This window comes from Stappia sp. (genome assembly GCF_040110915.1).
GTDB lineage: Bacteria > Pseudomonadota > Alphaproteobacteria > Rhizobiales > Stappiaceae > Stappia.
This window is the reverse complement of record NZ_CP157793.1, coordinates 2,108,049-2,223,391: the sequence shown is the minus strand read 5'-3', so window position 1 is coordinate 2,223,391 and position 115,343 is coordinate 2,108,049. Positions and strand designations below refer to the sequence as shown.

The 115,343-nt window shown below is 68.2% G+C and carries 95 protein-coding genes and 2 riboswitches (2 of these 97 cut by a window edge); of the genes, 68 read left to right on the top strand and 27 right to left on the bottom strand.

The genetic code is table 11. The features are described from left to right. Together ABL312_RS09725 and ABL312_RS09720 are read left to right on the top strand one after the other, a co-directional pair. Positions 1-482 carry the 3' portion of a hypothetical protein gene (locus ABL312_RS09725; protein ID WP_349361190.1) on the top strand. Its footprint begins 280 nt before the window's first position, so 482 of the gene's 762 nt are visible here — the last part of the coding sequence; its start codon lies beyond the left edge, outside the window; the stop codon is at positions 480-482. Between the two features lie 67 nt (positions 483-549). After that, positions 550-1,419, top strand: a complete 870-nt coding sequence (locus ABL312_RS09720) for a GntR family transcriptional regulator (protein WP_349361189.1) — start codon at positions 550-552, stop codon at positions 1,417-1,419. Positions 1,420-1,440: 21 nt separating this feature from the next. Here the strand turns inward: ABL312_RS09720 and ABL312_RS09715 are convergent, their stop codons facing one another. Further along, the gene (locus ABL312_RS09715; RefSeq protein WP_349361188.1) at positions 1,441-2,937 is read right to left on the bottom strand and encodes a UbiD family decarboxylase; all 1,497 of its coding nucleotides are present in this window, start codon (positions 2,935-2,937) and stop codon (positions 1,441-1,443) included. 308 nt (positions 2,938-3,245) lie between these two features. On the opposite strand from ABL312_RS09715, the gene ABL312_RS09710 reads away from it, so the two are divergent. Then, positions 3,246-4,328, top strand: coding sequence for a hypothetical protein (locus ABL312_RS09710; protein WP_349361187.1), 1,083 nt, complete (start codon positions 3,246-3,248; stop codon positions 4,326-4,328). Between the two features lie 176 nt (positions 4,329-4,504). Continuing rightward, positions 4,505-6,481, top strand: coding sequence for a tripartite tricarboxylate transporter permease (locus tag ABL312_RS09705; RefSeq protein WP_349361186.1), 1,977 nt, complete (start codon positions 4,505-4,507; stop codon positions 6,479-6,481). Between the two features lie 73 nt (positions 6,482-6,554). Here ABL312_RS09705 and ABL312_RS09700 read toward each other — a convergent pair whose 3' ends face one another. Further along, positions 6,555-7,490 (bottom strand): LysR substrate-binding domain-containing protein, encoded by a 936-nt coding sequence (locus tag ABL312_RS09700; RefSeq protein ID WP_349361185.1) that lies wholly within the window; start codon positions 7,488-7,490, stop codon positions 6,555-6,557. A 164-nt stretch (positions 7,491-7,654) separates the two neighbouring features. On the opposite strand from ABL312_RS09700, the gene ABL312_RS09695 reads away from it, so the two are divergent. The 8 genes from ABL312_RS09695 to ABL312_RS09660 all read left to right on the top strand — a co-directional run bounded on the left by ABL312_RS09695 (position 7,655) and on the right by ABL312_RS09660 (position 16,079). Next, positions 7,655-8,419 carry an ABC transporter ATP-binding protein gene (locus ABL312_RS09695; protein WP_349361184.1) on the top strand — a complete coding sequence of 255 codons (765 nt, stop codon included), beginning with the start codon at positions 7,655-7,657 and terminating at the stop codon, positions 8,417-8,419. Further along, positions 8,419-9,120, top strand: a complete 702-nt coding sequence (locus ABL312_RS09690) for an ABC transporter ATP-binding protein (protein WP_349361182.1) — start codon at positions 8,419-8,421, stop codon at positions 9,118-9,120. The genes ABL312_RS09695 and ABL312_RS09690 overlap by 1 nt, the downstream gene beginning before the upstream one ends. 67 nt (positions 9,121-9,187) lie before the next feature. Further along, a complete protein-coding gene (locus tag ABL312_RS09685) occupies positions 9,188-10,408 on the top strand; it encodes an ABC transporter substrate-binding protein (RefSeq protein ID WP_349361181.1) in 1,221 nt (406 codons plus the stop codon). Positions 10,409-10,412: 4 nt separating this feature from the next. Further along, positions 10,413-11,273 (top strand): branched-chain amino acid ABC transporter permease, encoded by an 861-nt coding sequence (locus tag ABL312_RS09680; protein ID WP_349361180.1) that lies wholly within the window; start codon positions 10,413-10,415, stop codon positions 11,271-11,273. After that, entirely contained in the window at positions 11,270-12,235 is a 966-nt protein-coding gene (locus tag ABL312_RS09675) for a branched-chain amino acid ABC transporter permease (RefSeq protein ID WP_349361179.1), read from the top strand. Before ABL312_RS09680 ends, ABL312_RS09675 begins: the two co-directional genes overlap by 4 nt. After that, complete coding sequence (locus tag ABL312_RS09670; RefSeq protein WP_349361178.1) at positions 12,232-13,395, top strand: acyl-CoA dehydrogenase family protein; 1,164 nt, start codon at positions 12,232-12,234, stop codon at positions 13,393-13,395. The genes ABL312_RS09675 and ABL312_RS09670 overlap by 4 nt, the downstream gene beginning before the upstream one ends. Before the next feature lie 3 nt (positions 13,396-13,398). Then, positions 13,399-14,415, top strand: coding sequence for an NAD(P)-dependent alcohol dehydrogenase (locus ABL312_RS09665; protein ID WP_349361177.1), 1,017 nt, complete (start codon positions 13,399-13,401; stop codon positions 14,413-14,415). Between the two features lie 95 nt (positions 14,416-14,510). Next, a complete protein-coding gene (locus ABL312_RS09660) occupies positions 14,511-16,079 on the top strand; it encodes an acyl-CoA synthetase (RefSeq protein WP_349361382.1) in 1,569 nt (522 codons plus the stop codon). A 108-nt stretch (positions 16,080-16,187) separates the two neighbouring features. Here ABL312_RS09660 and ABL312_RS09655 read toward each other — a convergent pair whose 3' ends face one another. Further along, the gene (locus ABL312_RS09655; protein ID WP_349361176.1) at positions 16,188-16,604 is read right to left on the bottom strand and encodes an Rrf2 family transcriptional regulator; all 417 of its coding nucleotides are present in this window, start codon (positions 16,602-16,604) and stop codon (positions 16,188-16,190) included. A gap of 88 nt (positions 16,605-16,692) precedes the next feature. On the opposite strand from ABL312_RS09655, the gene ABL312_RS09650 reads away from it, so the two are divergent. The 5 genes from ABL312_RS09650 to ABL312_RS09630 are packed head-to-tail and all read left to right on the top strand — an operon-like array spanning position 16,693 to position 20,001. Beyond that, positions 16,693-17,148 carry a group III truncated hemoglobin gene (locus ABL312_RS09650; RefSeq protein ID WP_349361175.1) on the top strand — a complete coding sequence of 152 codons (456 nt, stop codon included), beginning with the start codon at positions 16,693-16,695 and terminating at the stop codon, positions 17,146-17,148. Positions 17,149-17,163: 15 nt separating this feature from the next. Next, complete coding sequence (locus ABL312_RS09645; RefSeq protein ID WP_349361174.1) at positions 17,164-17,430, top strand: hypothetical protein; 267 nt, start codon at positions 17,164-17,166, stop codon at positions 17,428-17,430. Continuing rightward, entirely contained in the window at positions 17,427-18,122 is a 696-nt protein-coding gene (locus ABL312_RS09640) for a 5-formyltetrahydrofolate cyclo-ligase (protein ID WP_349361173.1), read from the top strand. The genes ABL312_RS09645 and ABL312_RS09640 overlap by 4 nt, the downstream gene beginning before the upstream one ends. Then, on the top strand, positions 18,119-19,324 hold the full coding sequence (locus tag ABL312_RS09635) for an NnrS family protein (RefSeq protein ID WP_349361172.1): 1,206 nt from the start codon (positions 18,119-18,121) through the stop codon (positions 19,322-19,324). Before ABL312_RS09640 ends, ABL312_RS09635 begins: the two co-directional genes overlap by 4 nt. Before the next feature lie 11 nt (positions 19,325-19,335). Further along, positions 19,336-20,001: an NnrU family protein gene (locus tag ABL312_RS09630; RefSeq protein WP_349361171.1), complete on the top strand. Its 666-nt coding sequence runs from the start codon at positions 19,336-19,338 to the stop codon at positions 19,999-20,001. A gap of 130 nt (positions 20,002-20,131) precedes the next feature. Here ABL312_RS09630 and ABL312_RS09625 read toward each other — a convergent pair whose 3' ends face one another. Then, entirely contained in the window at positions 20,132-20,830 is a 699-nt protein-coding gene (locus ABL312_RS09625; protein WP_349361170.1) for a helix-turn-helix domain-containing protein, read from the bottom strand. A gap of 253 nt (positions 20,831-21,083) precedes the next feature. Between ABL312_RS09625 and ABL312_RS09620 the strand changes: the two genes are divergently transcribed. The 9 genes from ABL312_RS09620 to ABL312_RS09580 all read left to right on the top strand — a co-directional run bounded on the left by ABL312_RS09620 (position 21,084) and on the right by ABL312_RS09580 (position 34,064). Further along, positions 21,084-23,807: an MFS transporter gene (locus ABL312_RS09620; RefSeq protein WP_349361169.1), complete on the top strand. Its 2,724-nt coding sequence runs from the start codon at positions 21,084-21,086 to the stop codon at positions 23,805-23,807. 64 nt (positions 23,808-23,871) lie between these two features. Then, a complete protein-coding gene (locus ABL312_RS09615) occupies positions 23,872-27,630 on the top strand; it encodes a nitrate reductase subunit alpha (protein ID WP_349361168.1) in 3,759 nt (1,252 codons plus the stop codon). Continuing rightward, a complete protein-coding gene (narH, locus tag ABL312_RS09610; protein ID WP_349361167.1) occupies positions 27,627-29,153 on the top strand; it encodes a nitrate reductase subunit beta in 1,527 nt (508 codons plus the stop codon). The genes ABL312_RS09615 and narH overlap by 4 nt, the downstream gene beginning before the upstream one ends. Further along, positions 29,153-29,857 (top strand): nitrate reductase molybdenum cofactor assembly chaperone, encoded by a 705-nt coding sequence (narJ, locus tag ABL312_RS09605; RefSeq protein ID WP_349361166.1) that lies wholly within the window; start codon positions 29,153-29,155, stop codon positions 29,855-29,857. The genes narH and narJ overlap by 1 nt, the downstream gene beginning before the upstream one ends. A gap of 1 nt (position 29,858) precedes the next feature. Next, positions 29,859-30,644 carry a respiratory nitrate reductase subunit gamma gene (gene narI / locus ABL312_RS09600; RefSeq protein WP_349361164.1) on the top strand — a complete coding sequence of 262 codons (786 nt, stop codon included), beginning with the start codon at positions 29,859-29,861 and terminating at the stop codon, positions 30,642-30,644. 5 nt (positions 30,645-30,649) lie between these two features. Further along, a complete protein-coding gene (locus ABL312_RS09595; protein ID WP_349361163.1) occupies positions 30,650-31,444 on the top strand; it encodes a peptidylprolyl isomerase in 795 nt (264 codons plus the stop codon). Positions 31,445-31,618: 174 nt separating this feature from the next. Then, positions 31,619-32,248, top strand: coding sequence for a carbonic anhydrase (locus tag ABL312_RS09590; protein ID WP_349361162.1), 630 nt, complete (start codon positions 31,619-31,621; stop codon positions 32,246-32,248). Then, on the top strand, positions 32,248-33,528 hold the full coding sequence (gene glp, locus ABL312_RS09585; protein ID WP_349361161.1) for a gephyrin-like molybdotransferase Glp: 1,281 nt from the start codon (positions 32,248-32,250) through the stop codon (positions 33,526-33,528). The genes ABL312_RS09590 and glp overlap by 1 nt, the downstream gene beginning before the upstream one ends. Before the next feature lie 11 nt (positions 33,529-33,539). Continuing rightward, entirely contained in the window at positions 33,540-34,064 is a 525-nt protein-coding gene (locus tag ABL312_RS09580; protein WP_349361160.1) for a DUF2478 domain-containing protein, read from the top strand. 125 nt (positions 34,065-34,189) lie between these two features. Here the strand turns inward: ABL312_RS09580 and ABL312_RS09575 are convergent, their stop codons facing one another. The 8 genes from ABL312_RS09575 to ABL312_RS09540 form a co-directional block, all read right to left on the bottom strand. Continuing rightward, entirely contained in the window at positions 34,190-34,975 is a 786-nt protein-coding gene (locus ABL312_RS09575; RefSeq protein ID WP_349361159.1) for an ABC transporter permease, read from the bottom strand. After that, complete coding sequence (locus ABL312_RS09570; RefSeq protein WP_349361158.1) at positions 34,972-35,901, bottom strand: ABC transporter permease; 930 nt, start codon at positions 35,899-35,901, stop codon at positions 34,972-34,974. The genes ABL312_RS09575 and ABL312_RS09570 overlap by 4 nt, the downstream gene beginning before the upstream one ends. Beyond that, entirely contained in the window at positions 35,898-37,856 is a 1,959-nt protein-coding gene (locus ABL312_RS09565; protein WP_349361157.1) for an ABC transporter substrate-binding protein, read from the bottom strand. The genes ABL312_RS09570 and ABL312_RS09565 overlap by 4 nt, the downstream gene beginning before the upstream one ends. Before the next feature lie 158 nt (positions 37,857-38,014). Beyond that, positions 38,015-38,221, bottom strand: a riboswitch (cobalamin riboswitch). Positions 38,222-38,415: 194 nt separating this feature from the next. Beyond that, complete coding sequence (locus ABL312_RS09560; RefSeq protein WP_349361156.1) at positions 38,416-39,300, bottom strand: DUF1289 domain-containing protein; 885 nt, start codon at positions 39,298-39,300, stop codon at positions 38,416-38,418. Further along, complete coding sequence (locus tag ABL312_RS09555) at positions 39,297-40,097, bottom strand: cobalamin-binding protein (RefSeq protein ID WP_349361155.1); 801 nt, start codon at positions 40,095-40,097, stop codon at positions 39,297-39,299. Before ABL312_RS09555 ends, ABL312_RS09560 begins: the two co-directional genes overlap by 4 nt. A gap of 4 nt (positions 40,098-40,101) precedes the next feature. Continuing rightward, the gene (locus tag ABL312_RS09550; protein WP_349361153.1) at positions 40,102-40,404 is read right to left on the bottom strand and encodes a hypothetical protein; all 303 of its coding nucleotides are present in this window, start codon (positions 40,402-40,404) and stop codon (positions 40,102-40,104) included. Positions 40,405-40,527: 123 nt separating this feature from the next. Further along, positions 40,528-40,745, bottom strand: a riboswitch (cobalamin riboswitch). A 122-nt stretch (positions 40,746-40,867) separates the two neighbouring features. Beyond that, on the bottom strand, positions 40,868-41,992 hold the full coding sequence (locus ABL312_RS09545) for an FGGY family carbohydrate kinase (protein WP_349361152.1): 1,125 nt from the start codon (positions 41,990-41,992) through the stop codon (positions 40,868-40,870). Further along, positions 41,989-42,807 carry a DeoR/GlpR family DNA-binding transcription regulator gene (locus ABL312_RS09540; RefSeq protein WP_349361151.1) on the bottom strand — a complete coding sequence of 273 codons (819 nt, stop codon included), beginning with the start codon at positions 42,805-42,807 and terminating at the stop codon, positions 41,989-41,991. The genes ABL312_RS09545 and ABL312_RS09540 overlap by 4 nt, the downstream gene beginning before the upstream one ends. A gap of 306 nt (positions 42,808-43,113) precedes the next feature. Between ABL312_RS09540 and ABL312_RS09535 the strand changes: the two genes are divergently transcribed. The 8 genes from ABL312_RS09535 (at position 43,114) to recQ (ending at position 53,875) form a co-directional block, all read left to right on the top strand. Beyond that, a complete protein-coding gene (locus ABL312_RS09535; protein WP_349361150.1) occupies positions 43,114-45,138 on the top strand; it encodes a bifunctional rhamnulose-1-phosphate aldolase/short-chain dehydrogenase in 2,025 nt (674 codons plus the stop codon). A gap of 57 nt (positions 45,139-45,195) precedes the next feature. Continuing rightward, positions 45,196-46,449 carry a hypothetical protein gene (locus ABL312_RS09530; RefSeq protein WP_349361149.1) on the top strand — a complete coding sequence of 418 codons (1,254 nt, stop codon included), beginning with the start codon at positions 45,196-45,198 and terminating at the stop codon, positions 46,447-46,449. Then, positions 46,446-47,435 carry an aldose 1-epimerase family protein gene (locus tag ABL312_RS09525; protein WP_349361148.1) on the top strand — a complete coding sequence of 330 codons (990 nt, stop codon included), beginning with the start codon at positions 46,446-46,448 and terminating at the stop codon, positions 47,433-47,435. Before ABL312_RS09530 ends, ABL312_RS09525 begins: the two co-directional genes overlap by 4 nt. Then, complete coding sequence (locus ABL312_RS09520) at positions 47,432-48,997, top strand: sugar ABC transporter ATP-binding protein (protein WP_349361147.1); 1,566 nt, start codon at positions 47,432-47,434, stop codon at positions 48,995-48,997. The genes ABL312_RS09525 and ABL312_RS09520 overlap by 4 nt, the downstream gene beginning before the upstream one ends. After that, positions 48,994-49,977 (top strand): ABC transporter permease, encoded by a 984-nt coding sequence (locus tag ABL312_RS09515; RefSeq protein ID WP_349361146.1) that lies wholly within the window; start codon positions 48,994-48,996, stop codon positions 49,975-49,977. Before ABL312_RS09520 ends, ABL312_RS09515 begins: the two co-directional genes overlap by 4 nt. Then, entirely contained in the window at positions 49,974-50,987 is a 1,014-nt protein-coding gene (locus ABL312_RS09510; protein WP_349361145.1) for an ABC transporter permease, read from the top strand. The genes ABL312_RS09515 and ABL312_RS09510 overlap by 4 nt, the downstream gene beginning before the upstream one ends. Continuing rightward, a complete protein-coding gene (locus ABL312_RS09505; RefSeq protein ID WP_349361144.1) occupies positions 50,984-51,916 on the top strand; it encodes a sugar ABC transporter substrate-binding protein in 933 nt (310 codons plus the stop codon). Before ABL312_RS09510 ends, ABL312_RS09505 begins: the two co-directional genes overlap by 4 nt. A 159-nt stretch (positions 51,917-52,075) precedes the next feature. After that, entirely contained in the window at positions 52,076-53,875 is a 1,800-nt protein-coding gene (recQ, locus tag ABL312_RS09500; RefSeq protein ID WP_349361143.1) for a DNA helicase RecQ, read from the top strand. Here the strand turns inward: recQ and ABL312_RS09495 are convergent. After that, positions 53,833-54,753: a DMT family transporter gene (locus tag ABL312_RS09495; RefSeq protein ID WP_374730204.1), complete on the bottom strand. Its 921-nt coding sequence runs from the start codon at positions 54,751-54,753 to the stop codon at positions 53,833-53,835. The two genes, recQ and ABL312_RS09495, sit on opposite strands and share 43 nt — an antisense overlap. Positions 54,754-54,884: 131 nt before the next feature. On the opposite strand from ABL312_RS09495, the gene ABL312_RS09490 reads away from it, so the two are divergent. The 4 genes from ABL312_RS09490 to ABL312_RS09475 all read left to right on the top strand — a co-directional run bounded on the left by ABL312_RS09490 (position 54,885) and on the right by ABL312_RS09475 (position 65,373). Continuing rightward, entirely contained in the window at positions 54,885-55,724 is an 840-nt protein-coding gene (locus ABL312_RS09490) for an AraC family transcriptional regulator (protein ID WP_349361141.1), read from the top strand. Between the two features lie 167 nt (positions 55,725-55,891). Then, the gene (locus ABL312_RS09485) at positions 55,892-57,097 is read left to right on the top strand and encodes a permease (RefSeq protein WP_349361140.1); all 1,206 of its coding nucleotides are present in this window, start codon (positions 55,892-55,894) and stop codon (positions 57,095-57,097) included. A gap of 133 nt (positions 57,098-57,230) precedes the next feature. Further along, positions 57,231-58,070 carry a DUF3883 domain-containing protein gene (locus ABL312_RS09480; RefSeq protein ID WP_349361139.1) on the top strand — a complete coding sequence of 280 codons (840 nt, stop codon included), beginning with the start codon at positions 57,231-57,233 and terminating at the stop codon, positions 58,068-58,070. 193 nt (positions 58,071-58,263) lie between these two features. Continuing rightward, positions 58,264-65,373, top strand: a complete 7,110-nt coding sequence (locus ABL312_RS09475; RefSeq protein ID WP_349361138.1) for an autotransporter outer membrane beta-barrel domain-containing protein — start codon at positions 58,264-58,266, stop codon at positions 65,371-65,373. 94 nt (positions 65,374-65,467) lie between these two features. Here ABL312_RS09475 and ABL312_RS09470 read toward each other — a convergent pair whose 3' ends face one another. Further along, positions 65,468-66,112, bottom strand: coding sequence for a GntR family transcriptional regulator (locus tag ABL312_RS09470; RefSeq protein WP_349361137.1), 645 nt, complete (start codon positions 66,110-66,112; stop codon positions 65,468-65,470). 267 nt (positions 66,113-66,379) lie between these two features. Here ABL312_RS09470 and ABL312_RS09465 point away from each other — a divergent pair, with 267 nt between their 5' ends. The 7 genes from ABL312_RS09465 (at position 66,380) to ABL312_RS09435 (ending at position 72,867) form a co-directional block, all read left to right on the top strand. Beyond that, entirely contained in the window at positions 66,380-66,787 is a 408-nt protein-coding gene (locus tag ABL312_RS09465) for a cobalamin B12-binding domain-containing protein (protein WP_349361136.1), read from the top strand. Beyond that, positions 66,787-68,235 (top strand): AMP-binding protein, encoded by a 1,449-nt coding sequence (locus tag ABL312_RS09460; protein ID WP_349361135.1) that lies wholly within the window; start codon positions 66,787-66,789, stop codon positions 68,233-68,235. The genes ABL312_RS09465 and ABL312_RS09460 overlap by 1 nt, the downstream gene beginning before the upstream one ends. Beyond that, the gene (gene meaB, locus ABL312_RS09455; protein ID WP_349361134.1) at positions 68,232-69,203 is read left to right on the top strand and encodes a methylmalonyl Co-A mutase-associated GTPase MeaB; all 972 of its coding nucleotides are present in this window, start codon (positions 68,232-68,234) and stop codon (positions 69,201-69,203) included. The genes ABL312_RS09460 and meaB overlap by 4 nt, the downstream gene beginning before the upstream one ends. Next, positions 69,196-70,887 (top strand): methylmalonyl-CoA mutase family protein, encoded by a 1,692-nt coding sequence (locus tag ABL312_RS09450; RefSeq protein ID WP_349361133.1) that lies wholly within the window; start codon positions 69,196-69,198, stop codon positions 70,885-70,887. The genes meaB and ABL312_RS09450 overlap by 8 nt, the downstream gene beginning before the upstream one ends. 88 nt (positions 70,888-70,975) lie before the next feature. Then, entirely contained in the window at positions 70,976-71,263 is a 288-nt protein-coding gene (locus ABL312_RS09445; RefSeq protein ID WP_349361132.1) for a hypothetical protein, read from the top strand. Next, entirely contained in the window at positions 71,256-72,296 is a 1,041-nt protein-coding gene (locus tag ABL312_RS09440; protein ID WP_349361131.1) for a gamma carbonic anhydrase family protein, read from the top strand. The genes ABL312_RS09445 and ABL312_RS09440 overlap by 8 nt, the downstream gene beginning before the upstream one ends. A gap of 1 nt (position 72,297) precedes the next feature. Next, positions 72,298-72,867: a cob(I)yrinic acid a,c-diamide adenosyltransferase gene (locus ABL312_RS09435; protein ID WP_349361130.1), complete on the top strand. Its 570-nt coding sequence runs from the start codon at positions 72,298-72,300 to the stop codon at positions 72,865-72,867. Between the two features lie 33 nt (positions 72,868-72,900). Here ABL312_RS09435 and ABL312_RS09430 read toward each other — a convergent pair whose 3' ends face one another. Continuing rightward, positions 72,901-73,521, bottom strand: coding sequence for a cupin domain-containing protein (locus ABL312_RS09430; protein ID WP_349361129.1), 621 nt, complete (start codon positions 73,519-73,521; stop codon positions 72,901-72,903). Between the two features lie 127 nt (positions 73,522-73,648). Here ABL312_RS09430 and ABL312_RS09425 point away from each other — a divergent pair, with 127 nt between their 5' ends. Beyond that, positions 73,649-74,929, top strand: coding sequence for a 4-aminobutyrate--2-oxoglutarate transaminase (locus ABL312_RS09425; RefSeq protein ID WP_349361128.1), 1,281 nt, complete (start codon positions 73,649-73,651; stop codon positions 74,927-74,929). Further along, entirely contained in the window at positions 74,929-76,374 is a 1,446-nt protein-coding gene (locus ABL312_RS09420; RefSeq protein ID WP_374730203.1) for an NAD-dependent succinate-semialdehyde dehydrogenase, read from the top strand. Before ABL312_RS09425 ends, ABL312_RS09420 begins: the two co-directional genes overlap by 1 nt. Before the next feature lie 141 nt (positions 76,375-76,515). On the opposite strand, the gene ABL312_RS09415 is transcribed toward ABL312_RS09420, so the two are convergent. The 4 genes from ABL312_RS09415 to ABL312_RS09400 all read right to left on the bottom strand — a co-directional run bounded on the left by ABL312_RS09415 (position 76,516) and on the right by ABL312_RS09400 (position 81,316). Next, positions 76,516-77,463 (bottom strand): transposase, encoded by a 948-nt coding sequence (locus tag ABL312_RS09415; RefSeq protein ID WP_349357457.1) that lies wholly within the window; start codon positions 77,461-77,463, stop codon positions 76,516-76,518. 470 nt (positions 77,464-77,933) lie between these two features. Next, entirely contained in the window at positions 77,934-78,650 is a 717-nt protein-coding gene (locus tag ABL312_RS09410) for a type 1 glutamine amidotransferase (protein WP_349361126.1), read from the bottom strand. Continuing rightward, complete coding sequence (locus ABL312_RS09405) at positions 78,651-79,961, bottom strand: FAD-binding oxidoreductase (RefSeq protein WP_349361381.1); 1,311 nt, start codon at positions 79,959-79,961, stop codon at positions 78,651-78,653. A gap of 5 nt (positions 79,962-79,966) precedes the next feature. Next, positions 79,967-81,316, bottom strand: coding sequence for a glutamine synthetase family protein (locus tag ABL312_RS09400; RefSeq protein WP_349361125.1), 1,350 nt, complete (start codon positions 81,314-81,316; stop codon positions 79,967-79,969). Positions 81,317-81,456: 140 nt separating this feature from the next. On the opposite strand from ABL312_RS09400, the gene ABL312_RS09395 reads away from it, so the two are divergent. Further along, the gene (locus ABL312_RS09395; protein WP_349361124.1) at positions 81,457-82,158 is read left to right on the top strand and encodes a GntR family transcriptional regulator; all 702 of its coding nucleotides are present in this window, start codon (positions 81,457-81,459) and stop codon (positions 82,156-82,158) included. 99 nt (positions 82,159-82,257) lie between these two features. Beyond that, entirely contained in the window at positions 82,258-83,742 is a 1,485-nt protein-coding gene (locus tag ABL312_RS09390; RefSeq protein WP_349361123.1) for an aldehyde dehydrogenase, read from the top strand. Here ABL312_RS09390 and ABL312_RS09385 read toward each other — a convergent pair. Beyond that, positions 83,729-84,370 carry a TetR/AcrR family transcriptional regulator gene (locus ABL312_RS09385; RefSeq protein WP_349361122.1) on the bottom strand — a complete coding sequence of 214 codons (642 nt, stop codon included), beginning with the start codon at positions 84,368-84,370 and terminating at the stop codon, positions 83,729-83,731. The two genes, ABL312_RS09390 and ABL312_RS09385, sit on opposite strands and share 14 nt — an antisense overlap. A 202-nt stretch (positions 84,371-84,572) precedes the next feature. Between ABL312_RS09385 and ABL312_RS09380 the strand changes: the two genes are divergently transcribed. The 11 genes from ABL312_RS09380 to ABL312_RS09330 all read left to right on the top strand — a co-directional run bounded on the left by ABL312_RS09380 (position 84,573) and on the right by ABL312_RS09330 (position 99,952). After that, positions 84,573-85,922 (top strand): Na+/H+ antiporter NhaC family protein, encoded by a 1,350-nt coding sequence (locus tag ABL312_RS09380; RefSeq protein ID WP_349361121.1) that lies wholly within the window; start codon positions 84,573-84,575, stop codon positions 85,920-85,922. Positions 85,923-86,011: 89 nt separating this feature from the next. Further along, positions 86,012-87,682 (top strand): amidohydrolase, encoded by a 1,671-nt coding sequence (locus ABL312_RS09375; protein ID WP_349361120.1) that lies wholly within the window; start codon positions 86,012-86,014, stop codon positions 87,680-87,682. A gap of 270 nt (positions 87,683-87,952) precedes the next feature. Then, complete coding sequence (locus tag ABL312_RS09370; RefSeq protein WP_349361119.1) at positions 87,953-89,167, top strand: MFS transporter; 1,215 nt, start codon at positions 87,953-87,955, stop codon at positions 89,165-89,167. A 155-nt stretch (positions 89,168-89,322) separates the two neighbouring features. After that, positions 89,323-90,528 (top strand): PAS domain-containing protein, encoded by a 1,206-nt coding sequence (locus ABL312_RS09365; RefSeq protein ID WP_349361118.1) that lies wholly within the window; start codon positions 89,323-89,325, stop codon positions 90,526-90,528. Next, positions 90,525-91,925, top strand: a complete 1,401-nt coding sequence (locus ABL312_RS09360) for a sigma 54-interacting transcriptional regulator (protein ID WP_349361116.1) — start codon at positions 90,525-90,527, stop codon at positions 91,923-91,925. The genes ABL312_RS09365 and ABL312_RS09360 overlap by 4 nt, the downstream gene beginning before the upstream one ends. A 10-nt stretch (positions 91,926-91,935) precedes the next feature. Next, on the top strand, positions 91,936-93,255 hold the full coding sequence (gene rpoN / locus ABL312_RS09355; RefSeq protein ID WP_349361115.1) for an RNA polymerase factor sigma-54: 1,320 nt from the start codon (positions 91,936-91,938) through the stop codon (positions 93,253-93,255). Between the two features lie 206 nt (positions 93,256-93,461). After that, complete coding sequence (locus tag ABL312_RS09350) at positions 93,462-94,670, top strand: cytochrome P450 (RefSeq protein ID WP_349361114.1); 1,209 nt, start codon at positions 93,462-93,464, stop codon at positions 94,668-94,670. A gap of 81 nt (positions 94,671-94,751) precedes the next feature. Continuing rightward, positions 94,752-96,062 carry a hypothetical protein gene (locus ABL312_RS09345; protein ID WP_349361113.1) on the top strand — a complete coding sequence of 437 codons (1,311 nt, stop codon included), beginning with the start codon at positions 94,752-94,754 and terminating at the stop codon, positions 96,060-96,062. Positions 96,063-96,104: 42 nt separating this feature from the next. Further along, positions 96,105-97,607, top strand: coding sequence for a glutamine synthetase family protein (locus ABL312_RS09340; RefSeq protein ID WP_349361112.1), 1,503 nt, complete (start codon positions 96,105-96,107; stop codon positions 97,605-97,607). A gap of 80 nt (positions 97,608-97,687) precedes the next feature. Then, on the top strand, positions 97,688-99,199 hold the full coding sequence (locus ABL312_RS09335; protein WP_349361111.1) for an aldehyde dehydrogenase family protein: 1,512 nt from the start codon (positions 97,688-97,690) through the stop codon (positions 99,197-99,199). A 33-nt stretch (positions 99,200-99,232) separates the two neighbouring features. Beyond that, positions 99,233-99,952, top strand: coding sequence for a type 1 glutamine amidotransferase (locus ABL312_RS09330; RefSeq protein WP_349361110.1), 720 nt, complete (start codon positions 99,233-99,235; stop codon positions 99,950-99,952). A gap of 86 nt (positions 99,953-100,038) precedes the next feature. Here the strand turns inward: ABL312_RS09330 and ABL312_RS09325 are convergent, their stop codons facing one another. Next, positions 100,039-101,715, bottom strand: coding sequence for a sulfite reductase flavoprotein subunit alpha (locus tag ABL312_RS09325; protein ID WP_349361109.1), 1,677 nt, complete (start codon positions 101,713-101,715; stop codon positions 100,039-100,041). A 210-nt stretch (positions 101,716-101,925) separates the two neighbouring features. On the opposite strand from ABL312_RS09325, the gene ABL312_RS09320 reads away from it, so the two are divergent. The 3 genes from ABL312_RS09320 (at position 101,926) to phnX (ending at position 104,961) form a co-directional block, all read left to right on the top strand. After that, positions 101,926-102,852, top strand: a complete 927-nt coding sequence (locus tag ABL312_RS09320) for a LysR substrate-binding domain-containing protein (RefSeq protein WP_349361108.1) — start codon at positions 101,926-101,928, stop codon at positions 102,850-102,852. Between the two features lie 150 nt (positions 102,853-103,002). Then, the gene (locus tag ABL312_RS09315; RefSeq protein ID WP_349361107.1) at positions 103,003-104,130 is read left to right on the top strand and encodes a TIGR03364 family FAD-dependent oxidoreductase; all 1,128 of its coding nucleotides are present in this window, start codon (positions 103,003-103,005) and stop codon (positions 104,128-104,130) included. 18 nt (positions 104,131-104,148) lie between these two features. Further along, positions 104,149-104,961, top strand: a complete 813-nt coding sequence (phnX, locus tag ABL312_RS09310) for a phosphonoacetaldehyde hydrolase (protein WP_349361106.1) — start codon at positions 104,149-104,151, stop codon at positions 104,959-104,961. Between the two features lie 16 nt (positions 104,962-104,977). Here the strand turns inward: phnX and ABL312_RS09305 are convergent, their stop codons facing one another. The 4 genes from ABL312_RS09305 to ABL312_RS09290 form a co-directional block, all read right to left on the bottom strand. Continuing rightward, a complete protein-coding gene (locus ABL312_RS09305) occupies positions 104,978-106,081 on the bottom strand; it encodes a siderophore-interacting protein (RefSeq protein ID WP_349361105.1) in 1,104 nt (367 codons plus the stop codon). Further along, positions 106,066-107,307: an MFS transporter gene (locus ABL312_RS09300; RefSeq protein WP_349361104.1), complete on the bottom strand. Its 1,242-nt coding sequence runs from the start codon at positions 107,305-107,307 to the stop codon at positions 106,066-106,068. The genes ABL312_RS09305 and ABL312_RS09300 overlap by 16 nt, the downstream gene beginning before the upstream one ends. Positions 107,308-107,310: 3 nt before the next feature. Then, positions 107,311-109,449, bottom strand: coding sequence for a TonB-dependent receptor domain-containing protein (locus ABL312_RS09295; RefSeq protein WP_349361103.1), 2,139 nt, complete (start codon positions 109,447-109,449; stop codon positions 107,311-107,313). A 99-nt stretch (positions 109,450-109,548) separates the two neighbouring features. Further along, positions 109,549-110,502 (bottom strand): AraC family transcriptional regulator, encoded by a 954-nt coding sequence (locus ABL312_RS09290; RefSeq protein ID WP_349361102.1) that lies wholly within the window; start codon positions 110,500-110,502, stop codon positions 109,549-109,551. A 291-nt stretch (positions 110,503-110,793) separates the two neighbouring features. Here ABL312_RS09290 and ABL312_RS09285 point away from each other — a divergent pair, with 291 nt between their 5' ends. The 5 genes from ABL312_RS09285 (at position 110,794) to ABL312_RS09265 (ending at position 114,075) form a co-directional block, all read left to right on the top strand. After that, complete coding sequence (locus ABL312_RS09285) at positions 110,794-111,252, top strand: hypothetical protein (RefSeq protein ID WP_349361101.1); 459 nt, start codon at positions 110,794-110,796, stop codon at positions 111,250-111,252. Between the two features lie 89 nt (positions 111,253-111,341). Next, entirely contained in the window at positions 111,342-112,061 is a 720-nt protein-coding gene (locus ABL312_RS09280; protein WP_349361100.1) for a MotA/TolQ/ExbB proton channel family protein, read from the top strand. Continuing rightward, positions 112,051-112,449, top strand: a complete 399-nt coding sequence (locus tag ABL312_RS09275) for a biopolymer transporter ExbD (RefSeq protein WP_349361099.1) — start codon at positions 112,051-112,053, stop codon at positions 112,447-112,449. The genes ABL312_RS09280 and ABL312_RS09275 overlap by 11 nt, the downstream gene beginning before the upstream one ends. Positions 112,450-112,534: 85 nt before the next feature. Beyond that, a complete protein-coding gene (locus ABL312_RS09270) occupies positions 112,535-112,942 on the top strand; it encodes a biopolymer transporter ExbD (protein WP_349361098.1) in 408 nt (135 codons plus the stop codon). Continuing rightward, complete coding sequence (locus ABL312_RS09265) at positions 112,939-114,075, top strand: TonB family protein (protein WP_349361097.1); 1,137 nt, start codon at positions 112,939-112,941, stop codon at positions 114,073-114,075. The genes ABL312_RS09270 and ABL312_RS09265 overlap by 4 nt, the downstream gene beginning before the upstream one ends. A gap of 142 nt (positions 114,076-114,217) precedes the next feature. Here ABL312_RS09265 and ABL312_RS09260 read toward each other — a convergent pair whose 3' ends face one another. Both ABL312_RS09260 and ABL312_RS09255 read right to left on the bottom strand, forming a co-directional pair. Beyond that, positions 114,218-114,529 carry an antibiotic biosynthesis monooxygenase gene (locus ABL312_RS09260; RefSeq protein ID WP_349361096.1) on the bottom strand — a complete coding sequence of 104 codons (312 nt, stop codon included), beginning with the start codon at positions 114,527-114,529 and terminating at the stop codon, positions 114,218-114,220. Positions 114,530-114,728: 199 nt separating this feature from the next. Further along, positions 114,729-115,343, bottom strand: partial view of a TonB-dependent hemoglobin/transferrin/lactoferrin family receptor gene (locus ABL312_RS09255; protein WP_349361095.1) — the final stretch only. 1,410 nt of this gene lie beyond the right edge of the window; 615 of the gene's 2,025 nt are visible here — the last part of the coding sequence; its start codon lies off the right edge, out of view; its stop codon occupies positions 114,729-114,731.

The window sequence follows — 115,343 nt, the reverse complement described above, 5'->3', positions numbered from 1 at the left end:
ACCGGCTCGGCCCCGACGGCGACGAGGCGCTCGCGGCGCGCCTGACCGCGGCGGCCGGCGCACCGGTGCTCACCGTGAGCCTTGCGATCCGCAAGGCGCTTGTCGCGCTCGGCGCCCGGCGCCTCAATCTTGTCTCGCCCTATCCCGGCTGGCTGACGGACAAGGCCGTTGCCTATTGGGAGGCGGCAGGCTTCACCGTGCGCCACGTCGTCAAGGATCAGCAAGAATTCCGCGCCTACGATATGACGACGCAGGATGTCGCCGCGCTTCTGGAGCGGGTGCCGTTCGAGGACGCGGATGCAACCGTGATGAGCGGCACCGGAATGATCACCATTCCCGCCATTCAAGCGGCACGGAAGGATGTGGCGCGGCCGATCCTGTCGTCCAATCTCTGCGGCGCCTGGTGGCTGACGGGGCAGGCGGGCCTCGCGGCATCCGGGGCCCTCGGCCGATCGTGTCCCGAGTTGGTCGGCGCGCTGTAACCACCCGCCGGAGATCTTGGTCGTCCCGACCCGACGACGACCGGTCGTTGCTTGCGGAGAACCGTTCATGCCGATCGCGAAATCCCGGACCTCACTCTTCCCGGCCGTGGCCGGGACGGGCACCGACCCGAGTCCCGCGCCCCCGCCGCAGGGCACGCCGGCCAGGGCCGGCGGCGAACCGGCCGGCGGCGAGATCCCGCGTTACCACCGGCTCTATGCCGCCTTGCGTCAGAAGATCGTCGCCGGCGTCTGGCCGCCGCCGCGGCCCTTGCCGACGGAAGCGGAACTCGCCGCCTTCTATGGCGTGTCGCGCGTGACCGTTCGCAGGGCCATGGTGCTTCTAGAGGAGCAGAGCCTCATCTGGCGCCAGCGCGGCCGCGGCACCTTCGTCAACGATGCCGTCCTGGGCGGCGGCGACCGGTCGAACTTCGGCGGCTTGCTTGAGAACATCAACGACTTCCAGCTTGTCACGACCGTCGAGCCGATCCGCTTTGCCACCCTTGCCGCCAATGCGGAGGTGGCACGGCGCCTGGAAGTGGCGGGCGGTTCGGACGTTCTCCAGGTCGTGCGTGTCCGGCACCGCCCGGATGGCCCGATCTCGCATGTCACCTGTCATGTGCGCTTCCCGGAAGCCGACAGCATCGACCCGGATCTGCTCGGCAACCGCCCGGTGCTCGCCGCGCTGGAAGCCGCCGGCATCCGCGTCGACCGGGTCGAGCAGGGCCTGTCCGCCGTCAATGCCGAGGGGGAGGTCGCCGAGCGCCTCGACGTGCCGGTCGGCACGGCGTTGATCTCCATGTGGCGCGTCGTGCGCGACACGGTCGGCCGGCCCGTTCAGTTCATCCGCTCGCTCTACCGGCCGGACCGGTACGAATACCGCGTGGGGCTGTCGCGCCATGCCGGGGCGACACCGCCACGCTGGGTGCCGCTCGACTGAGGCGTCGGACCGAAGCGGCATTCATCGCAGGAGATGACCGAAACGCGCCCTGGCCGCGGCGCGCTGTTCCGGCGTCGGCCGGGAACTCGCGGGAAACCGGTCGCGCCAGTGAAACGGGATGCAGGCGTCGATGATCATCCGGGAATTGGTGATATCGCCGGCCGCCCGCTGCTCCGGCGGAATGCGCGGATCGGCCGGCGACGTCCATGCCCCGCGGATGAAGTCGGTGGATGTTACCGGATCCGAGCGGGTGAGCGCCGCCCAGATCACCTCGTCCAGGTTGGACGGATCGATATCGTCGTCGACGACGATCACCCATTTGCCGCCATAGGCGCCGGCATGACACTGACAGGCAATGTGGCCGGCCTGACGCGCGTGGCCGGGATGGCGCTGCTCGATGGCGACGACGGTGAGCATGCGGGCGCCGCCCACTTCATGGCACCATACGCCCGCTATGCCGGGAATGCCGCTTGCCTCGATGTTGCGCCGCACGATTGCCGTCCGCGTGATCGCCCGGAAACGCGAGTATTCGTCCGGCAGGCTCTGGGGAATGAAGCCGAGCAGGATCGGATCCTTGCGGTGATAGATCGCAGAAACCCGGACCAGCGGGCGCTTGCGGCCGGCTTCCGTATAGGTGCCGGTCCAGTCTCCGAACGGTCCCTCGGGCACCACGGCCTCGGGGTCGACGAAACCCTCGATGACGATTTCGGCATTGGCGGGGAAGGGCAGGCCGGTGTGGCGGCCGCGGACGAGTTCGAGCGGCCGGCCCCGCATGCCCCCGGCAATGTCGTATTCGCTGATCTCGGCCGGCGCCTCGATGCCGGAAAGAAGGAAGGTGAGGGGATCGCCGCCGACGACGATGGCGACCGGCATATGTTCGCCGCGCGCGGCATATTTCTGATGGTGCAGGCGGCCGTGCTTGCCCGGTCCGGCGTTGTAGGACAGGCTCTGGCGGTCGTTCAGCATCACCCTGTAGCAGCCGAGATTGAGCCAGCCGCTGTCGGGATCGCGGGTCAGGTTGAAGCTGCCGGTTCCGATATATCGGCCGCCGTCTCCCGGATGCCAGAAGGGTGTCGGGAAGATGTCGAGGTCGACCGCGTCGCCCTCCAGCACATGGTCCAGGATCGGTCCGGTGTCCACGATCGCCGGCGGGATCAGGGTGTCGTTCGGCCGGTAGATCTCGGAAAAGCCGTTGCTCAGCGCCTGCTTGTCGTAATGGGCGGGAAAGCCCAGCGTCATTGCCTTGCGCTGGCCGCCGAAGATGTTGGTGAGCACCCGGAAGCCCTTGGCGTGGCCCGGGATCTCGTCGAACAGAAGGGCCGGCGTTGTGTCGGAATGGCTGACGAGTTCCGTGGCCGCGCCGATGCCCTCCTGCCAGTCGACGCCGGTCAGCACCTCCAGTTCCCCCAGTGCCTCGGCCTCGGCGATCCAGTCGCGCAGATCCGAATAGGCGACGTCGAAGCGCTGCCCGCCGGTTCGATCGTCCGCAGCGTGACCGTCGTCGCGTGCCTGAGCCATGTCTCGCTCTCCTCCTTCGCTGCCCGAGCGTTCCGCATGTGATCTCACGGATGTTCAAAGTGTCAACAGAAAAGGGAGATTAGGTGCAGAAAACAATTTCTCAGCATTTCGCGCTGCCAAAAAACCGCGAAAAACCAAATGTATATGAATTGACAATGCTTGGTTTCTTGCAAGACTTGGAAAAACTGTCAGCAGTTTGAGGGGTGCGAGCTGCCGTTCCGGTGCGTGAGCCCGCACCGGACGTCCCGGAACCCATGTGAGGAGAGGGAGGGGCGTCCCGGAACCGATGCGAGGAGGAGGAGAGAGCCATGAGTGTATCGAACACAATCGCCGCGACGGCAGTGCTTGCCATCGGGCTGGCATCCGTGCCGGCCCGTGCCGAGACGCCGTTCTACGAAGGCAAGACCATCGAGGTTCTGATCAACTATTCCGCCGGCGGCCCGACCGATGTCGAGGCGCGGCTGATCGCCCGGCATCTCGGCAAGCACATTCCCGGCAATCCGACGATCGTCGCCCGCAACCGCGCCGGTGCCGGCGGCATGATCGGCATGAATTACATGGCGGATGTGGTCAAGCCGGACGGATTGACCGTAGCGATCTTCTCGCCGCCGGTCTTCACCGAAGTTCTCGGCGATACGGGGCTCGATACCCGCTTTAAGGACTTTGTCTGGCTGTCCTCGCTCGCCGTGCCGCAGATCTGCTACGTGCGCCGTGATACGCCGCCCGGCATCGAGGAGCCGGCCGATCTCCTGAAGGCCGAGACCTTCAACGCGTCCGGCATCCGTCCCACCAGCACGCACGACATCCGCATGCGCCTGTCGCTCGACGTGCTGGGCGTCGACTACAATTACGTGACCGGCTACAAGGGGCTGGCCGGCGCCTCCGCCGCGGTCCTCCAGAACGAGGCGCAGTATTCCTGTGGCTCGATCGCCAGTTACCGGTCCTCCGTGGTGCCGTCGATGGTGGAGACCGGCATTGCCATGCCGCTCTTCTATTATGCGGTCGTCGATGCGGACGGGAACGACGTCCTCGATCCGAGCCTGCCCGACATCCCGACATTCCGGGACTACTACCGGTCCGTCCACGGCGAAGACCCCTCCGGTGAGGTCTATGAGGTCTTCGAGGCGGTCAACAATCTGAAGACCAGCCTGCAGCGCGGTTCCTTCGTCCCGCTCGGCACGCCCGAGGCGGCGATCGATGCCCTGCGTCAAGCCTGGAAGGCGCTCGAGACTGACGAGGAATTCCTTGGCGCATACGAGGAGGCATTCCAGGCGAAGCCTGTCATTTCGCACGGCGAGGAAACCACGGCGCTGATCGAGTCCCTGGATGACATCGACGCCGACCTGGTGAGCTTCCTCAGCGACTACATCGCCGCCGGCTCCGACAACTGACCGGCTCCGGCCGGGCGATCGCATGGCGGTCGGCCGGCCGGGTCCGGGACTGTTTCAAGCCTGACCGTCCGGCTTGCATCGCCTGCCCGGCTGCGTGCAGCGGGCGGGAACCAGGCGGCGCCGGCCCGCTCGCCGCGGCGACGGCACGGCGTCCGGCGAGTGCCACGGAGATCGCGATGTACGACCTGATCCTGAGCAGCCTTGCGGCCGTCCTGGCCTGGCCGGCCATTGGCTATCTTCTGTTCGGCACGATCCTGGGCCTCTATTTCGGCGCGGTGCCGGGCCTGTCCGGCCTCGTCGGCATGGCGATCCTGCTGCCCTTCACCTTCACCATGGAGCCGGTCGCCGCCTTCGCCTTCCTGCTCGGCATGTACGCGGTCACCACGACGAGCGACACGCTGGCCTCGGTGCTGCTCGGCATTCCCGGCACGTCCGCATCCCAGGCCACCATCCTTGACGGGTATCCACTGGCAAAGAAGGGCGAGGCGGCGCGCGCGCTCGGCGCCGCCTTCTTCGTCTCCGCTGCCGGGGGGCTGCTCGGCGCGCTGTTCCTCGGCCTGTCGATCCCGATCCTGCAGCCGGTCATTCTCGCCTTCGCCCAGCCGGAATTCCTCATGCTCGGCGTTCTGGCGCTCACCATGGTGGCGTCGCTGTCGGGGGGCTCGATCCTGCTCGGCCTCATCTCCGCCCTCTTCGGGCTGCTGATTTCGTATATCGGTTATTCGCCGACCGACGCGATCCCGCGCTACACCTTCGATGTCATCTATCTGTTCGAGGGCCTGCCGCTGATTCCCGTGATCCTCGGCCTGTTCGCCCTGCCGGAACTGCTGGCGCTGGCCGTCGGCAATACCTCCATCTCCCGCGTCGACAAGACCGAGACGCGCTCGCGCATGCTCGACGGGGTGCGCGATGCCATTCGCAACTGGTGGCTCGTCCTGCGCTCCAGCGCGATCGGCTGTTACGTGGGACTGCTGCCGGGGCTCGGCGGCTCCATTGTCGACTGGATCGCCTACGGCCACGTCGTGCAGAGCTCCCGGGACAAGAGCAGGTTCGGCGAGGGCGACATCCGGGGCGTGATCGCGCCGGAAGCGGCCAACAACGCCCAGAAGGGCGCCGCCCTCATCCCGACGGTCACCTTCGGTATTCCCGGCAGCGCGCCGATGGCGATCCTGCTCGGCGCCCTGCTCATCCAGGGCCTGCAGCCGGGCCCGCAGATGCTGACCACCAAGCTCGACATCACCTTTTCCATGATGTGGACGATGGTGATCGCCAATGTGGTCGGGGCCGGGCTTCTGTTCCTGTTCGGCCGCTATCTCGTCCGGCTCACCTTCGTGCCCGGCCATCTCATCGTGCCGGGCGTCTGCCTGTTCCTGTTCATGGGGGCCTGGCTTGCCACCAGCAACATGGGCGACTGGGGCGCGCTGCTCCTGTTCGGCACGTTCGGCTATCTGATGAAGCGCGGTGGCATCCCGCGCGCGCCGCTGGTGCTCGGCATCATTCTCGGCCCGATCATGGAAAACGCACTCGCCATCTCGCTGTCCGCCTACAACGGCTATGGCTGGATCGGTCGGCCGATCGTCATGGTGCTCGCCGCGATGGTCGTCGTATCGCTCGGCTATGCGATCTGGAGCCATGTCCGGCGAGAGAACTCCGCTCCGGCGGATAGCTCAGGCGCGCGCGTGCCGCGACCGGGCGCGGTTGCGGCGCGGCCGGTCGATCAGCTGCTGCCTCTCGTCATCCTCACCGGCGTCTTCGTCGCCGCCGCGGTCCTTGCCGCCGACTGGCCCGCGAACAGTGCCCGCTTTCCGGTCATGACCGGCACTCCCGGCGCGGTCCTGGCCGTGGCGGCCCTGGCTGTCGCGTTGCGCCATCTGCAGGCCGATCGCGCCGCGGGCAGGGGGCTCGGCACGCCGCCCCAGCCGCTCGGTCGTGTCCTGCATTTCGCCTTGTGGATGCTGGCCATCGTCGGCGTCACGATCCTTCTCGGTCAGCGTGTCGCCCTGCCGCTCTTCGCCGGACTCTATCTTCTGGTCTGGGGTGGGTATGGCTGGAAGGTCGCCGTTCCCTATGCGCTCGGCTGCCTTGCGGTCCTCATGCTGGTCTTCGATCAGGTCGTGGCCGTCAGCTGGTATCCGGCCTTGCTTCTGCGATAGCGCCGGCCGATCGGGGCGGAGGCCGAGCCTGGCCGCTTGTCGTCGTGCCCTGCGGGCAATTCTGCGGCGTCGACTAGTGTGCCGGCGTTGCACCGGGCAGGGTGTGGATCGACCGACCGCTCTGCCCCTTGGTCGCTTGCAACAGCCACGACCGGAATTTCCTGGCCGGCCCGGACAGGGCGAAATTCTCCGGTTGGACCAGATAGTAGCGACACTGCGTCGGATAGGTGCGCCCCAGCGGGTTGACCAGGGTGCCGGCGGACAATTCATCCTGTACGAAGCTTTTCACCATCAGCGAGACGCCGACGCCGTTCAGGGTGGAGCTGAGCTGGAAACTCCGGTCCTCCAGCAGCATCCGGTTCCGGGGGTCGGGCGGGAAACCGAGCACATCCGCGAACCATTCGCCCCACAGGTCGTGATCGTTGACATGCAGCAGCCGGCAATGGGCAAGGTCGGCCTCCGTCCCGATACGGGTCCGCTCCAGATAGACGGGGCTGCAGACAACGACCAGGTCGTCGGCGAAAATCTCCTGCGCGGTGAAACCGGGCCATCTGCCAAGCCCCCATTGCACGCCCATGTCCGCATTCAGGGTGCCCCGCGGCAGCTCGGTGTAATTGTTGCCATGATGAACGAAGCTCAGCTGGACATCGGAATGGGCCTCCCAGAAATGGGCAATGCGCGGGGCCAGCCAGCGGCTGGCGAACATTGGAACCATGGCCACACAGACCTCGCGCGCATTGCGCAGGCTGGCGATGTTGTTGAGCCCTGCCCGGATTTCGGCAAATCCCTTGCCGACATGGCTGGCGAGCAGGCTGCCGAAAGCGGTCGGCTCCAGCCCGTCGAAGCGCCTGTCGAACAGCAGCACGCCGAGGTCGTTCTCTAATTTCTTGATATGATAGCTGACCGCGCTTTGGCTGGTCGTCAGGGCCCGTGCCGCTGCACTGACGCTCTTCAACTCCGAAACGACAAAGAAAATCTGAAGGGAATTCAGGTTTCTGATCTGATCCAAGTGTCGATTCCCTTTCTGCAATTTTGAATTGAGGCGCCGTGCTTCATCGCAAGGCTATCGAATTTTTGGATAGTGCGACAGTTTTTTGAAATTCCGCGCCTCAGGGACGGTGACTAAGGTACCGGCAGATGGAGGCCTGCGTGGAGGAGACGCGGGAAGGGAGGATGGCGGTGGACCTTGCACTCGACGTTCGCGATCTCGGAAAGACGTTTGGCGGCGTGAAGGCGCTCGACGGCCTGTCCTTCGGCATCGCCCGGGGGGAGGTGATGGGACTGATCGGGCCGAATGGCAGCGGGAAGTCGACAACGGTGAACACGCTGGCCGGGGTCTTTCCCGCGACGTCGGGCGAAATCCGTCTGTGCGGCAAGCCGGTGCACCATCTGCCGGAATATGCCCGGGTGCAGGCCGGCCTCACGCGGACGTTCCAGACGGCGAGTGTCTTTCCCGAGTTTACCGTCCGCGAGCAGGTTCTGCTGGGCGCGGAGCCGGCGCGGACCAGGCGTGGCGTCTGGTCGATGCTCCGCTCCGGCGCGCGCATGGAGCCGGAATTGCGGCGTCGGCTCGACGAGGTCCTGCAGCTGACCGGGCTTGCCGATCTCGCCGATACCCGGATCGAGGCGGTCTCTGCCGCCGATCAGCGGTTCCTGATGATCGCCACGGCGCTGGCCGCCGATCCGGCGGTCATTCTTCTGGATGAGCCGGCGGCCGGCATGGTTTCGCATGAGCGCGACCGGTTGAGCGATCTCATTCTGGCGCTCGGGGGCCGCGGGCACGCGGTGCTGGTGATCGAGCATCACATGTCCCTGATCATGAAAGTGTGCGACCGCATCACGGTGCTCAATTTCGGAGAGAAGATCGCCGAAGGGTCGCCACGCGAGATCCGGTCCGATCAAAGGGTCGTCGACGCCTATCTCGGGGAGGCCGCGTGATGCTCGAGGTCAGCGGACTGAAGGCCGGCTATGGCCAGATCGAGGTGCTGCACGGCATCGACTTTCACGTCAACCAGGGGGAATGCGTCGCGCTGATCGGTGCCAATGGCGCGGGAAAGAGCACGGCCCTGAAAACCGTTTGCGGTCTGGTGAAGCCGCGAGGCGGAACGATCCGCTTTCAGGGCCGCGACATCACCGGAGCGAGCGGCCATGAGATCGTGCGTGCGGGCATCACCATGTGTCCGGAGGGGCGCCAGGTCTTTCCCGAAATGACCGTGCTCCAGAATCTGAAGCTGGGGGCCTATACCCGCCGCGATGCGGAGCAGGCCGACGATCTCGATGAAATGATGCAGATGTTTCCGATCCTGCGGAAACGGGCGCGCCAGGCCGCGGGCACCCTGTCGGGCGGCGAGCAGGAGATGCTGGCGATTGCCCGTGCCCTGATGGCGCGACCGAAAGTGTGCATCTTCGATGAGCCGTCGCTCGGTCTGGCCCCGAAGATCGTCGCGGAGGTGGCTGAAACCATCGCCCGGATCAAGGCGAGGGGCATGACCATCCTGCTCGTCGAACAGAATTCGCTGATGGCGCTGAAGCTGGCGGACCGCGCTTACCTCTTCGAGGTCGGCAAGGTGGTTCTGGAGGGAACCGGCGAGGCGTTGCAGCAAAACCCGGACGTCGCCCGCGCCTATCTCGGCGATTGAAAACGGCGCGGGAGAGCGAAACCGTCCGGCGGAACCGGGCGTGAAGAACAACACCAGGGAGGAACTCATGAAACGCAGATTCACGATCGGCGCGGGGCTTGCCGCTGCCGTGCTCGCCGCCTCCACGTCTCTGGCCGGGGCGGCGGAAAAGGAGCTGTTGGTCGGCGTCAGCGATGCGCTGACCGGGCCCGCCGCCGTTTACGGCGTACCGCAGGCCCGGGCGGTGGAACTGGCCGCGGAAGAGGTGAACGCCGCCGGCGGCATCCGCCTTGGCGAGGACACCTACAAGATCACGGTCCTGTCCTATGACGACAAGGCCAATCCGACCGAAGCCTCGAACAGCGTGCGCAAGCTGCTCGACCGGGACGGCGCGCGTTTCCTGCTCGGCTTCTGCTGTTCCGGCGCGACCGGCGCGGTGGCCTCCTTCATCCAGAACGAGGATGCGGTGATGCTCGTTGGCAATGCCGCCGAACGCTCGATCACCACGCGCGGGATCGACAATCTGGTGCGCACCCGCCCGCCCGCCGACTACACGGGGGCCGCAGCCGGAACCTTCGTCGCCTCGAAGGGGCACAAGCGGGTTGCCGTGATCGGGGCCCTCGAAACCTCGTTCTATGCCATGTATGTCGACGCTTTCGAGCGCGAGTTCGTCAAAGGCGGCGGTGAGATTGTCACGCGCGAGGCCTTTGGGCTCAAAGACCGCGACATGACCCCGCAACTGACCAAGATCCGGGCGCTGGAGCCGGATGCCTTGCTGGTGGTCGGCTATGTCGAGCCGGCGGCCTTCGTCTACCGTCAGTCGGTGGAGCTGGGGCTCGAGGTGCCGCGTTACGGATTCACCAGCGGCAGCGAGGAACAGTTCCTGCGCGTCGTCTCCGCCGAGCAGATGGAGGGCGTCTGGGACCTGCGGCCCACCGAACTGACGCTGCAGTCGACGGGCGAGACCGGTCGCGCCTACCACGAGAATTTCACGGCGCGGTTCGGTGTCCAGCCCTCGCCAAGCTCGCCCTATGCCTATGACCAGCTCTACGCGCTGCGCGATGCGATCCTGAAGGCCGGGACGGCCGAGGATGCCGCCGCCGTGGCCCGGGCCTTGCGGGAACTGCCGGTGCCGAAGGAGGCGGTGATGCAGTACATCCCCATCGACGGACGTATGTTCGACGAGAACGGACAAGCCTACACCACCAACGGTGCCTTCCAGTGGCAGGACGGTCAATGGGTGTTCGTGCAGGAACTGCCTTCGGTAGCCGAGGACTATTCCCGCTTCCTCAGCTCCGTCGACGGTTGAGACCATGCTGGAGCTTGTTCAGCAGATCACGAATGGCGTGGCGATCGGCAGTGTCTATGTGCTGATCGCCCTCGGCCTGACCACGGTGTTCGGCATCCTCGGCATCGCCCATTTCGCGCATGGATCGGTGTCGATGTTCGGCGGGTACCTCGTCTATGTGCTCGTGGCTTTCCAGGGCGTTTCGCTCTGGCTTGCCATTCCGGTCGCGCTGGTCGTGGGCATGGGGGTGGGGGCGCTCATCGAGTTCCTTGCCTATCGACCGGTCAGAAACGCCAATCACATCAATGCGTTCATCATTGCACTCGGGCTGACCATGATGGTCGAGGGGCTCAATCTCCAGTTTTTCGGGGCCGATCAGGTGGTGATCCCCACCGGCTTCGACCGGGTGTTCGAGATCGCGGGGGTGACCATCCCCGAGACGCGGCTCTACGTCGTCCTGGCCGCGACGGTGCTGGTCATCGCCATGACCGCCTTCGTGGAGGGAACCAAGACCGGTCAGGCGATCCGGGCGGTGGCGCAGAACCGCGATGCGGCGATCCTGATGGGGGTGAATGTCCGCAGCATCCCGCTCATCGTTTTCGCGATGTCCACCATGCTCGGCGTCGCGGCGGGCGTCATGGTCGGCTCCCTCTTCGCCATCGCGCCGGGCGTCGGCGAGGCGATGGTCGTGAAGGGCTTTGCCGTGCTGATCCTGGGCGGGCTCGGCTCGATCCCCGGGGCGATCATCGGCGGCCTCGTGCTGGGCGTCACGGAGGCGCTTGCGGCCGGCTTCCTGTCCTCGGCCTACAAGGACGTCATTGCCTTCGTCGTGATGATTGTCGTCCTGCTGTTCCGTCCGCAAGGATTGCTCGGAGGCGCGAAATGACGCTCACCAGAAAAAACGGGCTTCTCTATCTTGCGATTCTGGTTGGCCTGATCGTCCTGCCCTCCTTTATCTCGGTGAAGTACTATCTGCATCTGTCGGTCCTTGCGCTGATCTGGGTGATCGTTGCGCAGGGGCAGAACCTGATACAGGGCTTCACCGGCTATGTATCGATCGCCCAGGCCGGCTTCATGGGAATAGGCGCCTATGGAACGGCCCTTCTGGGGCTGAACTTCGGCCTTCCGGTCTGGCTGACGATCCTGATTGCGCCACTGATCACGGCCCTGTTCGCGCTCGTCGCGGGGTATCCGAGCCTGCGTGTGAAGGGGCATTACTTCGCCATCGTCACGCTGGCCTTCAACATGGTCATTTTCATCGTCCTGTTGAACCTGACCGATGTGACCAATGGCGAGGCCGGGCTGATGGGGATTCCCAAGCCCGGCGCCGGCCGGGACGGCGCGATCGATTTCGCCGACCGCACGACCTACTACTATCTCGTGCTGATCGCCGCCACGGGCGTGACCGCGCTGGCGGCCCTGATCGTCAATTCCCGGCTGGGCCGGGTCCTGGTCGCAATCCGTCAGAACGAAACCCTGGTCGGCGCCGCCGGACTGGCTGCCTGGAAGTACAAGCTCTTCGCCTTTGTCGTCAGCGCCATGTTCGCCGGTTTTGCCGGGGCGCTCTACGCCCACTACCAGAGCTTCATCAATCCCGAAATCTTCACCATCGCACAGTCCATGGATGCGGTTCTGGCCGTGATCCTGGGCGGCAGCGGGACGATCACGGGGCCGATCATCGGCGCCTTCGCCATCGTTTTTCTGCCGGAATACCTGCGGTTTGCCGACAGTTTCCGTCTGGTGATCTACGGCCTGATCCTCATCCTGGCGACGATTTTCATGCCGCGCGGGATCGTCGGGTTGGCCAGCGACGCGCTCGGCCTTCTGAAGAAGAGGCTTGCGCGATGACCGGTCTCGACTGGGCGTGCGACCGGGGGTTCCTGGATCGGGTGCGCGCCTTCGCTGCCGGGGACCTGGCGGAGCAGGTGGCGGCGGGGCCCCTCGACGCGGCGGCGAATGCACAGCTTCTGCGACGGGCCGCCGAGCTGGGGCTGACCGGCATCGAGGTGGACCGCGCGGCCGGCGGGCTCGGACTGGGCTTTCGTGAAAAGGCAAAGGCCTGCGAGATCCTGGCGGGCGTCGACTTCGGCTTCGCGCTGTCGCTGGTCAACACGCACAATGTGGCGGCCAGGCTGGCCGTCACGGCCCCGCCCGCGCTGGCGGCGCGCTTCCTGCCGGACCTTCTGGCGGGGCGCCACCATGCCTGTACCGCGCTGACCGAGCCTCATGCCGGGTCGGATTTCTTCGCGATTTCCACGATGGCGCGGCGGTCGCAGGACGGCTGGTGTCTGCACGGCGAGAAGGCGTGGATCGCCAATGGCGCGGTCGCGGGCCTGTCGATTGTCTACGCCCAGACCGGGGCGGTCGGCGAGCGAGACGGGATCGCGGCCTTCCTCGTGGCCCTCGACGACCCGGCGGTGAGCCGCAGGGCCTGTCCGGTCGATGCCTTCGTGCCGGCGCCGACGGGCGGTTTCACGCTGGACGCCTATCGGGTGCCCGAGGGTGAGATGCTGTTGCCACCGGGTGGGGCATTCCGCGCAATCCTGAACGAGATCAACGGCGCGCGCGCCTATGTGGCGGCCATGTGCTGCGGCATGTTGGCCGCCGCGCTGGAGAATGCGCACGACTTCGGTCGGGAGCGCAGCAGTTTCGGCCGACCTTTGCAAGGCCATCAGCACTGGCGCTTGCGGATCGCGGAGGGCGAGGTCGCGCTCGCGGCGGCGCGGGCTCTGACGGCGGCGGCCGTTGAGGCCGTTGCCGATGAGGCTGCGTCGGCCCAGCTTCTGTCGGCCCAGGCGAAAATCGCGGCCACGCAGGCGCTGGGGCGCTGGATGCCGGAACTTCTCCATGCGCTGGGAGCGGCGGGACTTTCGGGACAATCGCCGATGAAGGCGCATCTGGCGGCTGCCCAGGCGGTGGGGCTGGTGGACGGTTCGACCGAGATGCTGCTGGAGCGGGTGGCGGCGCTGACCGGGCGCCGGAAAAGCGGACTTTATCGGGAGGAGTGAACCTTGCGAGTATTTGAAATCAGGGATGACTGGGGGCTGGACAACCTGCGTGAGGGCCGGCGCGAGGTGCCGCGCGCCGGGCGGGGGCAGGTGCTGGTGAAGATGCGCCGGGCTTCGTTGAATGCCCGCGATCTGATCGTGCCGGAGCGAGGATATGGCCGGGCGACGGGCGAGTTGCCGCTGATTCCGCTGTCCGACGGGGTGGGAGAGGTGGTGGAGGTCGGGGCCGATGTGACCCGCGTGGCGCTGGGCGACCGGGTCTGTCCGACATTCTTCCAGAACTGGGCGGCCGGGTCGCCTTCGTCCGCGGCCTTCGCATCGGCGCTGGGCGGGCCTCTGGACGGCGTGATGGCCGACTATGTGTGCCTGTCCGAAGAGGGGGTGGTGAAAGTCCCGGAGTACCTGGGCGATGCGGAAGCCGCGAGCCTGCCGTGCGCGGCGCTGACCGCCTGGAGCGCGGTGTCCGGAGAAGCCCGGCTGGGTCCCGGCGATCATGTGCTCCTTCAGGGGACGGGCGGGGTGGCGCTCTTCGCGTTGCAGTTCGCCAAGTTGCACGGTGCGACCGTGACAGTGCTGTCCTCCAGCGACGAGAAACTGGCGCGTGTTCGCGAAATGGGCGCGGACCATCTCGTCAATTACCGCAGGCACGCCGACTGGGCCCGTGCGACCCGGGCGCTGGTGGCCGAGCGCGGCGGATACGACGCGATCGTGGAACTGGGGGGAGCCCGGACGCTGGGCCAGTCGCTCAAGGCGATCCGGCCCGGCGGCACGATTGCGATGATCGGCGTGTTGAGCGGTCTTGACCTGAGCCTGTCGCTGGGGCCGATCGTGACCCGGCAGATCCGCCTTCAGGGGGTGACGGTGGGCCATCGCGCCGGCTTCGAGGACATGCTGAGAGCGATGGCGGCGCACCGGGTGCGCCCGGTCATCGGCTGTAGCTTCCCCTTCGAGGGGCTGAAGGAGGCAATGGCGCATTTCGCGCAGGCCGACCGCTTCGGCAAGACAGTCATCGAGTTCTAGAGCGACTCCCTGAAAAGCGGGCGGCCTCCGTCTCTCGAGAAAGATCCCGGCCGGCTGCGACCGGTCGACGGGCTCCTGCCAGCGAAAGCATGACCATGTTGTATATCGATCAGGTTGCCAGGCGCGACCCGAACCGGCTCGCCTATGTCATGGCGGACACGGGAGAGAGCGTTACATTCGCGGAGCTTGACCGGCGGTCCAACCAGGGGGCGCATGTTCTGCGCGCGCAGGGTCTCGTCGTCGGCGACCACATTCTCATCCTGATGGAGAACCGCCGCGAGTTTCTGGAAACCTGTTTCGCGGCGGATCGGTCGGGGCTCTATTACACGACGGCCAGCACCCAGCTTTCCGCGGACGAGGTGCTCTACATCGCGCGCGATTGCGGCGCGAAGCTGGTGATTACCTCGGGGCGATTTGCCGGGGTCGCCAGCGTGTTGCGTGCGCAGTTGTCGCCGGAGGTTCCGATTTTCATGGTGGGGGAGCCTTGCGCGGGGGCCGCCTGCTGGGACGACGCGTGCCGCGACATGCCCGTGCATGAGATTGCCGATCCGGCGCAAGGGCTCGACATGCTGTATTCGTCGGGGACCACGGGCCGACCCAAGGGCGTGAAATGGCCGCTGCCGGCGCAGCCGCCCGGCCAGATGACCTTTCTGATCGAGCTTCTGTGCAATCTGTTCGGCTACGGGGCGCAGACCCGCTATCTCAATCCGGCGCCGCTCTACCATGCCGCGCCGTTGCGACACACCATGACGACGCTGAAGCGCGGCGGATCGGCGGTCATCATGCACAAGTTCGACGCGGAGGAGGCCCTGGCTCTCGTCGAGGCGCATCGGATCACGCACAGCCAGTGGGTGCCGACGATGTTCGTGCGGATGCTGAAGCTCTCGGACGAGGCGCGCCGCCGTTACGATCTGTCGTCCCTGCGGATGGCGGTCCATGCCGCGGCACCCTGTCCGATCGAGGTCAAGCGGCAGATGATCGACTGGTGGGGCCCGATCCTGATGGAGTATTACGCGGGCACGGAGAACAACGGTTTCTGCGCGCTCGACACCGAAGAATGGTTGGCCCATCCCGGGTCGGTGGGACGCGCCAAACTGGGCAGGCTGCACATCTGCGATGAAGAGGGGGAGGAACTGCCGCCCGGTTGCGAGGGCGAGGTCTACTTCGCCAACGGCATTCCCTTCGAGTATCACAACGATCCGGAAAAGACCCGCAAGGCACGCAACCGGCTGGGCTGGACGACGCTGGGCGATATCGGGCGGGTCGATGCAGACGGCTATCTTTACCTGACGGACCGCAAGTCCTTTGTCATCATCTCCGGCGGCGTGAACATCTATCCTCAGGAAACCGAGAACACTCTTGTCACGCATCCGGCGGTGGCCGATGCGGCTGTGTTCGGCGTGCCCAACGCCGACTTCGGAGAGGAGGTAAAGGCGGTGGTCGAACTCGTGGATGGAGCGCAGGCGTCACCGGCGCTGGCGGACGAGCTGATCGCCTTTTGCCGGTCGCGGCTGTCGCCGATCAAATGTCCGCGAACTGTGGATTTCCGCAACCGTCTGCCACGCGAGCCCAATGGCAAGCTGCTGAAGCGCCTGTTGCAGCAGGAGTACCGGCAGGCGGCGAAATCTCCCGAGGGCGCTCCGTCCGCGCGGTCCGCCGGATAGCGGCCCCCGCAGGTCCTCGGGGCCTCGCGGGCGCGGCTTGCCGTTGGCGTAGAGGACGGATCGGGCTTCGGAAGGCACGCAGCTTCGAAGGTGCAAGACCGTGGGAGGTCAGGCCGCAGGGGCAGGTCGCAGGGCGATATCGGCAAGGGTGGAGCGGTCGAGATCCGTCACGAAGGCGGCTTGCGCGGAGCGCAGGCGCGCCTTGAGGCGGCACTGTCCGTCGATGGAGCAGGCGCCGCCGTCGGCCGCGAAGCATTCAACCAGTGGCTGGTCTTCCTCAAGCAGTCGCACGATCGCGCCGAGGCGGATCTCGCCCGGCGGTTTGGCGAGCACGGCGCCGCCGCCGCCGCCGCGCCGTGTCACGATCAGTCCGCCACGGGAAAGCCGCTGCATGATCTTCGCAAGGTGATTGCGCGACAGGCCGAACTCGTCGGCCAGTTCGGCCGACGAACAGGCGCGCTCCGGCTCGCTCGCCATGCGCATCAGCATGCGCAGGCCGTAGTCCGTGAAGGAGGTGAGACGCACGATCGCCGGCTCCCGCTTTGAATTGGTATTTACAATACCGATTAGCAGATATAGGCTGCGTTGCAAGGGTGAAATGCCGGAGCAACCGATGATGCCGCACGCGTCCCGACCAGACATCGTCTCGGCCCGGCCGGAGATGACCGAGGCCATCATGATCGAGACGGGCCTCGATGAGCGGGTCCTGCGCGCGCTCGTGGAGCGCTTCTACGACCGGATACGCCGCGACGCGGTGCTCGGGCCGATCTTCGAGGCGCGGATCACCGACTGGGCGGCGCATCTGGACCGCCTGGTGGCCTTCTGGTCCTCGGTCGCGCTGATGACCGGGCGCTATCACGGGCGGCCGGTGCCCGCCCACGCGCGGTTGCCGGTCGATGCGACGCATTTCGAGCGGTGGCTTGCCCTGTTCCGTGAGACCGCGCGGGAGATCTGCACGCCGGCAGGCGCCGCGCATGTGATCGCGCGCGCCGAGCGCATCGCGCGTTCGCTGAACAGTGCCGCCGAGGCGGCGAGGGGCGGTCCGGGCGCCGTTCGCAACCTGAGCTGAGGCGCGAGGAGCACGATGAGCGAAGCGGCCCCCATCCGCGACATCATGGACGTGGCTTGCGCCCGCGAAGCGCGCCGCCACGCTTCGGATCGCCTGCACCTGCGGGTGCAGGCCGGGTTGGCCGTCCTGGTCGGCGAGGGGGTGGCGACACGGGGGAAGGGCGAGCCGATCCGCTTGCCCGCACTCCGCCAAGGCGCCCGCCGTGCTCTCGGCGAGCTGTTTGATGAGTGCATCCGGCTGGACAGCGATGTGCGTTTCCCCTGGTTGGAGCCCCCGAGATGACCGGTTTCGGGACATATGCCTCGCCGCCCTGCATGGCGGCGGAGGTCGACGCCGCCTATTTCGACCCGCTCGCCGTCGATCCCGGGCAGGCGCGCGATGTCGCGCGGTGGCGCCGGGCGGAGCGGACACGGCTCGCCGGGCTGAGGGACGGCCTCGGTCAGGCCATGCGGGCGCTGGTGTCGGTGATGGTCGGCGAGCATCTGGGCAGGGTGATCGCCGAACGCGGGACAGGGCAGGGGCTCGTGCTGTCCGGCTACTGGCCGATCAAGGGGGAGCCCGATCTGCGCTCGCGTCTGACCGAACTGCATCGCGCGGGCGTCACCATCGCGCTGCCCGTGGTCGAAACCCGCGCGGCGCCGCTGGTCTTTCGGCGCTGGACGCCGGGGTCGAAACTGGTGCGCGGCGACTGGAACATCCCCGTGCCCCCGTCGGACGCCGATGTGCTGACGCCCGACATCGCGCTGGCCCCCTGCCTGGGGTGGACGGACGGCTGCTATCGGCTGGGCTGGGGTGGCGGCTATTTCGACCGGACGCTCGCGGTGCTGACCCCGCCGCCCGTCACCATCGGCATCGCGCTCGCAGCCGCGCGCCTGCCCACGATCTATCCGCAACCCCATGATGTTCCGCTCGACCTGATCCTGACCGAGGACGGCATCGCGGCGACGAGGCCGGACTCAAGGACCCACAGATGACCACCACGACCGAGCAGATGCGCGCCTGGACGGGCCCCGCGATCCTGACCTTCGGGTTTCGGCCGTTCTTTTTCGGCGCGGCGGTCTGGGCCGCGCTGGCCATGGCGCTCTGGGTGCCGATGCTGTCGGGGGACCTGACGCTCCCCACCGCCTTCGATCCGGTCGGCTGGCACGCGCACGAATTCCTCTTCGGCTATCTGGGCGCCGTGATCGCGGGCTTTCTGCTGACGGCGGTGCCGAACTGGACCGGGCGGCTGCCGATCGTGGGCTGGCGGCTGGCGACACTCGCCGGGCTGTGGCTCGTCGGGCGCGGAGCCATCGCCGTCTCGAGCGCCCTGCCGGCCGGGCTCGTCGCCGCCCTCGACCTGGCCTTTCCGGTGGTGTTCGCCCTCGCGATCGGGCGTGAAATCGTGGCGGGCAAGACCTGGCGCAACCTGATCGTGCTGGCGATGCTCGGGGTCTTCATTCTCGGCAACGCGCTGTTCCATTGGGAGGCCGCGCGCGGCGGTTTCGCCGCGCAAGGATACGGTCTGCGGCTGGGACTGGGCGCTTCTGTCATGATGATTGCCGTGATCGGCGGGCGCGTGGTGCCGTCGTTCACACGAAACTGGCTGGTGAAGCGGCGCAGTGCCGGGCTTCCGGTGCCGCCGATGCAAGCCTTCGACAAGGCGGCGCTGGTTGCGTTGCTGGTGGCGCTGGCGGTGTGGGTCGTCCTGCCTGTGTCCGTTGTCACGGGTCTGGCGCTTGCGGTCGCCGGGGGGCTGCATGCGGCGCGGCTGGCGCGCTGGGCGGGGCGCCGGACGCTGGCCGAACCGCTGCTGAGCGTGCTGCATGCGGGCTATGCCTTCGTGCCGCTGGGCGCGCTGGCGCTGGCGCTGGAAATCCTCGCGCCGGGCTCCCTCGGGATGGCGGGGGCGCAGCATCTGTGGATGGCGGGCGCGATCGGGCTGATGACGCTGGCGATCATGACGCGGGCAACGCTCGGACACACCGGGCGGGAGCTGACGGCCGGGGCGGGCACGGTCGCGATCTACGCGGCGCTGGTCCTGTCCGTGTTCGCGCGTGTCGCGGGCGGCCTGTGGCCCGCGTATTCGGGGGCCTTGAACATGGTGGCCGGGGTGTCGTGGATCCTCGCCTTCGGGGGCTTCGCTGTCGCCTATGGGACGCCGTTGCTGCGCCGTCCCGACGCCGGACGCGCCTGAAGGGCACGTCCATGGCATGGCTTGAGTTCGTCGCGGCCTATGTCGTGTTCTTACTGTCGCACTCCCTGCCGGTGCGCCCGCCGCTGCGGCCCCTCTTGCAGGCGCGTCTGGGGGAGGTCGGGTTCACGCTGGTCTATTCCGCGCTGTCGCTGGCTGGTCTTGCCTGGCTGATCGGGGCGGCGGCGCGCGCGCCCTATTGGCCGCTCTGGGACCGGGCGCCGTGGCAGACCCATGTGCCCCTGGCGATCATGGGGGGCGTGTGCCTGATCCTGGCGTTCTCCATCGCCCGGCCCAACCCGTTCTCCTTCGGCGGCGCGCGCAACGACCTGTTCGATCCGCAAAGACCCGGCCTCGTCCGGTGGTCGCGTCATCCGCTGCTTCTGGCGCTTGCGCTCTGGGCGACGGCCCATGTCGTGCCGAACGGGGATCTGGCCCATGTGATCCTCTTCGGCACCTTCGCCGCCTTCGCGGCTCTGGGTGGCCGGCTGATCGACCGACGCAAGCGTCGCGAGATGGGGGCGGACTGGCAGCGCCTGCGGTCGGCGGTGGCCGATGCACCGCTGCTGCCCCGGCGCGTGTCAGGGGGGATGATTGCGCGGCTGGTGGCCGGCGGCGTCCTCTACGCCGCGCTCCTGTGGGCCCATCCCGTGCTCTTCGGCGTCAGCCCGCTGCCCTGAACGTTCCTGATCGCTCCTGATTACTCCGGATTGCAGCGTCTCGATGTCCCGGGCCCGGCGTCAGGTTGACGGGATATCTTTCCAGGGGCCTTCGGCGGTGACGGGCGGCGATCTCGTCGCGGTTCGTCCGTCAGCTTGAGAAGTCATCGATCAAGGGGTTCGGTTTGGCGAAGCGTTCCAGATCCGACTGGTTGTTGATCGTGATGCGGGTGCCGTTGACGAGAACGCCATAGGGCTGAAGGCCCTTGAAGGCGCGGCTCAGGTTTTCCGGCGTCATCCCCAGCACGGACGCAAGCCGACGCTTTTCGAAATCAAGCTCGAACACGGCCCCTCCGCCCGAATACTTCTGTTGCCTGAGCAGATAGTTGGCGAGCCGCTCGAGCGAGGTTCTGAGCTTGAGATCCTTCTGGGACTTGATGACGGAGCGATAACATTGCGCCAGCTCGGTGACGATCGCACGGGCGAAGCTGCCGTCGGCGTCGAAGATCGCGCGCACGTCCTGACTGGGGATCAGCGCGATGCGGCTTTTCTCGAGCGTGCGCGCCGACATCAGATAGGGCGCGTCCTTGATGGTCGCGGCAAGGATGAAGGTCGAAATCGGACGGACCGTCGCCATGCTGGTATCGCGGCCATTCCAGGCCGAAAAGAGATCGACGGAGCCGGAAATGACGACGTGAAGAAAGTCGCTCGGCTCCCCTTCGGTGATCAGTTCGATCTGTTCGGGGAAATTCTGCACATAGGCGCCACGCATCAGGGCTTTGAAATTCTCATCCGCCATCTGCGAAAAGAGATCGAGGCTTCGAATGTCCTGGTACTCTGAATCGGGCATGTTTTTCCTCGGTCGCTCCACGCTTGGCAAATGTCGACAGATCGATTGATGGAAGTCAATTGCCGGTTTGATGCTTGTCGGGTCGCCCCTTGATCATCCATCCCGGCATGGATGACTTTTTCCTGTAACCTATTTATTTCACAGCACTTTCCGCTGATTCATGATCTAGATCAAACGATCGAGGCGGCTCCGGCTGCACCTCTGGCAGGACGCCCCATCGAGGGGGGAACACATGTCTTGCCGGGGGTCCGACATGCAGACCGAAGCCGCAGTCTCAAGCCGCGATCAGAACCGCGCACTGGGTCTGAGCACGATCGCCTTCACCGCCTGTTTCGCGGTCTGGACGATCTTTTCCATCATCGGCGTCGCCATCAAGGACGAGCTTGGCCTGAACGACACGCAGTTCGGCCTTCTCGTCGCCACGCCGATCCTGACCGGGTCGATCACCCGCCTGTTCCTCGGTGTCTGGACGGAGAAATACGGCGGCCGGCTGGTGTTTGCCGGCCAGATGATCCTGACCGCCCTGGCGACCTGGGCCCTGACCCTGGCCGACAGTTACATCATGTATCTGATCGCGGCTCTCGGCATCGGGCTCGCCGGCGGATCCTTCATCATCGGCGTGGCCTATGTCAGCCGCTGGTATGACGCGGGCCACCAGGGCACGGCGCTCGGGATTTTCGGTGCGGGCAATGTCGGCGCGGCGGTGACCAAGTTCATCGCGCCCTTCGTCCTGGTCGCCTATGGCTGGCACGGCGTCGCCTATGTCTGGGCGTTCGGGCTGGCCATCGTCGGCGTCCTGTTCTTCCTGCTGGCCAAGGACGATCCCGAACTGGTCGAGCGGCGCAGGACAGGGGCGAAGGCGCCCTCGCTGGCGGAGCAGTTCGCGCCGCTGCGCAATCTTCAGGTCTGGCGCTTCTCGCTCTACTACTTCTTCGTGTTCGGCGCCTTCGTTGCGCTCGCATTGTGGATGCCGCACTACCTGATCGACGTCTACGGCGTGGACGTGAAGACGGCGGGCATGGCCGCCGCCTCCTTCAGCCTGTCGGCCTCGCTGTTCCGCGCCTATGGCGGCCACCTCAGCGACAAGTTCGGAGCCCGTCAGGTCATGTACTGGACCTTCGGCTTCTCGCTGGTCCTGCTGTTCATGCTGTCCTATCCGCCGACGGCCTACATCGTGCAGGGCAAGGACGGACCGATCGCCTTTTCGACCATGATGGGCTTCTGGCCGTTCATCGTCGTCCTGTTCGCGCTCGGCTTCTTCATGAGCCTCGGCAAGGCGGCGGTGTTCAAGCACATCCCCGTCTACTACCCCAGACACGTCGGCGCGGTCGGCGGCCTGGTGGGCATGATCGGGGGGCTTGGAGGCTTCGTCCTGCCGATCGTCTTCGGCGCCGCGCTGGATCTGACCGGCATCTATACCTCCTGCTTCGCGATCCTGTTCGGGCTTGTCGCGATTGCGCTCACCTGGATGCATCTGTCGATCCGCGCCATGGAGCGGGCGGCCCACGGTCCCGCGCTCGACGACCTGCCGAGCCTGCCGGAGATGCAGGATATCCATGTTCCGGGCAAAACCGTCATGCCGCGGGTGCTGCAGGACTGGCGGCCCGAGGATGCCGCGTTCTGGAACGAGAAGGGGCAGGCCGTGGCGCGCCGCAACCTGTGGATCTCGATCCCGGCGCTGCTGCTTGCGTTCTCCGTGTGGATGGTCTGGTCGGTCGTGGTGGCACGCCTGCCTGCCATCGGCTTCGACTTCACGCCGGGCCAGCTTTTCTGGCTGGCGGCGCTGCCGGGCCTTTCGGGCGCGAGCTTGCGGATCTTCTACAGCTTTATGGTGCCGGTCTTCGGCGGACGGCTGTGGACGACCCTGTCGACCGCGTCCTTGCTGCTGCCGGCCATGGGCATCGGCTACGCGGTGCAAAACCCCGAGACGCCCTACCTCATCTTTCTCGTGCTGGCGCTCCTGTGCGGCTTCGGCGGCGGCAACTTCGCCTCTTCGATGGCCAACATCGGCTACTTCTTCCCGAAGGCCGAGAAGGGCAACGCGCTGGCGCTGAACGCCGGGCTCGGCAACCTGGGCGTCTCGGTCATGCAGTTCCTCGTGCCGATCGTCATCACGGCGGGGGTCTTCGGGGCGCTGGGCGGGCAGCCGCAGACCATGTCCGACGGCGGGCAACTGTGGATGCAGAACGCCGGCTTCGTCTGGGTGCCCTTCATCCTCGCGGCCACCGTCGCCGCCTGGCTGGGCATGAACGACATCGCGGATGCACGCGCCAGCTTCGCCGATCAGGCGGTGATCTTCAGCCGCACGCACAACTGGCTGATGTGCATCCTCTACACCGGCACCTTCGGCAGCTTCATCGGCTATTCGGCGGGCTTCCCGCTGCTGACGAAACTGGCCTTTCCCGAGGTGAACGCGCTCAACTACGTGTTTCTCGGGCCGCTGGTGGGCGCGTTGAGCCGGGCCGCGACCGGCTGGATCAGCGACCGCTTCGGCGGGGGGCGGGTGACCTTCTGGACCTTCGCGGCCATGATCGCGGCCACCTTCGGCGTGATCGTCTTCCTCGGCGTCGGGTCCTTCGTCGGCTTCTTCGCCTGCTTCATGGCGCTGTTCTTCCTGACCGGCGTCGGCAATGCCTCCACCTTCCAGATGATCCCGGTGATCATGGGGCGCGAGGTGCCGCACCTGATGCCGGAGCTCGGCGTCGAGGAGCGCAAGCGGCAGATCGCCATGGAATCGGGCGCGATCACCGCCTTCACCTCGGCGATTGCGGCCTATGGCGCCTTCTTCATCCCCAAGGCCTACGGCACCTCGATCGCGATGACGGGGTCGGCCGTGGGCGCGCTCTGGGGCTTCCTGATCTTCTACGCGATCTGCGTCGGGATCACCTGGGTCGTCTACACGCGCCCCGGCGGGCTGCTGCACGACATCGAGCGCGGCCGGGGCGCCATGGGCGCCGCAGCCCAGCCAGCACAATGACCCGGCCGGACAGGCGGACGGCGCGCACCGTCGCAGAGATCCAGACAGCCGAAAGGACAGCACAATGAGCCATCTGTTCGACAGACTGAACTTCTTCCAGAGCAAGGAGCTCGAGCAGTTCTCGGGCGGTTGGGGGCAGACCACCCGCGAGAACTGCGACTGGGAGGACACCTACCGGAACCGCTGGCGCCACGACAAGGTCGTGCGCTCCACCCACGGGGTGAACTGCACCGGGTCATGTTCGTGGAAGATCTACGTCAAATCGGGCATCGTGACCTGGGAGACCCAGCAGACCGACTATCCGCGCACGCGGGCCGGCCTGCCGAACCACGAACCGCGCGGCTGCGCGCGCGGCGCCTCCTACAGCTGGTATCTCTATTCCGCGAACCGGGTGAAAAACCCGCTGATCCGCGGCAGCCTCATGCGCGCCTGGCGCAGGATGCGCGAGACGATGACGCCGGTGGCCGCATGGGCCGCGATCCAGAACGATCCGGAGGTGCGTGCCTCCTACACCAGGACGCGCGGCAAGGGCGGCTTCGTCCGCGCCACCTGGGACGAGGCGACCGAGATCGTCGCGGCCGCGAATGCCCACACGGCGAAGACCTGGGGCCCCGACCGGGTGTTCGGCTTTTCGCCGATCCCGGCCATGTCGATGGTCAGCTACGCCGCGGGCTCGCGCTATCTGAGCCTGCTCGGCGGCACCTGCATGTCCTTCTACGACTGGTATTGCGACCTGCCGCCGGCCAGCCCCCAGACCTGGGGCGAACAGACCGACGTCCCGGAATCGGCCGACTGGTACAATGCCGGCTTCCTGATGCTCTGGGGCTCGAACGTGCCGCAGACCCGCACCCCCGACGCGCATTTCTACACCGAGGTGCGCTACCGCGGCACCAAGTCCGCCGTGGTCAGCCCCGACTATTCGGAAGCCGCCAAGTTCGGCGACATCTGGCTGAACCCGCAGGCCGGCACCGACGCAGCACTCGCCATGGCGATGGGCCATGTCATCCTGCGCGAGTACCATCTGGACCGGCAGGCGGAGTATTTCGAGGACTACGCCCGCAAATACACCGACATGCCGATGCTGGTGCGCCTCGACGAGAAGGACGGCCGACTGGTGCCGGGGCGGATGCTGCGCGCCGAGGACTTCGACGGCAATCTGGGCGAGGCCAACAACCCCGACTGGAAGACGGTTGCCCATGACGAGGCCTCCGGGCAGATCGTCGCGCCCAACGGGTCCATCGGGTTCCGCTGGGGCGAAGAGGGCAGATGGAACCTCGAAGAGCGGGCCAACGGCGCCGAAACCAGGCTGCGGCTGAGCCAGATCCTGGAGGAGGATCATGACGAGGTCGTGGGGGTGGATTTCCCCTATTTCGGCGGCGCGGCCACGGGCGATTTCGTGAAATGCGGCCACCCGGATGTCCTGACCCGCAACATCCCCGCGCGCCGGGTGACACTGGCCGACGGTCAGGAGGCGCTGGTCGCCACGGTCTTCGATCTGTTCTGTGCGAACTACGGCCTCGATCGCGGTCTGGGCGGCGACTGGGTGTCGAAGGATTTCGACGACGACAGCCCCTATACCCCGGCCTGGGCCGAAAAGATCACCGGCGTGGAGCGTGAGAAGATCATCGCGGTGGCCCGCGAATTCGCCTCCAACGCGGAGAAGACCCGCGGCAAGTCCATGGTCATCCTCGGGGCCGGTCTGAACCACTGGTACCACATGGACATGAACTACCGCGGCATCATCAACATGCTGGTGATGTGCGGCTGCATCGGCCAGGAAGGCGGCGGCTGGTCGCACTACGTGGGGCAGGAGAAACTGCGCCCGCAGACCGGCTGGCAGCCGCTCGCCTTCGCGCTGGACTGGAACCGTCCGCCGCGGCACATGAACTCGACCTCCTGCTGGTACGCCCATACCGACCAGTGGCGCTACGAAACGCTGCGCGCGGGCGAGATCCTGTCACCGACGGCGCCCGAGGGCGACTGGGATATCTCCCTGATCGACTACAACATCCGGGCCGAGCGGATGGGCTGGCTGCCCTCCGCGCCGCAGCTCAAGACCAACCCGCTGGAGGTGTCCAGGGCCGCGAAGAAAGCCGGCAAGGAGGTCAGGGACTACGTTGCCGAACAGCTGATGTCCGGCGAGCTGGAAATGTCCTGCCAGGACCCGGATGCACCCGAAAACTGGCCGCGCAACCTGTTCGTCTGGCGCTCGAACCTGCTCGGATCCTCGGGCAAGGGGCACGAGTACTTCCTCAAGCACCTGCTCGGCACCGATCACGGCGTGATGGGCAAGGACCTCGGCGAGGAAGGTGCCGTGAGGTCGAAGGAGGCCCGCTGGCATGACGAGGCGCCGCAGGGCAAGCTCGACCTGCTGGTCTGCATCGACTTCCGCATGTCCACGACGGCCGTCTACTCCGACATCGTCCTGCCGACGGCCTCCTGGTACGAGAAGGACGACCTGAACACCTCCGACATGCATCCGTTCATCCACCCGCTGCAGGCGGCGGTGGATCCGGCCTACGAAAGCAGGTCGGATTGGGAGATCTTCAAGTCGATCGCCCGCAAGTTTTCGGACGTCGCGCCCGAGGTCCTGGGAGTCGAGACCGACATCGTCCAGCTTCCCCTGCTGCACGACACCGCTGCGGAACTGGCGCAGGCGCATGTGCGGGACTGGAAGAAGGGCGAATGCGACCTGATCCCGGGCAAGACCGCGCCGAACTACATCGCCGTCGAGCGCGACTATCCCAACCTCTACAGGAAGTTCACCTCCGTCGGACCGTTGCTCGAGAAGCTGGGCAACGGCGGCAAGGGGATCACCTGGGAGACCGGGGCCGAGGTCGAACACCTGCGGAACCTGAACGGCGTGGTCCGGGACGAGGGCGTGTCGCACGGGCAGCCGAAGCTCGAAACCGCCATCGACGCGGCCGAGATGATCCTGATGCTGGCGCCGGAAACCAACGGCGAGGTCGCCGTCAAGGCCTGGCAGGAGCTGGAAAAGCCGACGGGACGCCGCCACGCGCATCTTGCGGAAGGGGCCCATCACACCAAGATCCGCTTCCGCGATATCGCCGCACAGCCGCGCAAGATCATCTCCAGCCCCACCTGGTCGGGCATCGAGAGCGAGGAGGTCTGCTACAACGCCGGCTACACCAACGTCCACGAACTGATCCCCTGGCGCACGCTGACGGGGCGCCAGCAGCTTTATCAGGATCACGAATGGATGCGGGCCTTCGGCGAGGGTTTCGTCGGCTATCGCCCGCCGGTGGACCTCAAGACCATCACCGCCGCCGTCAACAGCGACGCGGCCGAGGGCAGCCCGCATGTGGTGCTGAACTTCATCACGCCGCACCAGAAATGGGGCATCCACAGCACCTATACCGACAATCTGCTGATGTTGACCCTGAACAGGGGCGGGCCGGTCGTGTGGATGTCCGAGGTGGACGCGCAGAAGGCGGGGCTCGTCGATAACGACTGGGTCGAGGCCTACAACGTCAACGGCGCGCTCACCGCGCGGGTGGTGGTGTCCCAGCGGATCAAGCAGGGCACGCTGTTCATGTACCACGCGCAGGAAAAGATCGTGAACACGCCCGGGTCCGAAAAGACCGGCCATCGCGGCGGCATCCATAACTCCGTCACCCGCGCGACCCTGAAACCCACGCATATGATCGGCGGCTACGCGCAGCTCTCCTACGGCTTCAACTACTACGGGACCGTGGGAGCCAACCGCGACGAGTTCGTGATCGTGCGGAAACTGCAGAAGATCGACTGGCTCGACACCCCCGCAGGCCGGTCCGCAACCCGGAACGTGGAGGCAGCGGAATGAGAGTTCGCGCACAAATCGGCAAGGTTCTGAACCTCGATAAATGCATCGGTTGTCACACCTGCTCCGTCACCTGCAAGAACGTGTGGACCAGCCGCGACGGTGTCGAATACGCATGGTTCAACAATGTCGAGACCAAGCCCGGCACCGGCTATCCGACCGACTGGGAGAACCAGAAACGCTGGAACGGCGGGTGGGTGCGCTCGGCCTCCGGCAAGCTGCACCCCAAACAGGGCAGCAAGTGGCGCATCCTGGCGAATATCTTCGCCAACCCCTCGATGCCCGAGATCGACGATTACTACGAGCCCTTCGATTTCGACTACGACCATCTGAAGTCCGCGCCGGAGATGCAGGCCTTCCCGACCGCGCGCCCGCGCTCGAAGATCACCGGCGAGCGGATCGAGAAGATCGAGAAGGGCCCGAACTGGGAAGAAATTCTCGGCGGCGAATTCTCGAAACGGTCGCAGGACTACAACTTCGAGAACGTGCAGAAGGAGATCTACGGAGAGTACGAGAACACCTTCATGATGTATCTCCCGAGGCTCTGCGAGCATTGCCTCAACCCGACCTGCACCGCGTCCTGCCCCTCGGGGGCGATCTACAAGCGCGAGGAGGACGGCATCGTCCTGATCGACCAGGAAAAATGCCGTGGCTGGCGGATGTGCATTTCCGGCTGTCCCTACAAGAAGGTCTATTACAACTGGGACACCGGCAAATCCGAGAAATGCACCTTCTGCTACCCGCGCATCGAGTCCGGGCAGCCGACGGTCTGTTCGGAAACCTGCGTCGGCCGCATCCGCTATCTCGGCGTGATCCTTTATGACGCCGACAGGATCGAGGCGGCGGCCAGCACCGAACGCGAGACCGATCTCTACGGGGCGCAGATGGACGTGTTCCTCGATCCCAACGACCCGGAGGTGATCGCCGCCGCCCGTCGCGACGGCGTGCCGGAGGACTGGATCGAGGCGGCGAAGGTCAGTCCGGTCTGGAAGATGGCGATGGACTGGAAGGTCGCCTTCCCGCTGCACCCGGAATACCGGACCCTGCCGATGGTGTGGTACATCCCGCCGCTTTCCCCGATCCAGAATGCGGCCCAGGCCGGACAGATCGCCATGAGCGACCAGATGCCGGACGTGCGCAGCTTGCGCATTCCGGTGACCTATCTCGCCAACATGCTGACGGCGGGCGACGAGGAGCCGATCGTTCACGCGCTGGAACGCATGTCGGCGATGCGTCTCTACATGCGCTCGCTCAGCATGGATGGCGTGCGCGACGAGGCGATCGCCGCCCGGGTCGGCATGTCCGGCCGGATGATCGAGGACATGTACAAGATCATGGCCATCGCGGACTACGAGGACCGTTTCGTCATTCCCACGACCCACCGCGAACAGAACGAGGAGGGCGCCGACATCCGCGGCGGCTGCGGCTTCACCGACGGCAACGGATGCTCCACCGGCGATTTCGGCAAGACCACCCTGTTCGGCGGGAAGAAGAAGAAATCCGCCCTTCCGCAGGAGACCTTCTGATGATGGACCGCAGCCTCAAGGCCCTGTCGCTGATCCTGAGCTATCCCTCGCGCGAACTTCAGCGGACGATGCCCGAGATCGGGGCCGTTCTGGGCGCCGATCCGCGTATCGACGCGGTGACGCGGGACGCGCTGTCCGCGTTGGCGGACGGATTTGCACGGGCCGACCTCTACGATCTGCAAGAGCGCTACGTCATGCTCTTCGACCGGTCGCGAACGCTGTCGCTGAACCTCTTCGAACATGTGCACGGCGAAAGCCGGGACCGGGGCGGCGCGATGGTCAGCCTGATCGAGACGTACCGGGAGGGCGGGTTCGAGCCCGCCACCCCGGAACTGCCGGATCACCTGCCGGTGCTGCTGGAATTCCTCGCCTCGCGCCCGGCGCGGGAGGCGAGGGAGATCCTGGCGGACGCCGCGCATATTCTCGACGCGCTGGGCGCCCGGCTCGTCCGGCGCGAGAGCGACTACGCGGCCGCGTTCGCCGCTCTTCAGCAGCTCGGCGGAACGCGGGCGGACGCCGAGGCGGTGGCCGACATGCTTGCCCGCCCCGACGACGATCCGACCGACCTCGCGGCGCTCGATGCCGTGTGGGAGGAAACCGAAGTCACCTTCGGACCCGACCCCGGAGCCGGCTGTCCCCAGGTCCGCGACATGCTCGCGGCGATGGACGGGCCCGCACAGAAGCCCATGACCAGGAGCGCGTGACATGTTCGGCGGTTTCGACATCAATTTCGTGATCTTCGGGGTTATGCCCTACGTCGCGCTGACGATCTTCGTGGTGGGATCGATCGTCCGCTACGAACGGGACCCCTTCACCTGGAAGAGTTCCTCAAGTCAGCTCTTGCGCCGCAAGCAGCTGTTCTGGGGGTCGATCCTGTTCCACGTCGGCATCCTGACGGTGTTTTTCGGCCATCTGGTCGGCCTCTTCACGCCGATCCGGGTGCTGGATGCCTTCGGCATTCCCTATGCGCTCAAGCAATGGATGGCGGTGCTGATCGGCGGTCCGGCCGGCATCGCGGCCCTGATCGGGTCGACCATGCTGCTCCACCGTCGTCTCGTCGAGCCGCGCATCCGCGTGACATCGACCTTTCCCGACATCCTGATCATGGTGCTGATCTGGCTGCAACTGGCCATCGGCCTGCTGACGATCACCCAGACCCTGCAGCACATGGACGGGGCGGAAATGGTCCGCTTCATGACATGGTCGCAAAGCGTGGTGAGCTGGAACATCAACGCCTGGGTCACGGTCGTGAACGTGCACTGGCTCTACAAGTTGCACATCTTCCTCGGTCTGATCATCACCGCGCTCTTCCCCTTCACGCGGCTCGTCCACATCTGGTCGGGGTTTGCCGCTCCGGTCCGGTATCTGCTGACGCGGCCGGGCTATCAGATCGTGCGTTCGAGGCGGCAGCGCCCGCTTCGCGAGCGCCGCCGCGCCTTCGACAGGCTGCAAGCCGAACACCCCCCATCGACCACACCCACGGCGGAGTGACGACGATGAATCTCGCAGTTTTCCGAGATATCGTGGTGAATGGCGAACCCATCCCGTCAACCGCCATCGCCGCCGAGGCCCAGAACCACAGCGCTCCCCGAAACAAGCCCGGGGTCGCCTGGCGCAAGGCGGCGCAGGCGCTCATCATCCGGGCGCTTCTGCTGCAGGAGGCCCTGCGGCGCGGGCTAACGGCCGAGCCCGAGGAACTGTCTCCGGGCCGGGTGGAGACGGAGGAGGAGGCGCTGATCCGCGTCCTTCTGGACGAGGCCCTCAAGATCGAGCCGGTGAGCGAGGCGGCGGTGCACGCCGAATGGGCGAGGCGGCCGGAGCGCTACCGCTCTCCGCCGCTGTGGGACGTGTCGCATATCCTCTGCGCCTGCGATCCGCGCGATGAGGCCGCGCGCACCGCCGCCGAGGCCCGGGCGAAGACGCTGCTCACGCGGCTCGACGGCGATGCGAAAGGCTTCGCCGAGGTCGCCCGCGAAAGCGACTGCGGGTCGAAGACCGCCGGCGGGCATCTGGGGCAGTTCGGTCCCGGTGACACCGTTCCCGAGTTCGAGGCGGCCATCCGCGACCTGCCGGAGGGCGGGGTCAGCCCGGCGCCGGTCCTGTCGCGGCACGGCTGGCACATCCTCCGGCTGAACGCCATCGCGCCGGGGCAGGTCCTGCCCTACGACACCGTCCGCCCCAGGATCGCAGAGGCGCTGGAAAAGGCCGCCTGGGCCAGAGCCTCGCGGGACTTCGTGGCGCGCCTGAGTGACGAGGCGGAGATTTCCGGCGCCAGCCTCGCGCCGGTCTGAACCACGCGAAAGGTCCTGCGATGACCCCGTCAAGGCCGGCACGGCGCGCAAGCGGCGACGAACCGGCAAGCCGGACGCCGATTGCCCGCGCCCGGCCGAGCCCGGCGGATCGGCGGCCCCTGTCGCACCACATGCGGTCGAGACGCGGGCCGCCAGACGTTTTGGAGACGAGCGATGCTCAGTAGCCTTCTTGCGCGCAATGCCGCGTGGTCGAAGCAACGTTCCGCCGAAGAGCCGGAGTATTTCAGCCGTCTCGCCACCCTTCAGGCGCCCGAATTCTTCTGGATCGGCTGTTCGGACAGCCGGGTTCCGGCCAACGTGGTCGCAGGGCTCGACCCGGGCGAGGTGTTCGTCCATCGCAACGTCGCCAACATCGTTCATTCCTCTGACATGAACCTTCTGTCGGCGCTGGAATTCGCGGTGGAGGCGCTGAACGTGCGCGAGATCATCGTCTGCGGCCATTACGGCTGCGGCGGGGTCAAGGCCGCGACGGAAGACCTGCCCCATGGGCTGGCCGATCACTGGCTGGAACCGATCCGGCGTCTCGCCCGCGCCTACGCGATCGACCTGCGGCGCGAAGGTGACCTCGAGGCGCAGCGCGACCGGCTGGCTGAACTGAACGTGGTCGAGGGCGTGCGACGCGTCTGCGAAACGCCGATCCTGCGAAGGGCATGGGCGCGCGGCGCGGATGTCCGGGTGCATGGCCTGATCTACGGCCTGAAGGACGGACGGCTGCGCGATCTCGACTGCAGCATCGGGCCGGGGCACTTCCAGACGCCGCATTCCACGCAGGAGGCATCATAATGACGGTTCACCAGGCCATCGCGTCACCGGGCTGCGGTTGCGACAGTCGCGACATGCTCCGCTCCCTGATCGGCATCGACGAGGGCCTTGCCCGGATCGCGGCCCATGCCGCACCGGTCCGGCGGACCGAGGCCGTGGCGCTCGACAAGGCCGCCGGCCGCATTCTCGCCCGGCCGGTTCGCGCCCGGTGTCCCGCACCGGCTTTCGACAACGCGGCCATGGACGGCTATGCGGTCGCGACATCGGCCCTGACGGGGCGTGGGCCCTGGGAACTGCGGGTGGAGGCGCGCATTGCGGCCGGGCAGGCGACACCGACCTCGGTCGCCGGCGGCGGCGCGGCGCGTATCTTCACAGGCGCGCCGATCCCCGATGGCGCGGACGCGGTGGTGATGCAGGAAGAGGTCCTGCGCGACGGGGACCATATTCACCTGTCCCGCCGTCCGGCGCCGGGCCTGAACATTCGCCGCTCGGGAAGCGACATGGCGCGGGGCGCGAGGGTTCTGAACACGGGCCGCAGGCTGGGGCCGCGAGACATTGCCGCCTGCGCCGCCGCGGGAGCCGGGGTTCTGCGTGTCCGGCGCAAGCCGCGCGTTGCGCTGCTGGTGACCGGCGACGAGGTGCGCCACGCGGGCGGCCCGCGAGAGGCCGCGCAGATCTGGGACGTGAACACGCCGATGCTGACGGCGAGCCTTGCCGCGGCCGGGGTGGATGTCGTCGCCGCCGCCCATGGCGCGGACACTCCTGCCGGCCTTGCCGGACAACTGGCCGACATGGCGGCGCGGGCCGACCTGATCGTCACCACGGGCGGTATCTCCGTCGGGGACGAGGATCACGTCAGGCCCGCCGTCGATGCTCTGACGGGTGAAATCCTGTTCAGCGGCGTGGCGATCAAGCCGGGCAAGCCGGTGTCCTTCGGGCGGATCGGACAAGCGGCCTGGCTGGGATTGCCGGGCAATCCCGTTGCCGCCTTCGTGACCTGGCAGGTCTTCGGCATGGCGCTGATCCGTGCCCTGACCGGCGAGACGCCCGGGGCCCCGACGCGACGCCATGTCGTCACCGCGAACGAGATCCGCCGCAAGCCGGGACGCTGCGAACTGCGGCCCGCGACGCTCGAGGGGGTCGACGGCCAGGGGCGCGAGATCGTCCGGTTCGAGGATGCCACGCATTCGGCCCGTGTCGGGCTCCTCGCCGAGGCGGACGGCCTGATGTTCCTTCCGGCGGATGCCGACTTTCTGCCGGCCGGGTCGCTTGTCGAGTTCCAGCCCTTTTGCAACGCGTGAGGAGACGAGGAATGAAGCTTGCCTGCACGATGGCGCCGGGGCGCGGCGATGTCGATCTCGTTCTTCAGCGGCTGGCGGTCGATCTCGCCGCCCGAGGCATCAGATGCTGCGGCACGGTTCAGATCAACAGCCAGCCCGGCGACGCGGCGGGCCCCTGCGACATGGACGTGCGGGTGCTGCCGGAGGGGCCCGTCCTGCGGATCAGCCAGAGCCTCGGCCGGGAGGCCAGGGGCTGCCGGCTCGATCCGGCCGCGCTCGAAACGGCGGTGGGGCTGGTCGAGGAGCGGCTGAGGTCGGGGGCGGATGTCCTGATCGTCAACAAGTTCGGCAAGCACGAAGCCGAGGGCAGGGGATTTCGCAACGTCATCGCCGAGGCCGTCTCCATGGATGTTCCGGTGCTGGTCGGCCTCAATGCCCTGAACAGGGACGCGTTCGAGGCGTTCTCAGGGGGGATGGCGACAGACCTTCGCTCGAATGTCAGAGAGCTTGAGGAGTGGGTGCAAAGGAACACAATGTTGGAATTTCAGGAAACCTGACGCCGGCGAACCATCTCTTGCAGTCCAGCCCGTCCCGAGAAGGCCAGCCTGTCCGCAGAAGGCGTGAGGTCCGCTGCCACCTCATCCGTGAGGGTTTGCCGAGCCGGCCGGCGCGACACGGCGCTCTAGCGGCGGGCCTTTGCCGCTCCCCGGTCGAGCAGGCCGTGAAGCGCCACGCAGACGAGCGTGCAGGTGAGGATGGGCGCGAGTACGAGCCGGGGCTCGGTGAACAGGAACATGCGGTATTCGTGGATCATGGCGCCCCATTCGGGCCGTCCGGTATCGGCGGACAGGCCGATGAAGCCGAGGGAGGCGACGAGGATCACGGCCCGGCCGGCATCGGCGCCGGCGAGCGCCCCGAGCGCCGGCCACGCATTCGGCAGCATATGCCTGACGATGGCGGCGGAGGGTCGCGCCCCGAGGGCCTGGCTCGCCATCCAGTACGGCTCGCCGCGGATGCGGTCGAACAATGCCGCCACGGCCAGGGCGTAAGGGGCCCAGCTGGTGACCAGAAGCGCCATGGCCACGGTGAGAAGCCCGGCGCCGAAGGCGGCCGAAAGCACGAGCGCCGTGACGAGTGTCGGCACCGCCAGCGCCGTTTCCGCCAGCCACTGCACGCCTGCGCGCAAGGCCCGGGGCCCAAGGGCCATGACGCCGCCTGCAAGCACACCCAGCCCCAGCCCGCCCGACAGAACGAGCGCCACGGCAGCAAGCGACGGCAGGGCGCCCCAGACCAGGCGGGCCGCCAGATCCCGTCCAAGATGGTCCGTCCCCAGGGGATGCTGAAGCGACGGCGATGCGAGCCGGTTCGACAAGTCGATCGCATGCGGATCCGGCAGCGCCCCGGACGCCCAGAACGCGAGACCGGCGAGAGCCGCCAGACAGGCCAGGAACCTCACGATGCGCTTCATGGTATTCGCGGATCGAGGGCCCGGCGCAGGACCCTCGCTCCCTGCAGAAGGCAGATCACCCAGAGCGCGACGAGGGCCACATAGGGCTGGATCACCGCATAGTCCCGGTTGGCAACCGCCTGCACGATCCGCTCCGACAGCCCGGGAACGCCGAAAACGATCTCCGCGACCGCGGTTCCGCCGACAATCCATGCCAGTTCGGGCGCGAGCCCCGCCATCAGCGTCAGGGCTCCCGCGGCGCGGCCATGAAACCACAGGGCCGCGAGACGGGATCGGCCCTTGGAAAGCGCGGTCAGATAGTAGGGACTGCGCCTCACGTCGTGAAAACCGGCCCGCGCGAGGCGCGCCATCGAGCCGATGGAAAAGAACGCGACAAGGAGCACCGGCAGCAGTATGCGCTCGGTGACCCCGCCCCCGAAGGCGTTGATCCATCGTAAGTGGACGCCGAGGATCCAGAGCGCGACGAGACCGACCGCAAAGGCCGGAAGCGCCTGGCCCGCCACCGCGAGCACGCGCGAGGCGGCATCGGCCCATCCCCCCGGCCGATGCGCGGCGGCGAAGCCGAGGCAGAAGCCGCCGGCCACCGCCAGAGCCATGCCCCCGAAGCCGATCGCGGCCGAATAGGGGGCGCGGCCCGCGAGTTCCTCCGCCACGGGTCGGCCCGTCTCGAACGACACCCCCCAGTCGAAGGTGACGAAGCCGAGGACCCATTGCAGGAACTGCGCCGCGAGGGGGCCGTCCAGCCCCCATCGCGCGCGGTAGGCGGCAACGGTCTCGGGGCCGGCGGCGATGTTGGTCTGTGCGAGAAACACCTCGACCGGATCGCCCGGCATCGCGCGCAGCAGGACAAAGACTGTGGCGACGACGGCGAGCCAGGACAGCGCCAGCCGTCCGACGCCGCGCGCCGTCGCCACCATGGCGGTCATTCGGCGACGACGAGGTCGGGGCGGATCACGTAGTAGTCCGACCCCCAGGGCTCGTATCCGGCCAGCGCCGGCGACAGGCCGACATGCCATTCGGGCGTGACGAGGAAGGCCACCGGGGCCTCCGCCGCGATGATCTCCTGCGCTTGCCGGGCGAGGTCGATGCGCACCTCGGGATCGCCGGCCGTGCGAAGATCCGCGATCAGGGCATCGTAGTCGGCGTTCGACCAGCCGCTGTAGTTCCGCGCGGCGTCGGTTTCGAAGAAGAGCGACAGGAACAGGCCCGGATCGCCCGCCGGCGCCGTGTGCTGCGCCCAGAGGAAAAGGTCGAACGCACCGCTCGCCGCGACGTCGCTCGGCGTTTCCGTCACCTGGGTCTTCACGCCGATCCCGATCTGCGCGAGGGCGGCGCGGACGACCGGCTGGAAGGTCACCAGGTCCGGGCGCTGCGGATAGGCATAGAGCACCAGCTCGAGCCGCTCGCCGTCACGCACGCGCACCCCGTCCTCGCCCATGGTCCAGCCGGCCGCGTCGAGCAGCGCGGCGGCGCGGTCAGGATCGTGCGGAAGCGGACCTTCGGCCGCGAAGGGAAAGGTTTGCGCGAAGGCGCCGGTCGCCGGCACGCCCGCCTGGGCCGCCGCCACGAGGTCGTCACGACTGATCGCGAGATCGATGGCGCGGCGCACGCGCGGGTCGGCCAGGACCGGGCTGCGCGTGTTCATCCACATCATGTACTGATAGGCGACGGGGAAGGACACGGTCTCGCCCTCGGCGGCGTCCAGCATCGGGAGCGTCTCGACCGGAAGGTTGAAGGCCATGTCCAGTTCGCCCGAGGCGAAGGCGAGCGCCAGCGACTGCCCATCCGCGATACGGCGCAGCGTGATGTCGGGCCGGGCGTCGGCGTTCGCGTAATGCGCGTTGGGGACCATGTCGATCGAACCGCCGGGCTCGAACTCCGCCACGGCAAACGGGCCGGTGAAGATCGGCGTATCGCCCTGCATGCGATAGACGGTGAAGGCCCATTCGGCGAGGATCGACGGCAGGATCGCGGTGGGGTGCGCCGTCGCGACCGTCAGCGTGTCCGCATCCACGGCGGTGAAGGTCAGCCGCCCGGCCGTTGCGCGGGCCGAGGGGTTGGCTTCGCCGGTGCGGTTGAGCGCCGTGGCGACCGCCTCGGCCGTGACCGGCGTCCCGTCGGAAAAGAACCGGTTCGGCGCAAGTTCCACGGTCCAGGTGCCGTCGTCGTTCCGTGCCGCCGATGCCGCAAGGTTCGGCACGACCTCTCCCTCCCGAGACACGCGGAACAATTGTTCGGCGATCCCGTGGCTGACCAGCGCCCAGCCGTTGGAACCCTCGGCCGGGTCGAGGCCGGGGGCGATGAATGTCTGGCCGATGGTCACCTCGTCGGCGAGCACGGCGACCGGTGACAGCAGCGCGGCGGCGACGGACGCTGTTGCTGCCAGTTTCGCTATGGCGAAGAGTTTCATGTTCCCTTGGTCTCCTTGTGTGGGTGTGGGTGTGTGTGGGCGTGGGGATGCAGGGGCAAGCGGTTCCACCTGGTCGCCTGAAAACGCGATGGGCGGGATGCGCCCCAGGATGCCCGCGCGCAGCACCTCCGGACGGTCGGGCCGTCGCAGAAATCCGCCCGGTGCGTCGGCATAGGCAGCGGCAACGGTCAGAACGTCACGGGCGTGGAGGTCCGGGGCGAGATCGCCGAAGAGGTAGGTGAAGCGGTCCGGCCCGGTCAGCGCGATGGTGCAGGGCCGTTTGCACTGGCTCATGCAGTTGACGCCGCGCAAGCGGACCCCGCGCCGGGCGGCGCGACTTCCGCCGAACACCGAGGCGACGGCGCGTGCCAGACGGCGACCGCCCCTCTGGTCGAGGTCGAAGTCGCGCTCTTCGCGCCCGTCGCGGCAGCGCAGACAGATGGAGAGCGTCAGCCTGTCGTCGGTATCCATGATCGCCTGCCCACAGACCGCAATGTGGCCGGGGGGCAGGTCGGGACGCACGGCGCCGTGATCGCACGGATCGCTGGCACCTTACGGATCAATGGCGCTGGTTGCGCCGCTGCGGCGTCATGCATCGGTCCACTCCCACCAGGACACCCCGCCCGGTCGATTGATGTTCCTCAGCAGGCAGGTCTCCTGGCTCACGAAGCCTTGTTGGCACCCGCCTTCCCAGCCGCGCCGCGGCCAGTGGCATATCGGGTGTCAACGCTTCGCTTACAGTTGCGGGGGCAGCCGTGGCCTGGGGCGGCAATCGCCCGCACCACGTTCCCTCTTAGCGTCACCGGGAAGTGACGACCTGCTGACGGTCGCCAGAAGATGCCAAACCATGGCGCCGGTCAATCCGGATTTCCAAGCCTCCAGTGGACAGCGCGCGCTTTGATGGATGGCGCAAGAGCGGGCAGCGGCGCGGGACGCCCCATGCCCCGCGCCTGCCCCGCGCCGGGACCGGCCACTCCCCAGTGAGGGCCGGCGCGCCTGCGACCCCAGGGATGGCGCCTCGCGCGCGTCTTCAGCGCGCCGGGTGGAACAGCGCTCCTGGAAGATAGGCGCGCGGCAGATCCATGCCCGCTGGCAGCGCGCGGCCCGTGGCGAGATGATCCGGCAGCAGATGCGTGTGCGGTCCCGCCGGAGAGCTGCTGCCCGGGGACGGGATCGGCGTGGCCACCTCGATGCGTCCGAGCGCGCTTTCGACGACGCGCGTCGGGCTTCGCGCAACGAGGGTCGCGCCGATGCGAGGAAGAGCCTCGTCCGGCCGCGTGCCGCATACCGAGGCCAGCGCATCGCGTGCCGCACCGGGGTCGCAGCGCAGGCAGAAGCGCGCCTCCTTGCGCCCCAGGCCCAGATCGAAGAGATGCGCCTGTCGCGCCTCGGCGTCGATTGCCCCGGTGTCCTGTCCAAGCGCGGAGACCGTCGACGCGGCGGGCGGGCGCCTCCGCTCGCGCGTGACCGCGAGAAGAATTCGTTGGCGCTCGGGCGGCGTCTCGGGCGGATCGAAGGTGAGCGCGCGCACGTCGTCGTCGATCGCAAAGCGCAGCGCGCCGCCATCGGTCACCGCCACGATGTCCTGACCGTCGCGGGAGACCCGCGTCCTGGATCCCGGTGGCGCCGTGAACTCCGCCACCGCGCCGACGACGCCGGTGACCCAGGTTCCCGTAACGTCCCGCAGGGAGCAGATCACGAAATCGCGGATCTCGTCCGTATCCCAGGGGAGGCGGCGACAGGCGACGCCGAGTTGTGCGAACCGGTCCGGCAGGGCCGCCCAGATCGCCGCGCGCGCCGCCTGCGTCCGGCTGCCCCATCCGGCGATCTCGTCGCCCGTTCGCGCGCAGCCCAGACACCAGCCGGTCTCCGGGTCGAGCTTGCAGGTTCCCACACACGGGCTGGCGTTTGTCATGGGGTCTCCCTCTCCGGGGGCGGGGCGAGCGCGGCGAGGATCGCGTCGAGCCCGTCGGTCAGCGCGGCCGGGCCGGGCTGCAGGATCAGCGGCGACTTGATCTCGGTGATGCGGCCGGTGCGCACCGCCGGAATGGTGTCCCAGCCCGGCCGGCCCGCGATTCTCTCGGGACGCACCTTCTTGCCGCACCACGAGGCGAGGATGACATCGGGCGCGGCCGCGATCACCCGATCCGGCGTCACGATGCGGTCCCTTGCCTTGTCCTTGCCGGCCAGTTCCGGAAAGGCCTCGCGCCCGCCCGCGATCCCGATCAGCTCCGACACCCAGCCGATGCCGGTGATCAGCGGCTCGTCCCATTCCTCGAAATAGACGGTCGGGCGCGGACGGCCCTCGGCTTGCGCCGCGACCTGCGCCAGCCGTCGCTCATAGCGGTCGGCCAGCCGCGCGGCTCCGGCCGCCTGACCCACCGTCGCGCCGAGATGCCGGATCATTGCGAGGATGCCCGCCACGTCGCGCTGGTTGTAGGCGGTCACCGTCACCCCGGCCCGGATCAGTTCCGCGGCGATCTCCGCCTGCAGGTCCGAGAAGGTCAGAACGAGGTCCGGGTCGAGCGCCAGGATCTTCGGGATATCGGCGGAGGTGAAGGCCGAGACGCGCGGCTTTTCCTGCCGCACGCCTTTCGGGCGCACCGCGTAGCCGGAAACGCCGACGATCCGATCCTGCTCGCCCAGAAGATAGAGCGTCTCGACGGTTTCCTCGGTCAGGCAGACGATGCGTTCGGGCGGAAAGCGTCGCATGCCGTCAGATCGCCGCGCGCCGGGCCTGCGCGCCGCCGCGTCGCTGGCGCGCGGGCAGCGCCAGCGGCAGCGGTTCGATCGGCATCCGGGTCGAGGCGACGAGGAGATCGCAGAAGACGGCGATGGCGGGCGAGGTGCGGATGAAGGGGTGCGCCGCCGTATAGGCGCGCATGGCCTCCGCGCGGTAGTCGGCCATGGACCCGAGCGCTCCCAGCCACTGCATGTAGCCGAGCTGGCCGAGTTCGGCCGCCCGCGTGGGGGAGACCGGGCCTATGTCGAGTTGCGAAATCGTGCGTTCCAGAAGCATCGCGCCCTCCGCGCAAGGGGCAGAAGCGCATCGGGCAGCGGCGATCTCGCGAGGCGACTGTCGTCCATCTCGGTCTCTCCGGCCCGCGGCGCCCCGCCCGGGTTCAAGGTGGCTGCGGCGCGCGGTCGGCGCACCGGAGATGGCAGGTTTCCTGACTTGCGGGTCGCTGCTTCTCCGAACCTTCCCGGGCGGATCCGCCCAGTGGCATGTTTCGAAGTCGCTCGCCGCCTACAGTTGCGGGGGCAGTCGCGGAGTTGGGACCGTCCTTTCGTCGGGGCCCGCACCGTGTTCCCTTTTCATCCGACTCGAACGAGGCGGACACCATCGCGCTCAGTGTTCCACAAGGCCCCTGACGTGTCCATGGGACGTTGCCTGCGCCCGGCGCCGGGGTCGACCCTTTCGCGACGCATGGGCCGAAATGCCGTCGTCGCGGGCGGCGTCGGGTCACGGCGGGCGCGGGGCGCTAACCCGTGACGAGGCGTGCCGCGCCCCGGGAGGTGCCGGCACCCTCGCCGGGGATCGCCGGGCGGCCCGTGGCCTCGGCGACACCTTCGATGAAGGCGGGGCTTGCGGAGAAGGGGCCCTCGACGAAGACGGGGCCGTCGGCGCCGATCTCCTGGAGGCGCAGGCCGGCCAGATGCCCGATCTCGCGGTCGACATCGGCGCGCGGTGCGCCGGCCTCGACCCGTTCGGCCCGCAGGCGTCCCCCCATGAAGCGCGCTGTCGGAACCGGCGCTCCGTTCACCGCGACATTGAGGAGCATGTCGGCCGCCGGGTCCAGCTTCACCGGCGCGCCGCCGAGCGCGCAGGCGATGATCCATGTGCCGGTCGACAGCACGCCGCAGGGTTGCGCGGACAGATAGGGGAGGAGCGAGGCATTGCTGTCATGGAGGCCGGTCAGAACCGGGGTCGCCGGGTGGAGGCCGGTCTCCTCCGCCACGCTTGCGCGCAGCGGTCCCAGAATGTCGCCCGCCCGCCGCATCGGGGGCAGAAGGCGGTCCCATCCGCGTGCGCGGGCAAGCGACGAGGGCACGGCCCGGTGCGGATCCCAGAGATCGGTATGGCACCCGAGCGAGGTCACCTCGCTCGCCGCGACCCCCGACAGTCGCCAGGCCCACCATTGCGGCCACGGCAGAAGCATTTCGGCTGCGCAGAGCACGTCCGGACACGTCCGTTCGATCCAATGCAGTTGCGCGCCGAGATTGAGCCCTCCGGCAAGCGGCGGGGAGCCCGTCTCCGCGAAGGGCGGCGGCGCGTACGTCGCGCGGGTCTCGTCGGGGCCGTCGAATTCGTAATCGAGGACGGGGCCTGCAAGCTCCCCGTCCGCGCGCACCAGCGCGGCGCAGGCCCCATGCGTGACCGGAACGATCGCGCCGACCTTCGGGGCGAACCCGGCGAGGGCGGAGACCACGAAGTCCCACAGTCGCGCTGCGTCGAAATGCGGATAGGGCGGGCCCGGCACGACAGTGTTCGGACAGCGCCGCTCGGCGACTTCCGTGCCGTCGGGGGCGACGAGCAGAACCTTCGCATTGGTCTTGCCGATGTCGATCACGGCAATGCCCGAAGGCCTGGCCGCCCGGCCGCTCATCCCGGCACGCCGGGCGACAGGGGGCGCTCGGATGCGGCGGCCTTGGCGGACGTCACGATCAGCTGCACGCCCTCGGCTTCGATCCGGGCGGCGTCCGCGTCGGGGATTTCATCGTCCGTGACGAGCGTGTGGACCCGCGACAGCGGGCACAGGACGAGGCTGGAGCGATTGCGCAGCTTCGTGCTGTCGGCCAGGATGACGAGCTCGTCCGCCCGCATCATCAGCTTCTCCTCGGCCCGGATCAGCAGCGGATCGATCTCCATGATGCCGACCGGCGCGATGCCGTGGCAGCCCATGAACATCCGCTTGGCCCAGAAATGGCCGGTGGCATCCTCCTTGAAGCTGGACAGGATGATGTTCTGCTCCCGGTAGATCGCGCCACCCGGCATCAACAGCTGGTTCTGCGAATGCTGCATCAGATAGTTCGCGATGGGCAGCGAGTTGGTCAGGATCTTCAGCGTCTTCGGCGCCAGGAAATGCACCATCTCGTAGGTCGTGGTGCCGCCGTTGAGGATGATGGGCTCGCCGTCCTTGCACAGGGCCGCGGCGGCGCGGGCGATGGCGGTCTTTTCCGGCCGTCTGAGTTCCGCGTTGGCTTCGTAGCGGGGGCCGGCCAGCGCGGTGACGCTGACGGGCGTGATCGCCTCCGCCCCGCCGCGCACCCGCCTGAGATGCCCGGCCGCGTCGAGCGCGATGATATCCCTGCGGATCGTCGCCTCGCTGGCGCCGGTCAGTTGCGAGATCTCCGATACCGTGGCGACGGCGTTGTCGCGCAAGGCACTGAGAATGACGCGATGTCGGTCCCGTTCGTGCACACCGATGTTCCGTTTTGTGTTTCGTCTTGCCACATCCGACGCGAGCCTGTCACAGGCGGCAGGATTCTGCAAGTTTGAACAAATTCGATCTTTAACGAGCTTGAACGTGAAAGAAAATGCTTGAAAGTGATTGACACTGCGCGATTGAGGCGCCTACGCTTGCGTGCGAAGTGGCCGGGCTGACAAGCGTGCCACCGAGGAGGGAGCGCGCACGTGACAGAGCACAGGCCGAGCGGACCATCGCCGTCGAGGACACTGTCGTCGAGGATCCTGTCGTCGAGATGGGAGGACGCGAAGGCGCGCGGCATGAGCGAGCCGGAGCTTCTGAGGTATCGGTCGAACCTTCTCGGCGCGGACAAGCGCATCACCAATTTCGGCGGCGGCAACACCTCGGCCAAGGTGATCGAGACCGATCCGCTGACCCGCGAGGACGTCGAGGTTCTGTGGGTCAAGGGGTCCGGCGGCGATGTCGGGACGATCGGTCTCGACGGGTTCGCGACGCTCTACATGGACAAGCTGCGCGCCCTGAAGGCTCTCTATCGCGGCCCCGATCACGAGGACGAGATGGTCGGCCATCTGCCCCATGCGACGTGGAACCTCAATCCGCGCGCGGCCTCCATCGACACGCCGCTTCATGCCTATGTGCCGGCCCGCCATGTCGACCACATGCATCCCGACGCGATCATCGCGATCGCCGCCAGCGCCGACTCCGAGAGGCTGACGCGCGAGATCTTCGGGGATCGCATCGGCTGGTTGCCCTGGAAAAGGCCCGGCTTCGAACTGGGCCTGATGCTGGAGCGGTTCTGCCTGGAAAACCCGGATGCCCGGGGGGTCGTGCTTGAATCCCACGGCCTGTTCACCTGGGCGGACGACGCGAAGTCCTGCTACGAGGTGACGCTCGCCACCATCAATCGCGCGATAGAGTGGTTCGCGCGGCGCGAGGGGGCGGCGTTCGGACGGCAGGTCGCCGAGGCCCTTCCGGCGCCGGAGCGGCGGGCGGTCGCGGCCCGGATCATGCCGCGGCTGCGCGGCCTCGTCTCCGGGGGGCGGCGCATGATCGGGCATTTCGACGATTGTGCCGCCGTGCTCGAATTCGTCACCTCGGAAAAGATGCCGCGCCTCGCCGCGCTCGGCACCTCCTGCCCGGATCATTTCCTGCGCACCAAGATCGCGCCCCTGGTGATCGACCATGACGGCGACCTGGAGGCGACGCTTGCGGATCTGCCCCAGCGGGTGGCCGACTACCGGGAGCGCTATGCCGCCTATTACGGGCGCTGCCGCCGCGCCGGGTCGCCGCCGATGCGCGATCCCAATCCGGTGGTGGTCCTCATTCGCGGTGTCGGCATGGTGACCTTCGCGGCCGACAAGGCGACGGCGCGCATCGCCGGGGAATTCTACGTCAATGCCATCAACGTCATGCGCGGCGCGGAGCTTGCGAGCGAATACCGGGGCCTGCCCGAGCAGGAAGCCTTCGACATCGAGTACTGGGCGCTCGAGGAGGCCAAGCTGCAGCGCATGCCGAGGCCCCGCAGTCTCGCCGGTCGTGTCGCGCTGGTCACCGGCGGCGCCGGCGGCATCGGCCTCGCCACCGCGCGGCGCTATCTTGACGAGGGCGCCTGCGTGGTCCTCGCCGACATTTCCGGCGAGACGCTGGACGAGGCCGTCAAGGACCTGAGCGCCGACCATCCGGCGGAGCGCATCAAGCCGGTGCGCATGGACGTGACGGACGAAGCCGCTGTGGCGGAGGCCATGGAGCAGGCGGTTCTGCAGTTCGGCGGCCTCGACATCCTGGTGTCGAACGCCGGAATTGCCTCCTCCGCGCCCATCGGGGAAACGACGCTGGCGTTGTGGAACCGGAACATGTCGATCCTCGCCACCGGGTATTTTCTCGTCAGCCGTGCCGCTTTCCGGCTGATGAGCGAACAGGGCATCGGCGGCGCCATCGTCTTCGTCGCCTCCAAGAACGGACTGGCCGCAAGCGCCAACGCCGCCGCCTATTGCACCGCCAAGGCCGCGGAGATCCATCTCGCGCGCTGCCTGGCGCTGGAGGGGGCGGCGCTGGGCATTCGCGTCAACGTCGTGAACCCCGATGCCGTGCTCAAGGGCTCGCGCATCTGGCAGGGCGACTGGCTGAAGGAACGCGCCTCGGCCTACGGCAAGGACGTGGAGGATCTCGCGGAGCACTACCGCGCGCGCAGCCTGCTCAAGCGCGAGGTCCTGCCGGAGGACATCGCGGAGGCGGCGTATTTCTTCGTCTCGGATGCCTCGTCGAAATCGACGGGCAACATCCTCAACGTCGACGCGGGAAACAGGGAGGCGTTCACGCGCTGACGCGTGCCGGCGCCGGGCGGCGCGCCTGCACGCCGGGGGAAGGAAAGGGAGGACGACGTGACCGAGATCTATGACAACGTGCGGGAGGATGTCGCGAAGATGGACGCGGCCCTGGCGCGCGACGGCGGGATCGTCCGCCTCGCGCCGGCCTGGGTGCCGCGGCTCTTCTGCACGCCGGGTCAGCGCATCCGCCTGCATCCCGACGATCACTACGCCTTCGGCGCCGGGCGCGGCGGGATCAACGAGCGCTGGTTCGCCTCCGCCGTGCGGGCCGACAACGGCCCCGGCACCACCGCGCACGAGGGCCTGTCGCTGGTCGTCGGCGAGGACGGCACGCTGCTTCCCTTCGATGCCTTCGTCGCTCACCACAAGGCCGATCTGCTGGGTCAGACGTTCTGGGACGCGCATCGGGGCTGGCCGATGTACTCCAAGTTCTTCGACAATCAGAAGCCGCTGCCCTTCCACCTCCACCAGACCGAGGAGAAGGCCGCGCTGGTCGGCAAGCGCGGCAAGCCGGAGGCCTATTACTATCCGCCGGAGGTCAACAATCACCTCGGCGACCAGCCCATCGCCTTTCTCGGGCTGCGGCCCGGAACGACGCGGGATCAGCTGCGCGACGCGCTTCTCGCCTTCGCGCGCGGCGGGGACAATCGCATCACGGACCTTGCCGTGGCCTATCGGCTGAAGCTCGGCACGGGCTGGGATATCCCCGCCGGCATCCTGCACGCGCCGCCTTCCGTGTGCACCTATGAGCCGCAGGTGGCCTCGGACGTCTTCTCCATGTGGGAGAGCTGGTCGAACAATCGCGAGGTGCCGGAGGATCTCCTCTGGAAGGACGTGCCCCGCGACCACCACGGCGACATCGATTTCCTGATGTCGCTGCTGGAATGGGACGACAATGTCGATCCCGATTTCGCGGCGCGGCGTTTCAGTCCGAAGCTGCGCACCGCGCGCTCGATCGAGGCGGGGGACGAGGCCGGCTGGGCCGAATATTGGGTCGCCTACCGGTCCCCGGCCTTCAGCGCCAAGGAGCTGCGCGTCGCGCCCGGCTGCGCGGTCACGCTGCGCGAGGACGATCCGCATGGCGCGATCGTCATCGGCGGACGCGGCCGCGTCGGCGGTCTGCCGGTCGCCTCGGCGACCCTGATCCGCTTCGGCGCGCTGAGCGAGGACGAGCTGTTCGTCTCCGCCGGCGCCGCGGGCGCGCTCGAGGTGGTCAACGAAAGCGGCACGGAACCGCTGGTGATCCTGCGCCACTACGGACCGGGCAACGCCGAGCTGGCCGCCGACGACCCGGTTCGCCGGCTGTGACGGGGCTCGCTCCAGACTGGCGCGAGCGGGTCGCGGATCCCGCCCAGATCGCCCGGCTCGACAGGTTCGTGCGGGCCGAGGGGCCGGGGCGCGGCGACCGGGTCCTTCAGGCGGTCTCCGGCGGCGGGCTTGTGCTCGACATCTTCCCCGACCGCTGCTTCGACATCGGACACGCGTCGTTCAACGGCCTGCCGCTGGCCTGGGTCGCGCCGGATCGCTGGGACGCGGCGCGGACCGCCCGGCCGGGGATGCAATGGCTGCGCGGGTTCGGCGGCGGACTGCTGACGACCTGCGGCCTCGACAGTTTCGGCCCGCCGTCCTCCGATGGCGGCCGCGAGCACGGACTGCATGGGCCGGTGTCCGCTCAGGCGGGCGAACTCCTGGAAAGCCGGGTCGGCCCGGAGGGCATCGTGATCGCCGGGCGCGTCGGTCAGTCCGCCCTGTTCGGCGAGGGCCTGACGCTCGTGCGGCGCATCGAGATCCCGCTCGGCGGCCGCGAGCTGCGGTTGACCGACCGGGTGACCAACGAGGCCGTGGACCCCGAGGGGCACATGATGCTCTGGCACTGCAATTTCGGCTGGCCGCTCCTCGACGAGGGATGTCACGTGGAGGGGCCGGGGGGGCGGCCGGCGGCCCGGGACGCGGCGGCTGAGCGGGGGCTGGAGACCTGGAACGCGGTGCATGGCCCCCGCGAAACCTATGGCGAGCAGGTCTTTGTGCACAGCGCGCCGGGCGAGGCCGCCGCGCGGCTCGTCAATCCGGCGCGCGGGATCGCCGTTCGGCTGGACTGGGACGGCACGGCCATGCCCGCGATGTTTCAATGGAAGATGCTCCGCCGGCGTCACTACGTGATGGGGCTGGAGCCGGCCAACACCCACGCCATCATGGGCCGCGCCCGGGCCCGCGCCGAGGGCGCGTTGCCGGTTCTGGCGCCGGGCGAAACGGTCACCTACCGGCTGCGTCTCAGCGTCGAGGTGCTGTCATGAGCGCGGCCGACATGTCCGGGGAAGATCTGGGGCTGGCGCTGGAGATGCGCGGCATCGTGAAGACGTTTCCCGGCGTGCGTGCCCTGTCGGGAGTCGATCTCAGGGTCCGCTTCGGCACCGTGCACGCCATCGTCGGCGAGAACGGGGCGGGCAAGTCGACGCTGATGAAGATCCTCGGCGGCATGTATCCACCCACCGAGGGCACCATCGCCATCGACGGCAAGACCGTCACGCTGGCCAGCGAGGGCGAGGCGCAGGCGTGCGGCATCCGCATGGTGCATCAGGAACTCAGCCTCGCGCCGGATCTGAGTGTCGCGGAAAACCTGCATCTGGGGCGGATGCCCCGCCGGGGTCCCTTCGTGGATCGCCGGACCATGCGGGAGAATACCCGCGCCGCGCTCTCGATCCTGGGCGCGCGTTTCGATCCCGACGCGCGCACCGGAGATCTGACCGTCAGCCAGCAACAGCTCGTGGAGATCGCGCGGGCCTATGCCGCGCGGCCGCGCATCATCGTGCTGGACGAGCCGACGTCGAGCCTCTCGGAGCACGAGGCGCAGCTGCTGTTCAAGGCGATCCGCGCCCTGCGCGCCAGGGGGCTCGCGATCCTCTACATCAGCCACCGTCTGCGCGAGGTCATGGAGATCGCCGACGAGGTCACCGTCCTGCGCGATGGCGCGCTGGTCGAAAGCCGCGCGGTGGCGGGCCTCAGGCCCGCGGACATGATCCAGATGATGGTGGGCCGCGACGTGGTCGATCTTTTCCCGAAGCAGCCCGCCGAGATCGGGGCGCCGGTTCTGGAGGTCGACCACCTCGACGACGGGGCCGGCGTGACCGACGTGTCCTTCGATGTGCGCGCGGGCGAAATCGTCGGCTTCGTGGGGCTTGTCGGCGCCGGGCGCACCGAGGTGGCGCGCGCCGTCTTCGGGCTCGCGGATCGCGTCGCGGGAAGCGTCCGGGTCTGCGGCCGGCAGGTGCCGCGCAACAGCCCGCTCGCCGCGATGCGCGCGGGCCTTGTCTATGTGCCGGAGGACCGCAAGCGGGACGGGATCGTGCCGGGCGCGTCGGTGGGGCGGAATGTCAGTCTGCCGACGCTGCGCAGCCTGGCGCGGATGGGACTGGTCAGCGCCGCCGCCGAGACCGCGGTCGCGCGCGCGCAGGCCGGGCGCTTCGGCATTTCGCCCGCCGATCCGTCCCGGCTGATCGACACGCTGTCGGGCGGCAACCAGCAGAAAGCGGTGATCGCGAAATGGATCGCGAGCAACCCGAAGGTCCTGATCCTCGACGAGCCGACCCGCGGCGTCGATGTCGGCGCGAAGGCCGAGATCCATCGTCTGGTCGGCGATCTCGTCGCGAAAGGCATGGCGGTGCTGATGATCTCCTCCGAGATGCCGGAAATCCTCGCCGTCTGCGACCGGGTCTATGTGATGCACGAAGGCCGCATCTCCGCGCCGCTGGAGCGTGGGGAGCTTTCGGAGGAACGGCTGATGACGCTCGCGGCGGGGGAGGCGGAGGCGCAAGATCCCGGCGCGGCGGGGACTGCGGGCGGCGAGGTGCGGCCATGAGCGCGGACACGCAGGACGCACGGGCGGGCGACAGGTTTGGCGCCGAGGGGCTGGGGCGGATGGCGAAGCAGCTGGCCTTGCCGGCGATGATCCTCGCCGCACTCGTGGCAGGCACCGCGATCAGCCCGGTTTTCCTCACGGCGGGCAACCTGTTGAATGTGGCGACCTCGATGTCGATCACCGGCATCGTGGTCGTGGCGATGACCTTCGTGCTCGTTTCCGGCGGCCTCGCCGATCTCTCGGTGCCGGCGACGATCGCCACGGGCGCGATCCTGTCGCTGGCCCTGCAGCCCATCGTCGGTGTCCCGCTCGCGGTGATCCTGGCGATTGCCGCGGCCACCGCCGCGGGCTGCGTGAACGGGGTCCTTGTCGGGTACGTTCGCGTCAACCCGATCATCGCGACGCTTGGCACCGGCGCGATCATCCTCGGCCTTGCGCAATGGTCGGTCGGCGGCGTCATCGTCTATGGCACCGACCCGGTGTCGGCGGACTTCGTGAAGTCGAGCCTTGCGGGCATCCCCATGGTGGTGGTCCTGTTCGCCGGCTTCGCGCTTCTCGGCCATGTGTTGATGTCGCATTCCGTCTGGGGGCGCTGGACGCTGGCCACCGGCGGGAATTACGCCGCCGCGCGCGCCAGCGCCGTCCCCGTCCGGCTCGTGAAGGCCGGCGCCTTCGCGCTGACGGGGCTGGCCTCGGGCGTCAGCGGCGTGCTTCTGGGGTTGACGCTTCAGGCGGCGCGGCCGGAAATCGGCGCGGGCTACGAGTTCGCCTCGATCACCGCCGTCGTCGTCGGCGGCATTTCGATCGCGGGCGGGTTCGGCAGCGTTCCGCGCGCCATCGGCGGTCTGGTCTTCGTGGCGCTGCTCACCAACCTGATGGTGTTGCTCGGCGTGCGAACCCCCGTGCAGGGGCTCGCCCTCGGGGCGCTGATGAGTGTGGCGGTCGCCGCCGACGTGTTGCTGCGGGGGAGGGCGCGATGAGGCCGCTTGTGTCCCTGCTGTTGCGCTACCGGGTGGCGGTGACGCTGGCCGTCGCCGTCACGGCCTGCGTGCTCCTGGTTCCCGGGTTCGCGAGCGCGACGACGGCCGGGCTCGCGCTGGACCGGGCGGCCTCCGTCGGTCTGCTGGCGGCCGGCCTGACGGTGTTGCTGATCTCGGGCAAGATCGATCTTTCGGGCGGCGCGGTGTTCGCGCTCGCCGGCATCGTCGCGGTTCAGCTTCAGCCCCAGATCGGGATCCTGCCCGGCGCGCTCGTCGCGACGGCGGTCGGGATGGCGGCCGGGGCGCTGAACGGAGCGCTCGTCATCTGGGCGCGGATCAACTCGCTGGTGGCGACGCTGGCCACGATGCTGATGTTTCGGGCCATGGCGCATCTGATCACCGAAAGTCAGCCCGTTTCGGGCATCGACATCATGTTCGCGCTGGAGATCAGCCGGACCATCGGCGGGATCTTCACGTTGCGCGGCATCCTCTTTCTCTGCCTGATCGTCGTACTGCACATCTGGCTGACGCGCACGGTCGCCGGGCGCAACGTCTTCGCGACCGGCTCCAACGCGGCGGCCGCCAGGGCAAGCGGCATTCGCGAGCAGCGGGTGCATTTCGGGGCGTTCGTCTTCGCCAGCGGTCTCGCCGGGCTGGCCGGCATCCTGCAGAGCCTGTCCGTCAACACCGGATCGCCCACCTTCGGCGCCGATCTCACCATCCTTGCCATCACCGCGACCGTCGTCGGCGGCACCCTGATCGAGGGAGGGCGCGGCTCGGCGCTGGGCACGCTGGGCGGGGTCGCGGTGATTGCCGTTCTCACGACCGGGATGGAGTTCAGCTCCGTGCCCGCCTACGTGCAGCAGATCGTCATCGGGGTCATCCTCCTGATGATCGTCGCGCTGGACCGCACCATCGGCTTCGGACCGCGCCGGCACAGGCCGGGCCCCGGGGCCGCAGTCGGAGCCGGAGCCGCACTCCGGAAAAACAAGGAGGAGGAAACCCAGTGAAGACGACCATGCTTTGCGCGGCCGCGGCCGCGCTCATCTCGACCGGCGCGGCCTTCGCGCAGGATCGGACCGTGTGCTATGTCACGGCCGCCGACAGTCACGCCTATGTGACGCCGGCCAACGAGGCGCTGAACGCGCGCGCCGAGGAACTGGGGCTCGAGATCCTCAGCCTGTCGCAGGACTTCGACGCCCAGACCGGCACCGACCAGATGAACACCTGCATCGCGCGCAACGTCGACGGCATCATCCTGTGGCCGCTCGACCCGCAGGCCTACATCCCGTCCATGGCGCGGGCGCAACAGGTCGGCATTCCCGTCGTGATCATCAACTCGCCGATGGATCCCCAGGCCACGCCGCTCTACGCGTCCTTCACCGGGCCCGACACCTACCAGCAGGGCGGGATGGCCGCGAAGGCGCTCAACGAGGCGATGGGCGGAACGGGCGGTGTCGTCATCATCGCGGGGCAGGCGGGCAACGGCACCACCATCGGCCGCACCGGCGGCTTCATCGACGCGCTTGAGGAAATGGGGTCCGGAATCGAGGTCCTCGAGGTCGTCAATGCCGACTTCGACCAGCAGCGCGCGCTTGTCGCCTCGCGCGATCTGATCACCCGCTTCGGTGACAGGATCGACGGGGTCTATGCGAATGACGACACCATGGCGCGCGGCTTCATCGATGCCTGGCGCGAGGCCCGTGGCGATGCGCCGACGCCGCCGATCACCGGGATCAACGGCCAGCGCGACGCGTTCCAGTCGATCCGCGAGGGCGAGATGTATTCGACCATCGTGCAGTCTCCGGTTCTCGACGGTCGGCTCGCCATCGACACGATGGCCCGCATCCTTGACGGCGAAACGGTCGAGAACCGCCTGCCGATCCCGCTGACCGTCGTCACCATCGACAATGTGGACGAGGTCGACCCCGCCTTCTGAGCGGCGAGCGGGCGCGCGAGGGTCCTCGCGCGCCCGGTCCGGCCAGCCCGCGCCTTGACGCGATCCGCCAAGTCGATCATGCCGGGGCCTCGCAGCCATCGTCTGAGTCCGACAGAAGCTGCACCGAAATGCGCAGCTTCAACCCCGGTACCGCCCACGATGTCCGCCACCCCCCTCGAAATCCTCCGCTCCGTCTATGGCTACGACTCCTTTCGGGGGCTGCAGGCGGAGATCGTTGATCATGTCGCGGGCGGGCGAAACGCCTTCGTGCTGATGCCGACGGGGGGCGGAAAGTCGCTGTGCTACCAGATTCCCGCGCTTGCCAGGCCCGGAATGGGGCTCGTGGTCTCGCCGCTTCTGGCGCTGATGGCGGATCAGGTGGCGGCGCTGCGGCAGGCGGGCGTGCGGGCGGCCGCGCTCAACTCCGACCTGCCGGCCGAGGAGCGTGGCGCGCTGTGGCGCGACATTCACGCCGGTGCCGTGGACCTGCTCTATGCCGCGCCCGAGACCGTGTTGCGTCCCGAGGTTCTCAACCAGCTCGAACGCACGCAGCTGTCGCTGATCGCCATCGACGAGGCGCATTGCCTGTCGCAATGGGGGCACGATTTCCGCCCGTCCTACCGGCAGCTCGATGAACTGGTCCGCCGCTTCCCGCAGACCCCGCGCATGGCGCTGACGGCAACCGCCGACGAGCCGACGCGCGCGGAAATCCTCGCCCATCTCGAGATCGCGGGCGCGGACGCCTTCATCGCCGGTTTCGACCGCCCCAACATCCGCTACGCCATCAAGGAAAAGGACAATCCGCGCGCGCAGCTCAAGGACTTCCTGAAGCGTCACCCGAACGAGAGCGGCATCGTCTATTGCCTGTCGAAACGCAAGACGGAGGAGACCGCCGCCTGGCTGTGCGACCAGGGATACGAGGCGCTGGCCTATCACGCCGGCATGGACAAGGCGGTGCGCGAGGCCAATCAGGCGCGGTTCCAGCACGGCGAGTCCGTCATCATGGTCGCGACCATCGCCTTCGGCATGGGCATCGACAAGCCCGACGTGCGCTTCGTCGCCCATCTCGATCTGCCGGGAAGCATCGAGGCGTTCTACCAGGAGACCGGCCGGGCGGGGCGCGACGGGCTGCCGTCCGACACGCTGATGCTCTACGGGTCCGACGACATCGCGCTGCGCAGCCGGTTCATCGAGGAATCGGATGCGCCCGATCCCCGCAAACGCATGGAGCGGCAGAAGCTCGACGCGCTTCTGGGGCTCGCCGAGACGGCGGGCTGCCGCCGGCAGGCGCTCCTGTCCTATTTCGGCGACAGCTGCGCGCCCTGCGGCAATTGCGACACCTGCGAGGATCCGCCGGAGCTCTTCGACGGCACGATCGCCGCGCAAAAGGCGCTGTCCTGCATCTATCGCACCGGCGAGCGGTTCGGGCAGGCCTATGTCGTCGATGTGCTTCTCGGGGTCGAGAACGAGCGGATCGTCCAGTTCGGCCACGACCGCGTCTCGACCTTCGGGATCGGCACCGAGCACGACAAGTCCACCTGGCGGGCGATCCTGCGCCAGCTGATCGCGCTCAGGTTCGTCAATGTCGATCTCGCCGGCCACGGCGGGCTGTCGATCGCCCCGGCCGGGCGCGACTTCCTGCGCGAGAAACCGACCTTGATGCTGCGGGTGCCGCCGCCGCCCCGGGCGCGGCGGCGGTCGGGCGCGGCAAGCGTCGCCCGGGCGGCCATCTCCGAGGCGGATCTTGCGCTGTTCGAGGCGCTGAGACAGACGCGCATGGAGCTGGCGCGGGCGCAGAACGTGCCGCCCTATGTGATCTTTCACGACAAGACGCTTGTGGAACTTGCGACCGCGAAGCCCGCGTCGGTCACGGAAATGGCGGGCGTGCCGGGCGTGGGCAAGGCAAAGCTCGAGCGCTACGGCCCGGCCTTTCTGTCGGTGATCGCCGAGCACGCCTGATACGGCGGCTGTTCCGGTCGGCGCGGCTTGAACATCACGATGTTCCCGATGGCTGCGAGGACCACGCCGAGGACGGCGGTGAGGCTCCACTGGTAGCCCTCGAACACGGTCGACAGCGCCAGCGCGACGATCGGGAACAGAACGGTGGCGTAGCCCGCGCGCGCGGAGCCGATGCGCGCGACCAGCAGCAGATACGCCGTGAAGCCCAGAATGGAGCCGATCACGGCCAGATACACCAGCGCGACCCAATAGGTGCCGGCCCGAGGCACCGCAAACGGCTGACCCGTTGCCACCAGCAGGCAAAGCAGGACGAGCGCGGCGATCCCCATCCCCCAGGCGTTTGCGGTTACCGGCGTGATGCCAAGCGCGGAATTCTTGCGCGAGGCCATGTTTCCGAGCGAGAAAATGGCGGTTCCCAGCACGGCGAAGCCGATGCCGCGCAGGGTCGCCGGGTCGAGGGAGACGGCAAGATCCTGCCAGAAAAGAAGAGCGAGCCCGCAAAAGCCGAGAGCTCCGGCCACGAGTGTCCGCCGCTCCAGCGGGTCCTTGAAGAAAAGGCGGGCGTTGAGCGCGTTGAAGATCGAGGCGAGCGAGAAAACGACCGACACGAGGCCGGAGGGGACGGTCGCCGTGGCTGCGTAAAGGCCGATGAAATTCAGGCAGAACAGACACAGGGCCTGAACGACCACGAAGCGCCAGATCCGGGGGCGTTCGAGACGGCCGATGAGGGCGAGCCCGGCAAGCATCAGGACGCCCGCCAGGGCGAAGCGATAAAAGACCGAAACGGCGACCTGGACGTCTCCGACCTGGGCCGCAATGGCGATCCATGTCGTGCCCCAGATCAGCACCGTTGCGATAAACAGGACGGGGGTGTCGATGAGACGGGTCATGCGCGGCTCCTTGTCGAGCCGCTCATAGGCGAAAAAGGGCGCCACCCCTTGCACGATCTTGCGGTGAAGCGCGCCGATGCGCTTTTCGCCCGGGCGGCTGCGGCGGTATAGGGTTTGCCATGACTAGGATTGTGCGCGATTTTCTCGACCGTTCTCCCGCCGCCCGGGCGGTGGCCTCGCTCGACCTCGGCGGGCAGCGGACGGTGACGCTTTGGGAAAACCGGAACGACCGGATCACCTATGACGCGCCGCAAGGTCACGCCTTCAGCCTGTATCTGGCGGGCGGAACCGGCACGCGCCGGCTCGACAAGGGCGACGGCACGGGCCGGCCGGGGACCGTGTGCATTCTCCCGGAAGGGCACCGCTCGCACTGGGAGATCACCACGCCGTTCCGCTTCGTGCATCTCTACGTGCCGCACGACCGGCTGAGCGCCGCCTTCGCCGACATTCATGACCGCGATGCCCGGCATCTGGGGCTGGCGGAGGCGACCTTCGCCGAGCTCCCCGTCCTCGTCGGTCCGCTGAGCCGGCTCGCCGAGGCGGCCGTCGCGGGCGACGTGTTTCTGGGCGACGCCGCCTTCGCGGACCTGGTGGGCGGTCTCGGGCCGCGCCGCGTCACCCTGCGCGGCGGGCTTTCCCCGCGTGTGCTGCGCCGTCTGGACGCGTGGATCGAAGCGCGTCTGGGCGACACGATCCGGCTGGAGCATCTGGCCGCCGTCGCCGATCTGTCGCCCTTCCACCTCAACCGGATGTTCAAGGCGTCGCGCGGCGTCACGCCGCACACATGGATCGCGCAGCGGCGCATCGAGCGGGCAAAGCGGATGCTGCGGGACCGGGTGCCGATCGTCGAGGTGGCATTGTCCTGCGGATTTTCCAGCCAGAGCCATTTCACGCGCATCTTCCGTGCCCACACGGGAACGACCCCGGCGACATACGCGCAGGCGCATCGCGAGACCTGACGGCTCCCGCAGGCGCTTCCGGCCGGCGAGGGTTTTTTCGCGCGGTCGGGATCGCCCGGGCCTCCGGCGCGTTTCAGGACCGTATTCAGGCCGATGCCGGATCTTTCGGGCGCCCTTGACCTTCCCCCTCTGGAACCTTCAGGCCCCGAGGAAAGGAGGTTGTACGCATGTCGACATTCATCGAGACGTGGAACGCCGCCGCCTGGACTTCGCTCGGGCTTTTCTGGATGGCCTTCTGGGCCTTCGGGCTCGGCTATCTCATCTCGTCGATGATCCAGGTCTTCGTCACCCGGGCCCGGATGCGCAAGAGCATGGGGGAGGCGGGCGGAAAGAGCGTGGCGCTCGGCACGCTCTTCGGCTTCATCTCCAGTTCCTGTTCCTTTGCAGCGCTCGCGACCACGCGGTCGCTCTTCGCCAAGGGGGCGGGGCTGGTGCCGTCGCTCGCCTTTCTGCTCGCCTCCACCAATCTGGTGATCGAGCTGGGGATCGTGATCTCGGTCTTTCTCGCATGGCAGTTCGTCGTCGCGGAGTATGTCGGCGGCATCCTGTTGATCCTGCTGACCTGGCTCGCGGTGCGCCTGACGCGGCCGACGCGTCTGATCGAACAGGCAAGGGAGCGGGCCCGCGCCGCCGAGGCCGGCGATGAGGAGGATGTGCCCGACTGGCGGCGCCTGATCGCCAGTCTCGAGGGCTGGGGACGGGTCGCGGCGCGTTATGTCATGGAATGGAAGATGGTCTGGAAGGACGTGACCGTCGGGTTCACGGTGGCCGGCATCATCGCGGCCTTCGTCCCGCGCGCCTTCTTCGAGACGCTGTTCGTGGGCTCCGGCGCGCCCGATCCCGCCCTCTGGCAGATCGCGGCGCAAGCGGTGGTCGGGCCGGTCGCGGCCTTTTTCACCTTCATCGGCTCGATGGGCAACATTCCCCTGGCCGCCGTGCTGTATTCCAACGGCGTCAGCTTCGCCGGGATCATGGCCTTCATCTTTTCCGATCTTGTTGTCTTCCCGGTCCTGCGGATCCAGGCGTCCTACTACGGCTGGCGCATGGCGGGCTACATTCTCGCCGTGTTCCTGACCGTTCTCGTGGTGTCGGCGCTGATCCTGCATCTGGGCTTCGGAGCGCTCGGTCTTCTCCCCGATCCCAGCGCGGCGCGCGGCGTGGTGGACCGCGACTTCTTCCATCTGGACACCACCTTCGCGCTGAACCTCCTGTTCGCGGCGCTGTCGGTGGTCTTCGTCGGCTGGAAGATGCGCCGGCACGGGCTGGACCTCGCGCCGCCGCAGGCCTGGGGCGAGCGGACGCTTCTGGGCCTCGCACTGGTCTCCTTCGGCTGGATCGCGCTGGGACTTGCCGCGCCCGCCGTCCTGACATGAGGTGAAGCCGGCCCCCGGTGGCGCGGGAGCCAGAAGAACCGCCTGTTGCCGCGGCGGTCGGGCGGCGCGATGCGTTCGTTGTGTCGGAGAAGTCCTTGATGACAAGTGCACTTCGCGCCTTTAGCCTGGCTGCATGAGGGGGCCTGACTGGACCGATGCAGAAAACGATCTGATCGTCGCGGACTATTTCGCGATGCTGAAGGAAGATGTCGCGGGGCACCGCTACAGCAAGGCGGAGCATCGTCGCGCCCTTCTGCCGCGGTTGAACGGTCGTTCGGAAGGAGCGGTCGAGTTCAAGCACCAGAACATCAGTGCGGTGCTGAAGGGGCTCGGCGAGGTCTGGATTCCCGGCTACAAGCCCGCCTTCAATTTCCAGATGCCGCTGGTCGATGCCGTGGCGCGCTGGCTGGCACGCAATCCGGTGTGGCTCGACCCCTGCGTCGGTTGGCGTCCGGCGAGCGGCCTGGAGGACGCGGCGCCGATCTGGATCGGACCGCCGCCCACGCTGTCCAACCAGCCGCCACCGAAAGAACTGGAGCAAATGCTCCAAATCGCCCGCAAGTTCGACGTGGCGAGCCGGGACGCGCGCAACCGGGCCCTCGGCCGTGCCGGCGAGGAGCGGGTGCTGGTGCATGAGCGGAGCAGTCTGCAAGTGGCCGGGCGCGCCGATCTGGCGCGCAAGGTCCGCTGGGTCTCGCAGGAGGACGGCGATGGCGCGGGCTATGACATCGCCAGCTATGCGCCGGACGGGCGGTCGCGCCTGATCGAGGTCAAGACGACCAACGGATGGGAGCGAACGCCGTTTCACATCACCCGCAACGAGCTGGACGTCGCCGACGAAAGACGCGCCGAGTGGTGCCTTGTCCGCTTGTGGAACTTCGCGCGCGAGCCGAGAGCCTTTGAACTCCGCCCGCCGCTCGATGCGCATGTCTCGCTGACACCGACATCGTTTCAGGCCAGCTTCGACGGGTGATCCCGGATCGCCGATGCGGTCGCCCTTTCGGCCGCTGTCCGGGGCGGGGAGAGCGGTATCGCCGGCGCGCCGGGTCTCCAACCTGAGATTGAGTTGTCCCTCGGTTGAAGCGGAATCTTCTGCTAAAACAAGACGCTCTTAACCGAATCGTTCTCTCCTGCAATCTCCCGCCGTTCTCACCGGAATTGTTCTCATGACCACATATGCGACGTCGCGCAGGGCCGCCCTGCCGGTCCTGGCCGTTCTTCTTTCGGCCACGAGCCTGACCCCGGCCGCCGAGGCCGGTTGCACCACAAGCGGCGGGGCGACCACCTGCACGGGGATCGTCGACAATCGGGTCCACAACGATTCCGGCACGATCAAGTCGGTCGATATCCGCGCCCTGTCGCAGGATGTGACCTGGACCCAGACGTTCCCCTTCGTCGAACTGAAGCACGTGGTCCCGGCGGCCAAGTCGCCGGGGGGAACCGAACATCATGGCGACGGAAAGCCCGGTGACAACGGGCTTGGCGCGGAGACGCGGACGGTGTCCATCAGTCTCGATTCCGGACACGGCATGTCCGTCGGCGGCGGGGCGGTGGACATCGACATCACCGGCGGCGACGGGGCGAACGGACAGAAGTCCCATCGTGCCGCCGCCACCGCGCATGGCGGCAGGGGCGGTTCGGGCGGCCATGGCGCGCATGTCGATGTCGTCCTGAAGGCGGCGGGCGGCGGGCAGCCGGCCTCCGTGCTGCAGACGGACGCCTGGAATCCCGCGATTTCGGTCGTGACGACCGGCGGCAAGGGCGGCAAGGGCGGCGATGCCTCCACCACCGGATTTCACCAGGCCGATGGCGGCGATGGCGGCAGCGGCGGCAAGGGCGGCGACGTCTCCATCACCGTGTCCGACGGTCACAGGATCGTGCACAACGGCCACGGCGGCGCCGCCGGGATCGTGGCGAAATCGACGGGAAACGACGGCGGCAAGGGCGGCTTCACCGATGCGGTGCTGGCCGGCGATGCCGGGGGCGACGGGGGTAACGGCGGCGACGGCGGCGCGGTAAGCCTGATCGCGCGTGCCGGCGCGGCGGACACCACGACGCTGACCATCGTCACCCGCGACGAGGATGCCGTGGGCATCGGGCTGTCCAGCACGGGCGGCGACGGAGGCTACGGCGAGGACTCCGAAGGCCACAAGATGGCCGGGACCGGCGGTTCCGCCGGCAATGGCGGCACGGTCACGCTCGATATCAACGCCACGGTCGACACGACGGGGGCGGGGGCCTTCGGCATCCTCGCGCAAAGCTCCGGCGGACGCGCGGGCTCGGGCGGCGACGGCGACGGCCTGTTCGGCGATAAGCCGGCCGGTCCGGGCGATCCGGGCCGAGGCGGCGACGTGCGGCTGACCCTCGACCGTAGCAAGGTGCAGACCGGGGGTGCCGGTGCCTTCGGCGTGCTTGTCCAGACCGTCGGCGGCAAGGGCGGGACCGGCGGCAAAGGCGGTGACTGGTTTTCCGCCCATGGCGAGGACGGCAGCAGCGGCGGCGTCGGCGGCAATGTCGTCGCCGATCTGCGCGACACGCAGATCCTGACCTCCGGCAATGACGCGCTCGGGTTCGTGGCCCAGTCCATCGGCGGCAGCGGCGGCGCGGGCGGCGGGGCGGACGCCTGGTTCCACACCGTCGGCGGCGACGGCGGGACCGGCGGCGACGGCGGCACGGTCGACCTGCGCGCCCGCAAGTTCTCGGTGGACGCCACGGGAGATCACGCGGAGGCAATTCTGCTCCAGAGCATTGGCGGCGGCGGCGGGGTCGCGGGAACCTCAAGCAGCATCCAGTCCATTGGCGGCGGCGGCGGGGCCGGCGGGGATGGCGGAACCTTGACGCTGTTCGTGGACGACCTATTCGGCGGCACCAACGGGGACAATTCCGCCGGCATTCAGCTCTCCAGCATCGGCGGCGGGGGCGGCAACGCCAGCAACCCCTCGGGCCTGATCGCGATCGGCCAGGACGGCGGCGACGGAGGCGATGGCGGGGAGATCCGGCTGAACGACCCCTCCGACGGTTCGTCCTCGCAGGCGCCCGGCAAGCTTGGCGCCAGTACCAACGGCGACTTCTCCGACGGTGTCCTGCTGCAATCGATCGGCGGCGGCGGCGGCAAGGGTGGCTCGTCGCATGAAACGGGCATCTTCGCGGTCGGACTGATCGGCAGTTCCGGCGGCAAGGGCGGGCATGGCGGCGACATCCGCTTCCACGGCACCGATGCGGACGACATCGATACAAGTGGAAACCACGCCAACGGCTTCGTCGCCCAGAGCCTCGGCGGCGGCGGCGGCACGGGCGGGACCGTGACGACGGTCTCGGCGGTGAACGCTGGGCTGAACATCAAGGTCGGCGCGTCCAAGTCGAAGAAGGACAATCATGGCGGCACGGTGTCGGGCACGCTCGGCGGGACCATCGACACCAGGGGGGACGGTTCGGCGGCGGTGGTGCTCCAGAGCATCGGCGGCGGCGGCGGCAACGCCGGCAATCACATGACCATGACCTTCGGCGCGCGCTTCGGGCATGAACTCGGCGCCAATGGCGACCATGGCGGGACGGGGGGCACGGTCGACCTCACCTCGACCGCCGATCTGACCACGCTCGGCGCGAACGCGGATGGCATTGTCGCCATGTCGGTCGGCGGCGGCGGCGGGCGCAGCGGCAGCACCTTCGAACTGGACTATGGCGCCAGCGTCGACCTCAACCTTTTCTCCACGCATGGCGGGCACGGCGGCGCGGGCGGCGATGCGGGCACGGTCTCCGTGACCTCGAGCGGCGCCATTTCAACCGCTGGCGCGCATTCCAGCGGCATCGCGGCGCTGAGTATCGCCGGCGGCGGCGGCAAGTCCGGCGACACGATGACCGTCAATGCGGGCCTCGATATCGGAACCGCCATCGGCCGAGATGGCGGCAAGGGCGGCACGGCGGGCACTGTCACCGCGCACAACCAGGGAAGCATCACGACAGCCGGCGGCTTCGGCTACGGCATCCTCGGACTGTCGGTCGGCGGCGGCGGCGGCGCGGCCGGATCGGCGGCGACCGTCGATGGCGGCCTCGCCAGCTTCAGCGGAACCGTCGGCGGCGGGGGCGGGTCCGGCGGCTCCGGCGGCGACGTAAGCGCCTACAACGACTTGAAGGCCAGCATCGAAACCTCCGGCGACAAGTCGGTCGGCATCTTCGCCCAGTCGCTCGGCGGGGGCGGCGGCGCCGGCGGGTCGATCTTCGCCGGCACTGTCACGATGGCGGCCATCACCGCGAATGTCGGCGGGGCCGGCGGCAGCGGCGGATCGGCCGGAGAGGTTCATGTCGAGAACCACGGCAGTCTCGTCACGCACGGCGAGGACGCCGCCGGGGCGCTTCTGCAGAGCATCGGCGGACATGGCGGCACCGGCGGTTCGGTCTCCGGTTTCTCCGAAACGCTCGGTGAGATCACCGGTGACATCTCGGTCAATGTCGGGGGCGCGGGCGGCAAGGGCGGAACCGCCGGCCACGTCTACGGCGGCAACTTCGGGGCCGCGACGATCGAAACCCACGGTTTCCGCGCCGCCGGGCTGGAGGCGCGGTCGGTCGGGGGCAGCGGCGGCGATGGCGGGTCCGTGCATGTCGGCACGATCTCGCCGGGAAGCGCGACCAGCGAAAGCCTGACGGCGACGCTGACCGTCGGGGGATCGGGCGGCGAGGGCGGCACGGGCGGCACTGTCACCCTTGCAAACGATGGCCGCATCGCCACCGGCGGCGACGGGGCGTCCGCGCTCTACGGCCAGTCCATCGGCGGAAACGGCGGCGATGGTGGGGCGAGCGTCGTCTACAAGGTCAAGCAGGCCTTGCCGCAGGGCCTCAACAACACCACGACCGTCGGCGGCTCGGGGGGCAAGGGCGCCGTGGGCGGCGATGTGACGGTGACCGCCAAGAGCGGCAGCACGCTCGCCACCACGGGCAAGAACGCCCATGCCGTCTACGCCCAGTCGGTCGGCGGCAACGGCGGGCGGGCCGGCTCCGCCTTCGCCTATTTCATCGACTATCAGACGCAGAGCGAGGAGGATTTTCTCGACGTCGGGTCGACGGTGAACGTCGGCGGTCACGGCGGCACCGGCATGCATGCGGGAGGGGTCACCATCGGTGTCGAAAGCGGCGCCGCGATCACCACCGATGAAAAACTGTCCTACGGCATCTTCGCGCAATCGGTCGGCGGCGGCGGCGGCGATGGCGGGGCGGCCGGATCGAGCACCTACGGGCTCTCCGCCAAGCCGCTGAAGGAAGAGGAGGAGGAAGAAGACAACAAGCGCGGCTACAAGATCGACACGACCATCGGCGGTTCGGCGGGCGCAGGCGGCGATGGCGACGCCGTGACGGTCACCAACGACGGAACGGTCGCGACCAAGGGCGACACGGCCATCGGCATTTTCGCGCAATCCGTCGGCGGCGGCGGTGGAAGCGCGAGCAACGGCACTCCCTTTGATCTGGGGTCTTTGCCGACCTACAAGAACATCGACGACCTCAAGGAGGATTTCGAAGAATACATAAGAGACCTGATTGAAGATACGCCGATTGGCAAAATAAATGAAATGACGGAATACATCGTTGCCGCCAAGAAGTGGAGCAAAGGGTTTTCCCTGACGCTCGGCGGATCGGGCGGCGCGGCCGGCACGGGCGGCGACGTGACCGTGCGCAGCGCCGGCACCGTGACGACCGAAGGACATGACGCGACGGCGATCTTCGTGCAGTCGGTCGGCGGCGGCGGCGGCCAGGGCGGCAAGGGCAGCAAGGGGAACCTGAACAAGATCACCTTCGCCGGCGGCGGCGGCAAGGGCAGCGACGGCGGCAGCGTGACCGTCGACGTCAGGAACGTGACGACGTCCGGGAACTTCGCGGGTGGCATCTTCGCGCAATCCGTCGGCGGCGGCGGCGGCGTGGCCGGCGATCACGAGAAGACGACCATCGGCACGCTCGACAGCCTGTCGGAGGACCTGGGGATCGGCGCGTTCCTGCCCAAGAAGGACAGCACCGGCGACGGTGGCGCCGTGCAGGTCACGGTGAGTGCCGACGGCGTGCTCAAGACCACGGGCATTTCCGCGCATGGCATCTTCGCGCAGTCGGTCGGCGGCGGCGGCGGCGTGGCCACGACCTATACCGACACCACGGATGAGGACGGGCGACCGATCGCGGAAACCGCCGTCGGCAGCGCCAGCGGGTCCGGCCAGGGCGGTCGCGTGGAGGTCCATGTGGACGGCACGGTCCTCGTGTCGGGCCGCGATTCCAACGCGATCTTCGCGCAAAGCGTGTCGGGGACATCCAAGTCCAGCTATTCCGATGGCGTGCTCGTCGATGTGTCCGGCCTCGTCGAGGCGTCCGGCGAGCACGGGCGGGCGATCCTGGTTCAGACGGAGGAAGGCGGGACGGACCCGAAGCACCCCACCAGCGGCGGCGTGTCCCATGTGGTGATCCACGAGGGCGGTCTCGTCAGGACGACGCATTCAAATCCGCATGAGACCATCGGCTTTCTCGACGGGCGCACGGTCTTCGACGGCGACCGGCTCGGCCACAGCAACCTGCTGGACAACGCCGGCACGATCTCCAGCAGGATCACTGCCATCGCCACGCAAGGCGAGACGAGCCTGCGCATCCACAATTCCGGCACGATCACCGGCCGGCTGAACCTCGAGGGGACCGGCGCGAAGGACATCGTCAACAATCAAGGCGGCGTGATCTGGTTCGGCGGGTCGACGCTTGGAACCCACACGCAGTCGCGCTTCGAAAACTCCGGGACATTGAAGCCGGGCTGGTTGCACGACACGCGCACCTTCAAGATCGAGGGCGCGGGGCATTTCGTGCAGACGGACACCGGCGTGTTGATGTTCGACGTCGATACCAGCGGCGATACGCTCAAGAACGGCAAGACCGTGCTCGACTTCGGATCGATCACCCTGGCCGGAACGTTTCAGCCCAACTTCATTCACAACCCCGACTTCGTCAGCGGGGACCGGGGCGAGTTCAAGAACATCGTCGAGCTGAGGACCAAGTCGGGCACGCCGATTTACGACAGCTTCGAGATGCCCTACGGCACGGCCTTGCATTACAGGACCGCAGAGTGGGTCGATACGCCCGAAGGAGGGGTGGCCTATTCCACGACCTTCGAGGTGGACTACACGGGTGAAAAATCCGGCGCCAATCTGGGGGAGAACGGCAAGGCGTTCGGCGCGCGGTTCGACGACCTTATGGGGGCGCTGAACGCGGGAACGCTCTCGGCGGATCACAGCGCGCGAGTGTCTGACCTCGGCAAGCACATTCTCAGCGCCCGCGACAACGCGGCGCTCAAGAAGATCTACCGCGAGCAGATGGTCGACGAGGGCGCGATGGGCGTTCACAAGGCGCTGGCGGCCTCGCATGCGATCCAGAGCCTGCTGCGCAGTTGCCCGGAGCTCGATCCCGACAACCCCGACACCTTCTACCGGCAGCGCGAATGCGTGTGGAGCAAGGCGGTCGGCGGGATCGTGAACCACGACACGACCGCATCGAACCCGGGCTTCACGGAGAAGGTCGGCGGTTTCGCCATGGGCGCCCAGTGGGAGATCGCGGATCGCGTGTTCCTGGAGGGTGTCGCCCAGTATGAAGCCGTCACCATCGACGGCGACAACTACCGGCAGGACGGGCACCAGGTCTCCGCCGGCGTGGCGCTCAAGAAGGAGATCGGCAATCTCGAGCTCTCCGGAAGCCTGTCGGGCGGGGTCTACGGCTACGACCACAGGCGCAGCTATTCGAGCCTGTCGGGCTGGTCGAACGCCACGGCCGATATCGACGGCCGCTTCGTCTCCGCGGACGCGCGGATCGCTGCGATCTTCGAGAGCGGGGGCCTCTACGTGAAGCCGAGCGCCTCGGTCGCGCTGACGCAGATGTGGCAGGATGCCTTCACCGAAACCGGCAGCGGCGGGCTCAACTGGACGGTCGACGCCGTCGACCATACGGCGGTCTACGTCCGGCCGATGGTCGAGGTCGGCCGGGCGTTCGACATGTCCGGATCGGCGGCGGTCGCCTTCCTGCGCGCCGGCGTGAGCCATCAGATCACCGATCCGGAAACCCGCGTGCGCACATCGCTGGTCGGGTCCGGCGGCATCGACGGCATCGATCTCGATGTCGCCACGGACCGCACGCGGTTCGAGTTCGAGGCGGGGCTGAACGCCGACCTCGACCACGGTTTGTCGCTGGAGCTTCTGGCCAACACGACCGTGTCGGAGAACAGCGAGGCGCTGGGCGGCCAGTTCAGGCTGCGCTGGCAGTTCTGACGGCGCGCCGGGCGCCGCATTCGACGTCAAAGCCGACGTCGCCTCTGGTCCCCGCCCCGGCAGGCGGCCGGGGCGGGGACCTGCCCCGTCGCCCTTACTCCGCCTCGGACGCCGCCTCGGGCCGGTGCGGCCCGAGCGAGCGCGTCGCCGCGTGTTCCATGTGGGCGCACATGAGCTTCGCGGCATTCTCGGCGTCTCCGCGAACCATCGCGGTGAAGATCTGGTCGTGCTCCTTCCACACCCGCAAGGACGCGCCGGGCGCGCTCAGCACCTCGCTCATGGCCCGCTGCAGGTGGCGCCAGTTCAGGTTCATCGTGTCGGCGATGAGCATGTTACCGCTCAGCGAATAGAGCAGGTTGTGAAAGTCCATGTCGGCCCGCAGGGCGGAGGCGTGGTCGCCGTCCTGGACGTGGCTCTTGCCGCGCGCGATGATCTCGCGCCCGAGGGAGACCGCCTCCTTGGTCATGCGCGCGGTGGCGAGTTTCACCGCCATCGGTTCCACGGCCGTGCGGAACTGGTAGATCGATTCGAACAGGGTCCGGTCGATCGGCGCCACCACGACTCCGCGCTTGCCCGTGTCCTGAACGAACCGCTGGGCCTTGAGCATCGCGATGGCGCTGTTGACCGGCTGGCGCGAGACCTGCAGGCGCTCGGCCAGTTCGTCCTGGTTGAGCCGCTCGCCCGGCTTGATGTCGCCGGTGCAAATCGCCTCGAGAAGTGCGTCATACGCCTGATCCACAAGCGTTTTCCGCTGGTTTAACGCTTCCATGCGGGGTCTGGTCCTGTGTCGTTTCGGGCGTGCGGACAGGCGCCGGCGCGGTTGCGCGCGCCGCGTTCTGCCATCCGTCGCCGGCTCCGGTCTCCTGTCTGCCGTTTGGCCGGGCTCACACCCTCGTCATCTGTCACCCCTCCCTGGCGCGCATCGTAATTTCCGGATTGACAGCGCGCAAGACCTCGTATTTCGTATACGAAATTTCGCACACGAAAAGAAGCGAAGGGAGGAAACATGTCAGCTCCAATCCGGGTCCTGCTCGCGAAGGTCGGTCTCGACGGCCACGATCGCGGGGTGAAGGTCGTCGCGCGCACGCTGCGCGACGGCGGCATGGACGTCGTCTACACCGGCCTGCACCGCACGCCGGAAGAGGTGGTCACGGCGGCCGTTCAGGAAGACGTCGACATCCTTGGGGTCAGCCTGCTGTCCGGCGTCCAGCTGACGGTGTTTCCCAAGATCTTCGCGCTGCTGAAGGAGCAGAAGGTCGACGACATGATCGTCGTCGCCGGTGGGGTCATGCCCGACGAGGATGTCGAGGAACTCAAGAAGATGGGCGTCGCCGAGGTTCTGCTTCAGGACACGCCGCCGCAGCAGATCATCGACACGCTGACATCGCTGGTGGAAGCGCGGGGGGCGCGGTGATGTCGGCGGCCATGGAGCAATGGTCGTGGCCGCCCAGCTACGACGACCGGTATCGTCCGCAAGAGGGCAGCCGATACTGGTTCCCGGTGCGCGAGACCATGCCGGCGGCGGATCGCGAGGCGGCGATCCTGACGCGCCTCCAGCAGGTCTGCGCCTATGCCTACGAACATGCGCCCTTCTACCGGCGCAAGTGGGACGAGGCGGGCTTTCATCCCTCGCAGCTCAAGTCGCTGGAGGATTTCGAGACCCGCGTTCCGGTCGTGCGCAAGGCGGACCTGCGGGCCGCGCAGGAGGCGCATCCGCCCTATGGCGATTATCTGTGCGTGTCCGAACGCGAGGTCGCCCGCGTGCATGGCACCTCCGGCACGACCGGACGGCCGACCGCCTTCGGCATTTCGGCCGAGGACTGGCGCAGCATCTCCAACGCCCATGCCCGCATCATGTGGGCGATGGGCATGCGTCCGGGCGACACGATCTGCATCGCCGCGATCTTCTCGCTCTACATGGGCAGTTGGGGCGCCCTTGGCGGGGCCGAGCGGCTGGGCGCGACCGCCTTTCCCTTCGGCGCGGGGGCGGCCGGAATGTCGTCGCGCTGCGCCCAATGGCTCGACATCCTCAAGCCCGCCGGCTTCTACGGAACGCCGACCTATGCCATCCATCTTGCCGACACGGCGATCCGGGACGGGCGCGACCCGCGCGGCTTCGGCTTGAAGTACATGTTCTTCTCCGGCGAGCCGGGGGCGTCGATCCCCTCGATCCGCGAGCGCATCGAGGAGCTTTACGGCGCCAAGGTCTACGACAGCGGCTCGATGGGCGAGATGACGCCCTGGATGAACGTCGCCGGGTCCGAGCAGACCCCCGGCATGCTGTGCTGGCAGGACATCGTCTACACGGAGGTCTGCGATCCGGTCACGCATTGCCGGGTGCCCTACGGGTCGCGCGGCACGCCGGTCTACACCCATCTGGAGCGCATGGCGCAGCCGATGATCCGGCTGGAATCCGGCGACCTGACGGTGTGGACCAACGACGAGACCCCGTGCGGGCGGACCTATCCGCAACTGCCCATGGGGATCATCGGCCGGGTCGACGACATGATCACGATCCGCGGCGAGAACGTCTACCCGTCCGAGATCGAGGCGGCCCTGTCGCAGCTTCCCGGCTACGGCGGCGAGCACCGCATCTACATCACCCGCGAGGGCACGATGGACGAGATGCTGATCTCGGTCGAACTGGACGCCGACGGCTGGAAGCGGGGCGAGGATCGCCGGCAGGCGTTTCACGCGACGGTGGCCCGGCAGCTTCATGCGGTGCTGGGCCTGCGCGCGGTGATCGAGATCGTCGCGCCGAACACCCATCCGCGCACGGATTTCAAGGCGAAGCGGGTGGTCGACGACCGCCAGGCCTTCGTCGAGATGCGTGCCCGCCACCTGGAGGCGTCGTCGCGATGACATCCAAGTACATTCCATCGCTGGAGCTGATCGAACCGGCGGCCGACGGCGAGACCTGGGCGGTGGCGCGCCTGATCTCGCGGGCCGAGGCCGGCGCGGCGGAAGTGCGCGAGGCGGTCGGGCGGATCTACAAGATGGCGGGGCGGGCCCATGTCATCGGCATCACCGGCGTTCCGGGGTCGGGCAAGTCGACGCTCGTCGGCAAGCTGGTCACGCATCTGCGCCGGACCGGCCAGTCGGTCGCCATCGTCGCCATCGACCCGTCCAGCCCCTATTCCGGCGGCTCGATCCTGGGCGACCGCATCCGCATGTCGGAGCATGCGCTCGATCCGGGCGTCTATATCCGCTCCATGGCGACGCGGGGCGCGGTCGGCGGCATGGCGCATGCCGCTCTCGACGTGGTCGACATCCTCGATCTCGCGGGCTTCGACAAGATCATCATAGAGACCGTGGGGGTTGGTCAGGACGAGGTGGAGATCGCCAAGGCCTCGCACACGACGGTCGTGGTGTCGGCCCCCGGGCTCGGCGACGACATCCAGGCGATCAAGGCCGGCATTCTGGAGATCGCCGACATCCATGTGGTGTCGAAATGCGACCGTTCCGACGCCAACCGGACGATGACCGATCTCAAGACCATGCTGAAGGACGGCATCGCCAGCGTGCTGACGCGGGACTGGCGACCGCCGGTCGTCGGCACCTCGTCGCTGACCGACGAGGGCTTCGCCGAGCTTCTCGCCGCGCTCGACGCCCACCTTCAGGCGCTCGACGGCGAGCCGGGACGGCTGCGCCGGGCCGACATCGCCGCCTTCCGCCTGCGCAAGGCGGCCGAGACCCTGATGCTCGAGCGGCTGCGCGCGGAAGGCGCGTTCGGCGCCGAGGGCCCGCGCGTCGCGGAGCGCCGGGCCGATCCTTACGCGGCGGCGAGCGCCATCGTGCAACAGTTTTCGAGGGAGACCACCCATGTCTAAGACCATCGGCGAAATCGCACCGGAAGACATAGCGGCACGCGTGAAGGCCTGGGAAGACACCGAGGTCGCGAGCTTCATCGCCCGCGCGCCGGAGGCGAAGGAGCAGTTCTTCACGCTCGGCGACTTTCCGGTGAAGCGCACCTATACCGCCGCCGACATCGCCGACACGCCGGCGGAGGACATCGGGCTGCCGGGACAATATCCCTTCACCCGCGGCCCCTATCCGACGATGTATCGCGGCCGCACCTGGACGATGCGCCAGATCGCGGGCTTCGGCACCGGCGAGGACACCAACAAGCGCTTCAAGTTCCTGATCGAACAGGGACAAACGGGCATCTCGACGGATTTCGACATGCCGACCCTCATGGGCTACGACAGCGATCACCCGATGTCGGACGGGGAGGTCGGACGCGAGGGCGTCGCCGTCGACACGCTCGCGGACATGCGGGCGCTGCTGGAGGGGATCGATCTGGAGAAGATCTCGGTCTCGCTGACGATCAATCCGACCGCCTGGATCCTGCTCGCCATGTATATCGCGCTGTGCGAGGAACGCGGCTACGACCTGAACAAGGTCTCGGGCACCGTTCAGGCCGATATCCTCAAGGAGTACATGGCACAGAAGGAGTATATCTATCCGATCGCGCCGTCGGTTCGCATCTGCCGCGACATCATTCGCCACACCACGGCGACGATGAAGCGCTACAACCCGATCAACATCTCCGGCTATCACATCTCCGAGGCGGGCTCGTCGCCGGTGCATGAGGCGGCCTTCACGATGGCGAACCTGATCGTCTACGTGGAGGAAGTGCTCAAGACCGGCGTGTCGGTCGACGATTTCGCGCCGCGGCTCGCCTTCTTCTTCGTCTGCCAGGCGGACTTCTTCGAGGAGATCGCCAAGTTCCGCGCGCTGCGCCGGGTCTATGCCAAGATCATGAAGGAGCGCTTCGGCGCGCAGAAGCCGGAATCCATGCGTCTGCGCTTTCACTGCCAGACGGCCGCCGCCTCGCTGACCAAGCCGCAGTATATGATCAACGTCATGCGCACCACGACGCAGGCGCTCGCCGCCGTTCTCGGCGGGGCGCAGTCGCTGCACACCAACGGCTACGACGAGGCCTTCGCGATCCCCACCGAACACGCCATGCAACTGGCGTTGCGCACCCAGCAGGTGATCGCCGAGGAGACCGGCGTGACCCAGGTGGTCGATCCGCTCGGCGGCTCCTACTACGTGGAGAGCCTGACCAACGACTACGAGAAGAAGATCTTCGAGATCCTTGACGAGATCGAGGAGCGCGGCGGGACCATCAAGCTGATCGAGGAGGGCTGGTTCCAGAAGCACATCGCGGATTTCGCCTATGAGACCGCGCTGCGCAAACAGTCGGGCGAAAAGCCGGTGATCGGCGTGAACCGCTATGTCATGGACGAAAGCGGCGTCAAGATCGAGGTCCACCCCTACGACGAGACGACCGCCAACCGCCAGATCGCCCGCACGCAGTCCGTCCGCGACAGTCGCGACGAGGCCAAGGTGCAGGCGTTGCTCGACAAGCTGGTCGAGGTGGCCGAGGACGAGGACGCCAACATCATGCCGGTCACCATCGAACTGGTGAAGGCCGGCGCGACCATGGGCGACATCGTGGAGAAGCTGAAGGGCATCTGGGGTGTCTACCGCGAAACCCCGGTCTTCTGACCGATCCCTTCCGATCGGGGCCTTGAAGCCGGCGCCTTGAGGCCGGCGTTTTCGGGGAGGGCTTTTTCCGTCTTGGGTGGTTTCGTTCATGGGACAGCTTCGCAGGCGGGCGCGGGCCTTGGCCGCCCGTGTCCGGCAGGGGGACGCCGAGGCGGCGGGGGCGCTTCTGGCGCATAGCGTGAGCCAGGGGCATGGCAAGCTTGCCCTCCGGCGCTTCCTGCTGGCCCGCGCCCTGGGCGCGCGGGTGTCGGCCGCCGACAAGAGATATTGCGCCCGGATCGTCGCGTGCCTCCCGGTGGAGGCGGTTGCGGTCATGGCCGAAGAAGAATGGCGAAAAGCCATGCGCTACAGGGGGAGGGAGACGTTCGATGGGTGACACGTGCGGTCCGCTCCTGGCCGACTATAACGGCACGGCCCCCGATCTGCGGGGCGAGCCGGCCTTTGCCGGGCCGGGCGCCGTCGTGATCGGACGCACGGTGCTGGGCGCGGGCGCCTGGCTCGGCGCCTGGTCCGTCATCCGTGCCGACGGGCACGACATCCGCATCGGCGAGGATTTTCACCTCGGCGAGCGGGCGACCGTCCATATCGCCCAGGACGTCTATCCCACCCATGTGGCGGATCGCGTGACGGCCGGGCGTGGCGCGGTGATCCATGCCTGCACGGTCGGCGAGGGCTGCGCCATTGAGCGCGATGCCGTGATCCTCGATGGCGCGCAGGTCGGGGCGGGGGCGGTGATTTCCGCCGGCTCGGTGGTGTTTCCCCGCGCCCGGCTGGAGGGCGGCTGGCTCTATTCCGGCAGTCCGGCGAAGCCGGTCGCCCGCGTGTCGCCGCAACAGGTGGAAGGCTATCATCACAAGATCCGCAACGAGCGGCCGAGGGGCCTGCACGGGGTCGGCGCGCCCCGGCCGGATCTCGACTGTTTCGTGGCGCCGACGGCCAGCGTCCGCGCGCGGGTCGCGGTCGGCGAGGGCGTGGGCATCTGGTACGGCTGCCGCCTCGACGCCGGCACCCATCGCATCGTCATCGGCGCGGGCAGCAACGTGCAGGACAACAGCCGTCTCGTCTGCGAGGCGGGGGAGATCGTCCTCGGACCCGACGTGACGGTCGGCCACAATGTCACGCTTTCCGATTGCACCGTCGCGGCCCGCAGCCTGATCGGGATCGGGTCGCTGATCGCGTCTGGAACCCGCGTGGAGGGCGACGTTCTGGTCGCGGCGGGCACGCAGACCGAGCCCGGACAAAGGCTGACGAGCGGTCAGGTGTGGGCCGGGCGTCCGGCGCGCCCCATCGCGCCGATGGACGCGCGCAAACGCGACATGCTGGCCGCGACGCTCGCCAACTACCGAACCTATGCCGAGCGGTTCCGCGCGATGGCGCACCGACCGCTCGTTCGGCGCGAGGAGGAGTGAGATGGGCAACCGGCTGTCGAGGATCGTGACGCGCACCGGCGATGACGGGCGAACCGGGCTCGCCGACGGCTCCCGCGTCGACAAGGACGCCCCGCGCCTGGAGGCGATCGGCACAATCGATGAATTGAGCAGCCTGATCGGCTTTGCGGCGAGCCTCGTTCCGCAGGCCGATGACACGGCGCGCTTGCGCGACACGCTGGCCCTCGTCCAGCACGACCTCTTCGACCTGGGGGGTGCGCTGTCGCGCCCCGGTGCGGCGCTCCTGTCCGAGCCGCACGTCCGGCGGCTGGAGGAGGCCGTCGCCGAGATGAACGCGACATTGCCGCCACTCAAGGAGTTCATGCTGCCCGGCGGATCGCCGGCGGTCGGTGCGCTCCACATGGCGCGCACCGTCGCGCGGCGCGCCGAACGGCGGCTCGTCTCGGCGCTCGATCTCGATCCCCAGCCGGCGACCTGCGGGCTCGCCTATCTGAACCGGCTGAGCGACCTGCTCTTCGTCGGAGCGCGCATTGTCGCCCGCTCCCAGGACGGCGCGGAGGTGCTTTGGGAACCCGGAAAAAGCCTCGCGTGACGCGCCCCGCGATCCGTCGCCCGCGCGGGGCCGTCAGAAGGACGGCGGCGTGCAGGCGCTGATGAGCACGCAAGGGTCCGGGCCGACGGCGCGGAAGCGGTGTGGCCGGCGGCTGTCGAAGAGATAGGCGTCGCCGGGGCCGAGGATCTTGCGCTCGCTGCCCACGGTGATCTCGATCCGCCCGGAAATGACGATGCCGCCTTCCTCTCCGTCGTGTTCGTACATCACCCGGCCGGTGTCGGCGCCGGGTGCATAGGTCTCGTGCAGGATCTGAAGCGTGCGGCCGAACAGGTCGTTGCCGACCTGGCGCAGCGACAGCCGGCCCTTGCCGATCTGCTTCAGCTCCTCGGCGGCGAAGAACACCTGCCGCTCGGTCTGCGGCTGGAACGCGAAGAACTCCGACAGGCCGATGGGGATGCCGTCGAGCACCCGCTTCAGCGCGCCGACGGAGGGGTTGGTCTTGCCGGATTCGATCAGCGAGATCGTGGAGTTGGTCACGCCCGCGCGCCGCGCCAGCGCCCGCTGCGACAGGCCGGCCGCCTCGCGCGCGGCGCGCAGCCGGTGACCGACCTCGATGGCGTCGCCGTCGATGCCCGGATCCGGGGCGTGTCCGTGGCCGGTGTCCCCGGCGGGGGGCGAAGAGGTGTTGCGCATGTTGAATATCCGCATCATTTCAATGTGAGGGTATGCAAAAACAGGCACTTGTGGAAGCGAAGAAACAGACTTTCGCGGAATGCGCAACGACCTACTCTGTCGGCAGACCGATCAGGGAGACCGCATCATGCGCAATACGGAAATCGCCACGCGGCGCCAGGGCGCGATCGCGCGCGGCGTCGGAATGATGACGCAGCTTTACGTGGACCGGGCCGAGAATGCCGAGGTCTGGGACGTGGAGGGCAACCGCTACATCGACTTCGCCGCCGGCATCGCGGTGGTCAACACCGGCCACCGGCACCCGAAGGTGATGGCGGCGGTCGCCGCCCAGCTCGAGCGCTTCACGCACACCTGCCACCAGGTTCTGCCCTACGAGAACTACATCTCGCTGGCCGAGCGGCTGAACGCGGCCGTGCCGGGCGATTTCGACAAGCGCACCGTCTTCGTCACCACCGGTGCAGAGGCGGTGGAGAATGCCGTCAAGATCGCGCGCGCGGCGACCGGGCGTCAGGCCGTGATCGCCTTTGGCGGCGCCTTCCACGGGCGGACCTTCATGGGCATGAGCCTGACCGGCAAGGTCGAGCCCTACAAGGCCGGCTTCGGCACCATGATGCCGGACGTCTATCACGTGCCGTTCCCGGTGGAGCCCCATGGCGTGACCGTCGACGACAGCCTCAAGGCGCTGCGCCAGCTGTTCAAGTCGGATCTTGCGCCGGAGCGGGTCGCGGCGATGATCATCGAGCCCGTGCAGGGCGAGGGCGGCTTCTACGCCGCGCCGGCGGAGCTGATGCGCGAGATCCGCGCGCTGTGCGACGCGCATGGCATCGTGATGATCGCCGACGAGGTGCAGACGGGCTTTGCGCGCACCGGCCGGCTGTTCGCGATGGAGCATCACGACGTCGTCGCCGACATCACCACCATGGCCAAGGGGCTGGCCGGCGGACTGCCGCTCGCCGCCGTGACCGGCAAGGCGGAGATCATGGACGCGGCCAATCCGGGCGGCCTCGGCGGCACCTATGGCGGCAATCCGCTCGGCATCGCCGCCGCCCATGCGGTGCTCGACGTGATCGAGGAAGAGGGGCTTTGCGCGCGCGCCGAGCAGCTCGGCTCGCGGCTGCGGCAGCGTCTGGAGAGCCTGCGCGCGGACACGCCGCGCATCGTCGACGTGCGCGGTCAGGGCTTCATGGTCGCGGTGGAGTTCAACACGCCCGACGGCAGCGCGCCGGATGCCGCCTTCACCGCGCGGGTGCGCGCGGAAGCGGAGAAGCGCAAGCTGATCCTGCTGACCTGCGGCGTCTACGGCAATGTGGTGCGATTCCTGGCGCCGATCACCATCGACGAGGAGACCTTCGCCGAGGGGCTGGACATTCTGGAAGAGGCCATCCGGGCCGCCGGGGAGGACGCATGATGAAGCTCAAGGACGAGAGCCTTCTCGAAACGCGCGCCTTCGTCGGCGGCGTCTGGCAGGACGGCACGGCGCGCTTTGCCGTCCGCAACCCGTCGACGGGCGAGGAAATCGCGCAGGTCGCGGATTGCTCCGTGGAGACGCTGCGCGGCGCCATCGACACGGCCCATGCCGAGCAGAAGGCCTGGGCGGCGCGCACCGGCAAGGAACGCGCCGCCGTGCTGCGGCGCTGGTACGAGCTGATCGTGGAAAACGCCGATGATCTGGCCACCATCCTGACGGCCGAGATGGGCAAGCCGCTGGCCGAGGCCAGGGGCGAAATCCTCTATGGCGCGAGCTTCATCGAGTGGTTCGCCGAAGAGGCCAAGCGGGTCTATGGCGACATCATCCCGGGCCACCAGCGCGACAAGCGCATCGTGGTGCTGAAGCAGCCGGTCGGCGTCGTGGGATCGATCACGCCGTGGAACTTCCCCAATGCGATGATCGCGCGGAAAGTGGCGCCGGCGCTCGCGGTTGGCTGTGCCTTCGTGGCGCGGCCGGCGGAGCTGACGCCGCTGTCGGCGCTGGCCATGGCGGTGCTGGCGGAGCGCGCGGGCGTGCCCAGGGGTGTCCTGTCGGTCGTCCCGTCGAGCGACGCGGCCGCCGCCGGTCAGGAGCTTTGCGCCAACTCCAAGGTCGCCAAGATCACCTTCACCGGTTCCACCCGTGTGGGGCAGATCCTGATGCGCCAATGCGCGGACGGCATCAAGAAGCTCAGCCTGGAGCTGGGCGGCAACGCGCCGTTCCTGGTGTTCGACGACGCCGATCTCGATGCGGCGGTCGAGGGCGCGCTGATCGCCAAGTACCGCAACAACGGGCAGACCTGCGTCTGCGCCAACCGCTTCTACGTGCAGGACGGCGTCTATGATGCTTTCGTGGAGAAGCTCGCGGCCGCCGTCGGCGGCCTGAAGACCGGCGACGGAATGCAGGAGGGCGTCACCCTCGGCCCGCTCATCAACGAGGCGGCCGTCGACAAGGTGGAAAGCCATCTCGCAGACGCGCTCGACAAGGGCGGCCGGGTGGTGACCGGCGGCGCGCGTCTGGAAGGCACCTTCTTCCAGCCTACCGTCGTGCGCGACGTGCCCGGGAACGCCCGCGTGGCGCGCGAGGAAACCTTCGGCCCGCTCGCCCCGGTGATCCGCTTCACCGACGAGCAGGAGGTGCTCGCCATGGCCAACGACAGCGACTTCGGTCTGGCGGGCTACTTCTATGCCCGCGATCTCGGTCGTGTGTGGCGCGTGGCGGAGGCGCTGGAAACCGGCATGGTCGGCGTCAACACCGGGCTGATCTCGACCGAGCTCGCCCCCTTCGGCGGCGTCAAGCAGTCGGGCCTCGGCCGCGAGGGCTCCAAATACGGGATCGACGACTTCCTGGAGATCAAATACGTCTGCCTCGGCGGCATCGACTGAGACCCACGGCAAGGCAACGGCCGGGCGCGTTTTCGCGTGCCCGGATGCCCGTCGTCTTCGGACCCCGAGATACACGAAAAACCCGGCCCCGCAGGATGCGCGGCCGGATCAGGTTGCCGACAGAGCCCTGCAAGGTCGTCATCAACTCATTGCGTTGAGTTCGTCTCTCATGCGTGCATTTAGGATGACGACGATCTTTCTCATGACGGCCGTGAGAGCGACGAGCTTCTTCTTTCCGTTTTCGACAAGTCGTTGATAGAAGGGCTTTAACGGGCCCTTGCTGCGTGCCGCGCCAAGGGCGGCCATGAACAGGAGGGAGCGGATCTGCGGGCGTCCGCCGCGGGTCTTTCTGTAGCCCCGGAGTGTCCCGCTGTCTCTGGGGTGCGGAGCAAGGCCAGCGAGAGAGGCGGCCTGCTTGCCGGTCATCGTCCCCAGTTCGGGCATGGTGGCGGCGAGTGCGATGGCGGTTCGCGGCCCCACGCCCGGAAGGCTGCGGTAAAGAGCGATGCGCCGGGCAAGCAGTCTGCAGCGGACGCACAGCGCGTCGATGGCTGTATCGAGCGCCGCCAGTTGCCGGTCCAGCGTCCGCAGGAGCGCCTTGCAGGAAGAGGCAATCAACGCGCAGCCCGGAGACTTGGCCCGATTGAGCTCGGCGACCCGGATCGCCATGAGATCCTGCCTACGGGCCACGAGCGCGGCCAGCCTGGCCTGTGTGTCTCCGCTTGGCTGATGCAGCGACAGGCGCTGCCAGCGCTCCTGCCCGTAGGCGGCGAGCAGACCGGCGTCGATCGCGTCGGTCTTGGCCAGGCGTCCGAAGGAGCGTGCGAAAGCCTTGACCTTCAAGGTGTCGGCCCGGTGGCAGGGGACCCCTGCGGCCCTGAGTTCAACCAGCAGCAGGCGTTCATATCCGCCGGTCGGCTCGCAGACGACCAGCGTGCCGGAAGGCAGGCCGGCGACGAGCTTGCGGATCGCGCGGGTCGTGTTGGCGACGCTGCGCGCCGCATTGCCGCGACAGGCGGAGACGGCCAGCGTCTGCTTCGAGACATCGATGCCGACGACATGGGGTGGGGCATGTTCCAGAAAAGCCATGGCGGTGGTATCCTGATCAGGCTTCGGATTGTTCGCGGGCGTGGTGACAGCCAGAGGCCCCATCAACTCTCCAAGCGGGAAAAGGAAGCGGCAGGGACCCTGATGACGACGGGTGGAAACCCAATCCCGGAACGGTCGCCTGCCACCGGTCTCCCGGCAATCTATGGGCCGGGAGACCGCCCCGAATCTAACACTCCTTCAAACGAACAATCCCGGACGCCGCGTAGCGGAGATCCGGGATCGGAGAGGCAGGGAGCGCGCGTGGGGAGCTCTCGGGAAAAAGCGAAGCTTTCGGCTCCCCGATACCGGGTCGCGCTGGCGCTTGCCCGGCATGACGCCCCTCTAGGGCAGGGCACCGCTGCAAGACGCACCGGCAAGACCGCAAGAGCAGTCCCGCCCTCTGTCATCAGGCACACCCGGCCCCGCATTCTGCGGGGCCGGGTTTTTCGTGGGCGGTCCGGGAGGCGGTCTCAGGCCCGCGCGGCGCTCTCCGCCGTGACCCGTGCGCCGGCCTTGAAGAACTCGGCGATCTCGCGGGCCGTTTCCCGGGCATGGGGCGAGACGTCCAGCGGGCCGTCGATGCGCGTGCGCGCCGTGTCCAGCGTCGCCTCGGGCAGGATCTCGCCGCGCGCGACCAGCAGGTCGCGGAAGAAGGCCGGGGTGAACTCCGGATGCGGCTGGAAGCTCAGCGCCGTATCGCCGTAGCGCAGCGCCGCGTGGCGGCAGAACGGCGTGCTGGCGATGGTCTCGGCCCCCTCCGGCGGGCGGATCACCTGGTCCTGGTGCCAGGCGATGAGCGTGCGCGCGCCGTCGTCGCTCTTGTAGGTTTCCGGCCCCACCGACCAGCCGCCCTGGAACTTCTCGACGTGGCCGCCGAGAGCCTGGGCGAGGATCTGGTGGCCGAAGCAGATGCCGACCAGCGGCACGCGCGCGGCATAGGCGCGGCGCAGGAAGTCCTCCAGCCCCGGGATCCAGGGATGGTCCTCATAGACGCCGTGGCGCGATCCGGTGATCAGATGGCCGTCGGCCGCCGTGATGTCGTCCGGCAGTTCGCCGTCGAGTACCGCCCATGTGGTGAAGGTGAAGCCGAAGCCGTCGAGCAGGCGGCGGAACATGGCGTCATAGTCGCCATGTTCGGCGCGCAGCTCCTCCGGCGCCCGGCCGGTTTGCAGGATACCGATGTGCATTCAAAGACCCAGTCTGTCGCGAAGTCCGTAGTACCAGGACCCGATCACCGAATAGGGAACGCGGAAGGTGCGGCCCCCCGGGAACGGATACCAGGGAAGGGAGGCGAAGACGTCGAACCGGCTCAGGTCGCCGTCGATCGCCTCGGCGAGAATCCGTCCGAATGTATGCGATCCGGTGACCCCGTGACCACTGTATCCATGCGCAAAGTAGGTATTCGCTCCAAGCCTGCCCAGCTGCGGCACGCGCGAGAAGGAGAGGGCGAAATTGCCGCTCCAGGCGTAGTCGATCGTCACACCCTTCAGCTCGGGGAACACCTTGTCCAGATTGGGGCGCAGCTTGGCGACGATGTCCCTGGGGTCGGAGCCGCCATAGACCGTGCCGCCGCCGAACAGAAGCCGGTGGTCGGCGGACATGCGGTAGTAGTCCAGAATGTAGCGCACGTCCTCCACGCAGGCGTCGGAGGGAATGAGCGCGCGGGCGCGCTCCGCGCCGAGCGGCTCGGTCGCCATCACCTGCGTCGAGACCGGCATCACGCGGATGGCGAGACCGGGGACCACCTTGCCGAGATAGGCGTTGCCGCACAGCACCAGCGTCTTGCAGGTGAGCGTACCCTGCGCGGTGCGCACCACGGGACGCGGCGCGTCGGTGTCGACCGAGATCACCGGCGAGGTCTCGTGGATCGTGCCGCCGAGGCTTTCGATCGCCGCCGCCTCGCCGAGCGCCAGATTGAGCGGATGCAGGTGGCCGCCGGCATGGTCGATCATGCCGCCGACATAGAGGTCGGAGCGCACATGCGCGCGCAGGGCGTCGCGGTCGAGCATCTCCTGCGTCTCGATCCCGTAGCCGCGCCACAGCGCGTGCCGCTCCTCCAGTTCGCGCATGTGCGCGCCGGTGAGCGCGGCGAAGATGTTGCTGTGCTTCAGGTCGCAGGCGATGTCGTAGGTCTTCACCCGCTCGCGGATGATGTCGCCGCCTTCCATCACGAGGCCGGCGACGAAGCGGGCGGTGTCCTTGCCGTAGCGCCGCTCGATGGTCTGCAGGCTCGCGTTCAGGCCGTTGACGATCTGCCCGCCGTTGCGCCCCGACGCGCCCCAGCCGACGCGCGCGCCCTCCAGCACGGTGACCCTGTAGCCCTTTTCCGCCAGATGCAGGGCGGTGGACAGGCCCGAATAGCCCGCGCCGACCACGCAGACCTCGGTCTCATGGTCGCCGACCAGCGGCGGGCGCTCGGGCGCGGGATTGGCGCTTGCGGCATAGTAGCTGTCGATGTGGGCGCCGGTGCCGGCGTAGCTCGACGGGGCGACATGCATGGTCATCACACGACCTCCAGGTAGCTGTGATATTCGAATTCGGTGACATGGCGGGAGAAGCGGGCATGTTCCTGCTGCTTGCACTCCACCAGCATCTTCTGAAGCCGGGGCGAGAAGATCTTGCGGATGTTCGCGCCGGTGGCGAAGGCGTCGATGGCCGAGGCCCAGTCGAGCGGCAGATGCGGCAGGGCCTGGCGGTAGGCGTCGCCGACGATCGGCTCGGGCGGGGGCTGGTCGGCCTCGATGCCGATCAGCGCGCCGCCGATCACGCAGGCCAGCACCAGATAGGGATTGGCGTCCGCGCCCGCGACGCGATGCTCGATGCGCCGGGCCTTGGGACTGCCGCCGGGAATGCGGATCGCCGCCGTGCGGTTCTCGTAGCCCCAGGCCACGGCGCAGGGGGCGTGGGTGCCCGGCATCAGCCGGCGGAAGGAGTTCTCGTGCGGGGCGAAGGCCAGCGTGCATTCCTGCATGGTCGCCGTCAGCCCCGCCACCGCCTTGCGCATCAGATCCGTGCCGAGCTCGCCGCCATCGTCGAAGAGGTTGCGTCCCTGCGCGTCGACCATCGACATGTGCAGGTGGAAGCCGTTGCCCGCGCGCTCGCCGTAGGGCTTGGCCATGAAGGTCGCGGCGTAGCCGTGCTTGCGCGCCAGACCGCGCACCAGGCGCTTGAAGAGGACCACGTCGTCGGCGGCGCGCAGTGCGTCGTCGCTGTGGCGCATGTTGATCTCGAACTGGCCGGCGCCGTTTTCCGCAATCGCCCCGTCGGCGGGGATGCCCTGGTCCTGACAGGCGCGGTAGACGTCGTTCAGGAACCCGTCGAAATGCTGCAACTCGTCGAGCGAGAGCACATTGTCGGTGTGCAGCCGCTTGCCGGTGACCGGCGAGACGGGCGGGCGGGGTCGCTCCTTCGCGGGATCGAAGAGATAGAACTCCAGCTCCGTCGCCACCACCGGGGTCAGGCCGCGCGCCTTGACGCGGGTCAGCACATCGGCGAGCGCCCGGCGCGGGTCGCCGGAAAAGGGCGTGCCGTCGTCCTGACGCATCCACAGCTGCGCGATGGCCGCGGGCCGCGAGGTCCAGGACACTGGGATCAGCCCCCGGCCGGTGAAGTCGCACAGCCCGTCCGCGTCGCCGGTCTCGAAGACCAGCTCGCTGTCGGTGACGTCCTCGCCCCAGATGTCGGTCGAGAGGATGGACAGCGGCATGCGCAGGCCGCCGTCGATGATGCGTCCGACCTCGCTCACCGGCAGGCGCTTGCCGCGGAGCGTGCCGTTCAGATCGCAGACGCAGGCGTAGATGTTCTCGATTTCGCTCCGCTCGCTGAGCCAGCGGGTCACGTTTTCCCTCGACATCGGGTCCTCGGGGTTGGGGGAGTGTGGGGCAGGCGTCGAAAAAATGATATATCGTTTTGTCGATCTCTACACTCTCTTCGCCTTGTGTCAACTCCGCCCCCGCCTGTAAGGTCGCGTTCCTCTTGTCGACGTGGCGACCGATGGCGAAATCCGGCACTCTGACCATTCCCGAAATCCCGATGCCCAGGGGGGCGACGACCCATGAGATCGTCTATGCGCGGCTGCGCCAGGCGATCATGACCGGCAGCATTGCGCCCGGCACGGTGGTCACCATGCGCGGCCTCGCGGAGCACCTGCGGGTCTCGCCGACGCCGATCCGCGAGGCGGTGCGTCAGCTTGGGTCGGAAAACGCGCTGGAGGCGATGGGCAATCGCCGCTACCGGATCCCGCCGATGACGGCGGGGCGGTTCGAGGAGTTGCTGCTGCTGCGCATCGCGGTCGAGGTGCATGCGGCCGAGCGCGCGCTTCCCTATGTGTCCGGCGTGCTGATGGACCGCTTGCAGGCGGTCGATGCCGAGATGGATGCGGTGCTGGAGGCGGAGGATCTCGACCGGCTCACGCTGCTCAACCAGCGCTTCCATCGCCTGCTCTACACCTGCAATCCGCATCAGGCGGCGATGCCGATGGTGGAGAGCGTCTGGCTGCAGCTCGGGCCGTTTCAGCGCCAGGTCATCCGCGACGTGAAGAGCTACTACGTGGTCGACCGGCACAAGGAGATCGTCGCCGCGCTGGAGCGGCGCGATGCGGCGATGCTGGCGCTCGCGGTGGAAAGCGACATCCGCGACACGCTGGCGCGCGCCGGTCGGGCGCACCTCATGCAGGCGCTGCGCGACGCGGGCTGACGGAACGGCGGTCGCGCGCGGACGCCATCGAGCCGGCTTTCGTCTTGACAAAAGATATAGCGTTTGATCATTCGGTGTGGCGTTATCAAGGAGGATCCGATGACCGCCACCGCAGCCGACTGGCATGCCGCCGCCGACACGCTCACCTTTCGCGGGGAGGCGCTGATCGACGGTAGACGCGTTCCCGCCGTCTCCGGCGAGACCTTCGCCAGCCATTCACCCGTCGACGGGCGCTTTCTCGCCGACATCGCGGCCTGCGGGGCGGAGGATGTCGACCGCGCCGTCGCCGCCGCCCGCCGGGCTTTTACCGACGGACGCTGGGCGCGCCGCGCGCCGGCCGAACGCAAGGCGGTGCTGGTGCGCTTCGCCGAGCTGATCCGCGCCCATCGCGACGAGCTGGCGCTCACCGAAACCCTCGACATGGGCAAGCCGATTTCCGACAGCACGTCGATCGACGTGCGCGCGGTCGCCAATTGCTTCGCCTGGTACGGCGAGGCGATCGACAAGGTCTATGACGAGGTGGCGCCGACGCCGTCGGATTCGGTGGCGCTCGTCACGCGCGAGCCGCTCGGCGTGGTCGCCGCCGTGGTGCCGTGGAACTTTCCGATGCTGATGGCGACCTGGAAGGTGGCGCCGGCGCTGGCCACCGGCAATTCGGTCGTGCTCAAGCCGGCGGAGCAATCCTCGCTGAGCGCCCTGCGGCTCGCGGAGCTGGCGCTGGAGGCCGGCATTCCCGAAGGCGTGTTCAACGTCGTCACCGGAGCGGGACCTGAGGTCGGGCGCGCGCTCGGGCTGCACATGGACGTGGACGGGCTGTTCTTCACCGGCTCGACAAGGGTCGGCAAGATCTTCACCGAATATGCCGGCCAGTCCAACCTCAAGCGTCTCGGGCTGGAGCTTGGCGGCAAGAGCCCCAACATCATCCTGTCGAGCTATCGCGACATCGCCCATGCGGCGCGCACCTCGGCCGGGTCGGCCTTCTTCAATCAGGGCGAGATGTGCACCTGTCCGAGCCGGCTGATCGTGGAGCGCAGCGTGCACGATCAGGTGGTCGAGGTTCTGCTGGAAGAGGCGAAGGGCTTTCAGCCCGGCGATCCGCTCGACCCGGCAACACGCATGGGCGCGCTCGTCGACGACGCGCATGCCGGCAAGGTGCTCTCCTATGTGGAGACGGCCCGCGAGGAGGGCGCGATCATCGCCACCGGCGGGGCGCGCACGCGCCCCGGCGCCTATGTGGCGCCGACGGTGGTCGACGGGGTGCGCAACGACATGCGGGTGGCGCGCGAGGAGATCTTCGGCCCCGTGCTCTCGGTGATCGCCGTGGACGGGCTGGAGGAGGCGATCTCGGTCGCCAACGACAGCCCCTACGGGCTCGCCTCGGCCGTTTGGACCGACGATCTCACCACCGCGCATCGGGTGTCGCGGGAGATCCGCGCCGGTCTCGTCTATGTCAACTGCTACGATTGCGACGACCTGACGGTCCCCTTCGGCGGTTTCAAGGAATCCGGGATCGGTCGGGACAAGTCGCTGCATGCGCTCGACAAGTTCACCGAGCTGAAGACCACCTGGATCAGGCTGGGCTGAGCCCCAGGAGCCGCAGCACCTGGCCCATCTCGCGTGCGACCGCGGCGAGATGGGCCTCGAAGGCGAGCCCGTCGTCGCGGATGTAGTCGAGGAACAGGCCGTTCCAACGGCTGAACACCAGGCGCGCGATGAGGTCGGCATCCTCGGGCGCCAGCCGGTCAGAGGGCACGCGCGCGTTCAGATGCGCGCTGAGGTCCTCGACGATGTGGCGGTTGATCGCGTCGTAGCGGCGCACGAAGGTCGAGGCCGGATGGCGGATGTGCACCGCTTCCGCATGGCGCCAGGCTTCCTTGCTGAGCAACCGGCTGGAGAGCTCCGAATAGGCCTCCAGAATGCGGCAGATGCCGTCGCTCACGCCGACTGTCGCGTCGGCGCGGATGGCGGCCGCGCGCGCCCGCGCCTCGGCGTTCCCCTTGAGGATGATGGCGAGCAGCAATTCGTCCTTGGAGCCGAAATAGTTGAACACGGTCGGCGTGGAGACGCCGGCGTCCCGCGCGATGTCGCCCATCTTCACGTCGTCCGGCGCGTGGGTCGCGAAATGCCGCTCCGCCGCCGCGAGAATGGCTTCCTGACGCTGCGTTTTCTGCCGGTCGCGCAACCCGCCGCCACCCTGCGATTTCTCCGCCATGAACATTCTCCTTGATCCAATAAAAATTTTTATTGGATAAAAAAATGTAGCCGGTTAGTGTCACGCAACATTGGCGCGAAGGCGCGGCGTTGCAAGTCCGCCGTCGGTCGCTTGGCCCTTGAGGAGGGGTCGACCGGCGGTGTTTGGCGGCGGCGCGCGTCGCGTGAGAGGGCAGGGGTGCTGCGCCCCAAGGGAGGACATCATGGAAAATCCGGGGGCGCTCGCCCTGATTCCGACGCTTGTCGTCATCGTGCTGGCGGTGCTGTCGCGCCGCGCGCTGGAGCCGCTCGTCGGCGGCGTGATCGTGGGCTACGTGATGATCTCGCAGGACGAGGTCATGCAGCGGACCATGGCGAGCGCGCAGACGGTGCTGGCCGACAGCACCATCGTGTGGATCCTGCTGGCGGTGAGCCTGTTCGGCGCGCTGACGCATCTCGTCGTGCATTCCGGCGGCGCGCAGGCGTTTTCCGGCGTGCTGATCCGCTTCTGCCGGACGCGCAAATCGTCGCTGATCGCCACCTGGGTGCTGGGCCTTCTGATCTTCATCGACGACTATCTCAATGCGCTGACGGTCGGCACCTCCATGAAGGGCGTCACCGACGAACACCGGGTCTCGCGGCCGATGCTCGCCTATATCGTGGATTCCACCGCCGCGCCGATCTGCGTGCTGGTGCCGCTGTCCACCTGGGCGGTCTATGTCTCCGGCCTGCTGGAGACCAACGGTGTGGCCGAGGCCGGCGCCGGCATGGCCGCCTATATCTCCGCCATTCCCTACATGATCTATCCCATCGTCGCGGTGCTTCTGGTGCCGTTGGTCGCCATCGGGCTGGTGCCCGCGCTCGGTCCGATGAAGACGGCGGAGGCGCGCGCGGCCGCCGGCGAAAGCACAGCCACCGCCGCCGGCGGCGAGCTGGAGATCGACTTCGAGTATCGCGGCGAGCCGCGCCTGCGCAATTTCCTGGTGCCCATCGTCAGCCTGATCTTCTTCACCTGGTGGTTCGACATCGACATCCTGATGGGCGTCACCGCCGCGCTCTTGATCACCTTCGTCCTCTACGGTCTGCAGGGCACGTTGAAGGTCGGGCAGATGTTCGACTTCGCCATGGAGGGCCTGAAGGGCATGGTTCCGGCCATCGCGATCATCGTCGCCTCCTTCATGCTGAAGGAAGTCAACGACATCCTCGGCCTGACCGATTTCGTGATCGAGACGGTGAGCCCCTATCTCACGGCGATCCTGCTGCCGCCGGTGGCCTTTCTGGCGCTGTCGCTGATCGCCTTCGCCACGGGCAGCTTCTGGGGCATGTATGCGATCGCGCTGCCGATCATCCTGCCGCTCGGCATGGCGCTCGGCATCGACGTGTCGATCCTGGTGGGCGTGGTCGTGTCGGCCGGCGCCTTCGGCTCGCATGCCTGCTTCTACGGCGATTCCACGGTTCTCTCGGCGTCTTCCAGCGATGTCGCGACGATGGATCACGCGCTGACGCAGCTTCCCTACGTGCTCATCGCGGCCGGCGTGTCCGCGCTCGCCTACCTCGCGCTCGGCCTCGCCTGAGCGCGCCGGCCCCGTATCGATCCCGCCGAGGCTCCGGCGCCGGCGGGATCTCGTCCCCATCGTTCGATCCGATCCGCGAAAAGAGACCCATGACGAGCGCTCCCGATCTCATCCTTCTCAACGGCCGCGTGCTTACCCTCGACGACACGCGCCCGCGCGCGCAGGCGCTCGCCGTCGCCGGTGGCCGCATTGTCGCCGTCGGGGACGAGAGCGAGCTTCGCGCGCTTGCCGGCCCCGCGACCCGGCTGATCGACGCGCAGGGCGGCACGGTTCTCCCCGGGCTGATCGACAGTCACGTGCATGCCTTCGCCGGCTCGGCGGAGCGGATGTTCCCCGACCTCTTCGCCGTGGCGGATCTGGAGACCGTGCGCGCCCGTGTGCGTCCCTTCGCCGAGGCGCATCCCGAGGACCGGCTGGTGCTGGCCGTCAACGCGAGCTACGCCTTTTTCGGCGAGGGCGTGCCGGTCACCCGTCAGCGGCTCGACGACGTGCTGCCAGACCGGCCCTTCGCGGTGATGGCCGCCGACCACCACACGCTGTGGGCCAATACGGCCGCGCTGGAGCTTGCCGGCATTCTCGGCGGGCGCGACACGCCGCCGGGCAGCGAGATCGTGATGGCGCCGGACGGCACGGCCTCGGGCGCGCTGCTGGAGCCGGACGCCTACGGCCATGTGCTGCGTTTTTCCCGCTTCGGCGGGCGCGAGCTGCGCGGTCTGATCGACGGACGCGATCCCGATCCGGCGCCGACGGTGGAGGACCGCGCGCGCGACCGCGACGTGCTGGAGGAGGGGCTGCGCCATGCCGCGAGCCTCGGCCTGACGAGCCTGCAGAACATGGACGGCAATCTCTATCAGTTGCGGCTTCTGCGCGAGCTGGAGGACACCGGCCGGCTGCCGGTGCGCCTGCGCGTGCCGCTGCATCTCAAGCCGTGGGACCCGCTGGAACGTCTTCGGGAAGCAGACGACATGCGCCGGATCGCCGCGTCGCGGCGCGTCACCACGGGCACCGTCAAGATGTTCATGGACGGCGTGCTCGACAGCTACACCGCCAATTGCATCGAGCCCTATCCGGGGCGACCCGACACCTGCGGCGAGCCTCTGTTCGCGGCCGAGGCCTTCGAGGAGATCTGCGTGCGCGCGGATGCCATGGGGCTGCAGATCGCCGTTCATGCCATTGGCGACGGGGCGGTTCGGCGCACGCTCGACGGCTATGCCGCCGCACGGCGGGTCAACGGCGCGCGCGACGCCCGTCACCGCATCGAGCATGTCGAGATCTTCCATCCCGACGATCTGCCGCGCTTCGTGGAGCTTGGCGTGGTCGCCTCGATGCAGCCGGCGCATGCGCCCCCGGCGGGACGCTTCGCGCCCTATCCCTATGGCGACATTCTGCGCGACCGCCATCGCGGCTGCTGCTTCGCCTTCCGCCGCATTCGCGACGCCGGCGTGAAGCTGGTGTTCTCCACCGACTGGCCGGTCGCCCCGCTCGATCCGCTGCAATCGCTGCGCATGGCGGTTGCCCCGGATAACCTCGGGCCCGACTGGCCCGACCAGAGCCTGACCCTGCACCAGGCGCTCGCCGCCTACACGCGCGACAATGCCTGGGTGGAGTTCGCGGAAGACTGGAAAGGGCGCCTGGCGCCCGGCTTCGCCGCCGACCTCGTCGTGCTGTCGCACGACCTCGAGGCGCTCGAGCCGGCCGACCTCGACCAGGCGCGCGCCGTTCTGACGATGTGCGACGGCGAGATCACCCACACGGCGTGATCCGCCGCGCGGCAGCCCTTCCTCCGGTTTCCCCGTCCGATCCTCGACAGCCCGCCGCCGGCACGTCCGACGCGCCGGCGCGAGTGATGCGCGACGCGATGACGCAGCACATCACGTGGCCCGGCGCCGCACCGCGTCTGCGTTTCCGGACGCGTGCAAGCCCCCTGAAATCATATGATATTCAGGATTCTTGCGAAAAAGGGAGAGCTTGGCGTCCCGATTGCATGAAGAGGCTTGTGAACAATCATAAGCCGACAAGAGGGATTGCCTATGACCACCACACCAAACGCGCCGGGTGGACTGGCGGGGATGCTGCCGAGCAACTGGGGCGCATTGCTTGCCGCCTTCGCGGCTGCCTATGGCACCGGCCTGCTCGCACTGATCGCCCTTCCGTTCATGGTGGGCGCGAACATGAACGACCTCGGACTGGACGAGGCGCAGGCGGGACTGCTCAGCACGCTGGAATTCGCCGGCGTCTTCGTGACGTCGGTGCTTCTGGCCCCGCGCATGGCCGATATCGACCGGCGCAAGGTCGCGCTCGCCGGAGCGGCCACCGTGATCGCGGCCAATCTGGCCAGCGCCCTTTGGGGCAGCTACGAGGCGCTCATGGTCCTGCGCACCATCGCCGGCCTGGGGGCCGGACTGGCGCTCGCCACCGGGAACGCGACCGTCGCGAACGCCGAGCAGCCGGAGAAATTCGCCGGCCACATGACGGTGCTCTTCGTGATCGTCATGGCGGTCATCACCAAGCTCTTCGGGCCGATCGGCGAGGCCTACGGCCAGTCCGGCATCTACATCGCGCTCGCGGCCACGGTCGCGCTCCTCGCGCCGTTGCTGACCTTCATGCCCTCCGCGCCGCCGGCGGACGACTTCGTGGCTGCCCACAAGAGCGATCGGGGCCATTTCTCGATCTTCGAAGCGGGCGGGCTGGCGATCCTCTTCGCCTTCTTCTGCTTCTCGCTGCGCGACACGATTTCCTGGGCGTTCCTGGCGACCACCGGCATGGAGGCCGGCCTGACGGAAGCCGAGGTCGGCGGCCTGCTCGCCAATTCCGCCCTGTTCGGTCTGGCCGGACCCTTGCTGGCGACGATCATCGGGGCGCGGTTCGGGCTGCGGCTGCCGCTGATCGCGGGCATTCTGGTGTCCGGCGTGGTGACCTATCTGGTCAGCCAGTCCTCCAACAACGCGGCGCTCTATTCCGTCTCGGTCCTGTTCTGGGTCGGCAGCTACTTCTTCTGTCTCGCCTATCTGACCGCGCTTGCCGCGGAAATGGACGTGGAGGGCCGCGTCGCCGCGGCGGCCGGCAGTGCGCTGATGGTCGGCCTCTTCGTCGGCCCGAGCCTCGGCGGCACGCTGATCGCGGATGGCAGCTACCTTCTTGTGGGGCATGTGAACAATCTGCTGATCCTCGGCACGCTGGCCGGGGCCTTCCTGGCCTATCGCAGCCTGCGCAGCTTGCGCGCGGCAACGGCCAAGACAACCTGAGCAGCCGCGGTCCCGGCTTGCGCCGGGGCCGCCGTCGCCGCGATTCCGGGGGCGCTGCGCCCGTGCATCGCAAGGTTGCAGCGCACGCGGGGGTTTGTTGACCGAAGCCGCGCTGTCTCGGGATGATCGTCCCACCCGTCACAAAAAGGCATCGCATGTCCAAGCTCTCCGAGCCCTGTGTGTCCGCCGATCAGCCGGCGATCGACGATCTGGCGATGGTCGATCTGGTCTCGGACCACGGCGTGATCCTGGACTGCGATGCGCGTCAGGCCGCCTGGCTGGGGCATTCGGTCGAGGATCTCGTCGGCGCGGACTGGTCGCTCGTCTACAGCCGGAGCGCGCGCAAGGATCTCCGCGCGCTGCTGGCGGCGGGCGCGAGCGGGCCGGTTCCGCGCCGCCTGCGGCTGCGCGATGCCGAAGGGCGTTCGCGTCCGGTCAGCGCGCTGGTCGAGATCGGGAGGCATCGCGGCGAGGGGCTCACGCTGCGCCTGTTCAAGTGGCGCGAGGCGGAGTTCGCCCGCGCGGCGGATCTGAGCGAAGGCAAGGCCGTGCTCATCGACATTCTCAACGCCTCCGACGATCCGTGCTGGTGCATCGAATATGCCGAGCCGGTGGATCTCTCCGCGCCCGAGCCCGAGATCGTGCGCCAGATGTTCGAGAACCGCCGTCATTGGCGTTTCTGCAATCCCGCCATGGGGCGCTTCTATCGTTTGCCGGGCGACCAGGACCTGAACGACCGGCCGGTGCGCGAGATCTTCGACCGCAACCCGGAGAACGAGGACTTCGCACTGTTTCTGCTGCGCAACAACTTCGATGTGGTGCGGGCGCTGTCACGCGACACCCGCTACGACGGCACCACCATCGACGTGGAAAACGATGTGCGCGGACTGATCCGCAACAACTGTCTGTTCCGCATGTGGGGCACCGTGCGCGATGTGTCGAAGCAATTGCGCCGCAGCGACGAATTGCGCAAGCAGGTGGGCGATCTGGAACTGGCGCTGGCCGCCGTGCCGGAGGCGCTGGCGCTGGTCGACGAGCAGGGCATCGTCATTTTCGCGAATGCCGCCGCGGAGACGCTGTTCGGCCTGTCGCCGGACCTGATCGTCGGCCGCCCGCTGGATCGTCTGGTGCGAAGCGGCGCGAGTTTCGAGGCGCTGGCCGTTCAGACGCGCGAGAGCCCGATCGGGGCCTTGCACGCGCCCGTCCCCGTCATGATCGCGGGGCGTGACGGTGCCATCGGCGCGGACCTGAACGCAAGGTGCTTCCAGACGCGCGGGCGGCCGTTTCTGGCGGTGTCCTTTCGCAACGGCGTGACGGCGCACTCCGGCGACCTGCTGCACCGCGGGCGGGCCGGGCAATGAGCGTCGATCGGCACGAGCTCCTCGCCGCGGCCGATCTGCTTGGCCTTGCAACCGGTATGGAGGAAACGGACACGGTCCTGCGGTGTGTCGCCTCGTTTCCCGACGGCATCGTGGTGATCGGCGCGGATCGCCGCATGATCTTCGTCAATGTGGAGGCCGGCCAGATCCTGGGCGCGCGGGGCGCGGACCTCGCCGGGCAGAAGGTCGATGCGCTCGGCGATTTCGGCGGCTACGACTGGGAGCCGGTCCTGGAAGCGCTCGACCGGCAGAGCAACGGCGAGTTCGTGCTGCGCGGGGGCTTGCGCGGATCGGTCTATGCCACCTTGCGCCGCATTGCCGGCGACGCCGGCGGCATGGTGCTGCAGTTGCGCGACCTTCAGGTCTTCGACCATGCCCGGCGCCGCGCCTCGGGGCTGCCGCAGGCCGGCCGCAGTCCGGGCGGCGAGCGCAAGGTTCGCCCCGACTTCCTGCATCAACGGCAGATCTGCCCCTCGCTCGACCGCACCATCTCGCTGGGCGAGCGCGCGCTGATGCAGGACGTGCGCGTGATCATCACCGGCGAGAGCGGCGTGGGCAAGACCGAGATCGCGCGCTACCTGCACCGCCACGTGAGCGAGGCGTCGGAGCCGTTCATCGTCGTCAATTGCGCGGCCATTCCCGAAACCCTGTTCGAGTCCGAGCTGTTCGGCTACGAGAAGGGCGCCTTCACCGGCGCGCTGAGTTCGGGCAAGAAGGGGCTCATCGAACAGGCCGAAGGCGGCACGCTGTTTCTCGACGAGGTCGGCGAGATCCCGCTGCACCTGCAATCGAAGCTTCTGACCTTCCTGGAGGAAGGGACGGTGCAGCGGGTCGGGGGGACGCGGCCCAAGTCTGTGCATGTCCGCGTGATCTCGGCGACCAATCGCGACCTGCTCGACATGGTCCGGGCCCGGCAGTTCCGCCGCGACCTGTTTCACCGTCTGGCCGTGGTCAAGCTGCCGGTGCGCCCCTTGCGCGAAACGCCGGAGCTGATTTCGCATCTGATCGACCGCTTCGTCTGGACCACCAACCAGCGGCGGTCCGATCCGCTGGTGCTGAGCGATGCCATGCGCGCGCGGCTGATGGCCTATGGCTACCCGGGCAACGTTCGCGAGCTGTTCAACATCATCCAGCAAATCGCGATTCTCGGCGAGGACGACCTGCCGCTGATCTTCGAGGCGGAGCCCGCCGCTCACCCGATCGCGGGCGGCGAAGCGGGCCTGCCGTGCGACGGGGAAAGCCTCAAGACGATGGTCGGACGCTACGAGCGGCAACTGATCGACGCGGCGATCGCCCGGCACGGCAGCAAGCGCAAGGCGGCCGCGGCCCTCGACGTCGACATCGGCACGATCGTGCGCAAGACCAAGCCGGCCCCATAGGCAGGCCGCCATGAGCATCGCTCCGGCCCTGGCGCTCAAGCAGAAGAAGCTGCTGGCTCTGACCCCGGACATGCAGCGCGCGCTCGCGATCCTGCAGATGGGCGCGCACGATCTGACCGACTTCCTCAAGCGTCAGGCCGACATGAACCCGCTGCTCAGCGTCGGCGCGTCGCAGGACGGCCATCGCGACGCAGGCGCGGGCCGGCGGGAGGGCGACGACTTCATCGCCACCATGGAGGATCGGGGCCCCTGCCTTGTCGAACATGTTCTGGGACAGTTGGCGTTGTGCGGGATCTCTCCGGAGGAGCGCGGACTGGCGCTGCTGCTCACCGACGCCCTGACGCCGGCGGGCTGGCTCGAGGCGCCGCTTGCCGGGATTGCCGAGCGCCACGGCGTTGCCCTGCCGCGCCTGGAGCGCGTGCTGGGCAAGCTGCAGGGCATGGAACCAACGGGGCTGTTCGCGCGCGATCTGACCGACTGTCTGCGCCTGCAACTGGACGACGCCGGCTGGCTCGACGGCGATGCCCGCAAGGTGCTGGCCCATCTGAAGACGCTGGAAGCGGGCGGTGTGGCGGCGTTGAGCCGCGTCGCCGCTCTGCCGCGCGCGCGTGTCGAGGCGGTGTTGCGACGGGTGCGCACGCTCGACCCGAAACCCGGGCTCGCGTTCTCGCGCCCGCCGGTCCAGACGATTCGCCCGGACCTGATCGCGGATCGCGACGCGCACGGCGCCTGGCGGGTCACGCTCGACCGCTCGATGTTGCCCGATGTGCGGGTGGATGACGCGCTCTACCGCGACATGAGCCGGCACGGCGCTTCCGAGGATCTGAAGACGGCCTATGGAACGGCGCGCTGGCTCGTTTCGGCCGTGGCGCGCCGGCAGGAGACGGTGCTGCGGATCGGCGTCGCGCTGGTGCAGCACCAGCGCGGGTTCCTCAATGCGGGACCGTCCGCCCTTCGGCCGTTGCTGCAACGCGATCTCGCCGGCGAACTCGGCTACAGCGAAAGCACCGTCAGCCGGGTGGTCAATGCGACCTTCATGCAGACGCCCTCGGGCACGCTGCCGCTCAAGCGGTTCTTCATGCAGCCCATCGGAACGGCGGGCGGGACGGGGGATCAGACCGCCGGTGTCTCGCCGGCCTGGCTGTGCGAGACCATCCGCGCGCAGATCAGCGTGGAAGATCCGAAGGCGCCGCTGAGCGACGCGGAGATTGCGGCGCATTTCGCGCAGCGCGGCCTGACCATTGCCCGGCGCACCGTCGCGAAGTACCGCGCGCAGATGGGCATCCCCGTCACCTACAAACGCCGGCGCAAGGCGGATCGCGCCGGCTGAGATCCCGGTGTCCGGAACGCGTTCGTGCGGTCGCCACCGTGCGCTGCATCGTGCGCTGCCACCGTGCGCTGCCCCGTGCGCGTCACGGTGTCCCGTGCCCTGTTCCGCCAAGGGGGCGGCCGGGCCGCAAAACGCCGGCATGGCACCCGGGTTGCATAGTCCCTTTCGTGGCGCGCCAAAAGACCGCATCACCAAAGGAGACGCCGATGACTACCGAAACGCTCGATGACGCCCCGTTCCTCGATATCAAGGATCCCGCCTTCTCGATGCGCTCGCCGGAGGTGGCGGATGCGCGCGAGCGCAGCTGGTATGCGCGCACGCCCTACGGGATCGCCGTGTTGCGCTACGAGGAGGTGGCCAGGCTGATCCGCGATCCCCGGCTGCGGCAGGGGTCCTATGCGTGGCCGGCCCACAACGGGGCGTCGGGAAGCTGGGCGGACTGGTGGCTGCGCATCATGCTGAACCGCGAGGGCGCGGATCACCAGCGCCTGCGCAAGCTCGCCAACCCCGCCTTCTCGCCGAAGCTGGTCAAGGTGCTGCGCCCGGAGTTCCGCAAGCTCGCCAACGAGCTCATCGACGGCTTCGCGGCCGAGGGCGAATGCGAGTTCGTGCGGGCCTTCGCCGAGCCCTATGCGACGCGGGTGATCTGCCTGCTGCTGGGGACCGATCAGGGCGACTGGGAGCATCTGGTCGACCTCGCCGTGCAGATGGGCATGGCCCTGGGCACGACGTACCGGGAGGACCAGGACCAGATCAACGCGGCCACCGACGAGATGTTCGCCTACGCGCAGCGCATCGTCGACGACCTGCGCGCCAGGGGGCTGGACGACGGCTTCGTCTCCTCGCTGATCCGCGCCAACCAGGACAATCCCGACCTGCTGAGCGAGCAGGAGATGGTCGACACCATCGTGCTTTCGGTGTTCGGCGGCATCGACACGACCCGCAACCAGATCGGGCTGGCGATGGACACCTTCATCCGTCACCCCGACCAATGGGCGCTGCTCGGCGACACGCCGGATCTTGCGCGTCTGGCGGTCGAGGAAGTCATGCGGGTCCGCCCCACCGTCACATGGGTCACCCGCGAGGCGCTGGAGGACATGGAGTACCAGGGCCTCACCATCGCCAAGGGCACGACCGTGCATATGTTCAGCCAGTCGGCCTGCTCGGACCCGCGCGCCTTCGACAATCCGGCGTTCGACATCACCGTGGCCGACCGCAAGAACCACTTCGGCTTCGGTCTCGGCGCGCACCACTGTATCGGCCATTTCATCGCTCGCGGCGACATGACCGAGGCATTGGCGCTGCTGGCGCAGCGGGTGCGCAATCCGCGCTACGCCGGCGAGCCGACCTTCCTGCGCGACAGCGGAAACACCGGCCCGCTGACGATGCCCGTCGCCTTCGACCCCGAAACCTGACCGCTTCCTCCTGAACGACCCGCGCGGGCATCCGCGTCCGCGCGGCCCGTTCGTGCGCCTTTTCTGGAGACCCCCACGGACATGACCACACCGCTCGAGCAGATCCTTGAAGACACCGACTACGACATTTTTCACATCGGCCAGTTCGACAATATGGGGCTCTTCCGCGAGCGCCGTCTGCGGCGCGCGCAGTTTCTGTCCTGGGCGTGCGAACCCCGGTTTGCCAACGTCATCGCCCATTGGGACGCGGGCGAGGCGCTGTTCGGAGGCGGACCGTTCCGCACCGAGGAACTGGAGATCGACACCGCCTCCCTGCGCCCCTTCGGCTTCGAGGCGCGCTCCGCCGCGATCGTCGCCGATCTCGCCGGACAGTATGCGCCGATCACGCCGCGCAACGTGCTGAAGACCCAGATCGCGCGGGCGCGGGAGATGGGCTTCGACGTGCGCGCCGCGTTCGAGTTCGAGGTCATCTTCCTGAACGAGACCGCGTCGAGCCTGCGCGCCGGCGGGTTCGGCCCGCCCGCGCAATTCGCGGCGGACAACAAGTGCTGGTCGGGGACGACGGCCGCCGCCGAAGCCGATTTCGTGACAGCCTGGGAACAGGCGCTGCTGGCGCATGGGATCGATCTCTTCGGTGTCGGCGGCGAACTCGGGCCGGGCTGTTTCGAGGCGACGCTCGGCGCGACGACCGGGATGAAGGCCGCCGACGACGCCGGCTTCTTCCGGCTCGCCAGCCGGGCGTTCGCGCGGCAACGCGCCATGACGGCGACCTTCATGCCGTCGCTGGGCCCCGACTATCCGGGTCTCGGGGGGCATCTGACGCTGTCGCTGATCGACCGGGCGACGGGACGCAACCTGTTCGCCTCCGAGGACGGCCGGACCAACGCGCTTGCGCGCAACTTCATCGGCGGCATGACCCGCATCGTGCCGGACGCCTTTGCCTTGTGCGCGCATACGGTCAACGCCTACCGGCGTTTCGCGCCGGGCACCTGGGCGCCCAAGTCGGTCAACTGGTCGGACTGGTGCTTCACCACCGCGGTGCGTTCCTGTCCCTCCGCCAGCGAGACGGCGCGCCTGGAGTTTCGTCTGCCGGGCAGCGACTGCAACACCCACCTGACGCTTGCCCTGATGCTGGGCGCCGGGCTGGAGGGCATCGCCCGGGGGCTGGACGCGCCGGAGCCCGCGCCCGACGCCGGGCCCGACGACATCGCGGGTGCCCGCCTGCCGGCGACGCTGCCAGACGCGGCCGCGCGGCTGGCCGGCAGCGAAACCGCCCGGCGCCTGTTCGGCGCCGCCTTCATCGACAATTTCACGGCCTTTTGCGCCGCGGAAACCGCCAGCCTCGCCCGCGAGGTCAGCGATGCCGAACGTCGCCGCTATCTCGAGGGGTGACGCCGGGTGCCAACAACAGCCATTCCAAGGGGAAAGAACACAATGGCCAGAGACAGCATGGAAACCCGCGCCGAATGCGACCTGTTTCGCGAGATCGCGGACGAGGCGCGCGCCGAGCGCATCGCCCGCGTGCGCAAGAAGATCGACGCGACCGGCGTGAAATACATCTACTACCAGTTCGTGACGATCACCGGCCGCGTTCTGGGCAAGGCGCTGCCCGCGCGCCACTGGGAGCGCACCGCCAGAAAGGGCATCCAGACCTGGATCGGCGGCGTGACCGACGTGGCCGCGGACATGCACGGCCAGCTTTACGGGTTCTCCGCCAATGACGGCGAGTTGCTGGCCCTGCCGGATCCCGAGACCTTCGTCCAGCTGCCGTGGGACAAGTCCGTCGGGCGCGTCTTCTGCACGCTGTTCCACAGCCTGGAGGAGGAACGCGACGCGGGCATGTACTTCAAGTGCGACGTCCGGGGCAACCTCAAGCGGTTCGAGCGCGAGTTCCGCGACGATCACGACGGGCTGCACCTGCGCCTCGGGCTGGAGCCGGAAATGCTCTGGCTGCGTCCCACCAACGACGGCAGCCTTTTCCCCTATGAGGGCATCACCGATCCGCACGCCTATCATATCGGGCAGTTCGAGGCGGTCCGCCATCTGTGGACGCAGATCTATGAATATGGCGAGGCGATGGGGCTCGACATGGTGCAGGGCGACGTGGAGGACGCGCCCGGCCTGCTGGAGCTGAATTTCAACTTCGACAATGCGCTGCGCACCTGCGACCGGCTGACGACCTATCGCCAGATCGCCGACGAGGTGGCGCGCCAGCACGGGTTGGTCGCCTGTTTCATGGCGAAACCCATGGTCGGCTATCCCGCTCTGGGCTGCCACCACAATTGCTCCTTGTGGCGGGGCGACCAGGACGAGATCGTGCGCACGGTCGGGGGCGAGTTGCCCGGCATGGAAGAGGTCTTCACCCACAATCGCGGCGGGCGGAACGAGTTCGAGAACCCCGACGGCTCTTGGATGCCGTCCGAGCTCGGCCTGCACGCGCTGGGCGGGGCGCTGAAGCACATCGGTGCGCTCACGGCCATCGGCGCGTCGACGGTCAACTCCTACCGCCGCTTCGCCGATCTCGGGCTGTGGGCGCCGGTGGGCGCGAACTGGGGGCCGCAGAACCGGTCCTGCACGATCCGCATTTCCTCGCCCGACCGGTTCGAGTTCCGCGCGGTCGATGCGATGGTGAACCCCTATCTCTTCTGCGGCGCGCTGCTGAAGGCCATCGACGAGGGCCTGCGCGAGAAGATCGATCCGGGGCCGGCCGAGACCCGCAACGTGGTGGAGGTCATGAAGTCGGGCGAGCATGTCGATCTCATCCCGATGAACCTTCAGGAAGCGCTGGACGCGCTCGCCGCCGATCCGATCGTGCTTCAGGCGATGCCCGGCCGGCTGCACGAGCTCTACGACCTGATGAAACGCGACGACTGGCAGCGTTTCCTCAAGGAAGTCACGAGCTGGGACATCGAGCGCTACATGCATTGTCTGCCGTGAGCCACGCGCCGGACCGGCTCGCCAGCCGATCTTCAAGGGGGGGCGCCTGCGGCGCGCCCCGTCCTGTGACAGGAGTTCCCATGCAAATCTCTTCGATCCCGGCGACGGCGGCCGACTGGCATCGCCTCGCCGACGGCTATTCCTACGAAACGCGCATGTTCATCGACGGGGCGCTGTGCGATGCCGCCGAGGGCGGCCGCTACGAGAGCGTCAATCCGGCCACCGGCCGGGTCATCGCCGCCATGTCGGCCGGCACGCAGGTGGATGTCGACCGCGCCGTGGCCGCCGCGCGCCGGGCGTTTCGCGCCGGCGTCTGGTCGCGTCTCGCTCCGCGCGGGCGCATGGACGTTCTGCTACGCTTCGCCGATCTCATCGCGGCGCATGCCGCCGATTTCGCCCTGCTGGACAGCGTCGAGATGGGCAAGACCGTCTCCGGCATGCTGGGCTTCGACATTCCTTCGGCGGTGGCGAACATCCGCTTCGCCGCCGAGGCGATCGACAAGGTCGAGGGGGCGGTGACGGCGACCGCCCGAAGCGCGCTGCACTATACGCTGCGCCAGCCGCTCGGCGTGGTCGGACTGATCGTGCCGTGGAACTATCCGATGCTGATGGCGTCCTGGAAGCTCGGGCCGGCACTGGCGATGGGCAATTCCGTCGTGCTCAAGCCGGCGCAGCAAAGCGGCATGTCTGCGGTGCTGCTGGCGCGCCTCTTCGCGGAGGCCGGCGGGCCGGCGGGTGTCTTCAACGTCGTCAACGGCTCCGGCGCGCGCGCCGGGCAGGCGCTTGCCCGGCACATGGACGTCGACAAGATCGGCTTCACCGGCTCCGTCCCGGTCGGCGGACTGATGATGCGCTACGCGGGCGAGTCCAATCTCAAGCATGTCACCACCGAGTGCGGGGGCAAGTCGCCGCAGGTGATCCTCGCGGACTGCGATCTCGACCGGGCCGTCGATAACGCGGTCCACGGGATCTATTCCAACCAGGGCGAGGTGTGCGCCGCCGGGTCGCGGATCATGGTCGAGCGCGCCATCCATGAGGAATTTCTGCAGCGCTTCATCGACAGAACCGCAGCACTCTACCGCCCCGGCGACCCGCTCGATCCCGCGTGCGGGATGGGGCCGCTCGTCGATGACCGACAGCACCGCACGGTGTGCGGTTACATCGCGCGCGGGCTCGAGGAAGGCGCCCGCCTCGCGATGGGCGGCGGCGCGCCGGAGGGCCTGGAGGAGGGGTTCTACGTCGCCCCGACGCTTTTCACCGAGGCGCATAACGACATGACGATCGCGCAAGAGGAGATCTTCGGGCCCGTCGGCGTCGTGATGCCGATCGACGACATGGAGCAGGGGCTGGAGCTTGCCAACAGTTCGATCTTCGGGCTGGGGGCCTCGGTGTGGACCGGCGACCTGGCGCGCGCGCACCGCTTCGCCCGCGACGTGGAGAGCGGCATGGTCTGGGTGAACACCTTCTTCGATCAGGATCCGACGGCGCCCTGGGGCGGGGTCAAGCAGTCAGGCAATGGCCGGGACAAGTGCCGGGAGGCGCTGAACCAGTATTCCCAGATCAAATCCGTGTGGGTGCACCTCGGCGACTGACGCCGGGCCCCTTCAAGTCTTCAGGAACAGCACATGACCAGGATCTGCATCATCGAGAACGGACTGGTGCCCGAGCGATTGCGGGCACGGCACGGATTGTATCCGGACATGGCGCGGGCGTGGCTCGCGCCGCATCTGCCCGAGGCCGAGTTCACGACCGTCAGCGTGGTGTCGGGCGAGCCGCTGCCGGCCACGCCGTCCGATTTCGACGGCTACCTGCTGACCGGCTCCAAATATGGCGTCTACGACGACCTCCCGTGGATGCGCGATCTTCGTGCGTTTCTTCCGGTCCTGGCCGAGGCCCGCATTCCCATGTTCGGGATCTGCTTCGGGCACCAGATCATGGCCGCGGCCTTCGGGGCGCAGGTGCGCAAATCCGACAAGGGGGTCGCCACCGGACCGCAGCTCTACAGTCATGACGGGTTGGGAATGGAGCCGCGCGAGGTGCTCGTGTTTCATCAGGATCAGGTCGAAACGCCGCCGCGTGCCGGGCGGGCGGCCGGCGGCAACGACTTCTGCCCGCTGGGCGTGATCGCCTACGACTTCCCCGCGTTCAGCGTCCAGTATCACCCCGAGTTCAGCAAGACCTTCATGCAGGATCTGACGGAGGACCTGGCGGGAGAGTGGATCACGCGCGAGCACGCCGACCAGGCGAAGGCATTGCTCGCCGAAGCCGAGGTGGACACCGATGCTCTCGGGGAGAAAGTCGCGGCGCTGATGCGCGGGGAGGCCGCCGTCTATCCCGGCGCCTGATCGCGCGTTTCCCTGGGGCCCGGTCCGGGGACTTCAAACAGGGCATCGACGCCCGGCCGCTTTCAGGGAGCGGCCGGGCTTTTTCGTCAGTAGACGTCGCGCAGATAGCGCTTGTCCTTGCGCAGGCGCGCCACGTAGTCGCGCGCGCCGTCCTCGTCCAGCCCGCCGTGATCGCGGACAATGGCGTGCAGGGCGTCGTCGACGTCGGGCGCCATGCGCAGCGCATCGCCGCAGACGTAGATGTGTCCGCCTTGCTCCAGCGCGGCGAAGAGATCGGCGCCGGCGTCCCGCAAACGGTCCTGCACATAGACCTTCGATGCCTGGTCGCGGGAGAAGGCGAGGTCGAGGCGTGTCAGCAGCCCGTCCTTCTGCCAGCGCGCCAGCCGCTCGCGGTAGATGAAATCCTGCGCCTGCGTGCGATCGCCGAAGATCAGCCAGTTCATCCCGTCGGCGCCAAGGGCGGCGCGCTCCTCGAGAAAGCCCAGGAAGGGCGCGATCCCCGCGCCGGGGCCGACCATGATCATCGGCACCGACGGATCGGCCGGCACGCGGAAGGCGGTGTTGGGGGACACGAACACCCGAACCGTTTGGCCCGGCCGCAGGCGGTCGGCGAGGAAGGTGGAGCACACGCCGCCGTGGCGACGTCCATGACTGTGATAGCGCACGACCGAGACCGTCAGGTCGACCGTCTGCGGGGCGACCTTTGCGCTCGAGGCGATGGAATAGGAGCGGTGCTGGAGCGGGCGAAGGACCGTTGCCGCTTCCTCCGCCGTCAGCCGCAGGTCGGGGACGAGCGACAGGAGGTCCAGCGCATCCTTGTCCCACAGCCAGGCGTCCAGGGCCTCGCGGTCGCCGTTGACCAGCAGGCGCGCAAGTTCGGCGTCGCCGCTGCGCTGTGCGACCAGGGCGATCAGGTCGCGCGAGGGCCGGGAGATCTCCAGTCCGTCGCGCAGCATCTCGGCAAAGGCGCGGTCGTGGCCCGGCAGGGGCGCATCCGGGCTCGCGGTCGTGCGCGCCAGCCAGCCGGCGATCAGGTCGGGATCGTTTTCCGGCAGGACGTTCAGCGCGTCGCCGGCCGTGTAAGCCGGCCCTTCGGGACCGAGGTCGATGCGGAAATGGCGCATGTCCTTGTCCGAGCCGGGGCCGGACAGGCGCTCGTTCTCGATCAGCCGCGCGGAAAAGGGATTGGCCCGTGTCCATTGCGGGCGGGCCGGCCTGTGGTCTTGGGACCGGGCGGGCCGGGCGGGGGCGGCCACCGGTTGCGGCGCCTGCCCGCGTCGGGCCTCCAGCACCGCGAGCACCCCGTCCGTCCAGGCCTGCGCCTCGGTTTCATAGACGATGTCGCAACTGCCGCGGGGATGAAGACGCGCGGCGCCGCGCGCCGCGAGCGCCTCGTCCAGCTTGCGCCCGGCGGCGCAGAAATCGTCGTAGCTGCTGTCGCCGAACCCCAGCACCGCGAAGTCGACCCCGCTCAGGTCCGGGGCGTCCGGCCCCGTCAGCGCCTCGTAGAAGGGAGCGGCCGCGTCCGGGAACCCGCCGTCGCCGTAGCTCGAGCACACGATCAGGACGGTGCCGAGCGTCGCAAGATCCCGCGGCTCGACCTCGTCGAGACCGCGCGGGGCCGGCACCGGAAATCCCTTGTCGACCAGCGCATCCTCGATGTCGGAGGCCACCATTTCGGTGGTGCCGGTCTGGGTTCCGAACAGGATATGGATCTCGGACGGACCCTGGTCGGCCGCGGCAACGGGAAGAGCGTGTTGCATGGGATATCTCACCTCGTCTTGAATACCGCTGCTGCGTATGCAACCGGGGTGCCATCCTTGCCGTGCCATCGGGCGCAGGGCGGCGCGCGCGGTCAAGCGCCGCTGCGGACGCCGGCGCTGGACAGCGCGCGCGGGCGGGCCTACCCCATCGCGTGACGCACGGCACGGGTCGCGCGGCGTGCGTGGGACGCGGCGAAGCGGGAGGCGGGGATGGTGTCCATCAGTCAGTTGAAGGCCTTCGAGGCCGTCGCGCGCACCGGCAGCTTCACGCGGGCGGCCCGCGAGCTCGGCGTGTCGCAGCCCTCGGTCTCCACGCAATTGCGGGCGCTGGAAAGCGAATGCGCCGCACGGCTGTTCCTGCGCGACGGGCACACGCTGACCCTCAGCCGGATCGGGCGGGCGCTGCTGCCCAAGGCGCGCACCGTCCTGCTCGGGCTCAGCGACATCGACGCGCTGCTGCGCGACGAGCGCGGTCTGGAAACGGGGCATTTGCGCATCGGCTTCTCGACCCATCAATACGCCATGCCGCTGATCGCCGATTTCATGCGCCGTTTCCCGAAAATCAGCGTCGAGACCCGCATGCTCGGCAGCCTCGAAATCGTCCAGCGGCTCGAAAACGGCGAGATCGACGCCGCCTGCATCACGGCGAAACACCCGCCGAAATCCTGCGATGCCGTGTTCCTGCGCAAGGACCGCGTCGTGGCGGTGACGGCGCGCGATCACCCGCTCGCCGGGCGTGACACGGTCACCTGGCGCGATCTCGCCGGATATCCGATCCTTCAGCGCGAGAAGACCTCGGGCACCCGGCAGATCATCGACGAGGCGCTGGCCGAGGCGGGGCTTCACCTGGAGGTGGCGCTGGAGCTGCTGTCTTCCGAGCCGGTGGTGTCGGCGGCGTCCGCCGGCATCGGCATCGGCATGGCGCTCGACGGCGAATTCCAGGATTACGGCCGGCTCGGGCCGGACGCCGCCTTTCGTCTGCTGCGGGTCGAGGCGCCGGCGCTCACCTGCAACCATTACCTCGTGACCTTGAAGGGCATGCGCGAGATCGGCGTCATCCGCGCGCTGTTCGAGGGGGTGGCCGAGGGGGTGGCGGTTGCAGCGGACGACGGGCCGGCGATCCCGCATAAGGTTTGATGACGGGTATATAGCTTGAAGCTATAAATAATTAAATTTCATAAATTTGTTACATTGCATCTCTAGCCCGGAGCCGAGAGCGCCGCGCCGGGCTGTCACGCCGTTGCGGCGCAGCGCCCGCACGGCGCCTTTTGCGGAACGGAGAGCGAGATGAGCACATCCTCCTACGACATCGCGGTCGTCGGGGCCGGGATCATCGGTCTGGCGACGGCCCATGCGGCCCGCCAGCGCGGCAAGCGCGTGGTCGTGATCGACCGCGAGGCGCACGCCGTCGGCGCCTCGGTGCGCAACTTCGGGTTCGTCACGGTCACCGGTCAGCAGCGCGGCACGCATTGGGCCCGGGCAAAGCGCAGCCGCGACGTCTGGCTCGAGGTGGGACCGAAGGCGGGCGTCGACGTGCTGCATCGCGGCCTCGTGGTGGTCGGCCGGCGTCCGGAGGCGGGCGAGGTGCTGTCCGCCTTTCTCGAGACGGAGATGGGCGAGGGCTGCCGGCTGATCGATACGCGCGAGGCGCGCGAGCATGTGCCGTCACTGCGCGCCGACGACGCGGCGGCGATCCTCTACAGCCCGCATGAGGCGCGCGTGGAGAGCAAGGACGCGGTGCCGCGGCTCGCCGCCTGGCTGGAGGAAAGCCAGGGCGTGACCTTTCTGCGCAACACCCAGGTGCATGCGGTGGAGGACGGCCGGCTGGAGACCTCGCGCGGCACGATCGAGGCCGGCGGCGTCATCGTCTGTCCGGGCGACGACCTCAAGTCGCTCTTTCCGGATCGGCTGCGTGCCGCGGGCCTCAGGGTCTGCACGCTGCAGATGCTGCGCGTCGCGCCGCAGGTGCCCACAAGGCTCGGCGCCGCCGTAATGTCCGATCTCAGCCTGGTGCGCTACGAGGGCTATGCGGCCCTGCCGCAGGCCCGGGCGCTGCGCGGCGTTTTGGACCGCGAACAGGCGGACGAGCTTGCCGCCGGCATTCATCTGATCGCCGTGCAGTCGGCGGACGGATCGCTCGTCGTCGGCGACAGCCATGTCTATGGCGAGGCGCCGGAGCCCTTCGCCAGCGAGCGGGTCGACAATCTGATCCTCGGCGAACTGGACCGGGTGCTGGACCTTCCCGGCCGCCAGGTGGTCGAGCGCTGGACCGGCACCTACGCGAGCGCGGACGACGTGATCCTTTTCGACCGCCCCAGCGACGCCGTGCGTCTGCTCGTGGTCACCGGCGGTACAGGCGCCTCCACGGCCTTCGCGCTCGGCGAGGAAGTGGTCGCCGATCTTCTCGACAGCTGAGCGCAACGGAGACTTGAGATGACGAAACTGGAAGCCGCCGTGTTCGACTGGGCCGGCACGATGGTCGATTTCGGCTCGCGCGCGCCCATGGGAGCCTTCGTCAAGGTCTTCCGCGACTTCGACATCGAACTGACGGTCGAGGAAGCACGCGGTCCGATGGGGCTGCCCAAGCTCGACCACATCCGCGAACTCGGCAAGCTCGACAGCGTCGCCAGCCAGTGGCGCAAGGTCCATGGCGGCGATTTCGACGAAGCGGCGGCGCGGCGCATCTATGAGGTCTTCGTGCCGCTCAATGCCGCCGTCGTCACCGACTACGCCGATCTGGTGCCCGGCGCGGCCGACGCGGTGCGCGCGTTGCGGGCGCGCGGGCTGAGGATCGGCTCCACCACCGGCTACACCCGCGACATCATGGAGCGCGTTCTGCCGCTCGCCGAGGCGCAGGGCTATGCGCCGGACAATCTGGTGTGCGCGGAGGATCTGTGGACCGGCCGCCCGACGGCGGTGATGATGTGGAAGTGTTTCCTCGATCTCCAGATCGACGATGCGGCAAAGGTGGTGAAGGTCGACGACACGCCGGTCGGCATCGCCGAAGGCGTCGCGGCCGGGACCTGGACGGTGGGCGTGGCCATGACCGGCAACGAGGTCGGCCTGTCGGCGGAGGACCTCGCCGCGCTGTCGGAGACGGAGCGCGCGGCGGCCCGCGCGCGCGCCACCGCCCGGCTCGAGGCGGCGGGGGCGCATTTCGTCATCGACACGGTGGCGGATCTGCCCGCAATCGTGGAGCAGATCGATGCGCGTCTGGCGCAAGGGACGCGGCCGCTGGCGGCGTAGGGCCCGAGAGCGGGGATCAATGCTCGTCCGCGGCCGAGGCGTCGGTGACCCGGCCGCGGCGCCAATAGGCGACGCTCATCTGCGTCCCCTTGCTCAGTCCCAGCTCCTGGCGAAACAACCGGCGCATGGCCAGCGCCGCGTCGAACTCGCCGCCGAACCAGGCACGGGCCGGACCGCCGGCGAGCCGTGCGGCATCGCCCACCGCCTCGCTCAAGGCCGACGGGTCGGTGAAGATCGTCGGGTCGAGTTCCACGAGGTCGTGGGTGCTGTCCGGCAGATAGGCCCCCCCATCGCGCAAGCGGACACGCGGAACCACGACGGTGGCGCGCGGTGCGTCCGGCATGTCCTCCAGAAGCCGGGCGATGGCGGGAAGCGCGGTGCGGTCGCCGACGATCAGCGCGGGCCCGTCGCCCGCCGGAAGCGCGCCGCCGCCCGGCCCCATGAGACCGATGCGCGCGCCGGGGCGCGCGGTTTCGCACCAGCCCGCGATCCGCCCGCCCGGATGCAGAACCACATCGATCCACACCCGCCCGGCCTCAACATCGACCCGGCGCAGCGTGTAATAGCGCACGTGCAGTTCATCCGCCCCCTTCGGCCAGATGGTCGTGCCGTTGGCGGCGACGCGGGGCCACACGGGCGGGCGGTCGTGTCGCGCCGGGATCATCGCCTTGACGTGCAATCCGTCCCGGGCGAAGGCCCCTGCGTCGGCCACGGAGAGGTCCAGGCGGAGCAGATCGTCGCCGAGATGATCGACCCCTTCCACGCGCCCTTCCTGAAAATTCGGGGGGCGGTCGGCCGCACCGCCGTCCGACCAGGTCATCGCCGCGCCGGCGGCGGCATCGATCCGCAGAATATGCTGCGTCACCGCCTCCTTGAGGAAGAAAAGCCCGCTGGCGCCGGGGGCGGTAACGTCGATCACGAGGTGATTGGCCGAGGTTTGCAGCGACAGCGTCATGCCGTCGACCTCGACCCGCGCGCAGCCGGCCGACGGCCGTTCGGGGGTGAGGCCATGCTCCGCCATATCCTCGCACAGGGCGGAGAACGCAGCGTCCGGATCGCTCAGCGCCACGGTGCTGGAGGACCGCTCGGCGGGGCACGGCCGGGTCAGCGGGGATGACATGATGTGGGAACCTCCTTGGGGAGCCGTTGCGCGCGGACTTCGCGTGCGGCCAGCGCGGCGGCGAAAAGGGAAAGAAACGCCCCGGCACCGAGCACTGTCTCGAGGCCTGCCCGGTCGAGGAGCGCCAGCGCCGCCCCGCCGACGACCACGGCGGCAAGCGCTTCGAGGCTGGTGAAGACGGCATAGTCGGTTGCCCGGCGGGCTCTTGCGCACAAGGGGATCAGCAGGGCGCGTTCCGCCGTGAAGCCCGCGAAGATCAGCGCATTGGCGGCGATCACGAGCCCGGCCGCGCGCACCGGCAATGTCGCGATGCCGGCCGTTGCCAGGAATGCGACCAGAACCAGGGCTGCGGCGATCCCGAGGCCGCACAGCACGGCATATCCGCCGAAACGGTCGGTCAGCGGGCGCGCGGCGAGGGCCGCGACAAGACCGGCGATGTTGCCGAGGACGATGCCGATCAACCCGGCCTCGGCAATGGTGTAGCCCGCGTCCACGAGCAGCACGCCCTTCAGCGCATAGGGGATCACACAGGCGGCGCCGGTGAACACGGCAAGGCCGAACAGGCGCCGCGCGCGGCGATCGCGAAACAGGGTGAACTGGCTGCGCAGTCCGGGCCGGCGTGCGCCGGCCTGCACCGGGATCGACAGCGGCGCGCCGACGAGGGGGACCAGCAGCACCAGCCCGGACACCATCAGGACCGCGGCGACCACCGGGGCCCACCCGAGATCGCCGAGCCCGGCGAGGATGCCGCCGCCGAGCACCAGGCCGGCCAGGGCCGAGGCGGCGGCTTGCACCGAGGGGCCCCGGGCGTGCCGGTCGGGCGGAAGCAGGGCCACCATCCAGCCGCCGGTCGCCACCTGCTGGCTGCCGACGGCGAGCATCATCGCCGCGCAGAGCACGGTCAGCAGCGGCAGGGCGGCGCGCGGCTCGACAAGACAAAGGGCCGCGAGACACAGGCAGGCGATGACCTGGGTAACGACGATCCAGGGACCGTAGCCCGCGCGTGCCGCGCCGGCCGTGCGGTCGACGAGCGGTCCCCAGACGAAGCGCAACACGAAGGGCACGGCCGCCAGATAGATCCATGCGATCTGGCCCGACGACGCGCCGGCGTCGCGCAGAAACAGCGGGATGGCCTGCGCCACGAACTGTCCCAGCAGACCCTGTGCGAAGGACAGCGCGGCAAGCGTCGTCATCATCGCCGCGATCGGCGCCCGGTCATGGCGCATCGATCACCACCGGGCGGTCAGGGTGAGGCCCGCCGTCAGCGGTTCCGTGACATCGGCATAGGCCTTGTTCGAGACATAGCGGGTGACTCCGGTCTGATTGAACAGGTTCTTGACGTATCCGCGCACTTCGATGTTGCGGTAGTTCGCCGTCGCGCCAACGTCCACCAGCACGTAGTCGCCCACCTCATCGCCTGCGACGTTGTTGAAGTCGTTATAGGATTCGCCCCGATAGGTGACCCGCCCGTCGATGCTGAGGAAATCGGTCAGCGCGAAGACGGCGCCGAGCGAGGCGGTCATCCAGGGATCCTGACCAAAGCTGTTGCCCTCGATCGCCGGCGTGGCGGCATTCGCCCCGGTGATCTCGGTCTTGAGGAAGCCGAGCGATCCGGTCAGGTCCAGACGGTCGGTGGCGCGCCAGCGGGCATCGAATTCCACGCCGTAGGACAGGCCGGCGTCCTGATTGATCACCTGCAGCGTCGCGCGATTGCCCGGCACGAGTTCGGCGTAGAGCTGCGGGTCTTCGAAGAAATTCAGAAAGGCCGTCGCGCCAAAGGAAAGCCGGCCATCCTCCGCGATGTGCCGATAGGTCGTCTCCAGGGTCGTGACGGTTTCATTGTCGTAGGTGTAGGGATGGCCGGTGAAGATGTTCACGGCCGAGCCGCCCGGATTGAACCCCCGGCGCACGGAGGCGCTGACCACATCCGCATCGGTGACATGATAGGCGAGGCCGATGCTGGGCAGGAACAGGATGTCGGTCTGATCGAAGTCCTGTGTGCCCACGGAGGGACCGAAGCGGCTCGTCTGGGCGCGTTCGTCATGATAGCGCTGCAGACGCGCGCCGCCGAACAGGGTCAGCGCGTCGGTGAGACCGAAACGCAGGTCCGCGAAGACGGATTGCGAGGACCCCCGCACGGCGCTGTCGTAGGTGAAAAGGTCGTCGATCCGCGTGTTCTGCCAGCGCTCCTCGAAGGACAGTCCCAGCAGGCCGGAGAATTCTCGTGCGCGGACCCGTTCGCCGGGACCGAATTCGACGAGGATGTCCTGGGTGAAGATCTCCTCGTCGATGTCGAAGCGCGAGGGGAAGACCTGTTCGGGAATGCTCTCATAGGCGTCGCTCGTGTAGCTGGTGATGGAACGCAGGGTCAGCGTGCCGGTGTCCAGCGCGGTATCGACCGAAACCGTCGTGGCCTGCGTGTCGAAGGTGCGGGCGGGAATGCCGCGCGGACCCGACAGCGCATTGACGAGAATGCGGTCCGCGAGCGGTCTGCCGGTCAGCGCCGGGCCCTGGACATTGTTGCGGGTCTGCGGGGTTCGCGCCCTTTGGTGTTCGCCCAGCAGGTTCACCGTGACGAAGCCGAGGCTGGTGTCGACCTCGCCGCGCAGCTTCGCCCGCCCGCGGAGGTCGGAATACTCGGTGATCCAGTCGTCGGGCACGTCGGTGGCGCGGCGCGCGTCCTGGCCGCCGGACAGTTCCAGCGTCGCACGCGCGGCAAGCGCGTCGGACAGGGGCGCGTTCACCATCGCGTTGAAGGTGCCTTCCGGGCCGTGGAACTCGTCGATCTCGACACCCGCCTGCGCCGCCGCCTCCAGCTCGAAGATCGGATCCCGGGTGTCGACGATCACCGCGCCGGCGAAGGCGGAGCGGCCGCGCAGCAGCGATTGTGGGCCGCGCAGCACCTCCACCTGGTCCACGTCCCACAGCGAGCCGCCGCTCGTGTTGGGAAGACCGGCCGGACGCGATACCCCGTCGATGACGATGTTCAGCCGCGGGAGCGCTCCGGTGAGCCCGGTCGAATTCAGACCGCCCGGACCGCCGCCCTGCACACCGCGCAAGGACGGAACCTCGCTCTTGCCCTCCACGAAGACGTTCGGGGTCTGAATGAGCAGGTCGTTCAGGTGGGATTGCGGATTGCGCGCGATCTCGTCCTCCGGGATCACGCTCGCTCCGACGTAGACCTCCTCCAGGGCGCGCTCCCGGCGTTCCCCGGTCACCGTGATGGTGTCGAGCGTCACGAGCGCGGCGTCCTGTGCCAGCGCTTGCGGCGCCAGGACCGGTGCGAGCAGGGCGGCGGCGCTTGCCGTGGCGCGCAAGGCGAGGCGGCTCAGGCGCGGCGCGGCGGGGGTGTTCAGGCGGGTGGTCACGGCTCCATACCTTTCTTGAGTATTTTTCTCAGGTTTGGCGGGGAGCCGGCCGCATGTCCAGTTGAAGCGCCTGTCAGATCGGACAGGAAATCTGTCCGATCAGCCGCGCGCCAGGTCGCGGGGCGAACGCCCGTAATGCGCCTTGACCGCCTTGGAAAAGGCCTCGCTCGAGGTGTATCCGAGCGTTTCCGCGACCCGTGCGATCGGCGTGCCGGCCAAGAGCAGGCGCTTTGCAACCAGCATGCGCTGACTGCGGATTTCCGAGCCGATGGACCGTCCGGTTTCGGCCCGAAACAGGCTCTTCAATCGCGACGGGCTCGTGCGACAGGCGCGGGCGAGCGTGTCGATGGTCATATGGGCGTGCGGATCGCTGCGGATCGCCTCGAGCGCATGGGCAACCAGGTCGGCGCCGGTTTCGCGCGCGACTTGCCTGGCGTCGGCCGGCGCGACGAGACGATAGGCGTGCGCCAGGATCTGGCGGGCGAGGCCGGCGAGCTGGAGATTGCTTCCCGGGCCGTGGAGCGGGGCGGCGAGCAGGGTTTCGGCGAGCGCGCGCAAGCCGAGGGGGGCGGAGCGCAGGGCCAATCGGTCGTTCACCACGAAATCGCAGCCCCATGCGGACAGCGCCGGGTCGATGTCCCGAAATGTCATGAGATGGTCGGGAGAAAAACTGACCGACACCGCCTCGAAGGAACTCTGCGGGGCTGCTGTCACGTCCCATTTGCGCGGGGCCCGGCTTCCCGTAAGCAGCAGATCGCCGGGCGACACGGCGGCTGTGCGCGCGGCTGCGCCCCGCTCCCGGCTTTGAGACGTTCCGGCAAGGCGGACCTCCAGCGTCAAACCGGCATCCCCCGCGACCTCGGCCCGATACCCGCGTTGGCCCGCAAGCGTGCCGACCATCACCTTCACGCCCGGTTCGGGGACGGCGACCCAGATCCGCCCCGCCGCGATCTGCTCCCGTCCGCCCGCCGCGACGCAGAGCTTCGAGACCTTTACCTGCGATCCGAGATCGCGGATCGTCTGGGGCGTTACATCGGAGAGGAATCGCGTCATCCGGCGTCCCTTGCCTTCGTCTGGTCGTCATGATCCCGGCACCGTCGGGATCGGGTGGAGGGTCTCGGTCGGCGGGCGTCGATCTGCCACCGGAAGGGAGTCTGTTTTTCAGATCATCAATCAGGGGTAGATTGACGATGTGCCCTGGTATCTCGTATCGAATACCTGCCTGAAACATTCAAGTTTTATTGCGCTGTGGCGCCGGCTTCCTGTCGGCGAGGCCCGGATGCCCCCCGGGGGGCCAGGGGCCCCGGCCGCATCGCACGATCAAGAAACTGGGAAGGGACGCGCGTGATCACACCGTCTTTTGACCGGATCTCCGGTCCGAAACGCCGCAGCACGGCGGGCGCCATCGGACTTGCCGCCCTGCTGGCGCTGCCCGCGACGGCGGTCGCCGAGGGCGACGGGTTCGCCCTGGAGCTCAACCGGGTGGAGACCGTATCCACCGGGTGCCGAATCACGCTGGTGGCGCACAATGGCTTGCCGGATGCCCTGTCGGAAATGGGGCTCGAGCTTGTCGTCTTCGACAAGGAGGGCGGCGTCGCCGGCTATGCGGCGATCGATTTCGCCGACATGCCCAAGGGCAAGACCCGCGTGCGCCAATACGATATCTTCCCGGGCGCCTGCGAGACGGTCGAGCGGATCCTCGTCAACGACATACGCAGCTGCAAGAGCGCGGCCGGCGGAGATCTCGCCTGCGCGGACACCTTGCGTCCGAGTTCGCGGGTGGAGATCGACCTGACCTATTGAGGGTCCGTCCGATTGCCGTGGCGCCGGATCGGGAGATCGCAAGCCGGCGCCGTTTCCAAGACATTTTTGAGAGAAAGCGCGCCGGTTCCATGGTTCCTGAAGACGTCGCCCCGTTTCCCGCTGCCTTCCGTCCGCTCGCCGATCTGATCGCGACCGGCGGCCCCGTGGTCGTGCTGTTGCTCGTGTTGTCCGTGACGGCCGGGGCGATCGTGGTCGCCAAGCTGCTGCAGTTCCAGATCGCGGGGCTCGGACGCCACGCACGTGCCCGCGCGGCGCTGGACGCCTGGCTCGCCGGACGCCCCGAGGCGGCCCGCGCGGCGCTGGCCGACCGGCGCTCGGTCGCCGGGGAGGTGCTGGCCGCGCTGATGCGCCACCCCGTGGGCGACGCGGCGGCACGGCAGGCGCTGAAGGAAGACGCCGAACGCATCTGCCGCACCCGGCTGTCGGGCCTTGCCTCCTATCTGCGCGCGCTCGACATGATCGCGCAGACAGCCCCTCTGATCGGCCTGTTCGGCACGGTGCTCGGCATGATCGAGGCCTTCCGCGCCATGCAGGGCGCGGGGGCGGCCGTCGACCCGTCCGTGCTGGCCGGCGGTATCTGGGTGGCGCTTCTCACCACGGCGGTGGGGCTCGCCATCGCGATCCCCGTCTCGGCGATCACCAGCTGGTTCGATGGCCGGCTCGAGCGCGAGCAGGTGGTGCTGGAGTCGCTCGTCACCGCCTTCTTCACCGGTGCGCCGGCCGAGCGCGTGGCCGGGGCCGAGGGCAGGTCCGGCGCAGCGGCCGTCGGGGTGGGCCATGCCGCGTGACGCGCGCCGGCGGCGGCGGGCGGTCGGTCTGACGTCGCTGATCGACGTCATCTTCCTGCTTCTGCTGTTCTTCATGCTGGCGTCGAGCTTCACCCGCTATCAGGTCACGCCGGTGACCGCAGGCATCGCGGGGGGCGGCGCCGAGGCGCGCCCGGCGCTGCTGCGCGTGCACGACGCCACGCGCCTCGATCTCAATGGCGCGCCCGTGCCGGCGGAGACGCTCGCCGAGCGGCTCGAGGCGCTCGGGCAGGGGGCGACCCGGTCGGTCGCGATCTGGACCGGCGAGGGGGCGCGCGTGCAGGACCTGGTGAGCGCCGTGAGCGCCGTCCGGCTGGCGGGGCTCGCGCCGATCGTGCTCAGCGACGGGGCCGGGGGCGGTCCGAGATGACTTTCGCAAACAGAGTCAGGGTCATGATCGATCCCTCTGATATTCAAGCATGTTCCATGTTCCGAAACGGGCGGGAGGGCGCGTCGTGAGGTCGCCGCTTCTTCGGCGCAAGCCCGCGTCGGACAGCACCATTCCGCTGATCAACATCGTGTTCCTGATGCTGATCTTCTTTCTGTTCGCCGGTAGCATCTCGCGCGATGACGCGCGCGACATCGTCGCGCCCGAAAGCATCGCGGAGGACGAGGCCGTGCGCGCGACCGGCGCGCTGGTGATTGCCGAGGACGGCAGCCTGACGCACAATGGCGCGGTCACCGATCTCGACGCTTATCTGCTTGCGCTTGCCGAGGCGCGCGCGGCGGAGGACGCCCCGTCGCCGGTGCGTGTCGCCGCCGACCGCGCCCTGCCGGCGGCACGGCTGAAGGAGGTGCTTGCCCGGCTCGGGGCGACGGGGATCGGCGATGTGGTTCTGATCACGCAACGGGCGGCGCCATGACGCCACGCCGCCTGCTTCTCGTCGGCGCGGCGGTTTCGCTCGCCCTTCACGCGCTGGCCTTCTCCGCCCTGCAGGGACCGGAGCGGACGACCATCGCCGGCGGCGAGGCGGGCGCCGTTTCTGTCGTTGGGTCGCTTGCCGATCTCGTGGCCGGCTCCGATGCGGCGCGCGAGCTTGCGCCGGTCGAACCGCCGACGGGAGCGGCCGTGCCTTTGCGCCCCGAGGTTCTTCCGCAAGCGGTGCCGGAGGTTGCCCGCGCCGTTGCACCGCCGGTCGAGACGGCCACGCCCGTCTCCACGCCGACCCTCGCGCCCGAGGGTCCGGCCGTGATTGCCGGCGTGACCGAGACGCAGGCCCTTGCGCCTGCCACGCCCGAGCCCGCCCCCGCACCGTCCGAACGGGCGGCACGGCCCGTCTCCCCCGTGGACCCGGCGGCCTCGACCCCCGCGCCGGTGGATCCCGCGCCCGTGGAGCGCGAAACGGTCGAGGCCATGGCGCCCGAACGCCTGCAGCCCGAGCCGATGGAGGCCGCCCCCCGAGCGCTTGAGCCCGCGCCCGCCGCCCCCGTCGAGGCCGCGCCGGTCCCTCCGGTGGAGGAGACGGAAGCTGAGACGGTCGCCGGCGTCGCGCCCGGACGCCCCCGCGCCAAGCCGCCGGTGCCCGACTGGGCCCGCGCCGCGCCGCGCCCGGACCCCACGCCCGAGCGTACGCCCGCGCGCACCGCGACGCCGCGCGGCAACGCGGACCGCAATGCCCGGCGCGGCGGCGAGACCGCTTCGCGTCAAAGCGGGCAGGCCGCCTCCGCCGCGCGCGGATCGGCGGAGTCGCAAGCCCGCGGCCGGGCGGCGATGACCAACTATCAGGGCAAGGTCCTGTCGAAGCTGCGCCGGGCCAAGCGCTATCCGCGCGAGGCCGAAAGGCGGCGGCTGCAGGGGACCGCGACCCTGCGCTTCACCGTGGCGCGGGACGGATCGGTCAGCGGCGGGCGCATCGTGTCGTCCTCCGGCGAGGCCAGTCTCGACCGCGCGGCGCTCGACATGCTGCGCCGGGCCGGACGCATGCCCCGGTTTCCCGACGAGATACGCCGCTCCAGCCTGACCTTCCGCGTGCCGGTCGACTTCCGGCGCCGGTAAGACCGGACAAGCGCGACGGCCGCTTCCTGGAACAGGCGTCGCGGCCGGCATCCGGAGCGGGGGGCGCACGCGAAAAGGGCGGAAGGGGTCGCGCCCCTCCCGCCCGTGTTCAGCGTTTGCGTCCGGGCGTGCCCGGCGCGTGTCAGCTTTCGCTCAGGATCACCTCGAACCCCTCGAACTGCGGTCCGCCGAGGTAGAGCGGCATGTTCTTGCCCGCGGACTTGTGCGCCGCGCGAAACGCCTCGGACTTCGTCCAGGCCTCGAAGCTCGCAGGGCTGTCCCAGATCGTATGCGAGGCGTAGAGCGTGTGATCCTCGGCCTCCGGCCCCTTGAGCAGGTGGAACTCGACGAAGCCCGGCACGCTGGCGAGGTGCCGGTCGCGGGCCTTCCACACCGTTTCGAAGTCGCCTTCGCTGCCGCGTTTCACCTTGAAGCGGTTCATGGCGATATACATGGGAGGTATCCTTTCCTGGGGTTGGGGATCGGGGAGTGCGGGGAAGTGCCGCGGTCGGGCAGGTCGAGCGCATCGAGCGCCTGGGCGATGTGTTCGCCGCACAGGCAAGGCACCGTGCCGGACAGCGCCAGGTCGAGCCGGTCCCGCGCCGCATCTGCGGGCGGCGCGGGATGCATCGGCGGGGCGGTGCGTGGCCCGGTCATCCGCCGAGCCGCGCGCGCAGGGTGAATTTCACGGCCAGACCCGGCGAGGCGTCGCTGTCGAGGAACGGCCGGTACTGCGTGTCGAACAGGTTGTCGACATTCACCCCGAGGCGCAGATCCTCGCGCGGGGCGTAGGAGGCGAACAGGTTGACGAGGTTGTAGGCCTCGCTGGGCGCCGCGGTGCTTACCCGCGTCTGGGCATCGACCGCTTCCCACTGCACGCCGAGCGTGGCCTTTTCCTCGAAAGCGCGAAACCCGAGCGTGGTGACCAGCTTGTTGGCCGGGATCGAATCGAGCGGCGCGCCGGTCGTGCGGTCCTCGCCGCGCTGATGCTGGCCCGACAGGCCGGCGAAGATCCAGCCCGCGTCGTAGCTCGCCTCGAGTTCCACGCCCTCGATCCGCGCCCTCGCGACGTTCTGATACTGATAGGCGCAGGGGCCGAAACAGGCCGGATTGAAGGGGCCGACGCCGGTGATGTCGATGAAGTCGTCGACGTCGTTGCGATAGACGGCGGCCTTGAGGCGCAAGGTGTCGCCGGCGGTGAACAGGTCGTTGCGCTTGACGTTGATGCCCGCTTCCAGCGTGTGCGCGGTTTCCGGCTTCAGATCCGG

Bases quoted from the DNA above. Each gene is read 5' to 3' on its own strand.
- ABL312_RS09720 (WP_349361189.1), top strand. From the start codon at position 550: ATGCCGATCGCGAAATCCCGGACCTCACTCTTCCCGGCCGTGGCCGGG.
- ABL312_RS09715 (WP_349361188.1), bottom strand. From the start codon at position 2,937: ATGGCTCAGGCACGCGACGACGGTCACGCTGCGGACGATCGAACCGGC.
- ABL312_RS09710 (WP_349361187.1), top strand. From the start codon at position 3,246: ATGAGTGTATCGAACACAATCGCCGCGACGGCAGTGCTTGCCATCGGG.
- ABL312_RS09705 (WP_349361186.1), top strand. From the start codon at position 4,505: ATGTACGACCTGATCCTGAGCAGCCTTGCGGCCGTCCTGGCCTGGCCG.
- ABL312_RS09695 (WP_349361184.1), top strand. From the start codon at position 7,655: ATGGCGGTGGACCTTGCACTCGACGTTCGCGATCTCGGAAAGACGTTT.
- ABL312_RS09690 (WP_349361182.1), top strand. From the start codon at position 8,419: ATGCTCGAGGTCAGCGGACTGAAGGCCGGCTATGGCCAGATCGAGGTG.
- ABL312_RS09685 (WP_349361181.1), top strand. From the start codon at position 9,188: ATGAAACGCAGATTCACGATCGGCGCGGGGCTTGCCGCTGCCGTGCTC.
- ABL312_RS09680 (WP_349361180.1), top strand. From the start codon at position 10,413: ATGCTGGAGCTTGTTCAGCAGATCACGAATGGCGTGGCGATCGGCAGT.
- ABL312_RS09675 (WP_349361179.1), top strand. From the start codon at position 11,270: ATGACGCTCACCAGAAAAAACGGGCTTCTCTATCTTGCGATTCTGGTT.
- ABL312_RS09670 (WP_349361178.1), top strand. From the start codon at position 12,232: ATGACCGGTCTCGACTGGGCGTGCGACCGGGGGTTCCTGGATCGGGTG.
- ABL312_RS09660 (WP_349361382.1), top strand. From the start codon at position 14,511: ATGTTGTATATCGATCAGGTTGCCAGGCGCGACCCGAACCGGCTCGCC.
- ABL312_RS09650 (WP_349361175.1), top strand. From the start codon at position 16,693: ATGATGCCGCACGCGTCCCGACCAGACATCGTCTCGGCCCGGCCGGAG.
- ABL312_RS09645 (WP_349361174.1), top strand. From the start codon at position 17,164: ATGAGCGAAGCGGCCCCCATCCGCGACATCATGGACGTGGCTTGCGCC.
- ABL312_RS09640 (WP_349361173.1), top strand. From the start codon at position 17,427: ATGACCGGTTTCGGGACATATGCCTCGCCGCCCTGCATGGCGGCGGAG.
- ABL312_RS09635 (WP_349361172.1), top strand. From the start codon at position 18,119: ATGACCACCACGACCGAGCAGATGCGCGCCTGGACGGGCCCCGCGATC.
- ABL312_RS09630 (WP_349361171.1), top strand. From the start codon at position 19,336: ATGGCATGGCTTGAGTTCGTCGCGGCCTATGTCGTGTTCTTACTGTCG.
- ABL312_RS09625 (WP_349361170.1), bottom strand. From the start codon at position 20,830: ATGCCCGATTCAGAGTACCAGGACATTCGAAGCCTCGATCTCTTTTCG.
- ABL312_RS09620 (WP_349361169.1), top strand. From the start codon at position 21,084: ATGCAGACCGAAGCCGCAGTCTCAAGCCGCGATCAGAACCGCGCACTG.
- ABL312_RS09615 (WP_349361168.1), top strand. From the start codon at position 23,872: ATGAGCCATCTGTTCGACAGACTGAACTTCTTCCAGAGCAAGGAGCTC.
- narH (WP_349361167.1), top strand. From the start codon at position 27,627: ATGAGAGTTCGCGCACAAATCGGCAAGGTTCTGAACCTCGATAAATGC.
- narJ (WP_349361166.1), top strand. From the start codon at position 29,153: ATGATGGACCGCAGCCTCAAGGCCCTGTCGCTGATCCTGAGCTATCCC.
- narI (WP_349361164.1), top strand. From the start codon at position 29,859: ATGTTCGGCGGTTTCGACATCAATTTCGTGATCTTCGGGGTTATGCCC.
- ABL312_RS09595 (WP_349361163.1), top strand. From the start codon at position 30,650: ATGAATCTCGCAGTTTTCCGAGATATCGTGGTGAATGGCGAACCCATC.
- ABL312_RS09590 (WP_349361162.1), top strand. From the start codon at position 31,619: ATGCTCAGTAGCCTTCTTGCGCGCAATGCCGCGTGGTCGAAGCAACGT.
- glp (WP_349361161.1), top strand. From the start codon at position 32,248: ATGACGGTTCACCAGGCCATCGCGTCACCGGGCTGCGGTTGCGACAGT.
- ABL312_RS09580 (WP_349361160.1), top strand. From the start codon at position 33,540: ATGAAGCTTGCCTGCACGATGGCGCCGGGGCGCGGCGATGTCGATCTC.
- ABL312_RS09575 (WP_349361159.1), bottom strand. From the start codon at position 34,975: ATGAAGCGCATCGTGAGGTTCCTGGCCTGTCTGGCGGCTCTCGCCGGT.
- ABL312_RS09570 (WP_349361158.1), bottom strand. From the start codon at position 35,901: ATGACCGCCATGGTGGCGACGGCGCGCGGCGTCGGACGGCTGGCGCTG.
- ABL312_RS09565 (WP_349361157.1), bottom strand. From the start codon at position 37,856: ATGGATACCGACGACAGGCTGACGCTCTCCATCTGTCTGCGCTGCCGC.
- ABL312_RS09560 (WP_349361156.1), bottom strand. From the start codon at position 39,300: ATGACAAACGCCAGCCCGTGTGTGGGAACCTGCAAGCTCGACCCGGAG.
- ABL312_RS09555 (WP_349361155.1), bottom strand. From the start codon at position 40,097: ATGCGACGCTTTCCGCCCGAACGCATCGTCTGCCTGACCGAGGAAACC.
- ABL312_RS09550 (WP_349361153.1), bottom strand. From the start codon at position 40,404: ATGCTTCTGGAACGCACGATTTCGCAACTCGACATAGGCCCGGTCTCC.
- ABL312_RS09545 (WP_349361152.1), bottom strand. From the start codon at position 41,992: ATGAGCGGCCGGGCGGCCAGGCCTTCGGGCATTGCCGTGATCGACATC.
- ABL312_RS09535 (WP_349361150.1), top strand. From the start codon at position 43,114: ATGAGCGAGCCGGAGCTTCTGAGGTATCGGTCGAACCTTCTCGGCGCG.
- ABL312_RS09520 (WP_349361147.1), top strand. From the start codon at position 47,432: ATGAGCGCGGCCGACATGTCCGGGGAAGATCTGGGGCTGGCGCTGGAG.
- ABL312_RS09515 (WP_349361146.1), top strand. From the start codon at position 48,994: ATGAGCGCGGACACGCAGGACGCACGGGCGGGCGACAGGTTTGGCGCC.
- ABL312_RS09510 (WP_349361145.1), top strand. From the start codon at position 49,974: ATGAGGCCGCTTGTGTCCCTGCTGTTGCGCTACCGGGTGGCGGTGACG.
- recQ (WP_349361143.1), top strand. From the start codon at position 52,076: ATGTCCGCCACCCCCCTCGAAATCCTCCGCTCCGTCTATGGCTACGAC.
- ABL312_RS09490 (WP_349361141.1), top strand. From the start codon at position 54,885: ATGACTAGGATTGTGCGCGATTTTCTCGACCGTTCTCCCGCCGCCCGG.
- ABL312_RS09485 (WP_349361140.1), top strand. From the start codon at position 55,892: ATGTCGACATTCATCGAGACGTGGAACGCCGCCGCCTGGACTTCGCTC.
- ABL312_RS09480 (WP_349361139.1), top strand. From the start codon at position 57,231: ATGAGGGGGCCTGACTGGACCGATGCAGAAAACGATCTGATCGTCGCG.
- ABL312_RS09475 (WP_349361138.1), top strand. From the start codon at position 58,264: ATGACCACATATGCGACGTCGCGCAGGGCCGCCCTGCCGGTCCTGGCC.
- ABL312_RS09465 (WP_349361136.1), top strand. From the start codon at position 66,380: ATGTCAGCTCCAATCCGGGTCCTGCTCGCGAAGGTCGGTCTCGACGGC.
- ABL312_RS09460 (WP_349361135.1), top strand. From the start codon at position 66,787: ATGTCGGCGGCCATGGAGCAATGGTCGTGGCCGCCCAGCTACGACGAC.
- meaB (WP_349361134.1), top strand. From the start codon at position 68,232: ATGACATCCAAGTACATTCCATCGCTGGAGCTGATCGAACCGGCGGCC.
- ABL312_RS09450 (WP_349361133.1), top strand. From the start codon at position 69,196: ATGTCTAAGACCATCGGCGAAATCGCACCGGAAGACATAGCGGCACGC.
- ABL312_RS09445 (WP_349361132.1), top strand. From the start codon at position 70,976: ATGGGACAGCTTCGCAGGCGGGCGCGGGCCTTGGCCGCCCGTGTCCGG.
- ABL312_RS09440 (WP_349361131.1), top strand. From the start codon at position 71,256: ATGGGTGACACGTGCGGTCCGCTCCTGGCCGACTATAACGGCACGGCC.
- ABL312_RS09435 (WP_349361130.1), top strand. From the start codon at position 72,298: ATGGGCAACCGGCTGTCGAGGATCGTGACGCGCACCGGCGATGACGGG.
- ABL312_RS09430 (WP_349361129.1), bottom strand. From the start codon at position 73,521: ATGCGCAACACCTCTTCGCCCCCCGCCGGGGACACCGGCCACGGACAC.
- ABL312_RS09425 (WP_349361128.1), top strand. From the start codon at position 73,649: ATGCGCAATACGGAAATCGCCACGCGGCGCCAGGGCGCGATCGCGCGC.
- ABL312_RS09420 (WP_374730203.1), top strand. From the start codon at position 74,929: ATGAAGCTCAAGGACGAGAGCCTTCTCGAAACGCGCGCCTTCGTCGGC.
- ABL312_RS09415 (WP_349357457.1), bottom strand. From the start codon at position 77,463: ATGGCTTTTCTGGAACATGCCCCACCCCATGTCGTCGGCATCGATGTC.
- ABL312_RS09410 (WP_349361126.1), bottom strand. From the start codon at position 78,650: ATGCACATCGGTATCCTGCAAACCGGCCGGGCGCCGGAGGAGCTGCGC.
- ABL312_RS09405 (WP_349361381.1), bottom strand. From the start codon at position 79,961: ATGCATGTCGCCCCGTCGAGCTACGCCGGCACCGGCGCCCACATCGAC.
- ABL312_RS09400 (WP_349361125.1), bottom strand. From the start codon at position 81,316: ATGTCGAGGGAAAACGTGACCCGCTGGCTCAGCGAGCGGAGCGAAATC.
- ABL312_RS09395 (WP_349361124.1), top strand. From the start codon at position 81,457: ATGGCGAAATCCGGCACTCTGACCATTCCCGAAATCCCGATGCCCAGG.
- ABL312_RS09390 (WP_349361123.1), top strand. From the start codon at position 82,258: ATGACCGCCACCGCAGCCGACTGGCATGCCGCCGCCGACACGCTCACC.
- ABL312_RS09385 (WP_349361122.1), bottom strand. From the start codon at position 84,370: ATGGCGGAGAAATCGCAGGGTGGCGGCGGGTTGCGCGACCGGCAGAAA.
- ABL312_RS09380 (WP_349361121.1), top strand. From the start codon at position 84,573: ATGGAAAATCCGGGGGCGCTCGCCCTGATTCCGACGCTTGTCGTCATC.
- ABL312_RS09375 (WP_349361120.1), top strand. From the start codon at position 86,012: ATGACGAGCGCTCCCGATCTCATCCTTCTCAACGGCCGCGTGCTTACC.
- ABL312_RS09370 (WP_349361119.1), top strand. From the start codon at position 87,953: ATGACCACCACACCAAACGCGCCGGGTGGACTGGCGGGGATGCTGCCG.
- ABL312_RS09365 (WP_349361118.1), top strand. From the start codon at position 89,323: ATGTCCAAGCTCTCCGAGCCCTGTGTGTCCGCCGATCAGCCGGCGATC.
- ABL312_RS09360 (WP_349361116.1), top strand. From the start codon at position 90,525: ATGAGCGTCGATCGGCACGAGCTCCTCGCCGCGGCCGATCTGCTTGGC.
- rpoN (WP_349361115.1), top strand. From the start codon at position 91,936: ATGAGCATCGCTCCGGCCCTGGCGCTCAAGCAGAAGAAGCTGCTGGCT.
- ABL312_RS09350 (WP_349361114.1), top strand. From the start codon at position 93,462: ATGACTACCGAAACGCTCGATGACGCCCCGTTCCTCGATATCAAGGAT.
- ABL312_RS09345 (WP_349361113.1), top strand. From the start codon at position 94,752: ATGACCACACCGCTCGAGCAGATCCTTGAAGACACCGACTACGACATT.
- ABL312_RS09340 (WP_349361112.1), top strand. From the start codon at position 96,105: ATGGCCAGAGACAGCATGGAAACCCGCGCCGAATGCGACCTGTTTCGC.
- ABL312_RS09335 (WP_349361111.1), top strand. From the start codon at position 97,688: ATGCAAATCTCTTCGATCCCGGCGACGGCGGCCGACTGGCATCGCCTC.
- ABL312_RS09330 (WP_349361110.1), top strand. From the start codon at position 99,233: ATGACCAGGATCTGCATCATCGAGAACGGACTGGTGCCCGAGCGATTG.
- ABL312_RS09325 (WP_349361109.1), bottom strand. From the start codon at position 101,715: ATGCAACACGCTCTTCCCGTTGCCGCGGCCGACCAGGGTCCGTCCGAG.
- ABL312_RS09320 (WP_349361108.1), top strand. From the start codon at position 101,926: ATGGTGTCCATCAGTCAGTTGAAGGCCTTCGAGGCCGTCGCGCGCACC.
- ABL312_RS09315 (WP_349361107.1), top strand. From the start codon at position 103,003: ATGAGCACATCCTCCTACGACATCGCGGTCGTCGGGGCCGGGATCATC.
- phnX (WP_349361106.1), top strand. From the start codon at position 104,149: ATGACGAAACTGGAAGCCGCCGTGTTCGACTGGGCCGGCACGATGGTC.
- ABL312_RS09305 (WP_349361105.1), bottom strand. From the start codon at position 106,081: ATGTCATCCCCGCTGACCCGGCCGTGCCCCGCCGAGCGGTCCTCCAGC.
- ABL312_RS09300 (WP_349361104.1), bottom strand. From the start codon at position 107,307: ATGCGCCATGACCGGGCGCCGATCGCGGCGATGATGACGACGCTTGCC.
- ABL312_RS09290 (WP_349361102.1), bottom strand. From the start codon at position 110,502: ATGACGCGATTCCTCTCCGATGTAACGCCCCAGACGATCCGCGATCTC.
- ABL312_RS09280 (WP_349361100.1), top strand. From the start codon at position 111,342: ATGGTTCCTGAAGACGTCGCCCCGTTTCCCGCTGCCTTCCGTCCGCTC.
- ABL312_RS09275 (WP_349361099.1), top strand. From the start codon at position 112,051: ATGCCGCGTGACGCGCGCCGGCGGCGGCGGGCGGTCGGTCTGACGTCG.
- ABL312_RS09265 (WP_349361097.1), top strand. From the start codon at position 112,939: ATGACGCCACGCCGCCTGCTTCTCGTCGGCGCGGCGGTTTCGCTCGCC.
- ABL312_RS09260 (WP_349361096.1), bottom strand. From the start codon at position 114,529: ATGTATATCGCCATGAACCGCTTCAAGGTGAAACGCGGCAGCGAAGGC.